The 115,343-nt window shown below is 48.9% G+C and carries 109 protein-coding genes, 1 tRNA gene, 1 other RNA gene and 2 pseudogenes (1 of these 113 running past the window's edge); 43 read left to right on the plus strand and 70 right to left on the minus strand.

Translation table 11 applies throughout. The features are described from left to right. Positions 1-84: 84 nt before the first annotated feature. Genes BEB54_RS28625 through BEB54_RS16355 form a run of 6 tightly spaced genes read right to left on the minus strand, consistent with a single transcriptional unit; the run spans position 85 to position 3,848 of the window. Positions 85-792 carry a hypothetical protein gene (locus BEB54_RS28625; protein WP_123057310.1) on the minus strand — a complete coding sequence of 236 codons (708 nt, stop codon included), beginning with the start codon at positions 790-792 and terminating at the stop codon, positions 85-87. Next, positions 734-1,315, minus strand: a complete 582-nt coding sequence (locus BEB54_RS16335) for a type III secretion apparatus protein OrgA/MxiK (protein WP_072004039.1) — start codon at positions 1,313-1,315, stop codon at positions 734-736. The genes BEB54_RS28625 and BEB54_RS16335 overlap by 59 nt, the downstream gene beginning before the upstream one ends. A gap of 15 nt (positions 1,316-1,330) precedes the next feature. Next, positions 1,331-2,065, minus strand: coding sequence for an EscJ/YscJ/HrcJ family type III secretion inner membrane ring protein (locus tag BEB54_RS16340; RefSeq protein WP_000875228.1), 735 nt, complete (start codon positions 2,063-2,065; stop codon positions 1,331-1,333). After that, positions 2,062-2,394 carry a type III secretion system inner rod subunit SctI gene (gene sctI / locus BEB54_RS16345; RefSeq protein WP_000116717.1) on the minus strand — a complete coding sequence of 111 codons (333 nt, stop codon included), beginning with the start codon at positions 2,392-2,394 and terminating at the stop codon, positions 2,062-2,064. The genes BEB54_RS16340 and sctI overlap by 4 nt, the downstream gene beginning before the upstream one ends. 19 nt (positions 2,395-2,413) lie before the next feature. After that, on the minus strand, positions 2,414-2,653 hold the full coding sequence (locus BEB54_RS16350; protein ID WP_000796272.1) for a type III secretion system needle complex protein: 240 nt from the start codon (positions 2,651-2,653) through the stop codon (positions 2,414-2,416). A 13-nt stretch (positions 2,654-2,666) separates the two neighbouring features. Then, a complete protein-coding gene (locus tag BEB54_RS16355; protein ID WP_123059745.1) occupies positions 2,667-3,848 on the minus strand; it encodes a PrgH/EprH family type III secretion apparatus protein in 1,182 nt (393 codons plus the stop codon). Between the two features lie 258 nt (positions 3,849-4,106). On the opposite strand from BEB54_RS16355, the gene BEB54_RS16360 reads away from it, so the two are divergent. Together BEB54_RS16360 and BEB54_RS16365 are read left to right on the plus strand one after the other, a co-directional pair. After that, a complete protein-coding gene (locus tag BEB54_RS16360; RefSeq protein WP_001195865.1) occupies positions 4,107-4,607 on the plus strand; it encodes a helix-turn-helix transcriptional regulator in 501 nt (166 codons plus the stop codon). A gap of 1 nt (position 4,608) precedes the next feature. Continuing rightward, positions 4,609-4,902 (plus strand): invasion protein, encoded by a 294-nt coding sequence (locus BEB54_RS16365; protein WP_000060687.1) that lies wholly within the window; start codon positions 4,609-4,611, stop codon positions 4,900-4,902. 69 nt (positions 4,903-4,971) lie between these two features. Here BEB54_RS16365 and BEB54_RS16370 read toward each other — a convergent pair whose 3' ends face one another. The 17 genes and pseudogenes from BEB54_RS16370 to actS all read right to left on the minus strand — a co-directional run bounded on the left by BEB54_RS16370 (position 4,972) and on the right by actS (position 20,351). After that, positions 4,972-6,084 carry an EscU/YscU/HrcU family type III secretion system export apparatus switch protein gene (locus BEB54_RS16370; protein ID WP_105276695.1) on the minus strand — a complete coding sequence of 371 codons (1,113 nt, stop codon included), beginning with the start codon at positions 6,082-6,084 and terminating at the stop codon, positions 4,972-4,974. A gap of 8 nt (positions 6,085-6,092) precedes the next feature. Then, positions 6,093-6,860, minus strand: a complete 768-nt coding sequence (sctT, locus tag BEB54_RS16375; RefSeq protein WP_000503296.1) for a type III secretion system export apparatus subunit SctT — start codon at positions 6,858-6,860, stop codon at positions 6,093-6,095. A gap of 1 nt (position 6,861) precedes the next feature. Next, the gene (locus BEB54_RS16380) at positions 6,862-7,122 is read right to left on the minus strand and encodes an EscS/YscS/HrcS family type III secretion system export apparatus protein (protein ID WP_000341004.1); all 261 of its coding nucleotides are present in this window, start codon (positions 7,120-7,122) and stop codon (positions 6,862-6,864) included. 9 nt (positions 7,123-7,131) lie between these two features. Further along, positions 7,132-7,797: an EscR/YscR/HrcR family type III secretion system export apparatus protein gene (locus tag BEB54_RS16385; RefSeq protein ID WP_000071537.1), complete on the minus strand. Its 666-nt coding sequence runs from the start codon at positions 7,795-7,797 to the stop codon at positions 7,132-7,134. Further along, positions 7,787-8,774: pseudogene (locus tag BEB54_RS16390) on the minus strand (YscQ/HrcQ family type III secretion apparatus protein). The gene BEB54_RS16385 and the pseudogene BEB54_RS16390 overlap by 11 nt, the downstream one beginning before the upstream one ends. After that, on the minus strand, positions 8,734-9,303 hold the full coding sequence (locus BEB54_RS29790) for a SpaN/EivJ family type III secretion system needle length determinant (protein WP_001360946.1): 570 nt from the start codon (positions 9,301-9,303) through the stop codon (positions 8,734-8,736). The pseudogene BEB54_RS16390 and the gene BEB54_RS29790 overlap by 41 nt, the downstream one beginning before the upstream one ends. A 75-nt stretch (positions 9,304-9,378) precedes the next feature. Further along, positions 9,379-9,609 (minus strand): annotated as a pseudogene (locus BEB54_RS29355) (type III secretion system needle length determinant, SpaN/EivJ family); the annotation flags it as partial. Beyond that, positions 9,587-10,045: a type III secretion protein gene (locus BEB54_RS16400; RefSeq protein ID WP_001354951.1), complete on the minus strand. Its 459-nt coding sequence runs from the start codon at positions 10,043-10,045 to the stop codon at positions 9,587-9,589. The gene BEB54_RS16400 and the pseudogene BEB54_RS29355, both read right to left, overlap by 23 nt. Beyond that, a complete protein-coding gene (sctN, locus tag BEB54_RS16405) occupies positions 10,035-11,327 on the minus strand; it encodes a type III secretion system ATPase SctN (protein WP_123059744.1) in 1,293 nt (430 codons plus the stop codon). The genes BEB54_RS16400 and sctN overlap by 11 nt, the downstream gene beginning before the upstream one ends. A gap of 31 nt (positions 11,328-11,358) precedes the next feature. Beyond that, positions 11,359-13,419, minus strand: a complete 2,061-nt coding sequence (locus BEB54_RS16410) for an EscV/YscV/HrcV family type III secretion system export apparatus protein (RefSeq protein WP_000482500.1) — start codon at positions 13,417-13,419, stop codon at positions 11,359-11,361. Beyond that, positions 13,412-14,557, minus strand: a complete 1,146-nt coding sequence (locus tag BEB54_RS16415; RefSeq protein WP_023141999.1) for a YopN/LcrE/InvE/MxiC type III secretion system gatekeeper — start codon at positions 14,555-14,557, stop codon at positions 13,412-13,414. Before BEB54_RS16415 ends, BEB54_RS16410 begins: the two co-directional genes overlap by 8 nt. 4 nt (positions 14,558-14,561) lie before the next feature. After that, positions 14,562-16,265, minus strand: coding sequence for a type III secretion system outer membrane ring subunit SctC (gene sctC, locus BEB54_RS16420; RefSeq protein ID WP_000694676.1), 1,704 nt, complete (start codon positions 16,263-16,265; stop codon positions 14,562-14,564). After that, positions 16,262-17,011, minus strand: coding sequence for a type III secretion system transcriptional regulator EivF (gene eivF, locus BEB54_RS16425; protein ID WP_105276697.1), 750 nt, complete (start codon positions 17,009-17,011; stop codon positions 16,262-16,264). Before eivF ends, sctC begins: the two co-directional genes overlap by 4 nt. 345 nt (positions 17,012-17,356) lie before the next feature. Continuing rightward, entirely contained in the window at positions 17,357-17,536 is a 180-nt protein-coding gene (locus tag BEB54_RS16430; protein WP_001301699.1) for a GhoT/OrtT family toxin, read from the minus strand. 66 nt (positions 17,537-17,602) lie between these two features. Continuing rightward, positions 17,603-19,213, minus strand: coding sequence for a glycoside hydrolase family 15 protein (locus tag BEB54_RS16435; protein WP_123057311.1), 1,611 nt, complete (start codon positions 19,211-19,213; stop codon positions 17,603-17,605). A gap of 233 nt (positions 19,214-19,446) precedes the next feature. Beyond that, positions 19,447-19,520 (minus strand) — tRNA-Gly (locus tag BEB54_RS16440). Positions 19,521-19,598: 78 nt separating this feature from the next. Then, entirely contained in the window at positions 19,599-20,351 is a 753-nt protein-coding gene (actS, locus tag BEB54_RS16445; RefSeq protein WP_105276698.1) for an amidase activator ActS, read from the minus strand. A gap of 415 nt (positions 20,352-20,766) precedes the next feature. Between actS and xdhA the strand changes: the two genes are divergently transcribed. The 3 genes from xdhA to xdhC are packed head-to-tail and all read left to right on the plus strand — an operon-like array spanning position 20,767 to position 24,429. Further along, positions 20,767-23,064: a xanthine dehydrogenase molybdenum-binding subunit XdhA gene (xdhA, locus tag BEB54_RS16455; RefSeq protein ID WP_105276699.1), complete on the plus strand. Its 2,298-nt coding sequence runs from the start codon at positions 20,767-20,769 to the stop codon at positions 23,062-23,064. A 10-nt stretch (positions 23,065-23,074) separates the two neighbouring features. Continuing rightward, positions 23,075-23,953, plus strand: a complete 879-nt coding sequence (gene xdhB / locus BEB54_RS16460) for a xanthine dehydrogenase FAD-binding subunit XdhB (protein ID WP_105276700.1) — start codon at positions 23,075-23,077, stop codon at positions 23,951-23,953. Further along, positions 23,950-24,429 carry a xanthine dehydrogenase iron sulfur-binding subunit XdhC gene (xdhC, locus tag BEB54_RS16465; RefSeq protein ID WP_001016584.1) on the plus strand — a complete coding sequence of 160 codons (480 nt, stop codon included), beginning with the start codon at positions 23,950-23,952 and terminating at the stop codon, positions 24,427-24,429. The genes xdhB and xdhC overlap by 4 nt, the downstream gene beginning before the upstream one ends. Before the next feature lie 39 nt (positions 24,430-24,468). On the opposite strand, the gene BEB54_RS16470 is transcribed toward xdhC, so the two are convergent. Beyond that, the gene (locus BEB54_RS16470) at positions 24,469-26,247 is read right to left on the minus strand and encodes a sigma-54 interaction domain-containing protein (RefSeq protein ID WP_105276701.1); all 1,779 of its coding nucleotides are present in this window, start codon (positions 26,245-26,247) and stop codon (positions 24,469-24,471) included. A gap of 478 nt (positions 26,248-26,725) precedes the next feature. Here BEB54_RS16470 and ygeW point away from each other — a divergent pair, with 478 nt between their 5' ends. The 5 genes from ygeW to arcC are packed head-to-tail and all read left to right on the plus strand — an operon-like array spanning position 26,726 to position 32,855. Continuing rightward, complete coding sequence (gene ygeW / locus BEB54_RS16475) at positions 26,726-27,913, plus strand: knotted carbamoyltransferase YgeW (protein WP_001360948.1); 1,188 nt, start codon at positions 26,726-26,728, stop codon at positions 27,911-27,913. Between the two features lie 58 nt (positions 27,914-27,971). After that, complete coding sequence (dpaL, locus tag BEB54_RS16480) at positions 27,972-29,168, plus strand: diaminopropionate ammonia-lyase (RefSeq protein ID WP_000110494.1); 1,197 nt, start codon at positions 27,972-27,974, stop codon at positions 29,166-29,168. 57 nt (positions 29,169-29,225) lie between these two features. Further along, positions 29,226-30,437, plus strand: coding sequence for a YgeY family selenium metabolism-linked hydrolase (locus BEB54_RS16485; protein WP_001107125.1), 1,212 nt, complete (start codon positions 29,226-29,228; stop codon positions 30,435-30,437). Positions 30,438-30,489: 52 nt separating this feature from the next. Further along, a complete protein-coding gene (gene hyuA, locus BEB54_RS16490) occupies positions 30,490-31,875 on the plus strand; it encodes a D-phenylhydantoinase (protein ID WP_105276822.1) in 1,386 nt (461 codons plus the stop codon). Between the two features lie 47 nt (positions 31,876-31,922). After that, positions 31,923-32,855: a carbamate kinase gene (gene arcC / locus BEB54_RS16495; protein ID WP_088541703.1), complete on the plus strand. Its 933-nt coding sequence runs from the start codon at positions 31,923-31,925 to the stop codon at positions 32,853-32,855. 40 nt (positions 32,856-32,895) lie between these two features. Here arcC and yqeB read toward each other — a convergent pair whose 3' ends face one another. After that, the gene (yqeB, locus tag BEB54_RS16500) at positions 32,896-34,521 is read right to left on the minus strand and encodes a selenium-dependent molybdenum cofactor biosynthesis protein YqeB (RefSeq protein WP_001020405.1); all 1,626 of its coding nucleotides are present in this window, start codon (positions 34,519-34,521) and stop codon (positions 32,896-32,898) included. Positions 34,522-34,568: 47 nt separating this feature from the next. After that, positions 34,569-35,339: a selenium cofactor biosynthesis protein YqeC gene (yqeC, locus tag BEB54_RS16505; protein WP_105276702.1), complete on the minus strand. Its 771-nt coding sequence runs from the start codon at positions 35,337-35,339 to the stop codon at positions 34,569-34,571. Between the two features lie 102 nt (positions 35,340-35,441). On the opposite strand from yqeC, the gene mocA reads away from it, so the two are divergent. The 8 genes from mocA to ghxQ all read left to right on the plus strand — a co-directional run bounded on the left by mocA (position 35,442) and on the right by ghxQ (position 48,771). Then, complete coding sequence (gene mocA / locus BEB54_RS16510; protein WP_032185058.1) at positions 35,442-36,020, plus strand: molybdenum cofactor cytidylyltransferase; 579 nt, start codon at positions 35,442-35,444, stop codon at positions 36,018-36,020. 321 nt (positions 36,021-36,341) lie between these two features. Then, complete coding sequence (gene ygfK, locus BEB54_RS16515) at positions 36,342-39,440, plus strand: putative selenate reductase subunit YgfK (protein WP_105276703.1); 3,099 nt, start codon at positions 36,342-36,344, stop codon at positions 39,438-39,440. A 2-nt stretch (positions 39,441-39,442) separates the two neighbouring features. After that, entirely contained in the window at positions 39,443-40,771 is a 1,329-nt protein-coding gene (gene ssnA / locus BEB54_RS16520; protein WP_105276704.1) for a putative aminohydrolase SsnA, read from the plus strand. Positions 40,772-40,821: 50 nt separating this feature from the next. After that, positions 40,822-41,601, plus strand: coding sequence for a molybdopterin-dependent oxidoreductase FAD-binding subunit (gene ygfM, locus BEB54_RS16525; RefSeq protein WP_105276705.1), 780 nt, complete (start codon positions 40,822-40,824; stop codon positions 41,599-41,601). Further along, a complete protein-coding gene (locus BEB54_RS16530; RefSeq protein ID WP_105276706.1) occupies positions 41,598-44,468 on the plus strand; it encodes a molybdopterin-dependent oxidoreductase Mo/Fe-S-binding subunit in 2,871 nt (956 codons plus the stop codon). The genes ygfM and BEB54_RS16530 overlap by 4 nt, the downstream gene beginning before the upstream one ends. Before the next feature lie 165 nt (positions 44,469-44,633). Next, positions 44,634-46,034, plus strand: coding sequence for a xanthine/proton symporter XanQ (gene xanQ, locus BEB54_RS16535; protein ID WP_105282237.1), 1,401 nt, complete (start codon positions 44,634-44,636; stop codon positions 46,032-46,034). Between the two features lie 17 nt (positions 46,035-46,051). Continuing rightward, the gene (gene guaD / locus BEB54_RS16540; protein ID WP_001352959.1) at positions 46,052-47,368 is read left to right on the plus strand and encodes a guanine deaminase; all 1,317 of its coding nucleotides are present in this window, start codon (positions 46,052-46,054) and stop codon (positions 47,366-47,368) included. A gap of 35 nt (positions 47,369-47,403) precedes the next feature. Beyond that, positions 47,404-48,771 carry a guanine/hypoxanthine transporter GhxQ gene (gene ghxQ, locus BEB54_RS16545; protein ID WP_000012163.1) on the plus strand — a complete coding sequence of 456 codons (1,368 nt, stop codon included), beginning with the start codon at positions 47,404-47,406 and terminating at the stop codon, positions 48,769-48,771. Positions 48,772-48,806: 35 nt separating this feature from the next. On the opposite strand, the gene BEB54_RS16550 is transcribed toward ghxQ, so the two are convergent. Beyond that, the gene (locus BEB54_RS16550) at positions 48,807-49,295 is read right to left on the minus strand and encodes a 4Fe-4S dicluster domain-containing protein (protein ID WP_000838417.1); all 489 of its coding nucleotides are present in this window, start codon (positions 49,293-49,295) and stop codon (positions 48,807-48,809) included. Continuing rightward, positions 49,295-51,214: a formate-dependent uric acid utilization protein YgfT gene (gene ygfT, locus BEB54_RS16555; RefSeq protein ID WP_105276707.1), complete on the minus strand. Its 1,920-nt coding sequence runs from the start codon at positions 51,212-51,214 to the stop codon at positions 49,295-49,297. The genes BEB54_RS16550 and ygfT overlap by 1 nt, the downstream gene beginning before the upstream one ends. 434 nt (positions 51,215-51,648) lie before the next feature. On the opposite strand from ygfT, the gene uacT reads away from it, so the two are divergent. After that, on the plus strand, positions 51,649-53,097 hold the full coding sequence (uacT, locus tag BEB54_RS16565; RefSeq protein WP_001354956.1) for a urate/proton symporter UacT: 1,449 nt from the start codon (positions 51,649-51,651) through the stop codon (positions 53,095-53,097). Between the two features lies 1 nt (position 53,098). Beyond that, a complete protein-coding gene (gene yqfG / locus BEB54_RS16570; RefSeq protein WP_001050745.1) occupies positions 53,099-53,224 on the plus strand; it encodes a protein YqfG in 126 nt (41 codons plus the stop codon). Here the strand turns inward: yqfG and BEB54_RS29360 are convergent. Further along, the gene (locus BEB54_RS29360) at positions 53,199-53,291 is read right to left on the minus strand and encodes a hypothetical protein (protein ID WP_223344823.1); all 93 of its coding nucleotides are present in this window, start codon (positions 53,289-53,291) and stop codon (positions 53,199-53,201) included. The two genes, yqfG and BEB54_RS29360, sit on opposite strands and share 26 nt — an antisense overlap. 54 nt (positions 53,292-53,345) lie before the next feature. On the opposite strand from BEB54_RS29360, the gene idi reads away from it, so the two are divergent. Then, the gene (idi, locus tag BEB54_RS16575; RefSeq protein ID WP_105276708.1) at positions 53,346-53,894 is read left to right on the plus strand and encodes an isopentenyl-diphosphate Delta-isomerase; all 549 of its coding nucleotides are present in this window, start codon (positions 53,346-53,348) and stop codon (positions 53,892-53,894) included. A 42-nt stretch (positions 53,895-53,936) separates the two neighbouring features. On the opposite strand, the gene lysS is transcribed toward idi, so the two are convergent. The 5 genes from lysS to xerD form a co-directional block, all read right to left on the minus strand. Then, positions 53,937-55,454, minus strand: a complete 1,518-nt coding sequence (gene lysS, locus BEB54_RS16580) for a lysine--tRNA ligase (protein WP_000003061.1) — start codon at positions 55,452-55,454, stop codon at positions 53,937-53,939. Positions 55,455-55,463: 9 nt separating this feature from the next. Beyond that, positions 55,464-56,562, minus strand: a protein-coding gene (gene prfB, locus BEB54_RS16585; protein WP_001701073.1) for a peptide chain release factor 2 whose coding sequence is annotated in 2 segments (ribosomal slippage) — positions 55,464-56,486 and positions 56,488-56,562 — 1,098 coding nt in all. Because the reading frame shifts where the segments join, the coding sequence is not laid out codon by codon here. A 90-nt stretch (positions 56,563-56,652) separates the two neighbouring features. Further along, entirely contained in the window at positions 56,653-58,386 is a 1,734-nt protein-coding gene (recJ, locus tag BEB54_RS16590; protein WP_105276709.1) for a single-stranded-DNA-specific exonuclease RecJ, read from the minus strand. A gap of 5 nt (positions 58,387-58,391) precedes the next feature. After that, positions 58,392-59,102, minus strand: coding sequence for a bifunctional protein-disulfide isomerase/oxidoreductase DsbC (dsbC, locus tag BEB54_RS16595; RefSeq protein ID WP_105276710.1), 711 nt, complete (start codon positions 59,100-59,102; stop codon positions 58,392-58,394). Between the two features lie 24 nt (positions 59,103-59,126). Continuing rightward, positions 59,127-60,023, minus strand: coding sequence for a site-specific tyrosine recombinase XerD (xerD, locus tag BEB54_RS16600; protein ID WP_000806638.1), 897 nt, complete (start codon positions 60,021-60,023; stop codon positions 59,127-59,129). Positions 60,024-60,134: 111 nt separating this feature from the next. Here xerD and fldB point away from each other — a divergent pair, with 111 nt between their 5' ends. Then, positions 60,135-60,656 (plus strand): flavodoxin FldB, encoded by a 522-nt coding sequence (fldB, locus tag BEB54_RS16605; RefSeq protein ID WP_001055874.1) that lies wholly within the window; start codon positions 60,135-60,137, stop codon positions 60,654-60,656. Between the two features lie 39 nt (positions 60,657-60,695). Here fldB and BEB54_RS16610 read toward each other — a convergent pair whose 3' ends face one another. Together BEB54_RS16610 and sdhE are read right to left on the minus strand one after the other, a co-directional pair. Further along, the gene (locus tag BEB54_RS16610) at positions 60,696-61,103 is read right to left on the minus strand and encodes a protein YgfX (RefSeq protein WP_105276711.1); all 408 of its coding nucleotides are present in this window, start codon (positions 61,101-61,103) and stop codon (positions 60,696-60,698) included. Beyond that, positions 61,084-61,350, minus strand: a complete 267-nt coding sequence (gene sdhE, locus BEB54_RS16615) for an FAD assembly factor SdhE (RefSeq protein WP_000354046.1) — start codon at positions 61,348-61,350, stop codon at positions 61,084-61,086. The genes BEB54_RS16610 and sdhE overlap by 20 nt, the downstream gene beginning before the upstream one ends. A 251-nt stretch (positions 61,351-61,601) precedes the next feature. On the opposite strand from sdhE, the gene ygfZ reads away from it, so the two are divergent. Next, a complete protein-coding gene (gene ygfZ, locus BEB54_RS16625; protein ID WP_000886105.1) occupies positions 61,602-62,582 on the plus strand; it encodes a tRNA-modifying protein YgfZ in 981 nt (326 codons plus the stop codon). A gap of 194 nt (positions 62,583-62,776) precedes the next feature. Here ygfZ and trhA read toward each other — a convergent pair whose 3' ends face one another. Next, a complete protein-coding gene (trhA, locus tag BEB54_RS16630; RefSeq protein WP_000250283.1) occupies positions 62,777-63,436 on the minus strand; it encodes a PAQR family membrane homeostasis protein TrhA in 660 nt (219 codons plus the stop codon). Positions 63,437-63,599: 163 nt separating this feature from the next. Next, on the minus strand, positions 63,600-63,911 hold the full coding sequence (gene yqfB / locus BEB54_RS16635; protein ID WP_001182952.1) for a N(4)-acetylcytidine aminohydrolase: 312 nt from the start codon (positions 63,909-63,911) through the stop codon (positions 63,600-63,602). Positions 63,912-63,955: 44 nt separating this feature from the next. On the opposite strand from yqfB, the gene bglA reads away from it, so the two are divergent. Continuing rightward, positions 63,956-65,389: a 6-phospho-beta-glucosidase BglA gene (gene bglA, locus BEB54_RS16640; protein WP_143425160.1), complete on the plus strand. Its 1,434-nt coding sequence runs from the start codon at positions 63,956-63,958 to the stop codon at positions 65,387-65,389. Between the two features lie 56 nt (positions 65,390-65,445). Here the strand turns inward: bglA and BEB54_RS16645 are convergent, their stop codons facing one another. The 4 genes from BEB54_RS16645 to gcvT all read right to left on the minus strand — a co-directional run bounded on the left by BEB54_RS16645 (position 65,446) and on the right by gcvT (position 70,748). After that, the gene (locus tag BEB54_RS16645) at positions 65,446-66,189 is read right to left on the minus strand and encodes an SDR family oxidoreductase (protein ID WP_000150658.1); all 744 of its coding nucleotides are present in this window, start codon (positions 66,187-66,189) and stop codon (positions 65,446-65,448) included. Between the two features lie 60 nt (positions 66,190-66,249). Next, complete coding sequence (gene gcvP, locus BEB54_RS16650; RefSeq protein WP_000194991.1) at positions 66,250-69,123, minus strand: aminomethyl-transferring glycine dehydrogenase; 2,874 nt, start codon at positions 69,121-69,123, stop codon at positions 66,250-66,252. A gap of 118 nt (positions 69,124-69,241) precedes the next feature. After that, positions 69,242-69,631: a glycine cleavage system protein GcvH gene (gene gcvH / locus BEB54_RS16655; RefSeq protein ID WP_001295377.1), complete on the minus strand. Its 390-nt coding sequence runs from the start codon at positions 69,629-69,631 to the stop codon at positions 69,242-69,244. Between the two features lie 22 nt (positions 69,632-69,653). Beyond that, a complete protein-coding gene (gene gcvT, locus BEB54_RS16660; protein ID WP_000068704.1) occupies positions 69,654-70,748 on the minus strand; it encodes a glycine cleavage system aminomethyltransferase GcvT in 1,095 nt (364 codons plus the stop codon). 290 nt (positions 70,749-71,038) lie between these two features. Between gcvT and BEB54_RS28635 the strand changes: the two genes are divergently transcribed. Continuing rightward, the gene (locus tag BEB54_RS28635) at positions 71,039-71,122 is read left to right on the plus strand and encodes a hypothetical protein (protein ID WP_122083101.1); all 84 of its coding nucleotides are present in this window, start codon (positions 71,039-71,041) and stop codon (positions 71,120-71,122) included. Positions 71,123-71,195: 73 nt separating this feature from the next. Here the strand turns inward: BEB54_RS28635 and ubiI are convergent, their stop codons facing one another. From ubiI to ygfB, 4 genes are read right to left on the minus strand one after another with little or no spacing between them, the layout of a single operon-like run. Continuing rightward, complete coding sequence (gene ubiI, locus BEB54_RS16665; protein WP_001192206.1) at positions 71,196-72,398, minus strand: FAD-dependent 2-octaprenylphenol hydroxylase; 1,203 nt, start codon at positions 72,396-72,398, stop codon at positions 71,196-71,198. A 22-nt stretch (positions 72,399-72,420) separates the two neighbouring features. Continuing rightward, positions 72,421-73,599, minus strand: coding sequence for a 2-octaprenyl-6-methoxyphenyl hydroxylase (ubiH, locus tag BEB54_RS16670; protein WP_105276714.1), 1,179 nt, complete (start codon positions 73,597-73,599; stop codon positions 72,421-72,423). After that, on the minus strand, positions 73,596-74,921 hold the full coding sequence (pepP, locus tag BEB54_RS16675; RefSeq protein WP_105276715.1) for a Xaa-Pro aminopeptidase: 1,326 nt from the start codon (positions 74,919-74,921) through the stop codon (positions 73,596-73,598). Before pepP ends, ubiH begins: the two co-directional genes overlap by 4 nt. 25 nt (positions 74,922-74,946) lie before the next feature. Next, positions 74,947-75,525, minus strand: a complete 579-nt coding sequence (gene ygfB / locus BEB54_RS16680) for a UPF0149 family protein YgfB (RefSeq protein WP_001295378.1) — start codon at positions 75,523-75,525, stop codon at positions 74,947-74,949. A gap of 167 nt (positions 75,526-75,692) precedes the next feature. On the opposite strand from ygfB, the gene zapA reads away from it, so the two are divergent. The 3 genes from zapA to BEB54_RS16700 all read left to right on the plus strand — a co-directional run bounded on the left by zapA (position 75,693) and on the right by BEB54_RS16700 (position 76,870). Then, entirely contained in the window at positions 75,693-76,022 is a 330-nt protein-coding gene (gene zapA / locus BEB54_RS16690) for a cell division protein ZapA (RefSeq protein ID WP_001276008.1), read from the plus strand. 41 nt (positions 76,023-76,063) lie between these two features. After that, positions 76,064-76,247: non-coding RNA, 6S RNA (gene ssrS / locus BEB54_RS16695), on the plus strand. A gap of 20 nt (positions 76,248-76,267) precedes the next feature. After that, positions 76,268-76,870: a 5-formyltetrahydrofolate cyclo-ligase gene (locus BEB54_RS16700; RefSeq protein ID WP_001604817.1), complete on the plus strand. Its 603-nt coding sequence runs from the start codon at positions 76,268-76,270 to the stop codon at positions 76,868-76,870. A gap of 100 nt (positions 76,871-76,970) precedes the next feature. On the opposite strand, the gene BEB54_RS28640 is transcribed toward BEB54_RS16700, so the two are convergent. From BEB54_RS28640 to BEB54_RS16715, 4 genes are all read right to left on the minus strand, one after another. Further along, positions 76,971-77,030: a type I toxin-antitoxin system Ibs family toxin gene (locus BEB54_RS28640; RefSeq protein ID WP_106883864.1), complete on the minus strand. Its 60-nt coding sequence runs from the start codon at positions 77,028-77,030 to the stop codon at positions 76,971-76,973. Positions 77,031-77,270: 240 nt separating this feature from the next. Further along, positions 77,271-78,503 carry a phosphoglycerate dehydrogenase gene (serA, locus tag BEB54_RS16705; RefSeq protein WP_001151604.1) on the minus strand — a complete coding sequence of 411 codons (1,233 nt, stop codon included), beginning with the start codon at positions 78,501-78,503 and terminating at the stop codon, positions 77,271-77,273. Positions 78,504-78,758: 255 nt separating this feature from the next. Then, positions 78,759-79,418: a ribose-5-phosphate isomerase RpiA gene (gene rpiA / locus BEB54_RS16710; protein WP_000189743.1), complete on the minus strand. Its 660-nt coding sequence runs from the start codon at positions 79,416-79,418 to the stop codon at positions 78,759-78,761. Between the two features lie 178 nt (positions 79,419-79,596). Next, the gene (locus BEB54_RS16715; protein WP_088541714.1) at positions 79,597-79,782 is read right to left on the minus strand and encodes a hypothetical protein; all 186 of its coding nucleotides are present in this window, start codon (positions 79,780-79,782) and stop codon (positions 79,597-79,599) included. Between the two features lie 140 nt (positions 79,783-79,922). Between BEB54_RS16715 and argP the strand changes: the two genes are divergently transcribed. The 5 genes from argP (at position 79,923) to scpC (ending at position 86,450) form a co-directional block, all read left to right on the plus strand. Further along, positions 79,923-80,816 (plus strand): DNA-binding transcriptional regulator ArgP, encoded by an 894-nt coding sequence (gene argP / locus BEB54_RS16720; RefSeq protein ID WP_001360955.1) that lies wholly within the window; start codon positions 79,923-79,925, stop codon positions 80,814-80,816. Positions 80,817-81,019: 203 nt separating this feature from the next. Then, the gene (gene scpA, locus BEB54_RS16725; RefSeq protein WP_105276716.1) at positions 81,020-83,164 is read left to right on the plus strand and encodes a methylmalonyl-CoA mutase; all 2,145 of its coding nucleotides are present in this window, start codon (positions 81,020-81,022) and stop codon (positions 83,162-83,164) included. Next, positions 83,157-84,152 (plus strand): methylmalonyl Co-A mutase-associated GTPase MeaB, encoded by a 996-nt coding sequence (gene meaB, locus BEB54_RS16730; RefSeq protein WP_039021540.1) that lies wholly within the window; start codon positions 83,157-83,159, stop codon positions 84,150-84,152. Before scpA ends, meaB begins: the two co-directional genes overlap by 8 nt. Before the next feature lie 10 nt (positions 84,153-84,162). Continuing rightward, complete coding sequence (gene scpB, locus BEB54_RS16735) at positions 84,163-84,948, plus strand: methylmalonyl-CoA decarboxylase (protein WP_000122080.1); 786 nt, start codon at positions 84,163-84,165, stop codon at positions 84,946-84,948. A 23-nt stretch (positions 84,949-84,971) separates the two neighbouring features. Continuing rightward, entirely contained in the window at positions 84,972-86,450 is a 1,479-nt protein-coding gene (scpC, locus tag BEB54_RS16740; protein WP_000449950.1) for a propionyl-CoA:succinate CoA transferase, read from the plus strand. Here the strand turns inward: scpC and srsR are convergent. The 7 genes from srsR to epd form a co-directional block, all read right to left on the minus strand. Further along, positions 86,447-87,343 carry a LysR family transcriptional regulator SrsR gene (gene srsR, locus BEB54_RS16745; RefSeq protein WP_000350807.1) on the minus strand — a complete coding sequence of 299 codons (897 nt, stop codon included), beginning with the start codon at positions 87,341-87,343 and terminating at the stop codon, positions 86,447-86,449. The two genes, scpC and srsR, sit on opposite strands and share 4 nt — an antisense overlap. Before the next feature lie 167 nt (positions 87,344-87,510). Further along, positions 87,511-88,251, minus strand: coding sequence for an oxidative stress defense protein (locus BEB54_RS16750; RefSeq protein WP_000669834.1), 741 nt, complete (start codon positions 88,249-88,251; stop codon positions 87,511-87,513). A gap of 92 nt (positions 88,252-88,343) precedes the next feature. After that, the gene (gene argO / locus BEB54_RS16755) at positions 88,344-88,979 is read right to left on the minus strand and encodes an arginine exporter ArgO (RefSeq protein ID WP_000493353.1); all 636 of its coding nucleotides are present in this window, start codon (positions 88,977-88,979) and stop codon (positions 88,344-88,346) included. Between the two features lie 138 nt (positions 88,980-89,117). Then, on the minus strand, positions 89,118-89,978 hold the full coding sequence (mscS, locus tag BEB54_RS16760) for a small-conductance mechanosensitive channel MscS (RefSeq protein ID WP_000389817.1): 861 nt from the start codon (positions 89,976-89,978) through the stop codon (positions 89,118-89,120). 357 nt (positions 89,979-90,335) lie between these two features. Beyond that, positions 90,336-91,415, minus strand: a complete 1,080-nt coding sequence (gene fbaA / locus BEB54_RS16765) for a class II fructose-bisphosphate aldolase (protein WP_000034372.1) — start codon at positions 91,413-91,415, stop codon at positions 90,336-90,338. A 214-nt stretch (positions 91,416-91,629) separates the two neighbouring features. Continuing rightward, a complete protein-coding gene (gene pgk / locus BEB54_RS16775) occupies positions 91,630-92,793 on the minus strand; it encodes a phosphoglycerate kinase (protein WP_000111269.1) in 1,164 nt (387 codons plus the stop codon). A 49-nt stretch (positions 92,794-92,842) separates the two neighbouring features. Beyond that, on the minus strand, positions 92,843-93,862 hold the full coding sequence (gene epd, locus BEB54_RS16780) for an erythrose-4-phosphate dehydrogenase (protein WP_000218480.1): 1,020 nt from the start codon (positions 93,860-93,862) through the stop codon (positions 92,843-92,845). Between the two features lie 371 nt (positions 93,863-94,233). Between epd and BEB54_RS16790 the strand changes: the two genes are divergently transcribed. Genes BEB54_RS16790 through BEB54_RS16810 form a run of 5 tightly spaced genes read left to right on the plus strand, consistent with a single transcriptional unit; the run spans position 94,234 to position 97,310 of the window. Then, a complete protein-coding gene (locus BEB54_RS16790; protein WP_001603470.1) occupies positions 94,234-94,665 on the plus strand; it encodes a PPC domain-containing DNA-binding protein in 432 nt (143 codons plus the stop codon). Positions 94,666-94,687: 22 nt separating this feature from the next. Continuing rightward, the gene (locus tag BEB54_RS16795; RefSeq protein WP_000113903.1) at positions 94,688-95,266 is read left to right on the plus strand and encodes an ECF transporter S component; all 579 of its coding nucleotides are present in this window, start codon (positions 94,688-94,690) and stop codon (positions 95,264-95,266) included. Further along, positions 95,267-95,974 carry an energy-coupling factor transporter transmembrane component T gene (locus BEB54_RS16800; RefSeq protein WP_032185076.1) on the plus strand — a complete coding sequence of 236 codons (708 nt, stop codon included), beginning with the start codon at positions 95,267-95,269 and terminating at the stop codon, positions 95,972-95,974. It begins immediately after the preceding gene. Beyond that, complete coding sequence (locus BEB54_RS16805) at positions 95,962-96,639, plus strand: ABC transporter ATP-binding protein (RefSeq protein WP_032185119.1); 678 nt, start codon at positions 95,962-95,964, stop codon at positions 96,637-96,639. Before BEB54_RS16800 ends, BEB54_RS16805 begins: the two co-directional genes overlap by 13 nt. Further along, positions 96,633-97,310, plus strand: a complete 678-nt coding sequence (locus BEB54_RS16810) for an ABC transporter ATP-binding protein (protein WP_032185077.1) — start codon at positions 96,633-96,635, stop codon at positions 97,308-97,310. Before BEB54_RS16805 ends, BEB54_RS16810 begins: the two co-directional genes overlap by 7 nt. Here the strand turns inward: BEB54_RS16810 and BEB54_RS16815 are convergent. Genes BEB54_RS16815 through cmtB form a run of 6 tightly spaced genes read right to left on the minus strand, consistent with a single transcriptional unit; the run spans position 97,282 to position 102,636 of the window. Continuing rightward, on the minus strand, positions 97,282-97,995 hold the full coding sequence (locus tag BEB54_RS16815) for a nucleoside/nucleotide kinase family protein (RefSeq protein WP_105276717.1): 714 nt from the start codon (positions 97,993-97,995) through the stop codon (positions 97,282-97,284). The genes BEB54_RS16810 and BEB54_RS16815 overlap by 29 nt on opposite strands. Next, a complete protein-coding gene (gene fumE / locus BEB54_RS16820) occupies positions 97,992-98,501 on the minus strand; it encodes a fumarase E (RefSeq protein ID WP_105271634.1) in 510 nt (169 codons plus the stop codon). Before fumE ends, BEB54_RS16815 begins: the two co-directional genes overlap by 4 nt. A 21-nt stretch (positions 98,502-98,522) precedes the next feature. Next, positions 98,523-99,488: a class II fructose-bisphosphatase gene (glpX, locus tag BEB54_RS16825; protein ID WP_105276718.1), complete on the minus strand. Its 966-nt coding sequence runs from the start codon at positions 99,486-99,488 to the stop codon at positions 98,523-98,525. Next, positions 99,485-100,762: a zinc-binding dehydrogenase gene (locus BEB54_RS16830; protein WP_000853198.1), complete on the minus strand. Its 1,278-nt coding sequence runs from the start codon at positions 100,760-100,762 to the stop codon at positions 99,485-99,487. Before BEB54_RS16830 ends, glpX begins: the two co-directional genes overlap by 4 nt. Positions 100,763-100,776: 14 nt before the next feature. After that, positions 100,777-102,165 (minus strand): PTS mannitol transporter subunit IICB, encoded by a 1,389-nt coding sequence (cmtA, locus tag BEB54_RS16835; protein WP_105276719.1) that lies wholly within the window; start codon positions 102,163-102,165, stop codon positions 100,777-100,779. Positions 102,166-102,192: 27 nt separating this feature from the next. Continuing rightward, positions 102,193-102,636 carry a PTS mannitol transporter subunit IIA gene (gene cmtB, locus BEB54_RS16840; RefSeq protein ID WP_032185081.1) on the minus strand — a complete coding sequence of 148 codons (444 nt, stop codon included), beginning with the start codon at positions 102,634-102,636 and terminating at the stop codon, positions 102,193-102,195. Positions 102,637-103,010: 374 nt separating this feature from the next. On the opposite strand from cmtB, the gene BEB54_RS16850 reads away from it, so the two are divergent. Then, complete coding sequence (locus BEB54_RS16850; RefSeq protein ID WP_000646925.1) at positions 103,011-103,919, plus strand: prohibitin family protein; 909 nt, start codon at positions 103,011-103,013, stop codon at positions 103,917-103,919. A 219-nt stretch (positions 103,920-104,138) separates the two neighbouring features. On the opposite strand, the gene tkt is transcribed toward BEB54_RS16850, so the two are convergent. Then, positions 104,139-106,130 carry a transketolase gene (gene tkt / locus BEB54_RS16855; protein ID WP_000098633.1) on the minus strand — a complete coding sequence of 664 codons (1,992 nt, stop codon included), beginning with the start codon at positions 106,128-106,130 and terminating at the stop codon, positions 104,139-104,141. Between the two features lie 276 nt (positions 106,131-106,406). Here tkt and loiP point away from each other — a divergent pair, with 276 nt between their 5' ends. After that, the gene (gene loiP, locus BEB54_RS16860; RefSeq protein ID WP_001299420.1) at positions 106,407-107,165 is read left to right on the plus strand and encodes a metalloprotease LoiP; all 759 of its coding nucleotides are present in this window, start codon (positions 106,407-106,409) and stop codon (positions 107,163-107,165) included. Between the two features lie 141 nt (positions 107,166-107,306). Here loiP and speB read toward each other — a convergent pair whose 3' ends face one another. From speB to yqgD, 6 genes are all read right to left on the minus strand, one after another. Continuing rightward, positions 107,307-108,227 carry an agmatinase gene (gene speB, locus BEB54_RS16865; RefSeq protein WP_000105566.1) on the minus strand — a complete coding sequence of 307 codons (921 nt, stop codon included), beginning with the start codon at positions 108,225-108,227 and terminating at the stop codon, positions 107,307-107,309. Positions 108,228-108,362: 135 nt separating this feature from the next. Next, entirely contained in the window at positions 108,363-109,094 is a 732-nt protein-coding gene (locus BEB54_RS16870; protein ID WP_000758926.1) for a hypothetical protein, read from the minus strand. A gap of 145 nt (positions 109,095-109,239) precedes the next feature. Further along, on the minus strand, positions 109,240-111,216 hold the full coding sequence (speA, locus tag BEB54_RS16875) for a biosynthetic arginine decarboxylase (RefSeq protein ID WP_103253869.1): 1,977 nt from the start codon (positions 111,214-111,216) through the stop codon (positions 109,240-109,242). 8 nt (positions 111,217-111,224) lie between these two features. Continuing rightward, on the minus strand, positions 111,225-111,356 hold the full coding sequence (yqgB, locus tag BEB54_RS16880) for an acid stress response protein YqgB (protein ID WP_001360961.1): 132 nt from the start codon (positions 111,354-111,356) through the stop codon (positions 111,225-111,227). Positions 111,357-111,449: 93 nt separating this feature from the next. Further along, positions 111,450-111,593, minus strand: a complete 144-nt coding sequence (yqgG, locus tag BEB54_RS29710) for a protein YqgG (RefSeq protein ID WP_001297404.1) — start codon at positions 111,591-111,593, stop codon at positions 111,450-111,452. Between the two features lie 110 nt (positions 111,594-111,703). Then, positions 111,704-111,955 (minus strand): protein YqgD, encoded by a 252-nt coding sequence (yqgD, locus tag BEB54_RS29715; RefSeq protein WP_001305310.1) that lies wholly within the window; start codon positions 111,953-111,955, stop codon positions 111,704-111,706. Between the two features lie 55 nt (positions 111,956-112,010). On the opposite strand from yqgD, the gene metK reads away from it, so the two are divergent. The 3 genes from metK to BEB54_RS16905 form a co-directional block, all read left to right on the plus strand. Then, positions 112,011-113,165, plus strand: coding sequence for a methionine adenosyltransferase (metK, locus tag BEB54_RS16895; protein ID WP_105276721.1), 1,155 nt, complete (start codon positions 112,011-112,013; stop codon positions 113,163-113,165). Positions 113,166-113,598: 433 nt separating this feature from the next. Then, complete coding sequence (gene galP / locus BEB54_RS16900; RefSeq protein ID WP_001352953.1) at positions 113,599-114,993, plus strand: galactose/proton symporter; 1,395 nt, start codon at positions 113,599-113,601, stop codon at positions 114,991-114,993. A 76-nt stretch (positions 114,994-115,069) separates the two neighbouring features. Beyond that, positions 115,070-115,343: the 5' portion of a SprT family zinc-dependent metalloprotease gene (locus BEB54_RS16905; RefSeq protein WP_001296359.1), read on the plus strand. It continues 224 nt past the right edge of the window; only the first 274 of its 498 coding nucleotides appear in the window; the start codon lies at positions 115,070-115,072; its stop codon lies beyond the right edge, outside the window.

Below are 115,343 nucleotides of genomic sequence, written 5' to 3' on the forward strand. Positions count from 1 at the left end.
AATAAGACCAGTGTTGAAAAATTATTAGGCGTTTAAAATATTAGAATTAGATTATATTCAAGTCATTAAACCGGAGACAGTGATCTATAAGTCCTCTGGGTTCGTCAAATCAGAATTATTCATAGCCAAAGAATCTATTTCACACATTCTTTCAACTAAATAATGTCTGGCATGTTCACAGATTTCATTGACCTTATCAGGGGAAAAACAGTGATTGCTAATTAAATATTGCTCACAATTATCCACAAATTCCTGCGGACTAAATTCAGCAATAAATTGATCTGTAAAAAAAATAAAACGTTTGTCATCATGATATGAAATATGGACATTCCATATTGACTTGTCGACAAAATATGACTCTACTTCAATAGACTTATCTTTGAAACTGTTAGGTATATAGAGATTTAAAGGGCCTGATATTGACGGTAATTTTGTTACCCAACTTTCAAAAATTTTGATAAATACTTCAACTTCCTCTGAAGATTTTAACAATATGCTCTTCAGATCGTTTATCATGTTTATTCTGTTTTTTTCTAATTCTGAGCTCAGCAAACTTATCAAGGGTATAAAATTATCCATCACATCAATAATGCCTTTCGCATAGCCATCATAATAACCTTGAATAACTTTTTCTTCTCTCTTTTCCTCAATACTCTGAATTTTTGCGGTGGTTTCAAGAAGGATCTGTTCTTTTAGAGAGACTATTTCTTTCAATCCATCAGAAATTATTCTTTTAATCACAACACCATTTGCAGGAGAGTTTATCAAGCTCATCTCTATTTTTTTTCGCATAAAATGTAATTCTCTCCAAAAGAGTAGACGCAAGTGGTAACGGCAATTGTATGTGGTCAACAAAATCAGGAAATAATAAATTAAATCGTTGCTGCATTGCCAACGGTTGTTGCCTTACATAGGGCAACAACGTTGAAAAACCACATGTGATGATATTCTGATAGTTAACGATGCCAGGTTTATATCGTGCCTTTTCATTTATTTCCATCGGTATCGCTGATAAATAATTCCTTAGCACATCAGGAACCTTGTAAAAAAATCCCCGTTCTGCAAACCTTTCTCGATAAAAGTGACAACCACTGAGTAAACAGATCAATGGAAATAATTTCCAATTGTTTATGTAGTAAATAAGTGAACTATTCAGACTGAAATGCTCAACTGAAAGATTGTACTGTAGGAGTATCATTTCATTGGTAATAGATCTAAGTACCGGATTGCTAATACGTGCATTATTCAAACTTACTCGTTGAGGATGAATATAACTAATTGGATCATATATAATCTTTCTTAGGGCAAGATTCATAACGTTCTCATATGTCTACTTATTTTTTAACCTGATTAAATTAGTTAGAATAGCCCTGTACTTCCATAACAGCCAGCAAGTCGCAATGGACATTAATGCAAGTAAGATAGAAACCGGCATAGTCTTATCATAAGCAAAAACAGGTTCGTTAATTTCATATGTTGGTGCTTGTTCAATAATATCTCTTCGTTTTGACAATACGACTGAAATATTCTCATATTGTACGCTTGCAAAGCTATTAACAATAAATCTCTTAATGTCATTTATTTTTATTTCTGGATTGATATCTTTTTCATATACAGCGAGTACAGAAATATGAATTGGTAAAGCAGTTTTGCCACTATCACCTGTATCAACATCGTAACTAACATGTACTCTTGAAGAAACAATGCCATCCATAATTTTGAGAGATTGCTCTAAACGCTGTTCAATAGCAGAATACAATCTTGCTTTTTCCGCTCGTGGAGAGGAAACGAGTGCATCTGCAGGGAACATCTGCGATATTTGAATATCAGGCTTACCCGGGAGATTGTAGATTTTTAGCCAATCCACCGCAGAAGCAAAATCCGTTGGTTCTACATAGATTGAAAATCCAGTTTTGCCTTGATCCTTCTTCTCAGCATTAATATTATGTCTTTGTAAAACAGCAAGGACATCATTAGCTTGCTGTTGATCAAGATGGTTCAGTAATTCCTGCTGCTTGCAACCGCACAACAGCAGGATAAACAAGAATAATGATATATATTTCATGAGCGAGTCAACGTCTCAACTGCAGCGACAATTTTTCTTGCTAATGTTCCCACCAATGAAACCTCGACATTATAATTAAGCACATGATCCTGCAAGACTAATAATTTTTCAGGTGTTAACCCCTTTTTATCAGACCTTAATGCTTGTAACGCATTTTGCTGCCAATTTTCAGTTTGTACCGCATAGTTAGCAAAAGCGGAGATCATTTTATCATCCGGGTTATCAAGATTGAGAACCCGGTCATTTAAATCAATAACTTTCGCTTGCTGTATTTCATGAGCAGTTGATTGCTCAGCTCTATCAATAGGTGGCATATTGCTTACTGACATAATAAAATCCTTATCCAGTTTAGCGGAAGTTTTGTATGATTGCCGAATCAAGATCTTTATACGCTTTTACAACGTTAGATTGCGCATTTCGATATAATGTATACTCAGCTAATGCACTCTGATATTCGGCAAGGAATTTCGGGTCGGAAGGATTGGTTGCTAAATCCTCCAACGCCTTTTCAACTTGTTGGTTAAGATCATCAACGCCCTGATCAAATTGTTTGCTGATATCCATAATATAACCATTCCAATCTGCCATAAGTCCTCCTCAATTATTCCTGAAATGTCCACTTGCTACCTTGAGACTTCTCGAATCGGTTATCTCCGTAGCTAAATGAACTATTATTTGTGTCCTGATTTTTCAAATTCACATTAAATCTTACATATTGTTTACCCCATTGTTTATAATATTCGTCAACATAATTATTAATTTTATTTAATTCACTGTCGCTTAACGTACCAATGATATTGAAATATACATTGTTAGCTGTTTTATATTTTTCATAAGAAAGACCTATTGCCGACAATGTTTCAATTGCCTGACTTTCCAATATATTATCATCTAATACCGCAATACTTATATTGCTGGCATATGGCATAGTTTGCAGTAATCCTTTAATAAGATTATCGATTAGTTGCTGTGTGATAGCATTCCGTTGCTTACTCACTGTCAGTCTTGGATTACTGGCATCTAATAGCTGTAGTTTAAAATATTGTAGATCTGGGAAATTATCAGCAAGCCATGAAAAAATTCGTATCGATTCATCATCAGGATTTATCACCCGTACTGGCTTTCCTGGTTGATTTTTTTCCAGTGCTTGTTTGACCCAGACAGCTTCATCCAAACTATTGGTATTGATATAGATGACATGATCCCTACCATATAAAATTTCATAATTTCTATTTTTGTTTACAAGAATTTTATCGATATGTCTCAGCTGCGGATCATTACTGGCATTAACAATATAAAAAGCTATAAAAATGATAGCAAAAAGAAAAAATAGCGTTACATATTTAAACAGCGTACTACTAAAGAAATGTTGTCTTGTTGAAGTAATGTTATTTTCAACAATACCTGGTATTGAATACTGCCAAACTTCATTTTTTCCTTTTACAGCAAATTTGAGGCCTAAAACTTCTATTTGCTGATTCAATGTTAACGTTCTATCTTCAGGTTCTTGTGCTGTTAATTCTCTGATTGTTACAACCAGATCAGGGTCGGTAGTGATTATTACCTCAAAACTGCCTGTAAGCTCTCCATAAGGAATGACTATCGTATTCTCTGGTAACTCAGAAAAAGAATCACTTCTTCCTAACGAAACATCATTACCAACGATAACGAGTACACGCCCATTAAGTATTTCATACTCGCATCCATTCAATGGTCCGCTCAATAAACGAATGGCATAAGATTCCAATAAGTCTTGTGATAAGAATTTATCATTATTTCCCATGAATACCACCCGCTAATTCCATAAGCTCTAGTTTAGAGTAGTGTAACAAGACGGAAATTTCATGACCAAATTATGATGACACACAATAAAAAGATTATAATTTTCGAGAACCATTTTAAATGCCTACATACCTAACTTTATTTGCAATTTAAGGTATACACCCTATTCCCTCATTGATATGCAAATATAACAATTACCATTATTTTAAATTTTACTTGTAATATTTACCCTAAATGATTTTAGAGTGCAGGTTGGCATATGCAAGTCTTTTCCAGTGATGTCTACTTCACTGTAGGCACTAATGCATTATTAGCATCCCAAAAGGAATATTACAGCGATTTGGTTGCGTTGGTTGATCTTGGACATTCGTTCGTTGTTATTGATGAGCACCAACATCGAAATCTCAAACCAAATACAGAACCTGTAAACACCCTTTTGAGCAACAATTTCATCAGGATCAATAAGAATATTACATTATCTGATTTAACGCATTTCCTGGTTTCGAATCTTCATACACAAAATGTGTATTCCACTCAAGAACCACTTACCCATGATGAGATAGATATCCTGCGGTTATGTGTTTCTTATTCGTTAAAACAAATAGCCATTATCAAGGGAATTGATTATAAAACAGTATCATATCACAAAATAAGAGCCCTAAATAAACTTAACATAAAAGGTACTGTTGAGTTGTTTATAGCACTCTGTGAATGGGATAAACATTATTTTAAACTCCAATCTTGCATAAGAGAAAGTTGATATGTCATTAGTAAGATATAATAGTAAAATCATAATAACTGTCGCGCTGATATCGTTGCTCTCTGCATGCACCAGAGAAAATTCATTAAAGGATACTCAGAATAAAAGAAGTGGCGAATCTCAAGCGATAGTAGATGCAAGACAGTTCTTTAGCGAACACCCGGAATATATATCATCAGCAGAACTAGAGCAGAAACTATATCGCGAATTTGCACAGGTTACGACTGTTCCAGCTTATAAAGAGATGAGTATGTATCAATTGCTTGTCATTTCGCAAGATCGTTTAACACATTAAATAAGAATCTACACGCTTTTTGCGTGTAGATTCTTATAAATTTCCGACTATGATAGATGTTTAATTTTTTTAATTATTGTCTTTATTCTCACTTTTTGTGTCTTCACCTTCTTTGAATTTATCTTCTGAGGGGAGCAGTTCATCTGGAATAGGTTGTCCAGCATTCTCCACATCTTCAAGCCACAGCAGAAGACGCAAGATCTCATCTATATTTTCGAAGCTAACATAATCGTAGCGACGATGGGTAGCATAAATTTTTCGTGCTAATTTTTTATCTGTAATAATTGGTATTCCGATTTCTTTTGCATATTTCCTTACGGCTAATGCGACCTCATTAGTTTCTCTTACAGAAATCAATGGTATAGGTGACAGATGTGGCTTAAAGTATATCCCTATGGCAATGTGCGTAGGGTTGGCAATCATCAGACGGCTATTACTGACATCAGATTTCAATTGCTCTGACAGAATTTCTTGATGGCGTTCTCTGCGTTTAGACTTAATTTCTGGATTTCCTTCTTGTTCCTTGTATTCTCTTTTAACTTCTTGTTTATCCATTTTCATATCTTTCATAAATAAAAAATACTCAGCGATAAAATCAAATATTAGAACAATTATCATACTGCCGAGACAATATAGTATGAGAAGGAATAGCATATCTCCCCAATCTGATAATAAAGATATGATATCTCCATCAAGAGTTTTAAAAAGCAGTGATTTATGGTTACTCCAAAATACTTTGATCGCCAATGCAAAAAAAATAATATAAAGTATTGCTTTGACAAATTCTTTTACGGTTTTTAAGCCAAATATACGTTTTAAGCCATTTACTGGATTTAATGAATCAAACTTAAACTTAATAGCTTCAGTTGCTAATTGCATTTTACTTTGAAACCATGAGACAAGTATTGTTGTAAACATGCAAACCAGCAAAAAAGGAATGATCGTTTTCAACCAACCTATCCCCATAGCTTTAAAATAGTCCCAAATATCCGGTTTAGCGTTATGATCAAGGATGTATTCAAGAATCGACATAATATGATGCACATCAAATACATATCCGAGATATAAAGTGCCCACAAGCATTATTACAGAGACTGTTAAGTCTCTACTTTTTAGAATTTGCCCCTTTTTAGAAGCATCCTGGAGTTTCTTTTGTGTTGGCTTTTCAGTTTTATTTGCCATGAAACACTCTATTTATCAATGTATAATTGCAATTGTTCTGGGAAAAAGGATAACGGCATAACTCGTTCAGCCAGTATTGGGCCAAAATAAATAATTAATATTAAAAATGCCAGCGCACTTTTGACAGTCAGTGAGATGGCAAAAGCATTTAGTTGTGAAGCATAGCGTGCCAGCAATCCCAGGACAGCTTCACCGCCCAGCATAACCGCAATCACGGGGCTTGCGTAAACGATAGTATGAGTCATTATATTATTAATATATGAGAATAAAGGCTCTAATTTAGGAAAATTAAAATTTCCTGAAGGCCATAAGTTATAACTTTGCCATAGAGTCTCCAGAATAAAGTTCAATCCACCGTTAGTAAGATAAACTGCTGCAGAGAAAAGGTTAAATAATCTTGCTAATTCCGATGTATCGACACCTGTAGCCGGATCCAAAGTACTACTTAACGTTGCACCACGTTGGTTATCGATAAAACTGCCTATAGCAAGGAAAATCCAAAATGGGGATGCTAATAGGCAAGCAATAAACAACCCTATGATAATTTCTCTGGCAGCAAACAAAGCGATATCTATTTCATTTAGGGTAGATAATTCATAGTGGTAATGCTGAACTAATGCACATGATACCACTATTATTATTGGATGGCGGACTACTGTTGGTATATTCCCACTGGCGAAAAATGGTAACAAATAGAAAGTTGGTGCCAATCGGCAAAAACCGAGCGCTGTAGCAGCCAGCAGACTATGCAACTGATAGAGTATCGCCTCCCCCATGCTATCCTCTCGCGAATGCTAAATTAAGCATTTCGATACCAAACGAATATAATTTTTCACCATACCATCCGCTCATTAAAAAAAAGCAAATACTTACGCACAATAATTTGACGCCAAATGGCAAAGTCTGTTCTTGCAACTGTGTTACCGTTTGAAAAAGCCCTACCAATAAACCAACAAATGTCGCAACTGCAATAGGTCCTGCAGACATAACTAAAATCAGATACAGCGCCCTATTCCCCGCAAAAACAATGTCGTCCATATTTTTTCCTCAGGGATTAATGGATAGGTCAAAATATTGTAAAATGAGTCCTTTCGATAACATTGTCCAACCGTCCATCGCGACAAACAGAATTAATTTTATCGGTGTAGATATGGTTACCGGACTCATCATCATCATACCTAACGTTAACAGAACGCTGGATATAACCAGATCAACTACAACAAAGGGTAAATAGATATAGAAACCTATAATAAATGCACTTTTTATCTCACTCAACGCATATGCCGGGAGTAACGAGAAAATTGAAATATTCTCATCATCGATTATCTCTTCATTGTCTTCAGAACTATTCACCTTCTGAATCTTTTCAAAAAAGCTAACCAACTCCGGTTCAGAATATTTTATCAAATATGATTTATAACCACTCATGCCTGTCTCAACAAAATTAACAACCGACGCTACATTATTGAATGAAAGATTCTCATTCTGACTGTTATTATATATTTCCTTCCCAACCGGCATCATTACGAACATTGACAATAGTAAAGCTACCCCATTAAGTGTCATATTTGATGGCACTTGCTGAAGTCCCAGTGCGTTTCGGACAATAACAAAAACAATCGAGAATTTAATAAAACATGTCCCGGATGCTATTATAAACGGTAATAGTGTAAATAATGATAATATCGCTATCAGCGAAATACTATTTGACATTATTATTCCCTGATAACCAAGAATGAATTTCTACGCCCAATTTATCATCCACTTCAACAAGTTCGCCATAGCCAGTTAGCGCGCCATTTACACGTATCTCTATATTTTTCTCAGCTTCAGGAAGCAAAGATATAATTCTTTTTGCACAGAGATCGTCTATTTCATATAGATTCATTATTTTCTTTCCAAGAACAAACTCAATTTTTACAGGCAAGTCTTCAAAACTATTAATCTGCTGATGGTCATTTTCATCATTAATCTCGATTTCGCTTTTTTTGATATCAAAGTCATCTGTTTCAAAATCTTCCTCGTACTCAAAATGATCAGCCATTTTTAACTCCTCTGGATAAATCAGATCACAAATCTTTGTATTATAAATAACCGCATAAGCAAAATTATTTGAAATTAATAAAACATCACCAACTTCAATATCAACAATGGTTCTATAACATGTTTTACTAAATCCAATTACAAAATGAATGGGCCAATATAATGTTTTTTTGTCTAGCGTTGGAGCGTTTTCGTATTGGCAGACCGTGACTTTATCTAACCAAACATTTAATTCCCCTGTCCATATTCTTATTAGTGGCTGAGCTGGACTCAATACTCCATCAAATACTTTACCTACACACAAACGATTATATTTTAGTTCAGGATACTTTAGATTTAACGGGGTACTAGATAAACTGAGCCATTCCACTATTAACCTTTCCGTTTCTGGCATAAAAGCCATCCCAGCGAGCTCGGCAGAAATTAAGGGAAATATTTCTCGAAGTAACACCCATCCAGACCAGCTGCCGCTCTCTTCTGCTATCGGTAGCCATTTGGCGCTAAATTCGGGAATTAATAACGCAACATCTTCACCATTTTCTTTCCAGTTTTGAAAAGTGGTTTCAAAGGAATGAGTGTTTCCATTTACTTTTCTCAGACCGAACATTAACTTTCGTCCTTCTGATCGTTTTCGAATTTACCTTCATTTTCTTGCTCATCATGAGGCTGATGTCGTTGCCCTTGTCGTTCATCTTGCTCAGTCAATACCCAACGTTGTGCTGTAACATCATTGTGTTGGGCTTCATGGAGTCTGTCGGAGACAATCGTGTCTGATGGTTTTAGTCGTATCCCTTCACTACTTTCCAGAATCCGAACTGTATGATTCTGTCCCCAACGCTGAAACTGATATGTCAATTCATTTTCGGGTACATTGGCACTATTAACAGAATTATTTATATCATTCTGATTGAGCGTATGAACATTCCTTTGCTTTTCGATATGTTGAGTAAACATGGTTTTGTTATCAGCAAACCTTCTTTCGTTAGTAATATCTAATAAATGGGCCTGCTCTCCATTTTTTTTGTCTCCATCGCGATATTTTTTTTCACGCTCTTTATTATTACTGTGGTTTTGAACCGTGATTTTTTCTGTATGGATACCATTATGGATTCCCCCCTTAAATTGTATCGTTTTATCAGATAGTTCAGAATTAAGACCCTGATCTCGTGAAGTCATATTGAGGACTTTCTTTGTAGAAAGTTGCTCTATTCCATTTGTTTGCAAAGAAAAAGATGAATTCCTGTCAACCTGGAGAGACGATTTGTTATCAATAGACTTCATTTGCCCATTCTTTTTCCCAAACGTAGGGAATTGGCTATCCTGAGCCTGACGTAATAACTGGAGAATGGATCCAGCAACAATCTCACTCATTTCTTTATTTTTTTTGTTTTTCTTTACGAAACTGTCTAAATACGCAGCAGAATTCTCGGATGTGTCTGTGTTTAAATTTTTATAATGTTCAATTTTCTTGACTTCGTCCATTATATTTCTCCTCCTGTTCAAGCTCGTCTTGATAAAGCATCTGATTTAAAAGTTGTTTTTTGATGCGCTTCTTTAGTAGATCGTACTTTTCTCCTTTTAGCCACCAGTGTTTTCTTTGTGCTTGCTGTTGAACTATTTCCTTGTTAAGTATTTTTCGCCGCTCTGCTATTTTTTGCTTTTCAAGATTTATCTCAGCGATCTGCTGCTGAATGACTGCAACTTTACGTAACGAGTAAAATATATCCTGGCGAAATACTACTTCGCCGAGTAACTCCTTCATATCTAACAGTGACTGTAGGTTTTTAAGTTGCATATCATACAGGCGTTCCTTTTCGACTAACTTTTCTTTTTCTGCATTTAACTTTTGTAATGATGCTTCACATGCAGCCAGGCTCTGCGCTGTTCTTCTGATAAGTCGATTAACTTTACTTAACAATTCGTTCAAGCTCTTTTAGCGTTTCACTCATTGGCATTTTTTCATTAACTGACTGTTTTAACCAATTTGTGAGTTTAGGCCGGGCATTCATAGCAAAATCATTTTCAGCATTTTGCCCAGCGCGATATTCCCCTAAATCAATAAACACCTGTAGATCTTCCAAAGTGGTGAGGATCTTCCTTACCCGTGCAGCATTATCTCTGTGTTTTTCATCAGTGACCTGACCAAATACTCGACTCACACTTTTTAGAACATCTATTGCCGGATAATGACCTTGCCCAGCGAGTTTGCGACTTAGATAGATATGGCCATCAAGGATTGAGCGAATTTCATCCCCCAGTGGGTCTGATTCATCCTCCCCCTCCAGTAATACGGTATAAAAGGCAGTAATACTTCCTTTTAGTGTTGGTCCCGGCCTCTCCAGTAAGCGAGGTAAGCTGTCAAAAACAGAAGCAGGATAACCACGTCTGGCAGGTGGTTCACCCGCTGCCAGCTTCATATCGCGTAGTGCTCGTGCATAGCGCGTCATTGAGTCGATAAAAAGTACAACTCTCTTTCCTCGATCTCTAAAATACTCTGCCACGGTTGTCGCCATCAGGGCGGCATTACACCGATCTACTGACGAAAAATCAGAGGTGGCATAAACCAAAACACATTTTGCTGCATTTACTGATTTTTTCAGCGATTCCGCGCATTCCGTAACTTCCCTTCCACGTTCGCCAATCAAGCCAATAACAAACACATCAGCTTCAGTGTTGTTTACAAGCATATGCATTAAAACCGTTTTGCCACAGCCAGCCGATGCGAAAATCCCAACACGTTGACCAATGCCACATGTCAGTACGCCATCAATGACTCTTATCCGTGTCTCTAGTGGTGTATTAATAACTCGACGTTCCTGATACGACGGTGGCAGTTCATCAATCAGGCGTAAATTTTCCCTATCCCCTGGAGTGACCGGGACAAACCTTTCCATAATTTGACCAGAAGCATTCAAAACTGAACCAAGAAAGGCATCACTGATCTGTATGGTTAACTGCTCTCCCGTTGATTTCAATACTGCAGTACGTGTAAGCCCCACAGAGCTGCCTATAAGGTTTAATAATGTCTTTCCATTGCGAAAGCCAACGACCTGAGCCCTGGCTATACGTTCATTTGCTTGCCAGCTCGCATAAATTTCGCATACTTCGCCCACTGAAACGTCGTCAAGCTCTGCTTCAATCAGCGAGCCGTTTATGCTATGTAAGTAGCTGTATTTATTTAATAGTTTTAATTTTTTCATACCAGCATGCTCCATATCGCAAGACATTATCCTAAATAGTTTTCAGAATATTAACGGGAACATTTTCCGTTAGTTCCCCGTACGAAAGTACTTCGAGGTCTCGATAACTAGATTCAATAAGTTTTTTGATAAAACGACGAATATCCACAGATCCCAGTAAAATAATGTCTTTAATAGGAATATTGATTCCAGAAAGTGCCAGTTTAAAATTATCCAGAATCATCTCAGCTTCGGATGCATCGAGATTAAGAAAAGTACCGCCAGCGGTAGGCCTGACACCATCTCTGATTCTGTCCTCTATTTCAGGCGAAATCACAATTGCTTTAATTTCTCCAGAATATGAAAACTTATGGCAAATGTAGCGACCTAATGCACCTCGTACATGCTCAACGAGTGTAATTATATCTTTCTCTCGTGGGCTCCATAATGCTAAAGCCTCCATAACTAAACGCATATTGCGCACTGAAATTCGCTCCTGGATCAGACGCTGAATTACCTCTGAAATGCGCTGCACGGTTATATATCTTAATATTTCTTTTAATAGATCAGGATACTTCATCTCTAATTGATCAAGAATATATTTGGTTTCTTGTATACCAAAATACTCATTAATATTATGAGCCAGACATACAGATAAATGATTGTACATTTCATCCATGGCCGTGCGTGTATAACAGCCAATTTTTGTTAATTTTTGGGCATCACTTTTTGTAACCCAATAATATTGTTCACCATTACTATTTACGATGACAGGTTTCTTGATCAAAGTCGAAACCACTTCATCTGAATATTCAACCAACAAGACAAGATCATGATAAATTTTAAATTGCGAGGCTCTGACTTCATTTAGCATTAATATGACATCTTCATCATTAAGGCCTTCCCCCTCGCGAATGACAATACCGGGAATACGGATACCATACTCAATAAAAAACTGACTACGAATCCTATCAGCAAGATTGATTTCAGTGTATTTTTTAGCCTGTGCACTATTCATAATCAAAACCAAGGGTACCGTTTCGGTAATAACCTGATCAAGTTTATTAATAATACCTAATGAAATATCATCATCCTGATTATAGGGTTCCAACCCAACGGTGATATCTCCCTCAACAACCGTTTCTTCAACCCCTTTCTTTTTGAATTTAAAGTAAAAATAAATTCCTAAGATTACTGCCAAACATAAAAACACAAGAAGGGGAAAACCTGGAAGCAACCCAATACTTAGCGCGAGGACACATGTCACAATAATGACAAAAGAATTACTTAATAACTGGGACATTATATTTTGCCCCATATTATCACTATCGCCATTCACGCGCGTTACGATAAACCCTGCGCTAATAGCAATTAATAAAGCTGGAATTTGAGAAACAAGACCATCACCGACGGTAAGAATTGTGTAGACGGTCAACGCTGTCGAGAAATCCATTCCATTTTGGCCTACTCCTACTGATAGCCCACCGATAATATTAACAAAGATAATAATGATGTTTGCAATAGCATCACCTTTGATAAATTTCATCGCACCATCAAAGGAACCATACAGCTGACTCTCTCGTTCTAATACGCTACGACGTTCTTTTGCTAAATCTGCATCAATGATCCCGGCGCGTAGATCGGCGTCAATACTCATTTGTTTACCTGGCATACCGTCAAGCGAAAAGCGGGCAGCAACTTCAGCCACACGTTCCGAACCTTTGGTAATCACGATAAACTGAACAATAGTAACAATGGAGAAAATAACAAAACCAACTACCAGGCTATCTCCAATAACGAATTCACCAAAACTCGTTATAATTTCTCCGGCGTCCGCCTCAAGAAGTATAAGTCGACTGGTACTGATCGCCAGCGCCAAACGAAATAACGTTGTGATGAGGAGAATTGATGGGAATGAAGAAAAACTTAAGATCCTATCAACATAGAATGATCCTAAAAACACAAGTATTGCCAATGTTAAGTTCAGCCCAATCAAAAAATCGATTAAGTAAGTGGGCAATGGAATTATGAGCATGGCGATAATCATCACCATTAATCCAAGAATTATTAATTCTGGATGACTCCTTAACCCTATCAAAACTTTGTTAAACATTGAACATTACCTTCTTCCATGGTTTTTTATTTTGTTTTTTATTACTGTTTTGTGTATCAAAGAGCTCTACTGCAAATGTTACTTTTATTGCCTGTTTACAACACTCCCTAATCTCTAATAATTGTTCATTATTAATAAAAAGTGAAAATGGAAGATTTGTACATCCGCTGTAAATCGCCTTCAGGAGTAACGTTTTGTCTTTATAATTAGCATCTGCGGGTAGGGTTACCAGTGCATTTTTCAGGAGTTCCTCTGCAGTCTCAGGAAATTTTATTAACGATATCAGAAAAAATATCCAGTAATCTTCTGCGCTAATAAATTTTTTAATTATTGGGTTATTCATTAAAGTTTTCAGAAATAAAGCCTCTGCCGACTGAAGAGACAATAGTTGTGACAACTTATTGAGAAACATACCAAATTCCAATGATGAACAACTCGCATCAAGTGCATTTATATCTGAGAAAAGCGTCTCTTTGATAAATTTTGTCACCAGCATTCTATTTTGATAGCCATAACTACCAATCCATTCTACATAAGTATCTACAGCATCGTCTTCTGCCATTAAAAATTGTCGATAACTTGCCCTTAGTAATTTTGGATTTAATGACAACGCCTGGCCAAATAACTTTGCTTTTAATGCCGAGTTAATGCCACTATTAATGAATTTTTTAGTAGTCTCTTGATTAACTTTTCTAAGTAATGCTTCAGCGTTTAGCCGCACATTTTCAGATATTTGTTTTTTACGTAAAATTGCACGTAATACAACCACCAGATCGCTTTCATCTGGAAATAATTTTTTAGCAAAGCTATACACTTCATAGTCATGGGTAGTTGCTGCCTTAAGCGCCTCCATGACTTTATCGGTTTTTTCTATTGGCTGATCTTCCAGGACATATTCTTCTCCGTCCAGAAAGTTGGCCAGTTGTTCTTCGTAGATTTTTTTCTTCATAAACTGCGTTAACGCTGCTGACATCTCGTCAGTAGCTTGTAAGAATCGAGCTTCTTTACCGGCGGGATCATCTCCCATTTTAGGCATTTCAGCTTCAATATCTTCATTATCTTCTGTGATAATATCCTCTAAGCGAGAAACTTCTCTGGCTCTTTCTAATACACCGACATGCTCTACATGAATCGCCATTTCACTATCCTCCGACGACTTCACGATTCAGGTAAGTTTTTATCCATTTCTGCAGTAATTCATCGTTGATTTCTTTATTTTTTGCCATTTGCTGTGTTATTGCTCTGGCGTCAACCGCAGCCTCATTCGCATTATTCATCATGCGCTCATCGATCTCTCTTGGCTCAATAAGAAAGACACGAACGATGTTATTCGCATTTGTTCCTTCATATCCAAATAATTTACCAATAAATGGAATACTGCCTAATATTGGGATCTTGCGACTTTCATAGGTATTCGTATCTCGTGTATATCCACCAATCAAAAGACTTTTCCCTTGAGGCACGCGCGCAATAGTACTTATAAGCGTTCTACCAACCTGAGGCAGGTCATCAACATTGGTCTTGTCGGAATTGATTTCATTGCCATCTTCAATATTCAAGAGTAATTCAATTTGATTTCGCGAAGCAAATCGTGGTAGCACGCTAATCATCGTACCATAGGTTACTTCATCCAACTCCGCAGTACGCTCGCCGACTAATTTAGTATAGAAAGTACGGTTATTATCAAATATAGCAGGAATATTCTCCTGTGTTAAAACGACAGGACGAGCAACAACGGCGGCTCTTCTTTTTTGCGCAAGTGCCTGTATTGTTGCAATAAACTGTGTCCCATCCAGGGTACTAATTGAACCTGAATTATTAAATGATGCACTTAGGCTGGATCCAATTTTTATCGTGCCCGACCAGTCAGCTCCTAACTGTTCTAGATCAGTCTTATCAATATCTATTATCCATAAAGATAATTCAATATGTCGCTTTGGAATATCGAGCGTAGCTACTAACTTCTCGATAAAATCAACCTGAGATACTGTTCCTTTAACAAGTAAACTGTTGGTATCTGGATATGCAATAATTTGTATATCGTCAGTCTCTGGCGCTCCAGCTGTCGATATTATTTTCTCTACTTGTAGGTCATCATCTTCTTCAGCACCAGGAAAAGGAGGCATACGTGATACGTTTTTTAGTTGTTGACGACTTGAAATTTCAGAAAGTACGTTAACCCCAGTGCTTTGCTTAATGTTATTATTTAACAACGTCGATAGTACTTTTGCCATGCCAGGAATAACTATCTTTTCGCCACGTAATTCATAAGTCCGGTCATTAACGAATGTGTTGACCAGGTGAATAATCCCTACTTTATTGCGTCCGATCTCAATGCCATCACTGTTTTGCTCCATTAATTTTGCAGCATTAACGACCAGGTCAACATAAACCGGTGGCCCCGATACATAGAAAGTACCATTGCCGCCCCCTTTAATTTCATAACGAGAGTTATACAGACCCGATTTTTTTAAAAAATTATTAAACTCATTCGTCGATACCTTTCTCAGATTAATCAGCGCATTACGCATCTCTGATGAGTCATAGATATAAATAGCTTTGCCATCATCGTACCAAATAAGTCCCATCTGCGCCGACAGGCGTTCAATCAAGGCATAGGGTTCGGTTAAATCAAAATTTCCGCTGATCTGTTTCTTCATGGCAAGCTTACTTACTATTGTAGGCTTACCCGCATATGATGAAACCGTTTCAAAAAAACTACGTAGATTTTCTTTATTTGCTACGTATCCATTCGCTGCTGCGGCATATGCACCAGGAGTCAATAATCCATTAAAAATGCATAAGGCTGAAATTAATATAATAGTAATACGTAATTTTATTTTCATAACTTTTTACATAGTTCTCTCGGTGTTTTTCCTAACCGGCTTTTTACTTCGGCTGAAAAGTGTGATGAGGATGAGTAGCCATATTTATGCGCAATAGTTGTCATATCACTGTTTCCTTCAATGATTTCCAACACGGCTCTGGCAACTCTCCAGCCACATAATTCCGTTTTAACTTTACCACCCAATGCATAACTACATAAACGGCGAAAATGTGAATACGATACGCCGTAAAGCTCACCAAGATCATAGAGTGAAGTCTGTATGAGCGATTGCGATAATAAATAGCGAACCAGTTTATAGCATTCTGTTTTTCTTAGATGCTGAAACAGAATTTCATTAATATTATCGCTGCTCAGATAAGTGGCTAAAAACCAGGCTTCACTTGCAACTTTACTGAATAGCACAACTTCTGATGCAAAGGGCAAGGCATCAGCAAACAAGTCATGGTGTTCCCTTTCCACACTCCCCGTTGATTCATCTATAAAAGCTAATAATTTACTCAGGATATCAATGCGAAGTGGATGATAAATTACTTTCCCTGCAGTTACCTCAATTTGGCTTCGGTCAATGAGCAGTAATATGTCTTCCACTACAATTAATTTTTGATGGTTATTACCAATTGTAATAACAAGGGTTACATCCTTGTTTTCATTTCCCCGTAAGAACCACATTTCAGGGTCCAGTAGGGTTAACTTCTGTCCTTGAAGCAAAACATTCATTGGAAGTAACAGCCCTTCTTCAATCATGTTTCATCTCCTTATTCCATATTCTCATTCTCCATAAACTTGCTATAAAAACATGATTAAAAAGTGATGATTCCTATTTATAAAATAATGATTTTGTTATGAGCGAATAGCTTTCAGTCACTTACACTTGTACGTCATCCTGTCCATATACAGATTTGTAACTGTTGATATGTTTTACTTAAACACACCTCGTATTTCTTATAACACTTGTTTGGTAACTATTTTCAATACAAATCATATTTGTTAGTTCTTCATTAACGCACTGCGAGTGTTTTGTTACTCCCCGCATATATTTTATTCTCCTGTTCGATTCTATTTTTCTTAATCGATCATATAATTTTCTTGTTAGTCGGATTTACGAATCATGAGACTTATAATGGAAGGAATGAGACTAAGCGGCCAGGTTAAACCTGTAATTATTGCAGCAAACAACCGATATGTTACTTTTTCTTCCGAGAAGATAAATATTAAAGTCGATGTCACAACCAGACCTATCAGGTAAGCTAACAGTAATTTATTGATCACTTTTACCTCCCCTTTCGATTTCTCTTTGAGCGGTCCTTTTAATCCAGGACCGCCTCATTATGAAAACTATTTATTTCCCTCATCATTGATAAGGTTGGACATCTCTTTCAACATGAGAGTCATTGAAGCTTTCGACCAATTTAGCGGAATGATAGGGCTTGGCGCTTCATGCAAAGTTCCCGACTTGTGGATATAGTTATAGCTTTCGGGAAGTGCCATTTCAGGTACACTCCTGCCATTTGCACCAATCATATTCTCGCCTGTTATTTGGGCCAATGATCTATTCATAAATTGCACTGAGTCATTCAAATACTCTTCTTTTCTTGATTCTTTATAAACAATTGCTGCTGATTTTGCATACCATGAGTCAAAAAACCATTCTGCTTCTGTTGATGGAATGAAGCTCTTTTCTCTTTTCGCATGTGAATTTTGATCGGTATCGGTTTTAATATCATTGAACCAAAAATTTGCCGACTGATAATTATCCTTCTCGTATCTTTTTATACCATACGGACCTGCTAGTTTTTTAACTATTTTTAGAACTTGCTCTTTTCTTCTGGTATTTATCTTTGAAAGATTTGCAGGATAAATAACATTAAGTAAGGCCGCATCAGCTTCTCTGTAATGTTTATCTTTTTCCAGATAACCTGGGGATTCTCCCCCTAAATCAAGCTGTAACGTTATTCTTTCATAACCTTTATCTATGAGGTGGTTCAACCTCGTTGTTGAAAGAGGTTCATCCAGTTCATTGGCTTTAGCTTCGCGTAGTAAATCAGAGACAAAAACAGAGTCTTTCTTCGAGAGTAAGTTCGACAAACGTTCCAGTCCAGAGGTCACCAGTGCAACGGAAGATGTGTTTAATCTGGCATCTTCTTCCCACGCTCCGGAATCTTCCATAACATAGAAATTGGCTTTATCCAGATAAGCAATCAGCAGCGCAACCGATTTTAATCGGTCACCTTTTTGCCAATCTTCAGCGTTAATAGTACCAGTATTGATTGCTTGTATAAGGAGATCAAGATAAAGACCTAACGCATCATTTTGTTTATGGTTCCACAGCTGCGGCTTGCCTTCTTCCTGCACATCTGCCATCACGGGGGAGTTGCTGTCAAATCGGATATGCACAGCATTCATTTGCCCAGGAATACCATCCAGTCGTTTTGGGTTGCTAATGACGTCCTGCATCCGCTTAATCTGGTCGGGCGTAGACATATAATCCCACAGAGTGAGCAGAACCTTTTTTGCGGCTACACTATTTCCCTGATCTGATACTAATGCCATATAGCCCCATAAACTATCCCTCAGCCAGACAGCATCATAGTGGGTTTCTGCCGCTGTTTTGTCATCTTCGAAAGTAGAAGCAAGAATAAATGTTCCCCAGGGTTTCTCCGTCAACGTTAACTTTCGTGTATTTTCTGTTAATGTTAACAATCCTTGAATTTCGTCTTTGGTATAGTGGCTCTTTATTTCATTTTTTAATTTGGCTGAGTGAATCAGAAGACGATAATTAGGATACTTATCTGGATTTAACGATAAATAACTTTTATCAGTTGCCGCCCCTGTGGAATTAAGAATGTTAAATACAGATTCACTCGTCACTTCTGCCCCTGTCGCCTGGCATGTGCCGCATGAAAATATACCAGCGAGCAGAAGAGTTAATGCAGATTTCCCTTTCATAAAATATTCCATCTATCGTTTGTTAAAAGCGTAGATAACCACTTATTTAACAACTTGAAAATAAGGTATTTTACCTGGGTTGTTACAAAAGGATTGCATTGCGTAAACGCTTTTTATTTACAAAAAAATGGGGAAGTGTTACAGCGATTGTGAAAAGTCTGAAGCAATTGAATTAAGATAATATAGAAAATCAGATACAGCAAAAATGGCAGATTGATGAGGTGAAGATAAATTGGAGCGGGCGAAGGGAATCGAACCCTCGTATAGAGCTTGGGAAGCTCTCGTTCTACCATTGAACTACGCCCGCTTCGAGATGCGTAAGGCATTATAAACCTTACGCTCTCCTTAGCAAGTGCCGCGCTGCTGACTGCTGATTAATTCGCCATCAGCATTTTGGCTTGCTGCCCTGAGGCGGCAAGTAACGTAGCGGATCAATTGCCGTTGCACGGTAACGAATCTGGAAATGCAGGCGAACCGATGCCGCATCAGTGCTCCCCATAGTGGCGATTTTTTGCCCAGCCTTCACGCTTTGCCCATTATTTACCAGCATCGTGTCATTATGGGCGTAAGCCGTAATGTAATCTTCACTGTGTTTAATCATGATGAGATTACCGTAGCCACGCAGCTGGTTGCCCACATACACCACCTTTCCTGCACCCGCGGCGTAAATAGGTGTACCCCGTGGAGCTGAGATATCAATCCCTTTATTGCCGCCATCAGCTGTCGAATACGGCATGATAACTTTCCCTGTCGTTGGCCATAACCAACAACGTTGCCCTACTGGCGGCCAGGAAGATTTTGGTACTGCTGATGACGGTGTAACCGATGCGGTTTTGGTCGTTGATTTGGCGGTTGATTTACGTGTACTGCTACTTTTCGCCCCACCCAGTTTTAGTTTCTGACCAACTTCAATGGTGTAAGGGGGGGAAATGCCGTTCAGCCGCGCCAGCTCTTTTACGCTGGTTCCCGTGGTGCGCGAAATACGATATAGCGTATCCCCCCGTTTCACGGTGTAAACGGAGCCGGAATACGTTCCTGTATCGGATGATTTGCTACCCGAACAGCCCGCCATAAGCAGTCCAACCGATAACAACATCACGATACCCAGAGATTTTTTATTCAGGCGTCCCGCACTCAAAATCTTTCCTCGCTTAAAAAACAAGACGCCATATCATAGCAGCCAGCCTCTGGATACCCAATCTCTCGCTTCTGGAAAAACGAGGTAATTGAGAAAGAGATTAATTTCATTTGGCAAAGGGAAGTATCATAAGCAAAATATTTGCTGTGGTGGTATCGAAGTTCCTGACTCTTTTACCCTATTTCCCATCCTGATGCGTAATAATCCTGATTTATCACATTGATTTTATCGCCACTCATATTGATACGTATCACTGTCCCTATTCAGGGTCCTGTTTCGTATCGTATCTGTATTTTTTTAACGTCATCACACTTCCTTCCTCCCCTAACGTTTATCGTCGTTTCTGGCGTAAATCTTGCCTGCTTAGACTAAATCTTTGCCATAAGAACCAAATGTTCAAATCGAGGGGATTTCTATGGAAGCGCGGGAAGCAACCGCTACGGGTGAATCATGCATGCGCGTCGATGCCATTGCTAAGGTCACTGGGCGGGCACGATATACTGACGATTATGTTATGGCGGGCATGTGTTACGCGAAATATGTACGTAGCCCTATCGCACATGGTTATGCCGTAAGTATTAATGATGAACAAGCCAGAAGTTTACCAGGCGTACTGGCAATTTTTACCTGGGAAGATGTACCTGATATCCCATTCGCTACAGCTGGGCATGCCTGGACACTTGACGAAAACAAGCGCGATACCGCCGATCGCGCACTGCTAACTCGCCATGTTCGTCATCATGGTGACGCCGTTGCCATCGTCGTGGCCCGTGATGAACTCACGGCAGAAAAAGCGGCGCAATTGGTCAGCATTGAGTGGCAAGAATTACCCGTTATCACCACGCCAGAAGCGGCGCTGGCAGATGACGCTGCACCAATCCATAACGGCGGCAATTTACTAAAACAAAGCTCGATGTCGACGGGTAATGTCCAACAAACAATCGATGCCGCCGATTACCAGGTGCAGGGGCACTATCAGACTCCCGTTATTCAACATTGTCATATGGAAAGCGTGACATCGCTGGCATGGATGGAGGATGACTCTCGAATTACCATCGTTTCCAGCACCCAGATCCCGCACATTGTTCGCCGCGTGGTTGGTCAGGCGCTGGGTATTCCCTGGTCATGCGTACGAGTCATCAAACCGTTTGTCGGTGGCGGTTTTGGTAATAAACAGGATGTGCTGGAAGAGCCCATGGCGGCTTTTCTGACCAGCAAGCTCGGCGGCATTCCGGTGAAAGTTTCCCTTAGCCGTGAAGAGTGTTTCCTCGCAACCCGTACCCGCCACGCTTTTACTATTGACGGGCAAATGGGCGTAAACCGAGACGGAACGTTGAAAGGCTATAGTCTGGATGTTCTGTCTAACACAGGCGCTTATGCATCTCACGGGCACTCCATCGCTTCTGCGGGCGGGAATAAAGTCGCTTACCTTTATCCTCGTTGTGCCTACGCTTACAGTTCAAAGACCTTTTATACCAACCTCCCCTCGGCTGGAGCGATGCGCGGTTATGGCGCGCCACAAGTCGTATTTGCCGTTGAGTCAATGCTTGATGACGCCGCGACAGCGTTAAATATTGATCCTATTGAAATTCGTTTACGCAACGCCGCCCGCGAAGGAGATGCTAATCCGCTCACGGGCAAACGTATTTACAGCGCAAGGTTGCCGGAGTGTCTTGAAAAAGGCCGGAAAATCTTTGAATGGGAAAAACGCCGTGCAGAATGCCAGAACCAGCAAGGCAATTTACGCCGCGGCGTTGGCGTCGCCTGTTTTAGCTACACCTCTAACACCTGGCCTGTCGGCGTAGAAATAGCCGGCGCGCGCCTTCTGATGAATCAGGATGGAACCATCAATGTGCAAAGCGGCGCGACGGAAATCGGCCAGGGTGCCGACACCGTGTTCTCGCAAATGGTGGCAGAAACCGTAGGGGTTCCGGTCAGCGACGTTCGCGTTATTTCAACACAAGATACCGACGTTACGCCGTTCGATCCCGGCGCATTTGCCTCACGCCAGAGCTATGTTGCCGCGCCTGCATTGCGCAGTGCGGCACTGTTATTAAAAGAAAAAATCATCGCTCACGCCGCTGTCATGCTACATCAGTCAGCGATGAATCTGACCCTAATAAAAGGCCATATCGTGCTGGTTGAACGACCGGAAGAATCGTTATTGTCGTTAAAAGATTTGGCGATGGACGCTTTCTACCACCCTGAACGCGGCGGGCAGCTCTCTGCCGAAAGCTCCATCAAAACCACCACTAACCCACCAGCATTTGGCTGTACCTTTGTTGATCTGACGGTCGATATTGCGCTGTGCAAAGTCACCATCAACCGCATCCTCAACGTTCATGATTCGGGTCATATTCTTAATCCGTTGCTGGCAGAAGGTCAGGTACACGGCGGAATGGGGATGGGCATTGGCTGGGCGCTATTTGAAGAAATGATCATCGATGCGAAAAGCGGCGTGGTCCGTAACCCCAATCTGCTGGATTACAAAATGCCGACCATGCCAGATCTGCCACAACTGGAAAGCGCGTTCGTCGAAATCAATGAGCCGCAATCCGCATACGGACATAAGTCACTGGGTGAGCCACCAATAATTCCTGTTGCCGCTGCTATTCGTAACGCGGTGAAAATGGCTACCGGTGTTGCAATCAATACACTGCCGCTGACGCCAAAACGGTTATATGAAGAGTTCCATCTGGCAGGATTGATTTGAGGATAACATCATGTTTGATTTTGCTTCTTACCATCGCGCAGCATCCCTTGCCGATGCAATAAACCTGCTGGCTGACAACCCACAGGCCAAACTGCTCGCCGGTGGCACTGACGTACTGATTCAGCTCCACCATCACAATGACCGTTATCGCCATATTGTTGATATCCACAATCTGACGGAGCTTCGTGGAATTACGCTAGCGGAAGATGACTCGCTACGCATCGGCTCAGCAACGACATTTACCCAGCTCATTGAAGATCCTGTAACTCAACGTCATCTCCCGGCGTTATGTGCTGCGGCCTCGTCCATTGCTGGACCGCAGATCCGTAACGTCGCTACCTACGGAGGAAATATTTGCAATGGAGCCACCAGCGCGGATTCTGCCACGCCAACGCTAATTTATGATGCGAAGCTGGAGATCCACTCCCCGCGCGGTGTTCATTTCGTCCCGATTAATGGCTTCCACACCGGACCGGGCAAAGTATCCCTTGAGCATGACGAAATCCTTGTCGCCTTTCATTTTCCGCCCCAGCCGAAAGAACACGCAGGCAGCGCCCATTTTAAATATGCCATGCGCGATGCGATGGATATTTCAACGATTGGCTGTGCCGCACATTGCCGACTGGATAACGGCAATTTCAGCGAATTACGCCTGGCATTTGGCGTTGCCGCGCCAACGCCGATTCGCTGCCAACATGCCGAACAAACTGCACAAAATGCGCCATTAAACCTGCAAACGCTGGAAGCCATCAGCGAATCAGTCCTGCAGGATGTCGCCCCGCGTTCTTCATGGCGGGCCAGCAAAGAGTTTCGTCTGCATCTCATCCAGACGATGACTAAAAAAGTGATTAGCGAAGCCGTCGCCGCGGCGGGGGGAAAATTGCAATGAATCACAGCGAAACAATTACCATCGCATGCACCATTAACGGGATACCTTTTCAGCTTCACGCCGCGCCAGGCACGCCGCTCTCGGAATTACTCCGCGAACAAGGGCTGCTAAGCGTCAAGCAAGGTTGCTGCGTGGGTGAATGTGGTGCCTGTACGGTGCTGGTCGACGGTACTGCGATAGACAGTTGCTTATACCTTGCCGCCTGGGCTGAAGGCAAAGAAATCCGCACGCTGGAAGGTGAAGCGAAAGGCGGAAAACTTTCTCATGTCCAGCAAGCTTATGCGAAATCCGGCGCGGTGCAGTGCGGGTTTTGTACGCCTGGCCTGATTATGGCTACCACGGCAATGCTGGCGAAACCACGCGAGAAGCCATTAACTATTACGGAGATTCGTCGCGGCCTGGCGGGAAATCTTTGTCGCTGCACGGGGTATCAGATGATTGTAAATACAGTTCTGGATTGCGAGAAAACGAAGTAAAAGGATATCCGGCCTGAACTCAGGCCGGATTTACTGAGGTTATGCGTTTAACAACTCATATTTCTTTATCTTGCGATAGAGCGTAGCAATGCCGATACCCAGTTCATCAGCAACTTGCTTCTTGCTGCTATGACGTGAAAGCGCCTCGCGGATCATTTGCTTTTCCATCTCCTCCAGCGCCGTGCCGCCCGCATCATCGAGTGCCAAGTGCGCCTCGCTGACCTCTGTTACATCACTTTGCTCCGTTGTGCCATTATTCAGCAAATTTGGAGGCAATAGCGTGCTGTCGATAACTTCACCTGAAGGAACAACGTTAACCAGATATTCCATTAAATTGCTTAACTCGCGCAGGTTTCCGGGCCAACGATGCTTACGCAATATCTCGACGACATCGGGAGCAATGCCAGGATAAACCGATCCCAGACGACGGGTATGCAGATGTAAAAAGTAATGTACCAGCAGTTCAATATCTTCCTGACGTTCACGCAGCGGTGGAAGAGTGATCGGGATAACATTGAGTCGGTAGAAGAGATCTTCGCGGAATTTACCTTCGGCAATGAACTGGGCCAAATTCTGGTTAGTTGCAGAAATGATTCGGATGTCGACCTGAATTGGGCTACTGGCACCAATCGGCAGTATTTCACGCGCCTCAATAGCGCGCAGTAATTTAGCCTGCAACATTAATGGCATATCACCAATTTCATCGAGAAACAGCGTGCCCGTATTCGCCGCCTGAATCAACCCTGTTTTACCGTTGGCTGAAGCGCCAGTAAATGCGCCTTTAACATAACCGAATAGTTCGCTCTCCAGAAGTTGTTCAGGAATCGCGGCACAGTTGATAGCAATAAAGGGTTTATTTCGTCTTCCACTCAACTTATGGATTGCACGCGCGACGACTTCTTTACCCGTGCCGCTTTCACCAACCACCATAACGCTGGATGGGCTGGGCGCAATACGGCTAATGAGTCGTTTTAATTGCCGCATAACACGGCACTCGCCAACCAATTGTTCAATATGCGGTTCATCAGGTGCATTTGCTACAGAAAAACTGGTATGCGATTGGTGAAACGCCATTAAAAATAATTGTCTGCCCTGAATGTTATGCAATTGGCCAATGATTAATTCACTTTTATCGTCCCACGAAACAATATGTTGCATATGTCCGTGGGTAAAATTACTCTCAAATGTTAATGGTCTGAAACGGATAGGTTTCCCAATAATATTATTTTGCACAACACCGAGTGTTTTTAAGGCCGTCTGATTAACAAACTGAACCCGATTATCGTCATCAACAACTAATACGCCCTGATCCATATTATCGATCATGGTCGCGAATATTTTACTGATGTTATCTCCTGGTCCCTGATCCTCCAGAAGTTTCGAAACAAAAATGGTGGATATATGGCGAACGTAATCAGAAAACTCGCGTAAATTATCACTGATATGTTCTTGTTGCTCGTGGGTAACTGCAATCAAACTTATCACCCCAACACAACGATCCTGTAAAATGACAGGCGTACCCAGAAATGCTTTTTCGCGACAATTATCTTTATTATCGCAACCTTCGCAAAGGGGATCGAAGCGAGACTGTGTCACAACTTTTTCAGTTTTCGTTTCCAGGACGTGGCGGAGCAGGCGTGAGTTGCCGCTCAACTGGCGGCCAAGAAACTTCCCATACGCGCCCGTTCCGGCGACGCGACACAAGTTTTCATCAACGATCTCAACCTCAAGCTGCAAAACGCTGGCAAGCATTCTGGCAAAACGCTGAATTGTCGGTTGAATTTGCATCAATACTGACTGCGTAGTAGCAAGCTCCATAGCTTTACCTTCCAGACTTACTTAAAAGTCGATCATTGAAGACGTTGATGGTTCACAGATCATCATGATATTAACTCAGGCGAAATTGGCTTTGATAAAAACATAAGGTTTTTATCACTTTCTAATGAAATTATGGAAGAGATATCACATTTCTATATCAATATGAGAATTACAGCGGTGAGTTTATCAAACTGACGAGGGATAGCCTGCCCCTTTATCTTATTTCTGATACTTAGCAGCAAATAAACAACGCAATAAAAAAAGCCAAACGTTTTCGTATTTTACACACAACCGGAAGCTGGCATCAATTTGTGATCTACACCACACATTACCCGTCAAATTAGTCTTTTATAGCCGTGTGGATAATTCTGGCACACTTATTGTTAGTCCCTGGTATAGCTGTGAAAACACCAATCACTTTGGCAAGTCACAGTGAAATAAACCACTTTGCCTGTCATTCCACTACCGGGACTTTATGATGAAAACTGTTAATGAGCTGATTAAGGATATCAATTCGCTGACCTCTCACCTTCACGAGAAAGATTTTTTGTTAACGTGGGAACAGACGCCTGATGAACTGAAACAAGTACTGGACGTTGCCGCAGCATTAAAAGCACTGCGTGCTGAAAACATCTCAACCAAAGTCTTTAATAGTGGATTAGGTATTTCCGTATTCCGCGACAACTCCACCCGTACCCGCTTCTCTTATGCTTCCGCGCTTAACCTGCTCGGCCTTGCACAGCAAGATCTCGACGAAGGCAAATCACAAATCGCTCACGGCGAAACCGTACGTGAAACCGCCAATATGATCTCCTTCTGCGCCGACGCTATTGGTATTCGTGACGATATGTATCTGGGCGCAGGTAACGCCTATATGCGTGAAGTTGGCGCTGCGCTTGATGACGGCTACAAGCAGGGCGTGCTTCCACAGCGTCCGGCTTTAGTGAACCTACAATGCGATATCGACCATCCGACTCAGTCAATGGCTGACCTGGCATGGTTGCGTGAACACTTTGGTTCGCTCGAAAACCTGAAAGGTAAAAAAATCGCCATGACTTGGGCATACTCGCCAAGCTACGGCAAACCGCTCTCTGTACCGCAAGGCATTATCGGCCTGATGACCCGCTTCGGTATGGATGTCACCCTGGCCCATCCGGAAGGCTACGATTTGATCCCGGATGTAGTTGAAGTAGCTAAAAATAATGCTAAAGCCTCTGGCGGTAGCTTCCGTCAGGTCACCAGCATGGAAGAAGCCTTCAAAGACGCAGACATCGTTTATCCGAAGTCATGGGCACCTTACAAAGTGATGGAAGAGCGTACTGAACTGCTGCGTGCGAACGATCACGAAGGCTTAAAAGCACTGGAAAAACAGTGTCTGGCACAGAACGCGCAACACAAAGACTGGCATTGCACTGAAGAGATGATGGAACTGACCCGTGATGGCGAAGCCCTGTACATGCACTGCCTGCCAGCAGATATCAGCGGCGTATCCTGCAAAGAAGGTGAAGTCACTGAAGGCGTATTCGAAAAATACCGTATCGCGACCTACAAAGAAGCCAGCTGGAAGCCATACATCATCGCAGCAATGATCCTTTCCCGTAAATATTCCAAACCAGGCGCACTGCTCGAACAACTGCTGAAAGAAGCGCAAGAACGCGTGAAATAACCCCCTCGGGCCGATCGACAGGTCGGCTCTCTATTTCCAGAGGCCAAAAGGATAGGATATGTCCGTTTTCTCATTGAAGATTGATATCGCCGATAACAAATTTTTCAACGGCGAAACATCACCGCTCTTTTCGCAAAGCCAGGCAAAACTGGCGCGCCAGTTCCACCAGAAAATTGCTGGCTATCGCCCAACACCACTTTGCGCGCTGGACGATCTCGCAAACCTTTTTGGGGTGAAAAAAATTCTCGTTAAGGACGAATCAAAACGATTCGGTCTGAACGCATTCAAAATGCTCGGCGGCGCATATGCCATCGCTCAGTTGTTGTGCGAAAAATATCATCTTGATATCGAAACACTGTCATTCGAGCATCTGAAAAATGCCATCGGCGAAAAAATGACATTTGCTACAACGACCGACGGCAACCACGGGCGCGGTGTTGCCTGGGCAGCACAGCAACTCGGTCAGAACGCGGTAATTTACATGCCGAAAGGTTCCGCTCAGGAACGCGTTGACGCCATTCTGAACCTCGGAGCCGAGTGCATCGTCACTGATATGAACTATGACGATACCGTTCGCCTGACCATGCAACACGCGCAGCAACACGGCTGGGAAGTGGTGCAAGATACCGCCTGGGAAGGCTACACCAAAATCCCAACCTGGATCATGCAGGGCTATGCCACTCTGGCAGATGAAGCCGTCGAGCAAATGCGTGAAATGGGCGTAACCCCAACTCACGTTCTGCTGCAAGCCGGTGTCGGCGCGATGGCCGGCGGCGTACTGGGTTATCTGGTCGACGTCTACAGCCCGCAAAACCTGCACAGCATTATTGTTGAACCTGACAAAGCTGACTGTATCTATCGTTCTGGTGTCAAAGGCGACATCGTCAACGTTGGCGGCGATATGGCCACTATCATGGCGGGCCTGGCTTGCGGCGAACCTAACCCACTGGGCTGGGAAATCCTACGTAACTGCGCCACCCAATTCATCTCCTGCCAGGACAGCGTTGCCGCATTAGGTATGCGCGTGCTGGGTAATCCGTACGGCAACGACCCGCGCATCATCTCCGGTGAATCCGGCGCTGTCGGTTTGGGCGTTCTCGCGGCGGTTCATTATCACCCGCAACGTCAAAGCCTGATGGAAAAACTAGCGCTGAACAAAGATGCAGTGGTGCTGGTTATCAGCACTGAAGGCGACACCGACGTGAAGCACTACCGCGAAGTTGTCTGGGAAGGCAAACACTCTGTAGCACCTTAATCACCCTATTGGAACTGCTCCCCGCAAAACGGGGAGTAAAAAATCTGGAGAAAAATAATGGCTAAGAATATTCCATTCAAACTGATTCTTGAAAAAGCAAAAGATTACCAGGCAGACATGACTCGCTTCCTGCGCGACATGGTTGCGATCCCCAGCGAAAGCTGCGACGAAAAACGCGTAGTGCATCGTATTAAAGAAGAGATGGAAAAAGTCGGCTTCGATAAAGTTGAAATCGACCCGATGGGCAACGTTCTCGGTTATATCGGTCACGGCCCGCGTCTGGTGGCAATGGATGCTCATATTGATACCGTCGGCATTGGCAACATCAAAAACTGGGACTTCGATCCGTACGAAGGCATGGAAACTGATGAACTGATCGGTGGTCGCGGTACTTCCGACCAGGAAGGCGGCATGGCCTCTATGGTTTATGCCGGTAAAATCATTAAAGACCTCGGTCTGGAAGATGAATATACCCTGCTGGTTACCGGTACGGTGCAGGAAGAAGACTGCGACGGTCTGTGCTGGCAGTACATTATTGAACAATCCGGCATTCGCCCGGAATTTGTGGTCAGTACTGAACCGACTGATTGCCAGGTATACCGTGGTCAACGCGGTCGTATGGAAATTCGCATTGATGTTCAGGGTGTTAGCTGCCACGGTTCTGCACCAGAACGCGGTGACAACGCCATTTTCAAAATGGGTCCGATTCTTGGCGAATTACAAGAACTCTCCCAGCGCCTGGGCTATGATGAATTCCTCGGCAAAGGCACCCTCACCGTTTCTGAAATTTTCTTCACATCCCCAAGCCGTTGCGCTGTAGCAGATAGCTGCGCAGTTTCAATCGACCGTCGTCTGACCTGGGGCGAAACCTGGGAAGGCGCGCTGGACGAAATCCGCGCCCTGCCTGCGGTACAGAAAGCTAACGCGGTTGTTTCTATGTACAACTACGACCGTCCGTCCTGGACTGGCCTGGTTTACCCAACCGAATGCTACTTCCCGACCTGGAAAGTGGAAGAAGATCACTTCACTGTTAAAGCACTGGTGAATGCCTACGAAGGTCTGTTTGGCAAAGCGCCGGTTGTTGATAAGTGGACCTTCTCAACTAACGGCGTATCTATCATGGGTCGTCACGGCATTCCGGTGATCGGCTTTGGCCCGGGTAAAGAACCTGAAGCGCATGCACCTAACGAAAAAACCTGGAAATCTCACCTGGTGACCTGTGCCGCGATGTACGCTGCAATCCCGTTAAGCTGGCTGGCAACCGAATAATTACTCTTCACTTATTCCCCTCCGGTTCGCCGGAGGGTTTTTGGAGTTTGCTATGCGCGTATTGATCAAAAACGGCACTGTCGTTAACGCAGATGGACAAGCCAAACAAGATTTGCTGATTGAAAGCGGGATTGTTCGCCAGTTGGGCTCCGATATTTCGCCGCAGCTCCCTTATGAAGAAATTGATGCTACTGGCTGTTACGTTTTCCCTGGCGGCGTAGATGTCCATACACACTTCAATATTGATGTCGGCATCGCGCGCAGTTGTGATGATTTTTTTACCGGTACCCGCGCAGCTGCGTGTGGCGGTACAACAACCATTATTGACCATATGGGATTTGGACCAAATGGCTGCCGATTACGCCATCAACTGGAAGTTTATCGTGGTTATGCCGCCCATAAAGCGGTTATTGACTACAGCTTTCACGGTGTTATCCAGCACATTAATCACGCCATCCTCGACGAAATTCCGATGATGGTCGAAGAAGGGCTGAGCAGTTTTAAACTCTATTTAACCTATCAATATAAACTCAACGATGATGAAGTGTTGCAGGCATTACGCCGCTTGCATGAGTCTGGCGCACTGACCACCGTGCACCCGGAAAATGACGCGGCTATCGCCAGCAAGCGGGCGGAGTTTATTGCCGCAGGGTTAACCGCGCCGCGCTATCACGCCTTGAGTCGCCCTCTGGAATGCGAAGCGGAAGCCATCGCCCGCATGATTAACCTGGCACAAATTGCCGGTAACGCCCCGCTCTATATCGTCCACCTCTCTAACGGCTTAGGTCTGGATTATCTGCGTCTTGCCCGCGCGAATCAGCAGCCAGTCTGGGTTGAAACCTGCCCGCAATATCTCCTGCTGGACGAACGCAGTTACGATACAGAAGACGGCATGAAGTTCATTCTTAGCCCACCACTGCGTAACGTACGCGAGCAGGACAAACTGTGGTGTGGCATTAGTGATGGTGCGATTGACGTGGTGGCGACCGATCACTGCACCTTCTCGATGGCTCAACGCCTGCAAATTTCTAAAGGCGATTTCAGTCGCTGCCCAAATGGCTTACCCGGTGTGGAAAACCGCATGCAGTTACTGTTTTCCAGTGGAGTGATGACGGGACGTATAACACCGGAACGTTTTGTTGAACTAACCAGTGCAATGCCCGCCAGGCTGTTTGGCCTGTGGCCGCAAAAAGGGATATTAGCGCCCGGTTCCGATGGTGACGTGGTGATTATCGACCCACGTCAGAGCCAACAAATTCAGCATAGCCATCTCCACGACAACGCCGACTACTCGCCCTGGGAGGGGTTTACCTGTCAGGGCGCGATTGTCAGAACATTATCCCGTGGTGAAACGATTTTCTGTGACGGCACCTTTACAGGTAAAGCCGGGCGAGGTCGTTTCCTGCGACGCAAACCGTTTGTCCCTCCCGTGCTCTAACCACTGCCAGGGATCTATACACAATCAAGAATGATGAGTGAGGAAAAATGAGTAAGAAAATTGTTCTCGCCCTGGGCGGGAATGCGCTGGGCGACGATCTAGCCGGACAAATGAAAGCGGTAAAAATTACGTCTCAGGCAATTGTTGATTTAATTGCCCAGGGACATGAGGTCATCGTCACTCATGGTAACGGGCCGCAGGTAGGCATGATTAACCAGGCCTTTGAAGCCGCCGCAAAAACTGAAGCGCACTCGCCAATGCTGCCGATGTCTGTCTGTGTTGCCTTAAGCCAGGGATATATTGGTTACGATTTGCAAAACGCCTTAAGGGAAGAGTTGCTCTCCCGTGGCATTCATAAACCCGTTGTCACTCTGGTGACCCAGGTCGAAGTCGACGCTAACGATCCGGCATTCCTCAACCCGACCAAACCGATCGGTTCGTTCTTTACCGAGCAGGAAGCTGAACTTCTGACAAAACAGGGCTACACCCTGAAAGAAGATGCTGGTCGCGGCTATCGCCGTGTTGTTGCTTCACCAAAACCGGTTGATATCATTGAAAAAGAGACGGTAAAAGCGCTGGTAGAAGCAGGCCAGGTGGTGATCACCGTTGGCGGTGGTGGCATTCCTGTTATTCGTGAAGGCAACCATCTGCGCGGTGCCAGTGCGGTTATCGATAAAGACTGGGCCAGCGCCCGTTTAGCAGAAATGATTGATGCCGATATGCTGATCATTCTGACTGCGGTAGAAAAAGTGGCCATTAACTTCGGTAAAGAGAACGAACAGTGGCTCGATCGCCTGTCATTAAGTGATGCTGAACGCTTTATCGAAGAAGGTCATTTTGCGAAAGGTTCTATGCTGCCTAAAGTGGAAGCAGCCGCCTCGTTTGCTCGCTCTCGCGCTGGACGCGAAGCACTGATTACCGTATTGAGCAAAGCGAAAGAAGGGATTGAAGGCAAAACCGGAACGGTGATTTGTCAGTAATTTAAAGGCCGGGTGGGTAATACCATCCGGCCATTTTCATTTAAGCCACTTCCAGCACTTCTTTTGTCGCTTTAACGCCCTGATGCATCAACATCATTAACGCCTCAAGTACGCCGCCGCCAATTGCCCGGGCTTTATCAGAAACGCTGGTGAAATCAGCCGTTTCACCACGTGGATCGATATCACCAATTTTAAAACCACCGACCACCGCCAGTCCGTCGTTCAACAAGCCACGCACCATCCCCGTCAATGGTGCTTTAATTTCATGCTCACCAATCCAGGCAATCACATCGCCCTCTTTCACCAGATCGCCTAATTTCACGTTGGATCGCATAATGCCTGCAGCAGGAGCACGGATCACCCGTCGGGTGGTATGCCCCATAATATTGCCGGGAACACCGGTATTCTCCTGCGCACAACCAGAGTAAATCACCTGACCGAGCCAGTGCCCGCGATTTGTTTCAATTACCGCATGGCAATCCTTCCCAGCAGTAAAGCCCGGCCCAAGCGCGATTGTTACTGGTGCCATATCTGCCCGCGTACCCAAATTCTGTTTCGCCAGAATAGCGTCCACCACGCAAAGCGGTTTCAGTTCATCAAGCAATGAACAGGCGGGATCTACCATCACAGGGATGAATCCGCGTTCGGTAAGTTTCATCGCCTCAGCAGAGCTGGTTGCCAGACGGGCAGTAACACCTTCGACCGTCATTTCGCCGTCGAACACAGCCTGGGCAAACGCCACGGTACAACGAATCACCGTCGGCTTTTCCACTTCCAGCATGATCACTTTAAAACCCGCATGATACAGACGTAGCGCCACACCACTGGCGATATCCCCCGCACCGCGAATCACCACCAGCTGGTGTCCGGAAGGATGAGAAGGTTTCATCATCAGCCCACCCGGCGCGTTATTTTTCACCTGTAATATTTCTGCCAGCACGCTGATGGCGATCTCCTGCGGCGTTTCCGCACCTATGTTGTAACCAACGGGCGCATGTAAACGGGCAATATGTTCTTCAGCCACGCCTTTCTCACGCAATTGACGTAGGAAAAGCTGAACCTTGCGGCGACTTGCCAGCAACCCCAGCCATGCAATGGGCTGTTCAATGAGTTTGTCGAGGGCTTCACGATCCTGATTATTCGTGGCAATCAGGACAAAATTATCAGGGCGAATATCCAGTGCTTCCACTGCCGCACCAAACGACTCAGCATGGAGAAGCGTGGTTGATGGTGGGAATAATTCAGGATTAAGGCTTTCGCGATAAATATCGGCAACGGCAATATCAAATCCTAATAGCGCCGCACTCTGGGCTATCGCCCGGTTGACATGCCCCGCGCCAATCAACACCAGACGAGGACGCATACCATGGACGCTGATAAACACGGACATTGCACCTCCACAATCTGACCCGACAGCATCCACACCGTTACGAGCCATACGTCCATGGAATAATCGCGGCTTACGTTCCTGCAATGCCTGAAGCGACTCTTCAATCACCTTCCGCTCAACCATTCCACCACCAATTGTACCGACGATAGAACCATCGGCGCGCACTAACATTTGTGCAGAATGGCGGGGAGTCGAGCCTCGGCTATCAACAATTTGCGCCATCGCAAACGGACAATTTTGCTCTTCAAGTTTTGCAGCCTCTGTGAAAATATTCATACCAACCTCAATGGATATCCTTTCAGTAACCCGGAATACCCGGGCCGCTAATTCACAAATCTGCGCGCGATTGCAGGATGTTCTTGTATATCGCCCAGCCAGATTGCCTCTACGTCGTGTTGTTGCAGCGGTTGAAGGAGCTCGCTTTGCGCAATCGCATTCTCACATTGAGAAAAACGGTTAATGAACCAGACTCGCCGACAACCTTGCGGTACGTTTTTAAATGCGCCCTGAGGGTGGCGAACCAGCGCAACGAGATCGCTCAGTTGCAAGGTTGCATCAGGTGTTAACCCGGTAATATCAGCAAACTGCGACCAGCGATGGACATTTTCTGTGCTCACTTTCGCACCCAAAATATGTCCTCCCATCACAGCAATCACGCAGCAACTGCTTTTGGGTATGCAAGGTTCGTGCTCATCAGGCGCTTTTAACGGCATTCCACGCGAGCCATCTGCCTCAATGAGAATTACGTCACACTCTGGTCGTTGCACCAGTGCATCAATCGCTTCTGGCATAAATCCCTGCACTTTTCCCTGGTTCGCTTTCCAGCTGTGAAAACAAAATGAAATGGGGGATGTAAGAGACGTATGAGGAAGCATGGCGGGATCACGACAGAAAACCACGGGCCAGTGAGACGTTGGCATAAACATATGTGTCGTCGTAGTGATTAACACACGCCTGCCGCTAGCCTGGAGCAGTTCTGCCAGCCAAAAAAGCAAGCTGGTTTTCCCCCCAGCCCCAACAACAGAAATCACAGTGGGGCGTTTCTGCGCGCCTAAATCAATGAATAATGCCGATGGGTCAACTATACTTTTCACGAGTCTTTATGACCTCTCTGGGATAAATTATCCCCAACTTAATCCATCAGGAAGTAACGCAATTAACAGGCGTTATTAGCCCCTATTAATAATGGAACCACTATGTCAGCCATCGACTGTATAATTACCGCTGCCGGATTATCATCAAGAATGGGGCAATGGAAAATGATGTTACCCTGGCAAGAGGGAACAATTCTTGATGCAAGTATCAAAAATGCGTTGCAGTTTTGTAGCCGAATTATTTTAGTCACCGGCTATCGTGGTAATGAACTGCACGAACGTTATGCGAACCAGAGTAATATCACTATTATCCACAACCCAAATTATGCGCAGGGTTTACTGACATCAGTAAAGGCCGCAGTACCCGCGGTGCAAACCGAACATTGTTTTCTCACCCACGGTGACATGCCAACCCTCACCATCGATATTTTTAGAAAAATCTGGTCGTTACGTAATGATGGCGCAATACTGCCACTCCATAAAGGTATCCCCGGCCATCCGATTTTAGTGTCAAAGCCATGCCTGATGCAGGCAACCCAGCGACCCAATGTCACCAATATGCGTCAGGCACTCCTTATGGGAGAACATTATTCCGTCGAAATAGAGAATGCAGAAATAATTTTAGATATTGATACTCCGGACGACTTTATTACAGCGCAAAAAAGGTATACTGAAATTTAGAAAACGTAGTTAAACGTTTGCGTTCAAATATTTAAACCATCCAGCCTGCTTTATCATTATGATAAGGAATCACTGATTTTGAGAAAAGAGAAAAAGTGATAAATGGGCTGGTAATAATAATTCCCAGGAGTGATTTTAATTCTCATTTGGCACCTGTGAGTTCATTCACAAAAAGCCCTTAAGTTTCGAGCCGCCTCACATTTTTTTATATTTCCCGCCAAACCTGGCAAGAGTGGTGCGATTGTTGCTCTATCCCCCTAAACCACCGGATTTCTCAACACCGGTCACTCAATGATATCTGTATAAGCTAAGGAGAGGGTTATGGGGGATATTATGCGTCCCATTCCGTTTGAGGAACTTTTGACGCGCATATTTGATGAATACCAACAACAACGCTCAATCTTTGGTATTCCCGAGCAACAGTTTTACTCACCCGTAAAAGGTAAAACTGTTAGCGTCTTCGGTGAAACCTGTGCCACTCCCGTCGGCCCTGCCGCTGGTCCGCACACGCAGCTCGCGCAAAATATTGTCACATCCTGGCTGACTGGCGGACGCTTCATCGAACTAAAAACCGTCCAAATTCTTGACCGCCTGGAGCTGGAAAAGCCCTGTATTGATGCCGAAGACGAGTGCTTTAACACCGAATGGTCCACCGAATTTACCCTGCTTAAAGCCTGGGATGAATACCTCAAAGCCTGGTTTGCCCTGCACCTTCTCGAAGCGATGTTCCAGCCTTCTGATTCCGGTAAATCGTTCATCTTTAATATGAGCGTCGGTTACAACCTCGAAGGTATTAAGCAACCGCCGATGCAACAGTTCATCGATAATATGATGGACGCATCTGACCATCCGAAATTCGCTCAATATCGCGATACGCTGAATAAATTACTCCAGGATGACGCATTTTTAGCCCGCCACGGCTTACAGGAAAAACGCGAATGCTTGCAGGCCTTACCGGCACGCATCCCCACCAGCATGGTACAAGGCGTTACCCTCTCCACGATGCACGGCTGTCCTCCGCATGAAATCGAAGCCATTTGCCGCTACATGCTGGAAGAAAAAGGGCTCAATACCTTTGTGAAACTCAACCCGACCTTACTGGGGTACGCGCGTGTTCGTGAGATCCTCGATGTCTGCGGTTTCGGTTACATAGGCTTAAAAGAAGAGTCATTTGATCACGACCTCAAGCTGACGCAAGCGCTGGAAATGCTGGAACGCCTGATGGTACTGGCAAAAGAAAAATCACTCGGCTTTGGCGTCAAACTGACCAATACCCTCGGCACCATTAATAACAAAGGTGCACTGCCTGGTGAAGAGATGTATATGTCAGGCCGTGCGCTGTTCCCGCTCTCCATCAATGTTGCAGCAGTTCTCTCTCGCGCCTTTGACGGCAAACTGCCCATTTCTTATTCCGGTGGTGCCAGTCAGCTGACTATCCGCGATATTTTTGATACTGGTATTCGCCCTATTACTATGGCAACCGACCTGCTGAAACCTGGCGGCTATCTGCGCTTAAGTGCCTGCATGCGCGAGCTGGAAGGCTCCGACGCCTGGGGGCTTGACCATGTTGACGTCGAACGACTGAACAAACTGGCAGCAGACGCGTTAACCATGGAATACACGCAGAAACACTGGAAGCCAGAAGAGCGTATTGAAGTGGCAGAAGACCTGCCGCTGACCGACTGCTACGTTGCACCGTGCGTTACTGCTTGCGCCATTAAACAGGATATTCCGGAATACATCCGTCTGCTTGGCGAACACCGCTATGCCGACGCACTGGAACTCATCTACCAACGCAACGCCCTGCCCGCCATTACCGGTCATATTTGCGATCACCAGTGCCAATACAACTGTACCCGCCTGGATTACGACAGTGCGCTGAATATCCGCGAACTGAAAAAAGTCGCGCTGGAAAAAGGTTGGGATGAATATAAGCAACGCTGGCACAAACCAGCCGGTTCTGGTTCACGCCATCCGGTTGCCGTGATTGGTGCAGGTCCGGCGGGTCTGGCAGCAGGTTACTTCCTTGCCAGAGCGGGCCATCCGGTTACGCTGTTTGAACGCGAAGCCAATGCGGGCGGCGTGGTGAAAAATATCATTCCTCAGTTCCGTATTCCTGCAGAGTTAATTCAGCACGATATCGATTTTGTTGCCGCTCACGGCGTGAAATTTGAGTATGGCTGCTCACCCGATCTGACCGTTGAACAGTTAAAAAATCAGGGCTTCCACTATGTTCTGATTGCCACCGGCACTGATAAAAATAGCGGTGTGAAATTGGCGGGCGACAACCAAAATGTGTGGAAATCACTCCCCTTCCTGCGTGAATACAACAAAGGCACTACGCTCAAGCTGGGCAAGCATGTGGTCGTTGTCGGGGCGGGTAACACCGCAATGGACTGCGCTCGTGCGGCGTTACGCGTTCCAGGCGTAGAAAAAGCAACGGTCGTTTATCGTCGTTCACTGCAAGAGATGCCCGCATGGCGCGAAGAGTATGAAGAAGCGTTGCACGACGGCGTGGAGTTCCGTTTCCTGAATAATCCGGAACGTTTCGATGCTGATGGCACCTTAACCTTGCGCGTTATGTCGCTTGGCGAACCTGATGAGAAAGGTCGTCGCCGTCCGGTTGAAACCAACGAAACAGTAACACTGCATGTAGACAGCCTGATCACCGCCATTGGCGAACAGCAGGATACTGAAGCCCTGAATGCGATGGGCGTGCCGCTGGACAAAAATGGCTGGCCAGACGTCGACCATAATGGCGAAACTCGTCTGACTGACGTCTTTATGATCGGCGACGTACAGCGCGGACCATCCTCCATTGTCGCTGCTGTCGGAACTGCGCGTCGGGCTACCGATGCCATCCTTAGTCGGGAAAATATCCGTTCCCACCAGAACGATAAATACTGGAACAACGTCAATCCGGCGGAAATCTATCAACGCAAAGGCGATATCTCTATCACCCTGGTGGATAGCGACGATCGTGACGCGTTTGTCGCCCAGGAAGCCGCTCGCTGCCTTGAATGTAACTACGTTTGCAGCAAGTGTGTGGATGTCTGCCCGAACCGCGCCAACGTATCCATTGCGGTCCCTGGCTTCCAGAACCGTTTCCAGACGCTGCACCTCGACGCTTACTGTAACGAATGCGGCAACTGTGCTCAGTTCTGTCCGTGGAACGGTAAACCGTACAAAGACAAAATCACCGTCTTCAGCCTGTCGCAAGACTTTGATAACAGCAGCAACCCAGGCTTCCTTGTGGAAGATTGCCGGGTACGAGTACGTCTGAATAACCAAAGCTGGGTGTTAAACATCGACAGCGAAGGTCAGTTCAACAACGTACCACCGGAGCTGAACGATATGTGCCGCATCATTAGCCATGTCCACCAGCATCATCATTATCTGCTGGGCCGCGTGGAGGTGTAATCATGTTGATTCTGAAGAATGTCACCGCAGTGCAGTTACACCCGGCGAAAGTGCAGGAAGGCGTTGATATCGCCATCGAAAATGATGTGATTGTCGCTATCGGCGATGCGCTGACGCAACGCTACCCCGATGCCAACTACAAAGAGATGCATGGTCGGATTGTGATGCCGGGAATTGTCTGCTCGCACAACCATTTTTACTCGGGGCTTTCCCGTGGAATTATGGCAAACATCGCCCCCTGCCCGGATTTCATTTCAACGCTGAAAAATCTCTGGTGGCGGCTCGATCGCGCCCTTGATGAAGAGTCGCTCTATTACAGCGGGCTGATTTGTTCACTGGAAGCGATTAAGAGCGGCTGTACATCTGTTATCGATCACCATGCCTCTCCGGCGTATATCAGCGGGTCGCTCTCCACATTGCGCAACGCATTTTTAAAAGTTGGCCTGCGTGCGATGACCTGTTTTGAAACCACTGACCGTAACAACGGCATTAAAGAACTACAGGAAGGAGTAGAGGAAAATATCCGCTTCGCCCGTCAGATTGATGATGCGAAGAAAGCGGCAACTGAACCGTATCTGGTAGAGGCTCATATTGGTGCTCACGCGCCGTTTACTGTGCCGGATGCCGGTCTGGAAATGCTGCGTGAGGCCGTGAAAGCCACAGGCCGTGGTTTACATATTCACGCTGCGGAAGACCTTTACGATGTTTCCCATAGTCATCACTGGTACGGCAAAGATCTGCTGGCACGATTAGCGCAATTCGATCTCATCGACAGCAAAACGCTGGTCGCTCATGGGCTTTATCTGTCTAAAGACGACATCGCGTTGCTCAATCAGCGTGATGCATTCCTGGTGCATAACGCCCGTTCAAACATGAACAACCATGTCGGCTACAACCATCATCTTTGCGACATCCGCAATCTGGCGTTGGGTACGGACGGTATTGGTTCAGATATGTTTGAAGAGATGAAATTTGCCTTCTTTAAACATCGCGATGCGGGTGGTCCGCTGTGGCCTGACAGCTTTGCCAAAGCTCTGGCTAACGGCAACGAACTGATGAGCCGCAACTTTGGCGCGAAATTTGGCCTGCTGGAAACCGGTTATAAAGCCGATTTAACCATTTGCGATTACAACTCGCCGACGCCACTGCTGGCAGACAATATCGCTGGACATATCGCTTTCGGCATGGGTTCAGGCAGCGTCCACAGCGTGATGGTCAACGGCGTTATGGTCTATGAAGACCGTCAGTTTAACTTCGATTGCGATTCCATTTATGCGCAAGCCAGAAAAGCCGCTGCTGCTATGTGGCGTCGGATGGATGCGCTGGCATAAATGACAAATACCCTCTTCCCGCAGGGAAGAGGGTTAAATAAGGAAAGAAGATGATTGAACAATTTTTCAGGCCCGACTCTGTCGAACAGGCGCTGGAACTGAAGCGCCGCTACCAGGATGAAGCCGTCTGGTTCGCCGGAGGCAGTAAACTCAACGCCACACCAACCCGTACCGATAAAAAGATTGCCATATCCTTACAGGATCTGGAACTGGACTGGGTTGACTGGGATAACGGTGCATTGCGGATTGGCGCGATGTCTCGCTTGCAAACACTGCGTGATGCACGGTTTATTCCTGCAGCACTGCGTGAGGCTCTCGGCTTTGTCTATTCTCGCCATATTCGTAATCAGTCGACCATTGGTGGTGAAATCGCCGCCCGGCAGGAAGAGTCGGTGCTGCTTCCCGTCCTGCTGGCACTAGATGCCGAACTGGTTTTTGGCAACGGTGAAACTCTGTCAATTGAGGAGTACCTGGCCTGCCCATGCGATCACCTGCTAACCGAAATCATCATTAAAGATCCGTATCGCACCTGTGCGACTCGCAAAATTAGCCGTTCTCAGGCTGGGTTAACGGTAGTAACGGCAGCCGTTGCGTTTACCGATCACGACGGTATGCGAATTGCGTTGGATGGCGTGGCCAGTAAAGCACTGCGTCTGCACGATGTTGAAAAACAAAACCTGGAAGGCAATGCACTTGAACAGGCTGTCGCCAACGCCATTTTCCCGCAGGAAGATTTGCGGGGCAGCGTGGCCTATAAACGCTATATCACGGGAGTTCTGGTAGCCGACCTTTATGCCGACTGCCAACAGGCTGGGGAGGAAGCCGTATGATCATCCACTTTACTTTAAATGGCGCGCCTCAGGAGCTAACCGTTAATCCAGGCGAAAACGTGCAAAAGCTGTTGTTTAACATGGGAATGCACTCTGTACGCAACAGCGATGATGGATTCGGGTTTGCCGGTTCTGACGCAATTATCTTTAACGGTAATATCGTTAACGCGTCCTTGCTTATCGCCGCACAGTTAGAGAAGGCAGATATTCGTACCGCAGAGTCTCTGGGCAAATGGAACGAGTTAAGTCTGGTTCAACAGGCAATGGTTGATGTTGGCGTGGTGCAGTCTGGTTATAACGATCCAGCTGCGGCTCTGATTATCACTGATCTGCTCGAGCGTATCGCCGCACCGACCCGCGAAGAGATCGACGACGCGCTTTCTGGTTTGTTCAGTCGCGATGCAGGCTGGCAACAATACTATCAGGTCATTGAACTGGCGGTTGCACGTAAAAATAACCCGCAGGCCACCATTGATATCGCTCCGACTTTCCGCGATGACCTTGAAGTCATTGGTAAGCATTATCCTAAAACTGATGCCGCAAAAATGGTGCAGGCGAAACCCTGCTATGTTGAAGACCGCGTAACGGCTGACGCCTGCGTCATTAAAATGTTACGTAGCCCTCACGCTCACGCACTGATTACTCACCTGGATGTCAGCAAAGCTGAAGCCTTACCAGGCGTCGTCCACGTTATTACTCATCTGAATTGCCCGGATATCTACTACACCCCGGGTGGTCAGAGCGCACCGGAACCGTCACCGCTTGACCGCCGTATGTTCGGCAAGAAAATGCGTCACGTCGGCGATCGCGTTGCTGCGGTCGTCGCAGAAAGTGAAGAAATTGCGCTCGAAGCACTGAAGCTCATCGACGTTGAATATGAAGTGCTTAAACCTGTAATGTCGATTGACGAGGCAATGGCGGAAGATGCGCCTGTCGTGCACGATGAACCGGTGGTGTATGTTGCTGGTGCGCCAGATACTCTGGAAGACGATAACAGCCATGCAGCCCAGCGCGGCGAGCATATGATCATCAACTTCCCGATCGGTTCTCGCCCCCGTAAAAATATCGCCGCCAGTATTCATGGTCATATTGGCGATATGGACAAAGGCTTTGCCGATGCCGATGTGATCATTGAGCGAACCTATAACTCAACGCAGGCGCAGCAGTGCCCGACTGAAACTCATATCTGCTTTACCCGTATGGACGGCGATCGTCTGGTTATCCACGCCTCCACCCAGGTACCATGGCACTTACGCCGCCAGGTCGCGCGCCTCGTGGGCATGAAACAACATAAAGTTCATGTAATTAAAGAGCGAGTTGGCGGCGGTTTTGGGTCTAAACAGGACATCCTGCTGGAAGAAGTGTGCGCCTGGGCAACCTGCGTGACCGGGCGTCCGGTACTGTTCCGCTACACCCGTGAAGAAGAGTTTATTGCTAACACCTCTCGTCACGTCGCGAAAGTCACCGTCAAACTGGGGGCAAAGAAAGATGGTCGCCTGACGGCCGTGAAGATGGATTTCCGCGCCAACACAGGCCCTTACGGCAATCACTCACTCACCGTACCATGTAACGGACCGGCGCTGTCGCTGCCGTTATATCCGTGCGATAACGTCGATTTCCAGGTCACCACCTACTACAGCAACATTTGTCCAAATGGTGCTTATCAGGGTTATGGTGCACCGAAAGGTAACTTCGCTATCACTATGGCATTAGCGGAACTGGCTGAACAGTTACAGATCGACCAACTGGAAATTATCGAACGTAACCGGGTACACGAAGGGCAAGAGCTGAAAATTCTCGGTGCGATTGGTGAAGGTAAAGCGCCGACCTCCGTTCCTTCCGCCGCCAGCTGCGCGCTGGAAGAGATCCTGCGTCAGGGTCGCGAGATGATCCAATGGTCTTCACCAAAACCGCAAAATGGTGACTGGCACATCGGTCGCGGCGTCGCCATTATCATGCAGAAATCGGGGATCCCGGATATCGATCAGGCTAACTGCATGATTAAACTGGAATCGGACGGTACCTTTATTGTTCATTCTGGCGGTGCGGATATTGGTACTGGTCTGGATACCGTGGTGACGAAACTGGCAGCAGAAGTGCTGCACTGCCCACCGCAGGACGTGCATGTTATCTCCGGTGATACCGATCATGCGTTGTTTGATAAAGGCGCATATGCCTCGTCCGGTACTTGCTTCTCGGGTAACGCGGCGCGTTTGGCAGCGGAAAATCTGCGGGATAAAATTCTGTTCCACGGCGCGCAAATGTTGGGTGAGCCAGTGGCAGATGTTCAACTAGCAACGCCGGGCGTCGTGCGCGGCAAGAAAGGCGAAGTTAGTTTCGGGGATATTGCCCATAAAGGCGAAACCGGCACCGGTTTTGGTTCACTGGTGGGAACTGCCAGTTATATCACGCCTGATTTCGCCTTCCCGTATGGCGCAAACTTTGCTGAAGTTGCCGTCAACACACGTACGGGTGAAATCCGCCTGGATAAATTCTACGCCTTGCTGGACTGTGGTACACCGGTCAATCCAGAGTTAGCGTTGGGACAAATCTACGGAGCCACCCTGCGTGCTATCGGGCACAGTATGAGCGAAGAAATCATTTATGACGCCGAAGGCCACCCGTTAACGCGTGATTTACGCAGTTACGGCGCACCGAAAATTGGTGACATTCCGCGTGATTTCCGCGCTGTGCTGGTGCCGAGCGACGATAAAGTCGGCCCATTCGGGGCGAAATCAATCTCAGAAATCGGTGTAAATGGCGCAGCTCCGGCGATTGCTACCGCAATTCACGATGCCTGCGGCATCTGGTTACGCGAATGGCATTTCACACCGGAGAAAATACTCACCGCGCTGGAAAAAATATAAATAATAAATGGCCGCTTCGGCGGCCTGTTTCTCTGTTTGAACGATGACTAAATAGTTGACTGCGAAAATGAGATAAGCCGTTCTCAAGGCGTCCTGCGCCCCAAATTCGTGGGAATTTATTTTACTGATTCAGATGATCAAATTTACTTTAAAAGGAGTGAAGGGATGTCTGATATAAACCATGCAGGTTCTGACCTTATATTTGAACTGGAGGATCGCCCTCCCTTTCATCAGGCTCTCGTTGGTGCCATTACCCATCTGTTGGCAATTTTCGTTCCGATGGTAACCCCTGCGTTAATCGTGGGTGCGGCCTTACAGCTTTCCGCTGAAACAACCGCCTATCTTGTTTCTATGGCGATGATCGCCTCTGGTATTGGTACCTGGTTACAGGTAAACCGCTATGGCATCGTCGGTTCTGGCCTACTCTCAATTCAGTCAGTCAATTTTTCATTTGTTACAGTCATGATTGCGCTGGGCAGCAGCATGAAAAGCGATGGTTTTCACGAAGAGTTAATCATGTCGTCGCTTCTCGGCGTCTCCTTCGTTGGCGCATTTCTGGTTGTCGGCTCTTCTTTTATCCTGCCCTATTTACGTCGGGTTATTACACCTACCGTTAGCGGCATTGTGATGCTGATGATCGGCTTAAGCCTGATTAAAGTCGGCATTATCGATTTTGGTGGAGGATTTGCTGCCAAAAGCAGCGGTACGTTCGGCAATTACGAACATCTCGGCGTTGGTTTATTGGTTTTGATTGTGGTGATCGGCTTTAACTGCTGCCGCAGTCCGTTACTACGCATGGGAGGGATTGCCATTGGGCTATGTGTCGGTTATATCGCGTCGTTATGCCTGGGCATGGTGGATTTCAGCAGTATGCGCAATTTGCCGTTAATCACCATCCCGCATCCGTTCAAATACGGGTTTAGTTTCAGCTTCCATCAGTTCCTGGTGGTCGGCACGATTTATTTGCTTAGCGTGCTGGAAGCTGTCGGTGATATCACCGCCACGGCAATGGTTTCCCGCCGCCCCATCCAGGGAGAAGAGTATCAGTCGCGTCTGAAAGGCGGCGTACTGGCAGATGGCCTGGTTTCGGTTATCGCTTCCGCTGTCGGTTCATTACCGTTAACCACGTTTGCGCAAAATAATGGGGTTATTCAGATGACCGGTGTCGCTTCACGTTATGTCGGGCGAACCATCGCGGTCATGTTGGTTATTCTCGGCTTGTTTCCGATGATTGGCGGCTTCTTCACGACCATTCCCTCGGCTGTTCTGGGAGGCGCAATGACGTTGATGTTTTCCATGATTGCCATCGCTGGGATTCGCATCATCATCACCAACGGATTAAAGCGCCGTGAAACACTTATTGTCGCCACTTCTTTAGGTTTAGGGCTTGGCGTCTCCTACGACCCGGAAATTTTTAAAATATTGCCAGCCTCTATTTATGTATTAGTTGAAAACCCTATTTGTGCTGGTGGATTAACTGCGATTTTATTAAATATTATCCTCCCTGGTGGCTACCGACAGGAAAACGTTCTGCCTGGTATTACCTCAGCGGAAGAGATGGATTAACAGTAAAGGAGTCAATGATGTCAGGAGAACACACGTTAAAAGCGGTACGAGGCAGTTTTATTGATGTCACCCGTACGGTCGATAACCCGGAAGAGATTGCCTCTGCGCTGCGGTTTATTGAGGATGGTTTATTACTCATTAAACAGGGAAAAGTGGAATGGTTTGGCGAATGGGAAGACGGAAAGCATCAAATTCCTGACACCATTCGCGTGCGCGACTATCGCGGCAAACTGGTAGTACCGGGCTTTGTCGATACACATATCCATTATCCGCAAAGTGAAATGGTTGGGGCCTATGGTGAACAATTGTTGGAGTGGTTGAATAAACACACCTTCCCTACTGAACGTCGTTATGAGGATTTAGAGTACGCCCGCGAAATGTCGGCGTTCTTCATCAAGCAGCTTTTACGTAACGGAACCACCACAGCGTTGGTGTTTGGTACCGTTCATCCGCAATCCGTTGATGCGCTGTTTGAAGCCGCCAGTCATATCAATATGCGTATGATTGCCGGTAAGGTGATGATGGACCGCAACGCACCGGATTATCTGCTCGACACTGCCGAAAGCAGCTATCACCAAAGCAAAGAACTGATCGAACGCTGGCACAAAAATGGTCGTCTGTTGTATGCGATTACGCCACGCTTCGCCCCAACCTCATCTCCTGAACAGATGGCGATGGCGCAACGCCTGAAAGAAGAGTATCCCGACACATGGGTACATACCCATCTTTGTGAAAATAAAGATGAAATTGCCTGGGTCAAATCGCTTTATCCTGACCATGATGGTTATCTGGATGTTTACCATCAGTACGGTCTGACAGGTAAAAATTGTGTCTTTGCTCACTGCGTCCATCTCGAAGAGAAAGAGTGGGATCGTCTCAGCGAAACCAAATCCAGCATTGCTTTCTGTCCTACCTCCAACCTTTACCTCGGCAGTGGCTTATTCAACTTGAAAAAAGCATGGCAGAAGAAAGTCAAAGTGGGCATGGGGACTGACATTGGCGCAGGAACAACTTTCAACATGCTGCAAACGCTGAACGAAGCCTACAAAGTGTTGCAATTACAAGGCTATCGCCTCTCGGCATATGAAGCGTTTTACCTTGCCACGCTCGGCGGGGCGAAATCTCTGGGCCTTGACGATTTGATTGGCAACTTTTTACCTGGCAAAGAGGCTGATTTCGTGGTGATGGAACCCACCGCCACCCCGCTACAGCAGCTGCGCTATGACAACTCTGTTTCTTTAGTCGACAAATTGTTCGTGATGATGACGTTGGGCGATGACCGTTCGATCTACCGCACCTACGTTGATGGTCGTCTGGTGTACGAACGCAACTAATAATAAAACTTTAACATCCTCGTGAGGACATCATTATGTCTGGAGACATCCTACAAACACCGGACGCACCAAAGCCACAAGGCGCGCTGGATAATTATTTTAAAATTACCGCTCGTGGCAGTACCGTTCGTCAGGAAGTACTGGCTGGCTTAACGACCTTTCTGGCCATGGTTTATTCCGTTATCGTCGTTCCGGGAATGCTGGGCAAAGCAGGTTTTCCTCCCGCAGCTGTGTTTGTTGCCACCTGTCTGGTCGCGGGCTTCGGCTCGTTGCTGATGGGCTTGTGGGCCAACTTGCCAATGGCGATTGGTTGCGCTATTTCCTTAACGGCATTTACCGCATTCAGTCTGGTACTCGGGCAACAAATTAGCGTTCCTGTCGCACTGGGTGCGGTCTTTCTGATGGGCGTCATCTTCACCGCCATTTCTGTAACCGGTGTGCGAACCTGGATATTACGTAATTTACCGATGGGTATCGCTCACGGCACAGGTATCGGTATCGGCCTGTTTCTGCTGCTGATTGCTGCTAACGGTGTGGGAATGGTTATCAAAAACCCGATTGAAGGCTTGCCGGTGGCGCTCGGTGCGTTTACCTCCTTCCCGGTGATGATGAGCTTACTGGGTCTGGCGGTCATCTTCGGTCTGGAAAAGTGCCGCGTACCTGGCGGGATCTTGTTGGTGATTATTGCAATTTCGATCATCGGCTTAATCTTTGATCCAGCGGTGAAGTACCACGGTCTGGTGGCGATGCCCAGTCTGACTGGCGAAGATGGTAAGTCTCTGATTTTCAGCCTCGATATTATGGGGGCACTCCAGCCAACTGTACTTCCGAGTGTACTGGCATTGGTGATGACCGCAGTGTTCGACGCCACCGGTACCATCCGTGCCGTCGCCGGTCAGGCGAATTTGTTAGATAAAGACAACCAGATCATCAACGGCGGTAAAGCCCTGACCAGTGACTCAGTAAGTTCAATATTCTCCGGCCTGGTGGGTGCTGCGCCCGCAGCGGTTTATATCGAATCAGCGGCAGGAACCGCCGCCGGGGGTAAAACAGGGTTGACCGCAACCGTAGTGGGGGCGTTATTCCTGTTGATTCTGTTTTTATCACCACTGTCATTTTTGATCCCTGGTTACGCCACTGCACCCGCTCTGATGTACGTAGGTTTGCTGATGTTAAGTAACGTCTCGAAGCTGGATTTCAACGATTTTATTGACGCAATGGCTGGCCTGGTGTGTGCCGTGTTTATCGTTCTGACTTGTAATATCGTTACCGGTATTATGCTGGGCTTTGTGACACTGGTCGTAGGCCGCGTCTTTGCACGCGAATGGCAAAAGCTGAATATTGGTACGGTAATCATTACTGCCGCACTGGTCGCATTTTACGCGGGTGGATGGGCTATCTAATAGATTCTCCGCGCCTTTCAGCGCGGAGAATTCTTTCAGAGAGGATTCTCACCGCTGGCAACAATACGCTGCTGGCGGACTCGCCTGAGTTCTCTTTCAGTAAGCAACTGCAGCGCCTGTGTCGGGCAAGATTCAACGCAGGCAGGCCCCTCTTCCCGCTGTTCACAGAGATCGCATTTCACAATTTGTTGCCGGGTATCCCCCGGCAACGACTGAATGGTTATCATCCCAAACGGGCACGCACTGACGCAACTCTGACAGCCAATACAACGGGCAGAATTGGCCTGCACCACCTGCTCGCCCATCGTCAGCGCTCCCACGGGGCAAGCGCCAACACAAGGGGCGTTTTCACACTGATGGCACATCACCGGCGCACTGATGCAGTCCAGTCGCTGTACCTTCAGCCGGGGTAAAAAGACATCGGCATTCAACTCCTGTTCTGAAGGGTGAGCGACCACACAGGCCACTTCACAAGTACGGCAGCCAATACAGTCAGCCGGATTAACGATAATTAACGATTTCATCACGATGCCTTCGAATCAAACAGAGTTAACATATCGCGCGCCGCTTGCCTTCCTGCGGCCATTGCAGTGACAACCAGATCCGCGCCATGAACTGCATCCCCACCAGCAAAGACTTTTTTCAGGTGCGTCTGGGTAGGTAAATACCCGACGTCCCCGGTTTGAATCAGGCCCCATTTATCGAGCTTAATTCCGCTGCCTTGCAACCACGGCATGGCATGCGCCTGGAAACCAAAGGCCATAATCAGAACATCGGCAGGCAGCTCAAACTCTGAACCCGCTACCGGACGAGGACGACGGCGTCCATCCGGACCCGGCTCACCCATAGCGGTACGAATAAGGCCCACCGCAGTTAAACGCCCATCTACGTCACAAGCGATATATTGCGGCTGAACATTGAACTGAAACTCGACACCTTCCTCGCGCGCATTGACCACCTCTTTGCGCGAGCCCGGCATACTGACTTCATCACGACGATACGCGCAGGTCACGCTGGCGGCATTGAGGCGGATGGAAGTCCGCAAACAATCCATGGTCGTATCGCCACCGCCCAATACCACGACTCGCTTACCTTCCACATCCGTCAGCGGATACTCTTCAGACTCCGGCAATCCCATCAACTGGCGGGTATGGGCAGTCAGGAACGGTAGAGCCTGAATGACACCGGGCGCATCTTCATGCGGCAGATCTGCTCGCATCATCCCGTAAGTCCCCACGCCGATGAAAACGGCATCATATTCAGAAGTTAAATCGCTAAAGGTAATATCGCGGCCAATTTCACAGTTAAGATGAAAGTCGATTCCCATTGCGGTGAATATCTCTCGCCGCTGGCTTAATACCGTTTTATCGAGTTTGAAAGGAGGTATGCCAAAAGTCAGCATACCGCCAATTTCTGGATGGCGATCAAAGACATCAACCTGAACTCCTGCGCGCGCCAGAATATCAGCACACCCTAACCCTGCAGGCCCTGCGCCAATCACCGCCACTTTTTCGATACGGGGAACAACATGGCTGACATCAGGACGCCAGCCCATCGCCAGCGCGGTATCGGTGATGTAGCGTTCCAGATTACCGATAGAGACTGCGCCAGAGTGATCTTTCAAAGTACATGCGCCTTCACAAAGACGGTCCTGTGGACATACCCTGCCGCAGATTTCTGGTAAGGAACTGGTCTGGTGGCAAAGTTCTGCCGCTTCAATAATCTTTCCTTCCTGCACCAGACGGATGTAATCCGGAATAGCGTTATGCAGCGGGCAATGCCAGTTGCAGTTAGCTTTTTCGGCGCAATAAACACAGCGGTCACTCTCATAAGTCGCTTGTTGTGGATCCAGCCCGCAATAAATTTCGCCAAAGTGGGTTTTCCGTTCACTCGCTGAAATTTTATCTGCGCCTTTACGCGAGTTAACGGGGAGCAACGCTGCACTGCGAGATGGCTGAGCGTCTGATGACGCTTTTCCTGCTGCCGTTTTGCGCTGGCGGGCCACCTTTATCTGCTGCAACCCTTTATCGTCCATCAGCCGTAACGCCTGTGTTGGGCATACGTCAATACAGGCTTGCGTGCCGGAACTGCGCTGGTTACAAAGGTCGCATTTCTGCGCAATCGTATCGACCATCTCAACGACGCCAAAGGGGCAAGCGATTGCGCATCTTTTACAACCAATACATTTTTGCTCGTCCAGTTGTACGCTATCGGGCTGGAAAGTCAGAGCATTAACCGGACAAGCCGTAACGCAAGGAGCATTGTTGCAGTGATGACAGGCCACCGGATTCGCAGCCTGGCCTTTCCCTACAACGTGGATACGCGGTCGAAAGTCACTGTGACTCAGCGGCCAGTTTTCTTGATTGTGTGCCACCGCACAGGCAATTTCACAAGCATGACAGCCTATACATTCCGCAGCTTCAGCAGCGATAAACTTATTCATTTGCATCCCTTTCATTTAATGAGTTATGTCTTCTCAAAGTTCGCGATGCAATAAACGGGCATATATTAGGTAGAATGACTTTTTAATTATAAGTTTGTGACTAAGTTCAAATTATTACCCCTCAATCTGTGCCGCTTTCATTATTTCAACATCAAGGTCCAAAAGAGAGCTATCCAGATAAACTTGATTAAATGCGAGAGAGCTACATGCCAGAATGATTAATAAAATATCAATATGAGAAAATTGCAGATAATTCCACTGTCTGGTTCTCTTCTCATTTTCGTAGTTTAATCACGATTATGTGATTGCCTCCGCAATTCCTGTCTCTAACTCCCCTTCCTTGCAAAAACTGGCACTCCACGAGCATGTGTTTAAACAGTTTCATGAACGTAAACGGTTGCTTTTTACTCTGGCGGGCGAAAGGAGAAACACTGATGAGCGCCATAGATTCCCAACTTCCCTCATCTTCAGGGCAAGACCGCCCAACTGATGAGGTTGACCGCATATTATCACCAGGAAAGCTGATCATACTCGGTCTGCAACACGTCCTTGTAATGTACGCAGGTGCAGTCGCTGTTCCTCTTATGATTGGTGACCGACTGGGCCTCTCAAAAGAAGCTATTGCGATGCTCATTAGCTCGGATCTCTTTTGCTGCGGGATCGTCACATTATTACAATGTATCGGTATCGGCCGCTTTATGGGGATCCGTCTGCCGGTGATTATGTCGGTAACCTTTGCTGCTGTAACACCAATGATAGCCATTGGCATGAACCCGGATATCGGCCTGCTGGGGATATTTGGTGCCACTATCGCCGCGGGATTTATCACCACATTATTAGCACCACTTATCGGTCGCTTAATGCCTTTATTCCCGCCACTGGTTACCGGTGTGGTTATTACTTCTATCGGGCTTAGCATTATTCAGGTCGGTATTGACTGGGCCGCTGGAGGTAAAGGGAATCCGCAATATGGTAATCCCGTTTATTTAGGTATCTCCTTTGCCGTCTTAATTTTTATCTTGCTCATTACTCGCTATGCGAAAGGATTTATGTCCAACGTCGCCGTATTACTGGGGATTGTATTTGGCTTTTTACTTTCGTGGATGATGAATGAAGTCAATTTGTCCGGGCTACATGATGCTTCGTGGTTTGCGATTGTCACCCCAATGTCGTTTGGTATGCCGGTATTTGACCCCGTTTCTATTCTAACCATGACCGCTGTGTTAATCATCGTGTTTATCGAGTCGATGGGGATGTTCCTGGCACTGGGTGAAATAGTCGGTCGTAAACTCTCTTCGCACGATATTATTCGCGGGCTGCGTGTCGATGGTGTAGGGACAATGATAGGCGGAACGTTTAACAGCTTCCCCCACACGTCATTTTCTCAAAACGTTGGCCTGGTTAGCGTGACTCGCGTTCATAGTCGCTGGGTGTGTATTTCTTCGGGGATCATATTAATCATGTTTGGCATGGTGCCCAAAATGGCGGTGCTGGTAGCCTCGATTCCGCAATTTGTGCTTGGCGGCGCAGGGCTGGTGATGTTCGGCATGGTACTGGCGACGGGGATTCGAATTCTGTCGCGCTGTAACTACACCACTAACCGTTACAACCTCTATATTGTGGCGATCAGTCTCGGCGTTGGCATGACTCCGACGCTCTCACACGATTTCTTTTCTAAGTTACCGGCCGTACTGCAACCGTTGCTGCATAGCGGCATTATGCTCGCAACCCTTAGCGCCGTTGTGCTGAACGTCTTCTTTAATGGCTATCAGCATCATGCTGATCTGGTGAAGGAATCCGTCTCTGATAAAGATTTAAAAGTCAGGACAGTACGTATGTGGCTTCTGATGCGCAAGCTGAAGAAAAATGAGCATGGAGAATAATATGAATCTTTTAATGCGCGCTATATTCAGTCTGTTGTTGCTTTTTACTCTCTCTATTCCTGTCATTTCTGACTGTGTTGCAATGGCCATTGAAAGTCGCTTCAAATATATGATGCTGCTTTTTTAAATGGTTTTACCTGTCGACATCCGCTCAAAACGGGCGGTTGTCGATAAACGCTCACTTGGTTAATCATTTCACTCTTCAATTATCTATAATGATGAGTGATTAGAATTACATGTGAGAAATTATGCAAACGGAACACGTCATTTTATTGAATGCACAGGGAGTTCCCACGGGTACGCTGGAAAAGTATGCCGCACACACGGCAGACACTCTCTTACATCTCGCGTTCTCCTGCTGGCTGTTTAATGCCAAAGGGCAATTATTAGTTACCCGCCGCGCCCTTAGCAAAAAAGCATGGCCGGGCGTGTGGACTAACTCGGTTTGTGGGCACCCACAACTGGGCGAAAGCAACGAATACGCGGTGATCCGCCGTTGCCGCTTTGAACTGGGTGTGGAAATAACAGCACCAGAACCGGTCTATCCTGACTTTCGCTACCGCGCCACCGATCCGAATGGCATTGTAGAAAATGAAGTATGTCCGGTATTTGCCGCACGCACGACCAGTGCGTTACAGATCAACGATGATGAAGTGATGGATTATCAATGGTGTGATTTAGCAGCGGTTTTACGCGGTATTGATGCCACGCCGTGGGCGTTCAGTCCGTGGATGGTGATGCAGGCGACAAATCGCGAAGCCAGAAAACGATTATCTGCATTTACCCAGCTTAAATAAAAAACCCCGACATTTGCCGGGGTTGTGAGCATAACGTAATGCTTATTTCACCGGACGCATCGCCGGGAACAGAATAACGTCGCGGATGGTATGGCTGTTGGTGAACAGCATTACCATACGGTCGATACCAATTCCCAGACCTGCTGTCGGCGGTAAGCCGTGTTCCAGTGCGGTGACATAATCTTCGTCGTAGAACATCGCTTCGTCGTCGCCTGCGTCTTTCGCGGCAACCTGATCCAGGAAGCGCTGCGCCTGATCTTCCGCGTCATTCAGCTCGCTAAAACCGTTACCGATTTCACGACCACCAATGAAGAACTCAAAGCGGTCAGTGATTTCCGGGTTAACGTCATTACGACGCGCCAGCGGAGAAACTTCTGCCGGATATTCAGTAATGAAGGTCGGCTGAATCAGATGTGCTTCTGCCACTTCTTCGAAGATCTCGGTAACGATACGGCCCAGACCCCAGCTCTTCTCAACGTGGATGCCGATAGATTCAGCAATCGCTTTCGCAGAGTCGAAGTTGTCCAGATCCGCCATGTCGGTTTCCGGGCGATATTTCTTGATCGCTTCACGCATGGTCAGTTTTTCGAACGGTTTACCGAAGTCCAGCGTCACGTCGCCGTAGGTCACTTCCGTCTTACCGAGAATATCCTGTGCCAGAGTACGGAACAGCGATTCGGTCAGCTCGATCAGATCTTTGTAATCCGCGTAAGCCATATAGAGTTCCATCATGGTGAACTCTGGGTTATGACGTACGGAAATACCTTCGTTACGGAAGTTACGGTTGATTTCGAATACACGCTCGAAGCCACCAACCACCAGACGCTTGAGGTACAGTTCCGGCGCGATACGCAGGTACATGTCGAGATCCAGCGCATTGTGATGGGTGATAAACGGACGCGCCGCCGCGCCGCCTGGGATCACCTGCATCATCGGCGTTTCAACTTCCATAAAGCCACGATTCACCATGAACTGGCGAATGCCAGAGAGGATCTGCGAACGCACTTTAAAGGTGTTGCGGGATTCATCGTTAGAAATGAGATCCAGATAACGCTGACGATAGCGCGCTTCCTGATCCTGCAAACCGTGGAATTTGTCCGGCAGCGGACGCAGTGCTTTGGTCAGCAGACGCAGCTCGGTACAGTGGATAGACAGTTCACCCGTTTTGGTTTTGAACAGTTTACCTTTCGCGCCGAGGATATCGCCGAGATCCCATTTTTTGAATTGATCGTTGTAAACGCCTTCCGGTAAATCGTCACGGGCAACGTACAGCTGAATGCGGCCGCCAACGTCCTGCAGAGTAACGAAGGAGGCTTTACCCATAATACGACGGGTCATCATGCGGCCAGCAACGGCAACTTCGATGTTCAGCGCTTCCAGTTCTTCGTTCTCTTTACCGTCGAATTCTGCGTGCAATTGGTCAGAGGTATGATCGCGACGGAAATCGTTCGGGAAGGCAATCCCCTGCTCGCGCAGGTTCGCCAGCTTCTCACGACGCGTTTTCAGTTCATTGTTAAGATCGACTACCGCGTCAGCGCCCTGTGCGTGTTGTTCAGACATGTTGGTTCCTCATAACCCTGCTTTCAAACTTGCTTCGATAAATTGATCCAGGCTGCCGTCCAGCACGGCCTGCGTGTTGCGGGTTTCTACCCCGGTGCGCAGATCTTTAATGCGGGAGTCATCAAGGACATAAGAACGAATCTGGCTGCCCCAGCCGATGTCGGATTTGTTATCTTCCATCGCCTGTTTCTCGGCATTTTTCTTCTGCATCTCCAGTTCATAAAGCTTCGCTTTCATCTGCTTCATGGCCTGGTCTTTATTCTTGTGCTGGGAACGGTCGTTCTGGCACTGGGTCACGATCCCGGTTGGGATGTGAGTAATACGCACCGCAGATTCGGTACGGTTAACGTGCTGACCACCCGCGCCGGATGCGCGATAAACGTCGATGCGCAGATCCGCCGGATTGATTTCGATATCGATATCATCATCGACTTCCGGGTAAACAAACGCGGAGCTGAACGACGTGTGGCGACGACCGCCGGAGTCAAACGGGCTCTTACGCACCAGGCGGTGAACGCCAGTTTCTGTACGCAGCCAGCCGTAAGCGTAATCGCCGGAGATTTTGATAGTCACGGATTTAATACCCGCCACTTCACCTTCCGACTCTTCGATAATTTCAGTTTTGAAACCACGCGATTCAGCCCAGCGCAGATACATACGCTCAAGCATGCTCGCCCAGTCCTGTGCTTCCGTACCGCCAGAACCTGCCTGAATATCGAGGTAGCAGTCGGCGCTATCATATTCGCCAGAGAACATACGACGGAACTCAAGCTGCGCCAGTTTTTCTTCCAGGGCGTCGAGTTCAGCAACGGCTTCGTTAAAGGTTTCTTCGTCGTCAGCTTCTACAGCCAGCTCCAGCAGACCAGAAACATCTTCCAGCCCCTGTTTCATTTGGTCGAGGGTGTCGACAACGGCTTCGAGGGAGGAACGCTCTTTACCCAGCGCCTGTGCGCGTTCGGGTTCGTTCCAGACATCCGGCTGTTCCAGCTCGGCGTTTACTTCTTCCAGACGCTCTTTCTTGGCGTCATAGTCAAAGATACCCCCTAAGAACGTCGGAGCGTTCCGTGAGGTCCTGAATGCGATTATTTACCGGATTAATTTCAAACATGGTCTGATTTCTTTTATTGAGCTAGTCAAAATGCGGTGATAAGAGCGGGATTGTACCCAATCCACGCTCTTTTTTATAGATAATATGACGCTAAATTGGCCAGATATTGTCGATGATAATTTGCAGGCTGCGGTTGCCGCGAAACTCGTTGATATCCAGCTTGTAAGCCAGTTGCACTTCGCGCACGCCGTTATCCGGCCAGAGGGCGGTATCGACATTAAAAGCAATACCGTCCAGCAGCGGACCGCCGCCGACCGGTTCGACCATGACTTTCAAATGACGCTCGCCCACCAGCCGCTGTTGCAGCAGACGGAAATGACCGTCAAACAGCGGCTCCGGGAACATCTGCCCCCACGGGCCAGCATCGCGCAGCAGCTGCGCCACTTCCATGGTCATTTCGGCTGGGCTTAGCGGACCGTCTGACACCACTTCGCCTTGCAATAGCGAAGGGTCCAGCCACTCAGTAACCAGTTCGCCAAACCGTTGCTGAAAGAGTTCGAATTTATCCTCTTCCAGCGACAGGCCTGCCGCCATCGCATGACCGCCAAACTTCAGCATCATGCCGGGGTAGAGTGTGTCTAGCCGCTCCAGCGCATCACGCATATGCAGCCCCTGAATGGAGCGACCGGAACCTTTCAGCGTACCGTCACCCGCAGGCGCAAAAGCGATAACCGGACGGTGAAAACGCTCTTTAATACGCGAAGCCAGAATACCGACAACGCCCTGATGCCATTCCGGGTGATACATTGCCAGCCCGCCGGGTAGCGTGTCGCGGCTGCGCTCCAGTTTCTCGCACAGGGTCAGGGCTTCAACCTGCATTCCCTGTTCGATCTCTTTTCGCGTCTGGTTTAGCGCATCGAGTTCATTTGCCAGTACTCGCGCTTCGCCGATATTGTCGCACAGCAACAGCGCCACACCAACGGACATATCATCCAGTCTCCCGGCTGCATTGAGACGTGGCCCCAGCGCAAAACCTAAATCGCTGGCGGCGAGTTTTTGCGCATCGCGGTTGGCCACTTCCAGCAACGCTTTAATCCCTGGACGGCACTTTCCGGCACGGATGCGACTCATCCCCTGCCAGGTCAGAATGCGATTATTAGCATCCAGCGGCACGACGTCCGCCACTGTCCCCAACGCGACCAGATCCAGCAGTTCTGCCAGGTTAGGAATTGCGATGCCGCGCTCATCAAACCAGCCCTGATCGCGCAAAAAGGTGCGCAGCGCCAGCATCAGATAAAACGCCACCCCCACGCCTGCCAGTGATTTCGACGGGAAATTGCAGTCGCGCAAGTTAGGGTTAATGATCGCTTTCGCCGCGGGTAATGTTTCGCCCGGCAAATGGTGATCGGTAACAATAACCGGAATGCCCAACGATCGAGCATGTTCAACCCCCGTATGGGAGGAAATGCCGTTATCCACCGTGACAATTAACTGCGCGCCACGGGCATGGGCCTGATCGACCACTTCCGGGCTTAAGCCGTAACCGTCTTCGAAACGGTTTGGTACCAGGTAGTCGATATTGCTGCAACCAAGCGAGCGCATCGCCAGCACGCTTAGAGCCGTGCTGGTGGCACCGTCGGCGTCGAAGTCACCGACCACCATAATCCGCGTTCCTTCGCGAAAAGCGTTGTAAAGGATCTCAACGGCCTTTTCGACGCCGCTCAGTTGCTGCCAGGGCAGCATACCTTTAACACTGCGTTCCAGTTCTTGCGCACTGCGTACTCCCCGGCTGGCATATAAACGGCGCAGCAAGGGAGGCAATTCAGCGGGCAAGTCTGCCGTTTCATCGACTTCACGGCGACGAAGTTGTATCTGTTGTTTCACGCGAATTATTTACCGCTGGTCATTTTTTGGTGTTCGTCGAGGAATTCTTTCATCTCTTTCGGCGGCTGGTAACCCGGAACAAGTGTGCCATTGCTCAGCACAATTGCCGGAGTGCCACTAACGCCAAGCTGGACGCCAAGTGCGTAATGATCGGCAATATCGATATCGCAACTTGCCGGAGTGGCAGCTTTACCCGCCATCACATCATCAAACGCTTTCTTTTTATCTTTCGCACACCAGATGGCTTTCATTTGTTGCTCAGCCTGGCTCTCCAGCCCCTGGCGAGGGAAAGCAAGATAACGCACGGTGATCCCCAGCGCGTTGTAGTCTGCCATTTGCTCATGCAGTTTGTGGCAGTAACCACAGGTAATATCAGTAAACACGGTAATGACGTGTTTTTCCTGCGGCGCTTTATAAACGATCATCTCGTTTTCAAGCGCGTTCAGTTGCTTTAACAGCATCTTATTGGTGACATTGACCGGAGCCGTTCCGCTAACGTCATACATTGGCCCCTGAATGATATGTTTACCGTCATCGGTGATGTACAACACACCGCTGTTAGTCAGAACTGTCTTCATGCCAGCCACGGGTGCAGGCTGAATATCGCTGCTTTTGATGCCCATTTTGGCTAACGTCTGTTGAATTACCGCGTCATCCGCCTGAGCAAAGCCTGAAAACGCCGCCAACAACGTAAATAACATAAAACCTTTCTTCATAAATCTTCCCGTTCTTTTCAGACATCACGCCCGCGGGTGATGCTGTTGATGAAGTTGCCGCAGTCGCTCGGTAGCGACATGCGTATAAATTTGCGTGGTGGAGAGATCGCTGTGGCCCAGTAGCATCTGCACCACGCGTAAATCCGCACCATGATTTAATAAATGAGTGGCAAAAGCGTGACGCAACACATGCGGTGACAGCTTTTCGCTGTCGATACCCGCCAGCACAGCATAATGTTTAATGCGGTGCCAGAAGGTTTGTCTCGTCATCTGCTGCGCGCGCTGACTGGGAAACAACACGTCAATTGACACACCGTTTAGCAACCACGGTCGCCCGTGTTCCAGATAAGTTTCCAGCCAGTAAACCGCCTCTTCACCTAACGGCACAAGGCGTTCTTTGTTGCCTTTACCAATGACCCGCACTACGCCCTGACGCAGGCTGATATCACTCATTGTCAGCCCGACCAGTTCAGAGACTCGCAGCCCGGTAGCATACAACACTTCAAGCATGGCTTTATCGCGCAGCTCCAGTGGCTGATCAATTAATGGTGCCTGTAATAATCGTTCGACCTGCGCTTCGCTTAAATCTTTTGGCAAACGCTGGGGCAATTTCGGCGAAGCGAGATGCGCGCTGGGATCGTCTTCACGAAACTTTTCGCGATAAAGATACTGGAACAATCGGCGCACTGCACTCAGCAAACGCGCTGAGCTGGTGGCTTTATACCCACCCTCCAGCCGTTCTGCCAGTAATGCCTGCAAATCGTCACTTTGCGCCGTCGCCAGCGTCAACCCGCGGTGATGCAACCACTCCACCATCATTGACAGATCGCGACGGTATGCGTTCAACGTATTTTCAGCCAGATTTTTTTCCAGCCACAGAGCATCAAGAAACTGCTCGATGCGTGCCAGATCCTGTTTCACTTGCGCCCCTTATGGTCACTCATTTGATCCATTATGCCTTATTGTGCCGTGACTAAAGCGATTCTGATACACTAGCCGCAAAAGCCACAGCAGAATCGAGAAGCTTACGTTATGAATATGGGTCTTTTTTACGGTTCCAGCACCTGTTACACCGAAATGGCGGCAGAAAAAATCCGCGATATTATCGGCCCAGAACTGGTGACCTTACATAACCTCAAGGACGACTCCCCGAAATTAATGGAGCAGTACGATGTGCTCATTCTGGGTATCCCGACCTGGGATTTTGGCGAAATCCAGGAAGACTGGGAAGCCGTCTGGGATCAGCTCGACGACCTGAATCTCGAAGGTAAAATTGTTGCGCTGTATGGGCTTGGCGATCAACTGGGGTATGGCGAGTGGTTCCTCGATGCGCTCGGCATGCTGCATGACAAACTCTCGACCAAAGGCGTGAAGTTCGTCGGCTACTGGCCAACGGAAGGATATGAGTTCACCAGCCCGAAACCGGTGATTGCTGACGGGCAACTGTTCGTGGGTCTGGCGCTGGACGAAACTAATCAGTATGACCTTAGCGACGAGCGTATTCAGAGCTGGTGCGAGCAAATCCTCAACGAAATGGCAGAGCATTACGCCTGACGTCACTGACGGCTTAGCGCACAGGCTTTGCCGTCATCTTTATCTTTGCGTCTCTTGTTGCAACAATATCCGCCGTAAATCCCGCCATTCGTCTTCGTCCATGCTGTCGGCTGCCAGCCATAAATGTTGCCGTTTACCGCTGTCAGAACGTAAACGCAGCATCATGCCGCTCTTAATCATCCACGGCGCTTTGACGATGCTCCACTCCTGCCCTTGCCAACGCAAACGCCCGTCCATCAACAGGCGAATTTCCCCCTGGCGGGCATTAATGCGTCGCTGGCTGCGAACGCAATCAAACACCACCAGCGAAAGTAACACCATCCATAACGGGGTGTAACTTAACGGCCAGGGCATGAGTAAAATAACAGCGGCAACCAGCCCATGAATCAGCAAGGAAAGCCACTGCGCGCGCCAGGAGACGCGTAAATCAGATTGCCACAGGACCACGTTCCCGATTCCGTGTCTGGATGAGTCGGACCATCATTTCCAGTTCTGCATCGGCCGGTTTACCGTGATTCATCAGCCAGTTGAACAGATCGGGATCGTCACATTCCAGCAGACGAATAAAGATGCGTTTTTCGTCATCACTTAAGCTGTCGTACTCATGTTCGAAAAACGGCATGATTGAAATATCGAGTTCGCGCATACCACGGCGGCATGCCCAGTGAATGCGGGCTTTGTTATTAATGTCCATCTTCTTCCTGTCTCACGAAAATCCAGTACCAGGCTATTGTAACGTGTTTTTCGACTTCTTTTGCGGGAATATCAGTAAACACAATCGCGATCGCGAAATTAACCCACAATATTTCAAGGGCTTCATTTTTTTGGAAGTCGCCTCGCAAAGCATATCAGAAGGCACAGATCGCGTAGTGAAAGCACTTGCATTGCCTCATAGCTCTTTTACCATTAGTCATAAATACGCCGTTTGTAAAACAGGACTCCATTATGGCTTTTACACCTTTTCCTCCCCGTCAGCCTACGGCTTCTGCCCGTTTACCGCTGACGCTGATGACGCTTGATGACTGGGCGCTTGCCACCATTACTGGCACGGACAGCGAAAAATATATGCAGGGTCAGGTGACAGCAGATGTCAGCCAGATGACAGAAGATCAGCACCTGCTCGCCGCCCATTGCGACGCCAAAGGTAAAATGTGGAGCAATTTACGTCTGTTCCGCGACGGCGATGGCTTTGCGTGGATTGAACGGCGCAGCGTGCGCGAGTCGCAACTGACTGAACTGAAAAAATATGCGGTGTTCTCTAAAGTGACCATCGCGCCAGACGATGAACGTGTGCTGCTTGGTGTTGCCGGTTTTCAGGCACGCGCTGCGCTGGCTAACCTCTTTAGTGAATTACCTTCGAAGGAAAAGCAGGTTATCAGAGAAGGTGCGACTACCCTGCTATGGTTTGAACACCCAGCAGAACGTTTCCTGATCGTAACCGATGAAGCTACCGCCAATACGCTGACCGATAAACTGCGCGGTGAAGCGGAACTGAACAATAGCCAACAGTGGCTGGCATTAAACATTGAAGCGGGTTTTCCGGTGATTGATGCCGCCAACAGCGGGCAGTTTATCCCACAGGCGACCAACCTCCAGGCGCTGGGCGGCATCAGCTTTAAAAAAGGCTGTTATACCGGACAAGAGATGGTGGCACGAGCTAAATTCCGCGGTGCCAACAAACGTGCCCTCTGGCTGCTGGCAGGTAGCGCCAGCCGACTGCCGGAAGCGGGTGAAGATTTAGAGCTGAAAATGGGCGAGAACTGGCGTCGTACCGGTACGGTGCTGGCTGCGGTAAAACTGGAAGATGGTCAGGTCGTGGTACAGGTCGTCATGAATAACGATATGGAACCGGACAGCATCTTCCGCGTACGCGACGATATGAATACATTGCATATCGAGCCGCTGCCGTATTCGCTCGAAGAGTAAATCTCTGTATCGCTCCGGCGACTATTGCCTGATGCGACGCTGACGCGTCTTATCATGCCTGGGATTTGGTGCCTTTATCACACCAAGGACGCGGCCCGTAGGCCGGATAAGGCGTTCACGCCGCATCCGGCAGTTGCGATCCGATGCCTGATGCGACGCTGACGCGTCTTATCAGGCCTACAAAGGCACACTCATTACGCCTGCCCAATATACAAATAGATCGCCAGAAAGTGGCACACGCTGCCGCCGAGCACAAAGCCGTGCCAGATGGCATGATTGTACGGAATGCGTTTGCAGACATAGAAAATCACCCCGAGCGAATAAACCACTCCGCCTACCGCCAGTAAGGTAACGCTGCCCGCCGCGAGCTTAACGGCCATTTCATAAATCACCACCAGCGACAGCCAGCCCATCGCCAGATAAGTCACCAGAGATAAAATTTTGAATCGGTGCGCGATGGTCAGCTTGAACAGAATCCCCAACAGCGCCAGGCTCCAGATAACAATCATCAACCCGCGCGCTAACGGAGAATCCAGCCCCACCAGCAAAAACGGCGTGTAGGTTCCGGCAATCAATAGATAAATGGCACAGTGGTCAAATTTCTTCAGCCACATTTTTGCCCGTTGATGGGGAACGGCGTGATAAAGCGTCGAAGCAAGAAACAGCAGGATCATACTGCCGCCATAGAGGCTGTAACTGGTTATCGCTGTGGCGCTGGCATTGAGATCCACCGCCTGAACCAGTAACAACACCAGCCCAACGATACCAAACACCAGCCCAATGCCGTGACTGACGCTGTTGGCAATTTCCTCTGCCAGCGAATATCCCTGCTTAATGAGGGGCTTCTGAACCATAACTTACTCCGGAGAAACGTACACGCACGTGAACACTTCTCCAGCGTAACTGAGAATAGTTCCAGTGAACACCTGTTAGCTAAAATAAATTCTGATTTGAGACTAATCTCCGAAAAATCATGAAATTAAATGCGAAATTTCAACTAACAGGCGTGAGTTCAATTTAAAGGCATTTAAATTCAATCACATAAAACTGTGTCTGGCCGGGATAGATATCGGCAATGACCTTTTTCAGATCAGTCAGGGTCATATTTTCCTGCTCTGCATGTTTTTCCGTCAGTGTATCCAGCGTTACGGTTGAGGTTGCGGTGACTTCAATCGTGCAAAAATAACCGTCATCTTCAAAACGCCCGACACGAAGCACATCACCCGTTTTGAAGTGCGATTCAGACTCGTCGCGGATGGTGATGGTTTTACGCCCAGCCAGAATGTCATCCTGGAAACGTTGAAAAAAAGTGATGTCGTTTGGCTGCATGGTACTATTTCCTGTAAGAATTGACTCATCTGGAGCCTATGATAGTGAAAAAACTCACCTTACCGAAAGATTTCTTATGGGGCGGCGCAGTTGCCGCTCATCAGGTCGAAGGCGGCTGGAACAAAGGCGGCAAAGGGCCGAGCATTTGTGACCTTCTGACCGGTGGCGCACACGGCGTGCCGCGCGAAATCACCAAAGAAGTCTTGCCAGGAAAATACTATCCAAACCATGAAGCCGTTGATTTTTATGGTCACTACAAGGAAGACATCAAGCTATTTGCCGAAATGGGCTTCAAATGTTTTCGCACTTCCATCGCCTGGACGCGCATTTTCCCAAAAGGTGATGAAACTCAGCCAAACGAAGAAGGGCTGAAGTTCTACGATGATATGTTCGATGAACTGCTGAAATACAACATCGAACCGGTGATCACCCTCTCCCACTTTGAAATGCCGCTGCATCTGGTGCAGCAATACGGTAGCTGGACCAACCGTAAAGTGGTTGATTTCTTTGTACGTTTCGCGGAAGTGGTATTTGAACGCTATAAGCATAAAGTCAAATACTGGATGACCTTCAACGAAATTAACAACCAGCGTAACTGGCGTGCACCTCTGTTCGGTTACTGCTGCTCTGGCGTGGTGTATACCGAACATGAAAACCCGGAAGAGACGATGTATCAGGTGCTGCATCACCAGTTTGTCGCCAGCGCCCTGGCGGTGAAAGCCGCGCGTCGCATTAACCCGGAAATGAAAGTCGGCTGTATGCTGGCGATGGTGCCGCTTTACCCTTACTCCTGTAATCCGGACGATGTGATGTTCGCCCAGGAGTCGATGCGCGAACGCTACGTCTTTACCGATGTGCAACTGCGTGGCTATTACCCGTCCTATGTGTTGAACGAGTGGGAGCGTCGCGGATTTAACATCAAAATGGAAGAAGGCGATCTCGATGTACTGCGTGAAGGCACCTGCGATTATCTTGGTTTCAGCTATTACATGACCAACGCAGTGAAAGCCGAAGGCGGCACCGGCGATGCGATCTCTGGTTTTGAAGGCAGCGTACCGAACCCTTATGTTAAGGCTTCGGACTGGGGCTGGCAGATTGATCCGGTGGGTCTGCGTTACGCACTTTGCGAACTGTATGAGCGTTACCAGAAGCCGCTGTTTATTGTCGAAAACGGTTTTGGCGCTTACGACAAAGTGGAAGAAGATGGCAGCATCAACGACGACTACCGCATTGACTACCTGCGCGCCCATATTGAAGAGATGAAAAAAGCGGTGACTTACGATGGCGTGGATCTGATGGGCTACACACCGTGGGGTTGCATCGACTGCGTGTCGTTCACCACCGGGCAGTACAGCAAACGCTACGGCTTTATCTATGTGAATAAACATGACGACGGTACTGGCGATATGTCGCGTTCACGTAAGAAGAGCTTTAACTGGTACAAAGAGGTGATTGCCAGCAACGGCGAGAAGTTTTAAGTCGATGAAGTACCGGATGCAATACTCGTTGCATCCGGTCAGATAACTTTCCTGTTTTATTTTCCACCCGCCAAATCGATAAAACTTCCCGTGACATAAGAGGCTTTATCACTTAACAGCCAGACGATGGCCTGCGCGACCTCTTCCGCCTGTCCGCCACGCTGCATGGGGATGTTCGACTTAACGCGATCAACGCGTCCAGGTTCGCCACCGCTGGCGTGCATTTCGGTATAAATAAACCCTGGCCGCACGCCGTTAACGCGGATCCCCTGCGCGGCGACTTCCAGCGACAGCCCTGTGGTTAACGTATCAATCGCCCCTTTCGAGGCCGCATAATCAACGTATTCCCCCGGAGATCCCAGCCGTGAGGCCACTGAAGAGACGTTGACGATAGCACCGCCATTACCGCCATTTTTAAGCGCCATGCGTTTTACCGCCTCGCGGCAACAGAGAAAATATCCCGTCACATTGGTGGAAAGTACCCGGTTGATTCGCTCTGCGGTAAGGTTTTCTACGGTGCACTGGGTAAACAAGATCCCGGCGTTATTGACCAGCGCGGCTAGCGGTTCATCGTGCTGATCGATTGCTGTAAACATTGCGATGACCTGATTTTCGTCGCTGATATCCGCCTGAAGCACGAATGCCTTGCCACCGGCTTGCGTGATTAACTTCACCACTTCCTGCGCCGCGTGGAGGTTTTGCTGATAATTAACCGCCACCGTATACCCTTCTTGCGCCAACAGTAATGCAGTTGCCCGCCCGATGCCGCGACTGCCACCGGTCACAAGTGCTATAGTCATTTGTTTTCCTAAAAAAATAAAGGCGCCGAAGCGCCTTTAGAAGATAGTCGAATCAGTAAATTACTGGTATTCGCTAATCGGTACGCAGGAGCAGAACAGGTTACGGTCCCCGTAAACATCATCCAGACGTTTCACTGTCGGCCAATATTTGTCTGCCACGCCTGCCGGGAATACTGCAACTTCACGGCTGTACGGATGCGCCCACTCGGCGACCAGTTCGCTCTGAATGTGCGGCGCGTTCACCAGCGGGTTATCTTCCAGCGGCCAGACACCGGCTTTCACCTGGTCGATTTCTGCGCGGATAGACAGCATCGCATCGATAAAACGATCCAGTTCCACTTTGCTTTCAGATTCAGTCGGTTCAACCATCAGCGTCCCCGCCACCGGGAACGACATAGTCGGCGCGTGGAAACCATAGTCGATCAGGCGCTTGGCAATATCCAGCTCGCTGATGCCGGTTTCTTCTTTCAGCGGGCGAATATCGAGAATACATTCGTGCGCCACGCGGCCGTCGCGACCGGTATACAGCACCGGGAAGGCATCCTGCAGGCGGCTGGCAATATAGTTGGCGTTGAGGATTGCCACCTGGCTTGCTTTTTTCAGCCCTTCTGCGCCCATCATGCGGATGTACATCCAGCTAATTGGCAGAATAGAAGCGCTACCGAACGGTGCCGCAGAAACCGCGCCCTGACGGGTTAACATGCCTTCGATTTGCACCACACTATGACCCGGAACAAACGGTGCCAAATGCGCTTTCACGCCGATCGGTCCCATACCCGGACCACCACCGCCGTGCGGAATGCAGAAAGTTTTATGCAGGTTAAGGTGCGAAACGTCCGCGCCAATAAAGCCCGGCGAAGTGATGCCAACCTGGGCGTTCATGTTCGCGCCATCAAGGTAAACCTGACCGCCGAACTGATGCACGATTTCACACACTTCACGGATCGTTTCTTCGTACACGCCGTGGGTGGAAGGATAGGTCACCATAATGCAGGAGAGATTATCGCCCGCCTGCTCCGCTTTCGCGCGCAGGTCAGTCAGATCGATGTTGCCGTTTTTATCACACGCCACAACCACCACCTGCATTCCTGCCATATGCGCGGAAGCTGGGTTAGTGCCATGCGCAGAAGCCGGGATCAGGCAGATATCGCGATGTCCTTCGTTGCGGCTTTCATGATAATGACGAATCGCCAGCAGCCCCGCGTATTCGCCCTGAGCGCCAGAGTTCGGCTGCATACAGACGGCGTCGTAACCGGTCAGTTTCACCAGCCAGTCAGCCAGTTGGGCGATCATCTGCTGATAACCTTCGGCCTGTTCCGGCGGGCAGAACGGGTGCAGTTCGGCAAATTCCGGCCAGGTGATTGGGATCATCTCGGCGGCGGCGTTCAGTTTCATGGTGCAGGAACCCAGCGGGATCATCGCCTGATTCAGCGCCAGATCTTTACGCTCCAGCGAGTGCATATAGCGCATCATTTCGGTTTCGCTGTGGTAGCGATTAAATACCGGATGGGTGAGAATTTCGTCATCGCGCAGCATTGCAGGCTGAATAGAACGGCTGTCGTGAGCCACGTCTTTGTCCAGCGTGTCGATGTCCAGTCCGTGATTATCGCCCAGCAGTACGCTGAAAAGCTGCATCACGTTTTCGCGCGTGGTGGTTTCATCAAGGGTGATCCCAACCGCATTCAGAATATCGCTACGCAGGTTGATTTCAGCCGCTTCGGCACGCGCCAGCACGCCCGCTTTGTCGGCCACTTCCACACACAAAGTATCGAAATAGTGCGCATGGCGCAGCTTCAGACCTTTTTGTTGCAGGCCTGCCGCCAGGATATCGGTCAGACGGTGAATGCGGTTAGCGATACGTTTCAGGCCAACCGGGCCGTGATAAACGGCATACAGGCTGGCGATGTTTGCCAGCAGTACCTGGGAAGTACAAATGTTGGAGTTCGCTTTCTCACGGCGAATATGTTGCTCGCGAGTCTGCATCGCCATGCGCAGCGCGGTATTGCCCGCAGCATCTTTCGATACACCAATAATACGGCCCGGCATTGAGCGTTTGTATTCATCTTTCGCCGCAAAGAATGCCGCATGTGGGCCACCGTAGCCCATCGGTACGCCAAAGCGTTGCGCCGACCCAAAGACAATATCCGCGCCCTGTTTACCCGGCGCGGTTAACAGCACCAGCGCCATAATATCGGCGGCGACGCTGACCACAATTTTGCGTGATTTCAGTTCGCTGATAAGCGCAGTGTAGTCGTGAATTTCACCGGTAGTGCCAACCTGCTGTAACAGCACGCCGAAGACGTCCTGGTGATCGAGCACTTTTTGTGCATCATCGACAATCACTTCAAAACCAAAGGTTTCTGCGCGTGTACGTACTACATCTAAAGTTTGCGGATGCACGTCAGAAGCAACGAAGAAGCGGTTGGCATTTTTCAGTTTACTGACGCGTTTTGCCATCGCCATTGCTTCGGCGGCAGCGGTGGCTTCATCCAACAAAGAAGCAGAGGCCATATCCAGCCCGGTCAAATCCAGCGTTACCTGCTGGAAGTTAAGCAGTGCTTCAAGGCGGCCCTGGGAGACTTCAGGTTGATACGGAGTATACGCGGTATACCAGCCCGGATTTTCCAGCATGTTACGCAGGATAACCGGCGGTAGCTGCACGGCGGTGTAACCCATGCCGATGTAAGACGTGAAGCGTTTATTGCGACTGGCAATAGCCTTGAGTTCCGCCAGTGCGGCGTATTCGGTCGCCGGTGCGCCAACCTGCGGTGGTATCGCAAGCTGAATATCTTTCGGCACAATCTGGCCGGTCAGCGCGTTTAACGATTGTGCGCCAACGGCATTCAGCATTTCTTGCTGTTGCGCGGCGTCCGGTCCGATATGGCGTTCAATAAAAGCGCCGCTGTTTTCAAGCTGGCTTAACGTCTGTGTCATGAGCGATGGTTCCTGAAACGTGCAGTGAATTGTGAACCTCTCTCCTTGCGAAGAGAGTGAGGGTGAGGCGTAAATGTTCCTCACCCTAATCCTCTTCCGCAGAAGAGGAATAAAGCCGTTACTCGTCTTCTAACAATGCTTCGTATGCGGTCGCATCCAGCAGTGATTCCAGTTCGCTTTCATCGCTGGCTTTGATTTTGAAGATCCAGCCGCCTGCATACGGTTCGCTGTTCACCAGTTCCGGAGAATCGCTCAGTGCGTCGTTTACCGCCACGATTTCACCGCTTACTGGCGCATAAATGTCTGACGCCGCTTTTACCGATTCGGCAACCGCGCAGTCATCGCCCGCGCTTACCGTTGCGCCCACTTCCGGCAGGTCAACAAACACCATATCGCCTAACAGCTCCTGAGCGTGCTCAGTGATGCCAACCGTGTAAGTGCCGTCGGCTTCTTTACGCAGCCATTCGTGTTCTTTGCTGTATTTCAGTTCTGCTGGTACGTTGCTCATCAATTAATCTCCAAAAAGTAAATCACGCGACGGCTTTGCCGTTACGCACAAAAACAGGTTTCGTCACTTTTACCGGCATTTCACGGTTGCGAATTTGCACAATCGCCGTTTCGCCAATACCTTCCGGCACGCGTGCCAGCGCAATGCTGTAACCCAACGTCGGGGAGAAAGTACCGCTGGTGATAATGCCTTCATGCTGATTGCCCTGCGCATCGGTAAAACGTACCGGCAGTTCATTACGCAGCACGCCTTTTTCGGTCATCACCAGACCAACCAGTTTTTCTGTGCCATGTTCACGCTGCGCTTCCAGAGCTTCACGACCGATAAAGTCACGATCAGTCGGTTCCCAGGCGATGGTCCAGCCCATGTTGGCTGCTAAAGGAGAAATGGTTTCGTCCATCTCCTGACCATAAAGATTCATACCCGCTTCCAGACGCAGTGTGTCACGAGCGCCCAGACCGCAGGGCTTAACGCCCGCTTCCACCAGCGCACGCCAGAAATCCGCCGCTTTTTCATTGGGCAGCGCAATTTCGTAGCCCGCTTCACCGGTATAACCGGTGGTGGCAATAAACAGATCGCCAGCCTGCACGCCAAAGAAGGGTTTCATCCCTTCCACCGCCTGACGCTGAGCATCATTAAACAGTGTGGCAGCTTTTGCCTGCGCATTCGGTCCTTGAACGGCAATCATGGAAAGGTCATCACGAACGGTAATTTCGATACCGAAGGGTTCAGCGTGTTGGGTAATCCAGGAGAGGTCTTTTTCGCGGGTGGCGGAGTTAACAACGAGGCGGAAGAAATCTTCAGTAAAGTAGTAGACGATAAGGTCATCTATCACACCGCCAGAGGCATTCAACATCCCCGAGTAAAGGGCTTTGCCGCTTTTGGTGAGCTTCGCCACATCGTTCGCCAGCAGATAACGCAGAAACTCCCTGGTGCGACTGCCGCGAAGATCGACGATGGTCATATGTGACACATCAAACATTCCGGCATCGGTACGTACCGCATGATGTTCGTCGATTTGCGAACCGTAATGCAGCGGCATCATCCAGCCGTGGAAATCCACCATGCGAGCGCCGCAAAGCGTGTGTTGTTCGTACAAAGGAGTCTGTTGTGCCATCTTGTCCTCATTGAATAAGCGGGGCTGACAACTTTTTCATGGTGAAATTATCACCACGAAACCCAGCATCGGAGCCACTCCCGGTCCCCAACGCAATCGTTCTCTTTTCCCTGAACTTACCACCGAAACAGACTGTTAACCATAAGGTAAAATTGATCATCACATTAGCTTATGGTTAAAAAACGCCTAAATCACAACAGAATAAAAAACCAAAAAAAGAACCAATCTCTATACAAAGATAATTAGATGAGAAAGTTAATTTGAATAAGGCAACATTAAGAACTGAAAAAATGTCAAAAAACACCAAATCAAAAATTCGTGGCATTAGAAAATATAATGCGAAATCGCAGGTGAAATTAGTTTATTTCAAATGAGGAAAATCTCCCGGCGAAAAAACCGGGAGATGAAAGTGTGATGGGTATCAAATAAACAGCAGTAGAGAAATTTTTAGCGCAGCCATTCAGGCAAATCGTTTAATCCCATTGCCTGACGAATAAGTTGTGGCTTAACGCCAGGAAGCGTGTCGGCCAGTTTCAGGCCAATATCACGCAGCAGTTTTTTCGCCGGATTAGCCCCGGAAAACAGATCGCGGAATCCCTGCATACCTGCCAGCATCAGCGCCGCACTGTGCTTGCGGCTACGCTCATAGCGACGCAGGTAAATGTACTGCCCGATGTCTTTACCCTGACGATGCAACCGTTTCAGTTCAGCAATCAGCTCTGCAGCATCCATAAAGCCGAGATTCACCCCCTGCCCCGCCAACGGGTGAATGGTATGTGCGGCGTCGCCCACCAGCGCCAGACGGTGCGCGGCAAACTGGCGCGCATAACGCCCAGTCAGCGGGAACACCAGGCGTTCACTCTCAACCTTGCATAAGCCCAGGCGATTATCAAAAGCGATATTTAACTCGCGGTTAAATTCGTCTTCACCTGCCTGCTGCATCCGCTGTGCTTCCTCTGGGGACAGTGACCAGACAATTGAGCAAAGATGCGGATCGCTAAGCGGCAAAAAGGCCAGAATGCCTTCGCCATGGAAAACCTGTCGCGCCACCGCATCATGCGGTTCTTCCGTGCGAATGGTCGCCACCAGCGCGTGATGCTGATAATCCCAGAAAGTCAGCGGAATATCGGCTTTGTTGCGCAACCAGGAATTAGCGCCGTCTGCGCCAATTACCAGACGCGCCGTTAACATGCTGCCGTCTTTCAGCGTCAGGAAGGTTTCGTTCTCTCCCCAGGCGACCTGCTGTAATTCTGCAGGGGCTAACAGGCTGATATCTGAGGACTGCTGTGCTTTGTTCCACAGCGCGTAGTGAATGACTGAATTTTCAACGATATGCCCAAGATGGCTATAGCCCATGCTTTGATCGTCAAACGAAATGTGACCAAAACTGTCTTTGTCCCACACATCCATGCCGTGATAGCAACTGGCTCTGCGGGAGAGAATCTCCTGCCAGACGCCAAGACGGGTGAGTAATTTTTCGCTGGCGGCATTGATAGCCGAAACGCGCAGTTGTGGTGGTGCATCCGCCGCCAGGGGTTCCGGTACGCGCTGCTCCAGTACGGCAACGCGTAAGCCGCTCCCCTGTAAGCCGCAGGCAACCGCCAGCCCCACCATGCCGCCGCCAACAATGGCTACATCAACACTTTGCATTGTTTATTCCTTAAAACCGCCTTCAACGCGCCACCCAACCGAGGGTGCGCTGCGCCAGCACATCGCGTGCCGGAGTGAATAATTCCATTGCCATCAGCCCGATGTTGCGCCCGACAACCAGCGGCGTCCAACGGTTGGCAAAAAGATGTACAAGGCTGTCCGTGACGCCGATGGTTGCTTCTCGATCGCTCTGCCGACGCTGCTGATAACGGCACAATACGCCGTAATCACCGATGTCATCTTCACGTGCCTGAGCCTGAGTCAGCGTTTCCGCAAGGCTCATCACATCCCGCATACCGAGGTTGAACCCTTGCCCGGCAATCGGGTGCAGAGTTTGCGCCGCATTGCCCACCAGCACGGTACGATGGGTAATAGGTCTGGCGGCGCGGGTTAACGCCAGCGGGTAAGCACTGCGTTTACCAGCGTGGGTAATTTTCCCAAGTCGCCAACCAAAGGCCGACTGGAGTTCACGGCAAAACGTCTCGTCGCTCCACGACAGCACCTCTTCGCGCCGTTCCAGTGGATGACACCAGACCAGCGAACAGCGTCCGTCAGACATCGGCAACATCGCCAACGGGCCATATTGTGTGAAACGCTCAAACGCCCGGCCTTCGTGCGCAACGGAAGTCGCAACGTTCGCAATCACGGCCAGTTGTTCGTAAGGCTCCTGCTGCCAGTCAACACCGCACGCGGTGGCTAACGCGGAATGGGTGCCATCAGCGGCTACCAGCACGCAGCCCGTCAGCGTCTCGCCACTCTCCAGCGTCACTTCAACGTGACTCTGAGCACGGGCAACGTTAGCCACGCGATCAGGGCAATGCAGCGTTACGCCAGGTGCTTTGCGCAGTAATGCAAACAGCCGTTGCCCGACATTATGCAATTCGACAACCTGCCCCAGCGCCGCCAGTTGGTAATCTTCTGCGGCGAGGGTGACGAATCCGGCATGACCACGATCGCTGACATGCACGCTGGTGATGGCGGTTGCGCAATCAGCCAGAGATTGCCAGACGCCGATGCGCGCCAGTTGCTGACAAGTACCCGCCGCCAGCGCAATAGCTCGTCCATCAAAGCCCGGATGAGCATGTGACTCTGGCGCGGTCGCTTCAATCAAATGTACCGGCAGCGCCCCGTGACTTAACCGGGAAATAGCCAGCGCCAGCGTCGCGCCCGCCATGCCGCCACCGACGATGATTACGCTCATTGCTTTCTCGCAGCTGCCATCAACGCTTCGATTTCTTCCGGCTTTTTCACCACGCTGGCGGTGAGGTTTTCGTTACCGGTTTCGGTAATCACAATGTCGTCTTCAATACGAATGCCGATACCGCGATATTGTTCTGGCACTTCTGCATCCGGCGCAATATACAGCCCCGGCTCTACGGTCAGTACCATGCCCGGTTCCAGAATGCGCGAGCGATCCTGACCATAAATACCAACATCATGGACATCCAGACCTAACCAGTGGCTAAGGCCATGCATAAAGAAAGGACGATGGGCGTTCTGAGCGATCAGTTCATCAACATCACCTTTCAGGATGCCGAGTTTTACCAGGCCGCTAACCATGATGCGCACCACTTCACCAGTGACTTCCTGAATGGAAGTTCCCGGACGATACAGCCGCAGGCTGGTTTCAAGAGACTCCAGCACAATGTCGTAGATTTCACGCTGGGCCTGGGTGAATTTGCCGTTGACCGGGAAGGTGCGGGTAATATCGCCCGCGTAACCTTTGTATTCACAACCCGCGTCAATCAACACCAGGTCACCGTCGCGCAGTTCACTCTCGTTTTCGGTGTAGTGCAGAATGCAGCCGTTTTCACCGCTGCCGACAATGGTGTTATAGGAAGGATAGCGCGCACCGTGGCGGTTAAATTCGTGGTGAATTTCGCCTTCCAGGTGGTACTCGAACATTCCCGGACGGCATTTTTCCATCGCCCGGGTATGCGCCAGGGCGGTGATTTCCCCCGCGCGGCGAAGTACGGCAATCTCTTCTGGTGATTTGAACAGGCGCATTTCATGAACAATGGGACGCCAGTCGATCATCGTTGCCGGGGCGGTGAGATTCTGTCGCGAACCTTTACGCAGTTTTTCAAGCGCGCTGTTCACGATTTCATCAGCATATGCATATTCGCCCTGGGCGTGGTACACCACATCCAGACCATTAAGTAGTTGATAAAGTTGCTGATTGATTTCGCTGAACGCCAGTGCGCGATCAACGCCCAGTTTATCCGGTGCAGCATCCTGACCTAAGCGGCGACCAAACCAGATCTCTGCCGTCAGGTCGCGTACGCGGTTAAACAGAACGCTGTGGTTATGAGTGTCATCACTTTTAATCAGCACCAGCACCGCTTCCGGTTCGTTAAAGCCGGTGAAGTACCAGAAGTCACTGTTCTGACGATAGGGGTATTCGCTGTCGGCGCTACGTGTTACTTCTGGTGCAGCAAAAATCAGCGCGGCGCTGCCGGGTTGCATTTGCTCCACCAGGGCCTGACGGCGACGCTGAAACTCTTGCCGGGATATCTCACTCATAACACTCTCCTTACGTTTTTTGTTTTTAGTGTAGAGTCGGTTTTTGTACTTCTGGCGCGGTCGGTTGCGGATGAGTAAAGGTGTCGTGGCATAACAGCGCGGCAACACGGACGTACTCGATGATCTCTTCAAGCGACATTTCCAGCTCTTCCTGATCTTCGTCTTCGTCGTAGCCCAGCTGCGCGATGTTACGCAGATCGTCGATGGCTTCACCGGTTTCGCCGGTCACTTTGTCCAGCTTCGGTTGCGTAACGCCAAGACCAAGCAGGAAGTGATTAACCCAACCTGCCAGCGCATCAGCCCGATCGAAAACGCTGACATCATCGCCATCAGGCAGATAAAGCTGAAAAAGGAAGCCGTCATCCTGCAGGGCATCGCTGGTAGCAGAGTGCATTTTGCGCAATGCCTGTGCCAGCTCATGACCGAAAGCCATGCCTTCGTTCGTCAGGTCGTGAAGCAGCGGCAGCCATGAGCTGTCATCGTTACCACCACATATCATCCCACTGATTAAACCATGCATCTCAGCAGGGGTCAGACCCGTCCCTTGTTGGTTCAGATACTGGTTCATTTCGTTGTAACCAGGCATTTCGTTCTGTATAGACATAAGCATTCGTCGTCAAAGGGAGGAATATTCATGATATGCTACCACTTTGGGCCCTGGTGGACCAGAAAAGGGCTTGTCTCTTCTCATCAGGGTAGCTATAGTGTCGCCCCTTCGCAGACCATGGGTCTAAAGACGAAGGCAGCGCAGTCAATCAGCAGGAAGGTGGCATGTCTGCACAACCCGTCGATATCCAAATTTTTGGCCGTTCACTGCGTGTGAACTGCCCGCCTGACCAAAGGGATGCGTTGAATCAGGCAGCGGACGATCTGAACCAACGGTTGCAAGATCTGAAAGAACGCACTAGAGTCACAAATACTGAACAGTTGGTCTTCATTGCCGCATTGAATATCAGCTATGAGTTAGCGCAAGAAAAAGCGAAGACTCGTGACTACGCGGCAAGTATGGAACAGCGTATTCGGATGCTGCAGCAGACCATAGAACAAGCGTTACTTGAACAAGGTCGCATCACCGAAAAAACTAACCAAAACTTTGAATGACACTTTTCGGTTTACTGTGGTAGAGTAACCGTGAAGACAAAATTTCTCTGAGATGTTCGCAAGCGGGCCAGTCCCCTGAGCCGATATTTCATACCACAAGAATGTGGCGCTCCGCGGTTGGTGAGCATGCTCGGTCCGTCCGAGAAGCCTTAAAACTGCGACGACACATTCACCTTGAACCAAGGGTTCAAGGGTTACAGCCTGCGGCGGCATCTCGGAGATTCCCTTCTTATCTGGCACCAGCCATGACGCAACTACCAGAACTCCCACTGACATTATCCCGACAAGAAATCCGCAAAATGATTCGGCAACGTCGTCGTGCGTTAACGCCGGAACAACAGCAGGAAATGGGTCAACAAGCCGCTACCCGGATGATGACGTATCCCCCGGTGGTGATGGCACATACGGTCGCTGTATTCCTCTCTTTTGATGGCGAACTCGACACCCAGCCACTCATAGAACAACTCTGGCGCGCCGGTAAGCGCGTATATCTTCCAGTTTTGCATCCCTTTAGTGCCGGTAATTTGCTGTTCCTGAATTACCATCCGCAAAGCGAACTGGTGATGAACAGGTTGAAGATCCATGAGCCAAAACTGGATGTGCGTGACGTGCTACCCCTTTCCCGATTAGACGTGTTGATCACACCGCTGGTCGCCTTTGATGAGTACGGTCAGCGCCTGGGAATGGGCGGTGGTTTTTATGATCGGACCTTACAGAACTGGCAGCGCTATCAAATGCAACCGGTGGGTTATGCGCATGATTGTCAGTTGGTGGAAAAACTCCCCGTTGAAGAGTGGGATATCCCACTTCCTGCGGTGGTTACACCGTCGAAAGTCTGGGAGTGGTAAGGGCGACACACCTGCATCGCCCTGATTGACATCGTTGATTCTTTAACCTAATTTAGTGAGTAAGGGTAAGGGAGGATGACTCCTCCCCTGTGACTGACTGTTAATAAGCTGGCAAACTTATGAGTAACAGTACAATCAGTATGATGGCAAGTCGCATCATAACCCTTCTCCTTCAAGCCCTCGCTTCGGTGAGGGCTTTACCGTTACAGCCCCATGCTGCCCTGCCATCGTAAACTCTCTTTAAATAAGCACAACGCATTGATCTGGCTTTGATTTATTTCTTCGAGCAGACTCGCAAAGGCAATTGCAGCGCACTACAAATGGCAGTGACATGCGCGGGAAAAGGGATAAAAAAACGGGCAAGTCAGTGACCTGCCCGTTAATTTTCAGAGAAGGGGAATTAGTACAGCAGACGGGCGCGAATGGTGCCCGGAATAGCTTTCATTGCCTGCAGCGCTTTTTCGGCAACGTCTTCGTCAGCTTCAATATCAATAACCACATAACCCATCTGCGCTGAGGTTTGCAGATACTGTGCAGCGATGTTAACGCCCTGCTCGGCAAAGATTTTGTTCAGCGCAGTCAGCACGCCCGGACGGTTTTCGTGGATGTGCATCAGACGACGCCCACCATGCAGTGGCAGCGAGACTTCCGGGAAGTTCACTGCAGAGAGCGTTGAGCCATTGTCAGAATACTTGATCAATTTACCCGCAACTTCCAGGCCGATATTCTCCTGCGCTTCCTGAGTCGAACCGCCAATATGTGGCGTCAGAAGGACGTTGTCGAATTCACACAGCGGAGAGGTAAATGGATCGCTGTTGGTCGCCGGTTCCGTCGGGAAGACATCGATTGCCGCACCTGCCAGGTGTTTGCTCGCCAGCGCGTCACACAGCGCCGGAATATCCACCACCGTTCCGCGCGAGGCATTAATCAGCAACGAGCCGGGCTTCATTAGTGAAATCTCTTTCGCGCCCATCATATTTTTGGTAGACGGATTCTCTGGCACATGCAAACTCACCACATCGCTCATATTCAGCAGATCAGAAAGATGCTGTACCTGAGTGGCGTTGCCCAGCGGTAGTTTGTTTTCAATATCATAAAAGTAAACATACATTCCCAGCGATTCAGCCAGAATGCCCAACTGTGTACCAATATGACCATAGCCGATGATACCCAGCTTTTTGCCGCGCGCTTCAAAAGAGCCAGCTGCCAGCTTGTTCCAGACACCACGGTGTGCTTTAGCGTTGGCTTCCGGTACGCCGCGCAATAGCAGGAGAAGTTCGCCAATTACCAACTCCGCAACAGAGCGCGTATTGGAGAACGGTGCGTTAAATACCGGGATCCCGCGTTTTGCAGCTGCATCCAGATCAACCTGGTTTGTTCCGATACAGAAACAGCCAATAGCGACCAGTTTTTCTGCGGCGTTGATCACGTCTTCAGTCAGATGGGTACGGGATCGCAGGCCGATGAAGTGGGCATCGCGGATGGATTCTTTTAATTGTTCATCATCCAGCGCGCCTTTGTGAAATTCGATGTTGGTGTAACCCGCTGCACGAAGGCTTTCAAGCGCCTTTTGGTGCACGCCTTCTACCAGCAGAAACTTAATCTTGTCTTTCTCCAGCGATACCTTTGCCATTTACCCAATCCTGTCTTTTGAAATGTTGTGTGCGGATTTGCATCCGCCTTTCAACATATCAAAAAATAATATTGCGGCAATATGAACGTTTGCGTCGCGATGTTGAGGAAATATCACGCAAAGGTATTTCTTGGATGAATATGCTGGTTCAGAGGATTTATTTAGAGCAATCGACAATAGCCAGGTAAAAACGTGACACATGTCACCAAATTTAATGAAGAGAATTTTTTTAACGGGGGAGGTTCCCCCGTCAGATCATTTCACAATGGTTTTGACACCGTCAGGTGTGCCAATCAGCGCAACGTCCGCGCCACGGTTAGCAAACAGACCAACAGTCACCACGCCTGGAATCGCATTTATGGCGTTTTCCATCGCTATCGGGTCAAGGATTTCCATGCCGTGGACGTCGAGGATCACGTTGCCGTTATCGGTCACCACGCCCTGGCGGTATTCCGGACGACCGCCCAGTTTCACCAGCTGGCGCGCCACTGCACTACGTGCCATCGGGATAACTTCTACTGGCAGCGGGAATTTGCCCAGAATATCAACCTGCTTAGAAGCGTCTGCAATACAGATAAATTTTTCCGCAACCGAAGCAATGATTTTTTCACGGGTCAGCGCCGCGCCGCCGCCTTTGATCATCTGCATGTGGCCGTTGATTTCATCTGCACCGTCGACGTAGATGCCAAGGCTGTCGACTTCGTTGAGATCAAAAACGTGAATGCCCAGGCTTTTCAGTTTTTCTGTGGAAGCATCTGAACTGGAAACAGCCCCTTCAATCTGGCCTTTCATCGTGCCGAGCGCATCAATAAAGTGTGCGGCGGTGGAACCTGTACCTACACCAACAATGGTGCCGGGCTGAACATACTGAAGTGCCGCCCATCCTACTGCTTTTTTCAATTCATCCTGCGTCATGATCGTTTCGCCTGTGGTATGAAATTTCACACGCATTATACTCTAAATAATTCGAGTTGCAGGAAGGCGACAAGAGAGTGAATCCCCAGGAGCTTACAGAAGTAAGTGACTGGGGTGAGCGAACGCAGACGCAGCACATGCAACTTGAAGTATGACGAGTATATACAAAAAAAGCGATTCAGACCCCGTTGGCAAGCCGCGTGGTTAACTCATCCATAAAATATCGCGCAATGGCGGGCATCCCCTTTCGCCCGGCAAATAAAGCATACAACGGTCTGGGTATGCCGCTCCACGGTGCGAACAGAGGCAATAACGCCACGCCATTCAACATAACCAGGGCGCGAACTCGCTGAGCGAAATGCAATAGCGCAAATCCCTGATCTTTTAAGCTGCGTGTTTAACCACTGATACAAATGTACCCGCCGACGGCTTCGGTATATGCAACCTGACGCAAAATTGTGTCATAGTGCAGGAAAAAGCATTTACCAGGAGCAGACAACAGCAATGAAACGCCCGGACTACAGAACATTACAGGCACTGGATGCGGTGATACGTGAACGAGGATTTGAGCGCGCGGCACAAAAGCTGTGCATTACACAATCAGCCGTCTCACAGCGCATTAAGCAACTGGAAAATATGTTCGGGCAGCCGCTGTTGGTGCGTACCGTACCGCCGCGCCCGACGGAACAAGGGCAAAAACTGCTGGCACTGCTACGCCAGGTGGAGTTACTGGAAGAAGAGTGGCTGGGCGATGAACAAACCGGTTCAACTCCGCTGCTGCTTTCACTGGCGGTCAACGCTGACAGTCTGGCGACGTGGTTGCTTCCGGCGCTGGCTCCTGTGTTAGCTGATTCGCCTATCCGCCTCAACTTGCAGGTAGAAGATGAAACCCGCACTCAGGAACGTCTGCGCCGCGGCGAAGTGGTCGGCGCGGTGAGTATTCAACATCAGGCGCTGCCGAGTTGTCTTGTCGATAAGCTCGGTGCGCTTGACTATCTGTTCGTCAGCTCAAAACCGTTTGCCGAAAAATATTTCCCTAACGGCGTAACGCGTTCGGCATTACTGAAAGCGCCAGTGGTCGCGTTTGACCATCTTGATGATATGCACCAGGCCTTTTTGCAGCAAAACTTTGATCTGCCTCCAGGCAGCGTACCCTGCCATATCGTTAATTCTTCAGAAGCGTTCGTGCAACTTGCTCGTCAGGGGACCACCTGCTGTATGATCCCACATCTGCAAATCGAGAAAGAACTGGCCAGCGGCGAACTGATTGACTTAACGCCAGGGCTATTTCAACGCCGGATGCTCTACTGGCACCGCTTTGCTCCTGAAAGCCGCATGATGCGTAAAGTCACTGATGCGTTGCTCGATTATGGTCACAAAGTTCTTCGTCAGGAATAATCCATCAAATAATGCCTGGTAATACATACCAGGCATCACCTCCAGTTCTTTTTGTATTCCTTGAATCACATCACAAAATAGACAAATCTCAGGCGGCAAAAAACGACGTCTGAATGCATTTTTTTTGCTGGCGACAAACCCACGTAAAAAGCTCACCGTAAGCGCAAATACCCTCATTTTGATTGCGTTTTATGGAGCAAATAATGTCTAACGTGCAGGAGTGGCAACAGATTGCCAACAAGGAATTGAGTCGTCGGGAGAAAACTGTCGACTCGCTGGTTCAACAAACCGCAGAAGGGATCGCCATCAAGCCGCTGTATACTGAAGCCGATCTCGATAATCTGGAAGTGACAGGTACCCTTCCTGGTTTGCCGCCCTACGTTCGTGGCCCGCGTGCCACTATGTATACCGCCCAACCGTGGACCATCCGTCAGTATGCTGGATTTTCAACAGCAAAAGAGTCCAACGCTTTTTATCGCCGTAACCTGGCCGCCGGGCAAAAAGGTCTTTCCGTTGCGTTTGACCTTGCCACCCACCGTGGCTACGACTCCGATAACCCGCGCGTGGCGGGCGACGTCGGCAAAGCGGGCGTTGCTATCGACACCGTGGAAGATATGAAAGTCCTGTTCGACCAGATCCCGCTGGATAAAATGTCGGTTTCGATGACCATGAATGGCGCAGTACTACCAGTACTGGCGTTTTATATTGTCGCCGCAGAAGAGCAAGGTGTTACACCCGATAAACTGACCGGCACCATTCAAAACGATATCCTCAAAGAGTATCTTTGCCGCAACACCTATATTTACCCGCCAAAACCGTCAATGCGTATTATCGCAGACATCATCGCCTGGTGTTCCGGCAACATGCCGCGATTTAATACCATCAGTATCAGCGGTTACCATATGGGTGAAGCGGGTGCCAACTGCGTGCAGCAGGTAGCATTTACGCTCGCTGATGGGATTGAGTACATCAAAGCAGCAATCTCCGCTGGGCTGAAAATTGATGACTTCGCTCCTCGCCTGTCGTTTTTCTTCGGCATTGGCATGGATCTGTTTATGAACGTCGCCATGTTGCGTGCGGCACGTTATTTATGGAGCGAAGCGGTCAGTGGATTTGGCGCACAGGATCCGAAATCACTGGCGCTGCGTACCCACTGCCAGACCTCAGGCTGGAGCCTGACTGAACAGGATCCGTATAACAACGTTATCCGCACCACCATTGAAGCACTGGCTGCAACGCTGGGCGGTACTCAGTCACTGCATACCAACGCCTTTGATGAAGCGCTTGGTTTGCCTACCGATTTCTCAGCACGCATTGCCCGCAATACCCAGATCATCATTCAGGAAGAATCAGAACTCTGCCGCACCGTCGATCCACTGGCCGGATCCTATTACGTTGAATCGCTGACCGATCAAATCGTCAAACAAGCCAGAGCCATTATCCAACAGATCGACGAAGCCGGTGGCATGGCGAAAGCGATCGAAGCAGGTCTGCCAAAACGAATGATCGAAGAGGCCTCCGCGCGCGAACAGTCGTTGATCGACCAGGGCAAGCGTGTCATCGTTGGTGTCAACAAGTACAAACTGGATCACGAAGACGAAACCGATGTACTTGAGATCGACAACGTGATGGTGCGTAACGAGCAAATTGCTTCGCTGGAACGCATTCGCGCCACCCGTGATGATGCCGCCGTAACCGCCGCGTTGAACGCCCTGACTCACGCCGCACAGCATAACGAAAACCTGCTGGCTGCCGCTGTTAATGCCGCTCGCGTTCGCGCCACCCTGGGTGAAATTTCCGATGCGCTGGAAGCCGCTTTCGACCGTTATCTGGTGCCAAGCCAGTGTGTTACCGGCGTGATTGCGCAAAGCTATCATCAGTCTGAGAAATCGGCCTCCGAGTTCGATGCTATTGTTGCGCAAACGGAGCAGTTCCTTGCCGACAATGGTCGTCGCCCGCGCATTCTGATCGCCAAAATGGGCCAGGATGGGCACGATCGCGGCGCGAAAGTGATCGCCAGCGCCTATTCCGATCTCGGTTTCGACGTAGATTTAAGCCCGATGTTCTCTACACCTGAAGAGATCGCTCGCCTGGCAGTAGAAAACGACGTTCACGTAGTGGGCGCATCTTCACTGGCTGCCGGTCATAAAACGCTGATCCCGGAACTGGTCGAAGCGCTGAAAAAATGGGGACGCGAAGATATCTGCGTGGTCGCGGGTGGCGTCATTCCGCCGCAGGATTACGCCTTCCTGCAGGAGCGCGGCGTGGCGGCGATTTATGGTCCAGGTACGCCTATGCTCGACAGCGTGCGCGACGTACTGAATCTGATAAGCCAGCATCATGATTAATGAAGCCACGCTGGCAGAAAGTATTCGCCGCTTACGTCAGGGTGAGCGTGCCACGCTCGCCCAGGCCATGACGCTGGTGGAAAGCCGTCACCCGCGTCATCAGGCGCTAAGTACGCAACTACTTGATGCCATTATGCCGTACTGCGGTAACGCCCTGCGACTGGGCGTTACTGGCACACCCGGTGCGGGGAAAAGCACCTTTCTTGAAGCCTTTGGCATGTTGTTGATTCGTGAGGGATTAAAGGTTGCAGTTATTGCGGTCGATCCCAGCAGCCCGGTCACTGGCGGTAGCATTCTCGGAGATAAAACCCGCATGAATGACCTGGCGCGTGCCGAGGCGGCGTTTATTCGCCCGGTACCATCCTCCGGCCATCTGGGCGGTGCCAGTCAGCGAGCGCGGGAATTAATGCTGTTATGCGAAGCGGCGGGTTATGACGTAGTGATTGTCGAAACGGTTGGCGTCGGACAGTCGGAAACGGAAGTCGCCCGCATGGTGGACTGTTTTATCTCGTTGCAAATTGCCGGTGGCGGCGATGATCTGCAGGGGATTAAAAAGGGGCTGATGGAAGTGGCAGATCTGATCGTTATCAACAAAGACGATGGCGATAACCATACCAATGTCGCCATTGCCCGGCATATGTACGAGAGTGCCCTGCATATTCTGCGACGTAAATACGACGAATGGCAGCCACGAGTTCTGACTTGTAGCGCACTGGAAAAACGTGGAATCGATGAGATCTGGCACGCCATCATCGACTTCAAAACCGCGCTAACTGCCAGTGGTCGTTTACAGCAAGTGCGGCAACAACAATCGGTGGAATGGCTGCGTAAACAAACCGAAGAAGAAGTACTGAATCACCTGTTCGCGAATGAAGATTTCGATCGCTATTACCGCCAGACGCTTTTAGCGGTCAAAAACAATACGCTCTCACCGCGCACCGGCCTGCGACAGCTCAGTGAATTTATCCAGACGCAATATTTTGATTAAAGGAATTTTTATGTCTTATCAGTATGTGAACGTTGTCACTATCAACAAAGTGGCGGTCATTGAGTTTAACTATGGCCGAAAACTTAATGCCTTAAGTAAAGTCTTTATTGATGATCTTATGCAGGCATTAAGCGATCTCAACCGGCCGGAAATTCGCTGTATCATTTTGCGCGCGCCGAGTGGATCCAAAGTCTTCTCCGCAGGTCACGATATTCACGAACTGCCGTCTGGCGGTCGCGATCCGCTCTCCTATGATGATCCGTTGCGTCAAATCACCCGCATGATCCAAAAATTCCCGAAACCGATCATTTCGATGGTGGAAGGTAGTGTTTGGGGGGGCGCATTTGAAATGATCATGAGTTCCGATCTGATCATCGCCGCCAGTACCTCAACCTTCTCAATGACGCCTGTAAACCTCGGCGTCCCGTATAACCTGGTCGGCATTCACAACCTGACCCGCGACGCGGGCTTCCACATTGTCAAAGAGCTGATTTTTACCGCTTCGCCAATCACAGCCCAGCGCGCGCTGGCTGTCGGCATCCTCAACCATGTTGTGGAAGTGGAAGAACTGGAAGATTTCACCTTACAAATGGCGCACCACATCTCTGAGAAAGCGCCGTTAGCCATTGCCGTTATCAAAGAAGAACTGCGTGTACTGGGCGAAGCGCACACCATGAACTCCGATGAATTTGAACGTATTCAGGGGATGCGCCGCGCGGTTTATGACAGCGAAGATTACCAGGAAGGGATGAACGCTTTCCTCGAAAAACGTAAACCTAATTTCGTTGGTCATTAATCCCTGCGAACGAAGGAGTAAAAATGGAAACTCAGTGGACAAGGATGACCGCCGATGAAGCGGCAGAAATTATCCAGCATAACGACATGGTGGCATTTAGCGGCTTTACCCCGGCGGGTTCGCCGAAAGCCCTTCCCACCGCCATTGCCCGCAGAGCTAACGAACAGCATGAGGCCAAAAAGCCGTATCAAATCCGCCTACTGACGGGGGCGTCAATCAGCGCCGCCGCTGACGATGTACTTTCTGACGCCGATGCTGTTTCCTGGCGTGCGCCATATCAAACATCGTCCGGTTTACGTAAAAAGATCAATCAGGGCGCGGTGAGTTTCGTTGACCTGCATTTGAGCGAAGTGGCGCAAATGGTCAATTACGGTTTCTTCGGCGAAATTGATGTTGCCGTCATTGAAGCATCGGCACTGGCACCGGATGGTCGAGTCTGGTTAACCAGCGGGATCGGTAATGCGCCGACCTGGCTGCTGCGGGCGAAGAAAGTGATCATTGAACTCAATCACTATCACGATCCGCGCGTTGCAGAACTGGCGGATATTGTGATTCCTGGCGCGCCACCGCGGCGCAATAGCGTGTCGATCTTCCATGCAATGGATCGCGTCGGTACCCGCTATGTGCAAATCGATCCGAAAAAGATTGTCGCCGTCGTGGAAACCAACTTGCCCGACGCCGGTAATATGCTGGATAAGCAAAATCCCATGTGCCAGCAGATTGCCGATAACGTGGTCACGTTCTTGTTGCAGGAAATGGCGCATGGGCGTATTCCGCCGGAATTTCTGCCGCTGCAAAGTGGCGTGGGCAATATCAATAATGCAGTCATGGCGCGACTAGGGGAAAACCCGGAAATTCCTCCGTTCATGATGTATTCGGAAGTGCTACAGGAATCGGTGGTGCATTTACTGGAAACGGGCAAAATCAGCGGGGCCAGCGCCTCCAGCCTGACTATCTCGGCCGATTCCCTGCGCAAGATTTACGACAATATGGATTACTTTGCCAGCCGCATTGTGTTGCGTCCGCAGGAGATTTCCAATAACCCGGAAATCATCCGTCGTCTGGGCGTCATCGCTCTGAACGTCGGCCTGGAGTTTGATATTTACGGGCATGCCAACTCAACGCACGTAGCCGGGGTCGATCTGATGAACGGCATCGGTGGCAGCGGTGATTTTGAACGCAACGCGTATCTGTCGATCTTTATGGCCCCGTCGATTGCTAAAGAAGGCAAGATCTCAACCGTCGTGCCAATGTGCAGCCATGTTGATCACAGCGAACACAGCGTCAAAGTGATCATCACCGAACAAGGGATCGCCGATCTGCGTGGTCTTTCCCCGCTTCAACGCGCCCGCACCATCATTGATAATTGTGCACATCCTATGTATCGGGATTATCTGCATCGCTATCTGGAAAATGCGCCCGGCGGACATATTCACCACGATCTTAGCCACGTCTTCGATTTACACCGTAATTTAATTGCAACCGGCTCGATGCTGGGTTAATGACTCGTCCCGTCACGATCTTCAGCAATATGCTGAAGCATCGTGGCGGTATAACGATGATTTCTGATTGAATAAAGATATTCCTGCATATACATCGGCCTGTGCGGCGCATCAAAATATTTCAGCGTTGCCGGATTCACCAGTCGCCAGGCAAAATGCGGGATCACCGTCAGAAAATGTCCGCGCTCCACGGCGCTGATTTTGGCCATAAAACTGTAAGGTCGATAAATAATGGTGGGATTGATCCCACAAGGACGCATATTCGCATCAATCATTGCTTCGAAGTTGGCCCGGTTCTGAAAGCGCATTTGTAGCCAGGGTAGCTCCTGAAGCAACTCTTGCTCTTGTCGCTCTTCATAACGGCGAGAAACGAGAAAGCCCAATCGCAGCGGTGGTAGTTCACTGATAGTCAGGTTTTCCAGTTCCTGAACTCGTGCAGATACATGCTGTGGGGAGATTATAAAATCTAACTGACGGTCAAAAAGATTATCGATAACGCCGTTTTCGCTGAACTCAACTGGCTGGGCGGTCACGCCTTCGTACTTATCTCCGAGACTAATCAACTGATCAAAAATAATGGTCGGATAAGTATTATCTATGCCTATCACAATTTCTCGTGAACGACGTCCTGAGTTATGGATTTCATTATCAATCGCAGAAAGCCGTTGATAAACCGGGAACAGTTTTTGATACAGTTCCTGCCCGGCTTTATTGAGGCTGATATTATTATCTTTGCGGGTAAATAGCGTATAGCCAATTTGTTCTTCCAGCGCGGCAATGCTTTTGCCAAATGGCGAAGCCGTCATATGGATTTTTTCTGCCGCCCGGGCAATATTATTGGTTTGCGCTAATAAAATGAAATTGCGCATCTTTTTCGAAATAAAAATGTCCATCCCCGCTCCCCCGCATCCTTGTCCGCTTAACCGTTTCAGTTAGCCTATCCTTGATGAAACCGCGAGCAAAGATAGGTGATTACGTCATGGTTTTACAGAAAATTACAGAAAAAGGAGGCAATATCGGGTAAAGGCATTAGCCCGACCAATACGTCGGGCTACAAGTATTATTGTGCGGCAGGTGTTTTAGCGGGTTGTTGATCCACAGGTTCTAACTGGAAGACCACATCGACCTGATCATCAAACTGAATAGCAGCCTGCTCGTAAGTTTCCTGGGCTGAGACCGGCGCGGCATCGGCTTTCATCATCCGCACCATTGGGCTGGGCTGATAGTTGGAAACATGGTAGCGCACGCTATATACCGGCCCTAGTTTACGATGAAAGCCGTTCGCCAGTTCCTGCGCCTGATGAATCGCGTTATCAATCGCTGCCTTACGCGCTTTGTCTTTATAGGCATCCGGCTGCGCCACACCCAGCGATACAGAACGAATTTCGTTAAGACCCGCCTTCAGCGCACCATCCAGCAAGGAATTCAGTTTGTCTAACTGACGGAGCGTGACTTCCACCGTTCTCACAGCACGGTAGCCTTTCAGGATACTTTTACCATCCTGATAATCATAATCTGGCTGGGTGCGTAAGTTCGCTGAGCTGATATCTTTTTTCGCGATCTGATTGAGTTCAAGGAAGGAAATGTATTGTGCGACGCGCTCATCCGCCTGTTTCTTGGCAGTAGCGGCATCCTTCGCGGCCACGTTGACTTCAATCGCAAGAGTGGCAATGTCTGGCACCGCATCCACGCTTGCCGTACCGGAGGTGACAATATGCGGTCCATCCGGCAATTCGTTAGCCTGCGCTGCCATCCCGCTAATACCCATTAATGCCGCCAGGGCGATAACTTTGAACTTCACGTTAGTCTCTCCGTGTTAATTGACTTGCCCAAAATTCAGGACCTCTGGAGGCAAGCTTAGCGCCTCTGTTTTATTTTTCCATCAGATAGCGCCTAACTGAACAAGGCTTGTGCATGAGCAATACCGTCTCTCGCCAGCTGCAAGGCAATAAACCACATAACACATCCCACTACCAGATTGATAATGCGCTGTGATTTTGCCGTGCGCAGGCGCGGTGCCAGCCAGGCTGCGAGAAGAGCCAGACCAAAGAACCACAGGAAAGAGGCGCTAATTGTCCCGAGCGCAAACCAACGTTTTGGTTCGACGTCAAGCTGCCCACCAAGGCTGCCCAGTACAACAAAAGTATCCAGGTAAACATGCGGATTCAGCCAGGTCACTGCCAACATGGTGGCGATAATTTTCCATCTGCCTTGCTTCATGACTTCGGCACTGGCTAACTCAATATTACTGCTCATTGCTGTTTTAAAAGCGCCAAAACCATACCACAGCAAGAAGGCTACGCCGCCCCAGGTGACCAGCGCAAGCAACCACGGCGACTGCATCAATAACGCACTGCCACCAAAAATCCCGGCGCAAATCAGGACCAAATCGCTGATAGCACAAAGTAAGGCAATCATAATGTGGTACTGACGACGTATGCCCTGATTCATCACAAAAGCATTTTGTGGACCGAGCGGTAGGATCATAGCCGCCCCAAGTGCAAGACCTTGAAAGTAATAAGAAAACACGTTGGATATTCCGAATTAAGTATCTGATGCAGAGACTATATCGCGGGATTGTTATTAGCGGAAATTGATAATATTAATTGGCAATCAGAAAAACTAATAAGAGAGAGGCCAGAGAGTATTATCTGGCCTCAGCGTTGATTATGCAGCTTTGTCTTCTTTCACCCGCTTAAAGTTCACATCCATTTGCGGGTACGGGAAGCTGATACCGGCGGCATCAAATTCACGTTTAATACGCTCCAGCACATCCCAGTACACGTTTTGCAGATCGCCGCTTTTGCTCCAGACGCGGACCACGAAATTAATCGACGATGCGCCAAGTTCGTTCAGACGCACAGTCATTTCGCGATCTTTCAAAATGCGGTCTTCAGACTGGATAATATTGGTCAGGATCTGCTTAACCTGATCGATATCGGAATCATACGCCACGCCAATAATAAATTCGTTACGGCGAACTGGCTCGCGGGAGAAGTTAATAATATTCCCGGCAATAATTTTACCGTTCGGAATAACGATAATTTTACCGTCTGCAGTACGCATGGTGGTGGAGAAAATCTGCACGCTCAGCACAGTACCGGCTACGCCGCCGAGGTCAACATATTCTCCGGCACGGAACGGGCGGAACATGACCAGTAACACGCCAGCGGCCAGGTTAGACAGTGACCCCTGCAAAGCCAGACCAACAGCTAAGCCTGCGGCACCGAGTACAGCAATGACTGACGCGGTTTGTACGCCCACGCGCCCCAGTGCAGCGATTAGCGTAAAGGCGATAATTCCGTAACGGACTAATGCAGAAAGAAAATCAGCAACGGTGGCATCGATTTTACGGGAGATCATCAGGCGATTCACCGCGTTGGAAATCATCCGCGCGATAATCAAACCAACGATGATGATCGCGAGTGCCGCCACGATGTTTACTGCATAACTTAGCAGTAGCGCCTGGTTAGCCACCAGCCAGCTCCCCGCGCCGTTTATGCTATCGACAACATTCAAATCTTCCATTCAATATTCCTTTTCAACTGACTCAAAATGGAGAAATACACTCCGCCGCCTTATGACGGGCAGTCTGACAAGGGTAAACAATAAAGCATAATTTTGCCAAATAGATCACAGATTTCTCATCTGCATCACCTTGCTTTTGGTGAAAAAAGATCCGCAGAGCGGGCCTCAGACAGATAGCAATGTGCGATTTGTCATACTGGATGCGGCTTTAACGCCTTACCAGACCTACAAAAGCCTTTAAATTCAATATATTGCAGGATACGTGTAGGCCTGATAAGCGTAGCGCATCAGGCATTTTTTCTTTTGGCGAAAAAAAGACCCGCAGAGCGGGCCTTGAGATAAGCAGAAAGGAATATCTTACAGAACGTCGATCGCGTTCAGTTCCTGGAATGCTTTTTCCAGACGAGCGATCATCGAAGTCTGACCGGCACGCAGCCATACGCGCGGATCGTAGTATTTCTTGTTCGGCTGATCTTCGCCTTTCGGGTTGCCCAACTGACCCTGCAGATAAGCTTCGTTCGCTTTGTAGTAGTTCAGAACACCTTCCCAGGTTGCCCATTGGGTATCGGTATCGATGTTCATTTTCACTACGCCGTAGCTTACGGAGTCTTTGATTTCCTGAGCAGTAGAACCGGAACCGCCGTGGAATACGAAGTTCAGGCTGTTGTGCGGCAGGTTGTGTTTCTTGGAAACATATTCCTGAGAGTCACGCAGGATGGTCGGAGTCAGAACAACGTTACCCGGCTTGTATACGCCGTGTACGTTGCCGAAGGACGCTGCGATGGTGAAGCGCGGGCTGATTTTGCTCAGCTCGGTGTATGCGTAATCAACGTCTTCCGGCTGGGTGTACAGTGCAGAAGCGTCCATGTGGCTGTTGTCCACGCCGTCTTCTTCACCACCGGTGCAACCCAGTTCGATTTCCAGAGTCATGCCGATTTTGGACATACGCTCCAGGTATTTAGAGCAGATTTCGATGTTCTCTTGCAGAGATTCTTCAGACAGGTCGATCATGTGAGAAGAGAACAGCGGCTTACCGGTAGCTGCGAAGTGTTTTTCACCCGCGTCCAGCAGACCGTCGATCCACGGCAGCAGTTTTTTCGCGCAGTGGTCGGTGTGCAGGATCACTGGAACACCATAGTGTTCAGCCATCTGGTGAACGTGATGCGCACCAGAGATCGCACCCAGGATAGCAGCACCCTGCGGAACGTCAGATTTCACGCCTTTACCAGCGATAAAGGAAGCACCACCGTTGGAGAACTGAACGATAACCGGCGCTTTAACTTTAGCCGCGGTTTCCAGTACGGCGTTGATGGAGTCAGTACCGACGCAGTTTACTGCTGGCAGTGCGAAGTTGTTTTCTTTTGCTACCTGGAAAACTTTCTGTACGTCATCACCAGTGATTACGCCAGGTTTTACGAAATCAAAAATCTTAGACATGTCTCTTGTCCTGTATCGTCGGGCCTTATACTCGTCATACTTCAAGTTGCATGTGCTGCGTCTGCGTTCGCTCACCCCAGTCACTTACTTATGTAAGCTCCTGGGGATTCACTCTCTTGTCGCCTTCCTGCAACTCGAATTATTTAGAGTATGAAAAAATGCGTGCTCTAAAAGCGCGCTGCAACAAGGGCAGGTTTCCCTGCCCTGTGATTTTTTACTTCTTAGCGCGCTCTTCGAGCATCGCTACTGCAGGCAGTACTTTACCTTCCACGAATTCGAGGAATGCGCCGCCGCCAGTGGAGATGTAGGAGATTTTGTCAGCAATGCCGAACAGGTCGATTGCTGCCAGAGTGTCGCCGCCGCCAGCGATGGAGAACGCTTCGCTGTCTGCGATAGCGTTAGCCACGATTTCAGTACCTTTACGGAAGTTCGGGAATTCGAACACACCAACCGGACCGTTCCACAGAATGGTTTTCGCATTCTTCAGGATTTCAGCCAGTTCCTGCGCAGAAGCATCGCCGATATCCAGGATCTGCTCGTCAGCTTTCACATCGTTAACAGATTTCAGGGTAGCCGGTGCAGTTTCAGAGAACTCAGTTGCTACGCGAACGTCAGACGGAACCGGAATGTTGCAGGTGGTCAGCAGACGTTTTGCTTCGTCAACCAGGTCAGCTTCGTACAGGGATTTACCCACATCGTGGCCTTGTGCCGCGATAAAGGTGTTAGCGATACCACCACCCACGATCAGCTGGTCAGCGATTTTGGACAGGGAGTCCAGAACGGTCAGTTTGGTAGATACTTTAGAACCACCAACGATAGCCACCATCGGGCGAGCAGGTTCTTTCAGTGCTTTACCCAGCGCGTCCAGTTCAGCTGCCAGCAGCGGGCCTGCGCACGCAACATCAGCGAATTTACCGATACCGTGAGTAGAAGCCTGCGCGCGGTGAGCAGTACCGAATGCGTCCATTACGAACACGTCACACAGTGCAGCATATTTTTTGGACAGAGTTTCGTCGTCTTTCTTCTCGCCTTTGTTGAAGCGAACGTTTTCCAGAACAACCAGTTCACCTTCAGCAACGTCAACGCCGTCGAGGTAATCTTTAACCAGACGAACCGGGTTAGACAGTTTGTCTTTCAGGTAGTTAACAACCGGCAGCAGAGAGAATTCTTCGTTGTACTCGCCTTCGGTAGGACGACCCAGGTGGGAAGTTACCATCACTTTCGCGCCTTGTTTCAGGGCCAGTTCGATGGTCGGCAGAGAAGCACGGATACGCGCGTCGCTGGTTACTTTCCCGTCTTTTACTGGTACGTTCAGATCCGCACGGATAAATACACGTTTCCCAGCAAGATCCAGATCGGTCATCTTAATTACAGACATGGTGAATCCTCTCGTTGATTCTAAAAGTTTTGCAGACGCTGCTTGCGTCTTACCTGAAAGCAACAGTAGCCATAGCTAACGTCGTGTCGAGCATTCGGTTAGCAAAGCCCCATTCGTTATCGCACCAGACCAACGTTTTGATCAGGTGTGCGCCACTGACCCGGGTTTGGGTGCCATCGACAATGGCACTGTGCGGATCGTGGTTAAAATCTACAGAGACCAACGGCAATTCCGTATAGTCAACTATACCATGAAATGCACCTTGTGCTGCTTTTTGCAGCAACAGGTTGACTTCATTGGCTTTTACAGGTTTCTTCACCGTCACGCTTAAATCGATTGCCGTCACATTTATGGTTGGCACACGTACCGCAATCGCTTCAAAGCGATCGTTAAATTGCGGAAAAAATCGTGTGATACCGGCGGCCAGTTTAGTATCGACCGGAATGATCGACTGGCTGGCTGCCCGGGTGCGACGCAGGTCAGGATGGTATGCATCAATAACCTGTTGATCGTGCATGGCGGAGTGAATTGTGGTCACAGTGCCGGACTCAATACCGTACGCATCATCTAACAATTTGATGACGGGAATTATGCAATTCGTGGTACAGGAAGCGTTAGAAACGATGCGGTGTTCCGCACGAAGTTGATCCTGATTGACGCCGTAAACAACGGTCGCATCGAGATCGTTACTGCCAGGATGTGAAAAGAGCACTTTTTTGGCCCCGGCGGCAATATGTGCTTCGCCATGCTCGCGGGAGCCATATACGCCGGTGCAGTCGAGAACCACATCGACGCCCAGTTCACGCCATGGGAGCGATTGCAGTGAACGTTCATGCAATACGCGGATGGCGTCATCACCAACAAAAAGTTGATCGCGTTCCTGTCGTACTTCCCATGCAAAACGGCCATGACTGGTGTCATATTTCAACAAATGCGCCATGCCCGCAGCATCCGCCAGTTCGTTGATTGCCACCACGGTAATTTCCGCCCGGCGTCCGGATTCATACAAAGCACGAACCACATTACGCCCGATGCGACCGAAGCCATTTATCGCTACGCGTACGGTCATAGATCTCCTGCAAGGTTTTCCCTGAGCAAATTTGCCAGACAGAGTAATCCAGCAAATCGTCCGGGGAAACCTTACCTGTCGCAAACTGCGACTGATTGGTTAATTGTCGAACATTTAATCGACTGAAACGCTTCAGCTAGGATAAGCGAAACGTGGAATAAAAGGAATGATTGTCCAGTCAAAGAAGACAATTATCTGACTTACGTCACGTTTTCATCCCCGCCCCTGTGGAATTTATTCCACTTTGCAGAATCACGAATAAGCGTAGCAAAATCTTTTCGTTGTGCCGTCACAAACCCTGACTTATATCAGAATATGACTGATGCAGCGTCGATATTATCCGCAATACGTCCGAGTTTCGGAGTACTCCAATGATGACATTGCCCTACCCATATTCTTCCTCCGCACGCTTTTACGCGCTGCGCCTGCTCCCAGGGCAGGAAGTTCTCTCCCAATTACGCGCCTTCGCGCAGCAACAACAACTCCACGCCGCGTGGATTGCAGGTTGTACCGGCAGTCTGACTGACGTCGCCTTACGCTATGCCGGGCAAGAAAACACGGCCCTACTAAGCGGTAAGTTCGAAGTCATCGCATTGAACGGCACACTGGAACAGAGTGGTGAACATCTTCATCTCTGCGTTTCCGATCCACACGGCACGATGCTTGGCGGTCATATGATGCCCGGCTGTACCGTGCGGACCACGCTTGAACTGGTGATCGGCTGCCTTGAGGAGCTGGCGTTTAGCCGCCAACCTTGCGCGCTTTCTGGTTACGACGAATTGCATATTTCCCCCGTTAAATAACTACTTTCAGAGAGGTTTTCTTATGGCGCGTCGCCACTTTTCCAGTCAAGCACTGGTGTTGATTGTTATCTCTATCGCCATCAATATGATTGGCGGGCAACTGGCCAGCATGGTCAAATTACCTATATTTCTCGACTCCATCGGCACACTTATTAGCGCGGTACTGCTTGGTCCGGTGATCGGGATGCTGACCGGCTTACTGACCAATTTACTCTGGGGATTGCTCACCGACCCGATCGCCGCCGCCTTTGCCCCCGTGGCGATGGTTATTGGCCTGGTCGCCGGTTGGCTGGCGCGAGCGGGTTGGTTTCGCACCCTGCCAAAAGTCGTTGTCAGCGGCGTGATTATTACGCTTGCAGTAACGGTCGTCGCTGTACCGCTGCGTACTGCGCTGTTCGGCGGTGTCACCGGTAGCGGAGCCGATTTGTTCGTTGCCTGGATGCACTCTATGGGGCAAAACCTGGTGGAGTCGGTGGCGATTACGGTGATAGGCGCAAACCTGGTCGATAAAATTCTTACAGCGGTGATTGTCTGGCTTTTACTGCGTCAGCTGCCGATTCGCACCACGCGCCATTTTCCGGCAATGGCTGCCGTGCGCTAAATGCATCCGTTTACATCCCTAACGCTGTGGGCGCTGGCGGCCTGCACCACGCTTATCCTGCCCACACAGACAATACTGCCATTCTATAGCGCGGCGACCTTTTTCTGCCTTATTGCGCTAAAGGCCACGCGGCGGCGGGTAAAATATGTTGTCTGGCTGATGTTCTCGCTGGGGGCTGGACTGTGGCTGGTACACGGTGGCTGGCTGACAGAATGGCTAAGCGGCACGCCACGCTCGCCAGAACGGTGGACGCATGCTATTACGCTCTGGTTGCGGATTCTGGCGATTGTTTCAACCTCGCAGTTGTGGATGCAATTCGTCCCAGTGCAACGTTTTATCCGCGCTTTGTTTGCTTCTCGCCTGCCGCCGGGCGTCGCTTATCTGTTCGCTGGGCCTTTGTTGGTCGTTGAGCAGTTAAAACGGCAATTAGCGATTATTCATGAAGCGCAGCGCGCCCGTGGGGTGCCGCTGGATGAGGGCTGGTATCAGCGTTTACGTGCTATACCCGCGCTAATTATTCCGCTAACACACAATGCGCTAAACGATCTGGCTATCCGTGGTGCGGCGCTGGATATGCGGGCATTTCGGATCCACAACCGGCGCACTACGTTATGGGCACCGCCTGACAGTAACCTGGAAAAAGTGGCACGTTACGCCATGATCTTGCTGATGCTGGCAGAATTCGGAGCGTGGATATGGTTACGTTAGAACAGTTTCGCTATTGCCCGACACACTCAACGCACCCTCCGTTCTGTTATGACTTTCACTATGTCAAACCGGGGATAGTCGCCATCTTTGGTGACAACGGCAGTGGCAAAAGTACGCTGGCGCAACTGATGGCGGGCTGGTATCCGGACTTTCTGCCAGGAGAGATAACCGGCACGGGGACGCTTCTCGGTACGCCCATTGGGTATCTCCCGCTTAATGAACAATCCGCCACCATCCAGCTCGTTCAGCAATCGCCCTATTTGCAGCTCTCCGGCTGTACCTTTAGCGTGGAAGAAGAAGTTGCCTTTGGGCCAGAAAATCTGTGTCTTGCTGAAGAGGAGATTATGGCGCGGATTGATGCCGCCCTGACTCTGACCGAGTGCCAGCCGTTGCGCCATCGTCACCCGGCAACACTCTCCGGTGGAGAGACACAGCGCGTGGTCATCGCCTGCGCCATCGCGATGCAGCCAAAACTATTAATTCTTGATGAAGCCTTTAGTCGCCTGACGCCGCAGGCCAGCGAAATGCTGTTGCAGCGCTTACAACACTGGGCGTTTGAACGTGGTTCGCTGATTATTCTTTTTGAACGTCATCGCACACCTTTCCTGAACTACTGCCAGCAAGCGTGGCAATTGCAAAACGGAGCGCTCCAGCCACTATGTTAACGTTAAACCAGATATCTTATCGCTGGCCTGGCGCGGCAACGGATTGTCTTTGCGACATTTCTCTGCAACTCAAACAAGGTGAATGGTTGGCGCTGACCGGCGACAATGGCGCGGGAAAATCGACGCTGTTACGAGTAATGGCAGGTCTTCTTACGCCCACAACCGGTACGGTTATACTGCAACAACAGGCGATGAAAAACCTGAAAAACCGCCAACGTGCAGCAAAGATTGGCGTACTGTTTCAGGAAGCGGAAAACCAGCTTTTTCACAGCACCGTCGCTGACGAGATCGCATTTGGTTTGAAACTGCAAAAATGCCTGGCGGATGAAATCACTCAACGTACCAATGCTGCCCTGCAATGCTGTCAGTTAGCAGACACTGCCAGCGCGCATCCGTTAGATCTGCATAGTGCGCAGCGACGGATGGTCGCCGTCGCCTGCCTGGAAGCACTCTCTCCGCCGCTATTGCTGCTGGACGAGCCGAGTCGGGATTTTGACGAAAATTGGATGAGCGTGTTTGAAAGCTGGCTGGAAAAGTGCCGCCAGCGAGGCACGAGCGTCGTAGCAATCAGTCATGACGCCGCATTTACCCGGCGTCATTTCTCTCGTGTGGTGCGACTGGAAGATGGTGTAATCAGGAACGTTAATCCACCAGACGATATTCACCCGTAGCGGTCATCATTAAGGTCAAATTTGCAGGCAGACTCTCTTCCAGCACCCGGCGAACATTCGGCCCATCGGTACGGTCATAAAAGGCTTCTGCGTCTGCCAGCGATAACCCTCCCGCCAGCTTGCGCCCCACCAGTCGTTCCCGCAACGCAGTAGCTGGCGCGTTGATAAAGATCGAGAAATCACAAAATTGCGCAAGCTGGCGCCACTTCTCGTCATCCAGCAACAACCAGTTTCCTTCGACGATGACGAGTGGTGCGGTAACGTGCAACGCATCTTCAACAGGATCATGCTTTTGTCGATCGTACTGCGGCCACGTACAATCCCCTTCCATTACCTGGCGCAGATTTTCCGCCAGTTTTGCCACATCGAATGTCTCTGGTGCGCCTTTAAAGGGGCGCAATTGATGCGCATCCAGCCAGCTATTGTAATGGTGAAAACCATCCATCGGCAGCGTCTGAATAGCGGGTAGTTCCGGGTCTTGTTGCGCGAGATATTCCCAGAAAGTGGTTAGGGTAGATTTACCCGTCCCCGGCGGAGCGCAAAGAAAAACCACGGTACGCCGCTGCGGATTTACCGTCTGTAAGGCTGCCAGCATACGCAGCAACGGTGTATGCACATTTTCAATCTCTTCGTTCGGGTACTGCGCCTGTACCTTCAATCCATTCACCGTCAGTTCGATTTTCACGGCGTTAATTCCTTTAAGGTGGTCGTTACTGCCAGCGTCAGCGCCGTTTTGACCATCCCACTAAAACGCACCTCTGACCAGACGGCGAAATCAGCGAACTTCATCGCTTTTAACGCGTCATAGAGCGTCGCATTACGGGTTATGCTATTGACGTTGCTGATAAAATCCCAGGTAATGTCATCGGCAAATCCGGGCGTTTCATCCTGTTCATTCAGGTAATGCCAGAACTGGGAAAAGTGCGTGATATCGGCATACAGCCATTTGTCCATTTTCCCCAGCGCAAAAATCAAACGTAGCGCAACATCAATATCGTCAAGCGGGCCGCTTTGAGCGAGTAACGGCTTCACTGCATATTCCACGATCTCTTCATCATTATCGACAAACAGCGACGGCAGAAACTGGCGTATCCCCTGGAGCAAAATAGAATGCGCAGTTTTCATAAATGAAAATAAATTGTCCTGTGCATCCAGTTGCTCAAGCACATCATCTTCTGTCAGCGTCGCCATTCGTCTTCCGATAGATCACCATCAATGCAGGGAGTCTATTATATTACACGTTTGGTCCGCGCCGCCGATCAGTAATGTCTGCGTCCGCACCCCATTCGCCGTCTGTTGGATACCATTCACCAACTCGCCGCCCGTCACGCCCGTAGCGCTAAAGAGGATATCGTTCCCCTTCACCAGTTCATCGAGCGAGTACACACGGTTCACTTCACCCCCCATTTCCTTGCAACGCTTGCGCTCCTGCTCTGCAATCTGCCGATTTTCCGTGTAATCCCCTTTAGCCTGACAAAAGTCAATCAGCTCGGCCTGCATATCCCCGCCTAATGCTTTAACGGCACAGGCAGAAATCACGCCTTCTGGCGCACCGCCGATGGTGTACATCACATCGTAAGGATTATCCTGCCAGCAGGTCAGCACGCTGGCGGCTACATCGCCATCCGGCAGGGCAAAAACCTTCACGCCCAGCTGTGTTGCTTCCTCAATTGCGGCTCTCAGGCGCGGTTTATCCAGCGTAACCATACGTAGCTGGTCCAGCGGTTTGCCTAACGCTTTCGCCACATTGCGCAAGTTGTCCGCCAGGGGTAACGCCAGATCAATCGCGCCCGCCGCAAGCCGATTAACGATCAGCTTTTTCATATACATATCGGGCGCGTGTAACAGGCTGCCTCGTGGGGCGAAGGCCATGACTGCCAGCGCATTGCTTTGCCCCATCGCCACCATCCGCGTGCCTTCAATCGGGTCAACCGCGATATCGACTTCTGGCCCACCGCCTTTGCCCACCTCTTCGCCAATCCACAGCATCGGCGCATGGTCAATTTCTCCCTCGCCGATAACCACTCGCCCACGAAAAGCGACATCGTTTAATGCCTGGCGCATCGCGGTGACCGCCAGGCCATCAATTTTATTTTTGTTGCCACATCCGGTTTGCGGCCAGGCAGCCAACGCTGCCTGCTCCGTAACGCGAAATAATGGCCACGCCAGGGACATCATTGCGCGGCCTCCCCGATATCAACGCCAAATTGCGCCAGCAGATATTTCTCGGCCTGTTCATTCCAGATGCCGTGCGTTTCCTCAACCAGCCGCGCAAGCTCTTTAAACAGCGGATCTGTTTTGCCTTTTTCGGCAAAATCGGCAATGGCAGTGAGCGGCATGGTAACGCCGTTGTAAATGAGTTTTTTACCACCGGGGATATCCGGTAAATTGAGAACGGTTTCTGGCACTGCATCCAGGCCACCGATATGCGTCACCATAAACGACGGTTGCAACTGCCCCGTGGCGCTCAGGGCAATCGCCTCTTTCATATCGTCCGTTGAACCACCCGATGTACCGACGACGTGCGTGCTGTTGTAATGGACGTTGTAGAAATTAAACGGCACTTTGAAGTTTTTATCCGTCGGCCCGGCAAAGAAGTTCAGGCAGCCATCTTCCGCCAGTAATTCGTCAGCCATCTCAACGACAGCAGGCACCGCCGCATAAACAAAAATGTCATCGAACCCAGCATCTCCTGTCAGCGCCCGCAGCTTCTGTACCGGATCGGCCATTCCTTTGGTATTCACATATATCAGCTCAATGCCTTTGCTGGCCGCCAGCTCCACCGGCAGCAGCTTCTGCACCTGTGCCAGGCGTTTGTCGTCGATATCGACCACCACTACCCGCGACGGTTGTATGCCGCCGTGAATAGCGTAATCGATAGCGCCTATCCCCATCGGGCCCGCACACGCCAGCAGCGCAATATTGCCACCAGGTTTCACGCCCATGCGATGCTCATAAACATATTGCGTGGTGTGATAATTGGCATGATAAGCGCCAATAATGCAGCACATCGGCTCTGCCAGAGACGCCGCAGCAAAATAAGATCCGTGATAGGGTAATACGCAGCCCAGGTTAATGGCGATCTCCGGAATAATCATATAGGTAGCATTACCGCCAAAATATTCGTAGCTGTATCCCGCAGAATACCCGCTTGGTAGCCCCATCGCCGGTTGCAATACAAAACGTTGGCCTTTTTTATATTTGTCGGTAAGATTTTTCCCCACTTCAACAATAATCCCGGCACATTCATGCCCGGTAATGACCGGATGATTTTCTAAATCGTCGGGCACCCGTTTATGTTCGCTACCGAGTAACGCCGCTTTCCAGGTCGATAAACACACACTGTCAGAAATTACACTCACCAGCAGTTCATTATCGGTAATTTCGGGCAGTTCAAATTCGCGCAGACGGACATCCCGCTTGCCATAAATAGCAGCAACTTTGGTTTTCATTTTTACCTCGGCAATCAGTTTTTATGTTCAGCGGTTAATTGATTAAATAAAGTGTCGAGTTTGGGATCGCCAATATAGTTATTAATCAATATCAGCGGTTTATCCGTCACGCGTTTCACGCGCCCTTCCAGACTAGCGTGAGTAACGACGATATCCACATCTGCAGGCACGTTTTCTATCGCGTAATGTTTTACTTCTATTGCCAGCCCCGCTTTTTCCAGGCGCTTACGGAAGGTGGTTGCGCCCATCGCGCTAGAGCCCATTCCCGCATCGCAAACAAAGGCGATACGCTTAACCCGGCTTAACGAGAATGCACCTTCTTGTTTCATCGCCTTAACCGCATTGGCGGACTGCGCAAACTCATCTTCGCTCTCCGTTTCCACCGTTTTTTCCATCTTCAGTATTACGGAAGTGACAGCAAAGGACACCAGGGTACCTACCGTAACACCGGCAATTGTCGCCAGGAATGAGCCTTTCGGCGTCAGTGCCAGGTACGCAAAGATAGAGCCTGGACTTGGGCCAGCCACCAGACCACCGTCCAGTAAGTTAAACATCCAGGTGCCAGACATACCGCCGGCAATCATGGCAATAATGGTCAGCGGCTTCATCAGCACATACGGGAAATACAGTTCGTGGATCCCACCGAGGAAGTGAATAATCATCGCCCCGGGCGCAGAACGTTTACTCATCCCTTTACCAAACAAAGTAAACGCCAGCAGCAGTCCTAAGCCAGGCCCAGGGTTGGACGCCACCATAAAGAAGATGGATTTACCGTTAACTGAAGCCTGTTGCATCCCCAACGGGTAATAGACGCCCTGATCTATCGCGTTATTGAGGAAAAGCACTTTCGCCGGTTCATTGATGACTGACAGCAAAGGCAGATAGCCCGCATGTACCAGCGCCTCAATACACTCTTTGACGAAAGTATTGGCAATTAACACCGCCGGGCCAATAACTTCAAAACCCAGCAGACAAAGGAGCATCCCGGTGATACCTAATGAGAAGTTATTGATAACCATCTCAAAACCAGCAGGTATGCGTTTTTCCAGTGCCTTATCAACATATTTTATGACCAGCCCACCTAACGGTCCCATGATCATTGAACCAAGGAACATCGGGATTTCTGCGCCGACGATTACACCAATTGTCCCTATTCCGCCCATGACTGCGCCGCGTTTACCGCCGACTAAATGGCCACCGGTAGAACCAATCATTACGGGCAATAAATAGGTAATCATCGGGCCGACAATTTTGGCGAAATGTTCGTTAGGCAACCAACCAGTAGGAATAAATAATGCAGTAATAAAACCCCAGGCAATAAAAGCACCAATATTGGGGATGACCATTGCCGTCAAAAAGCCCCCAAAAGCCTGGACCTTTGCACGAGCAGACTTGTTTTCCATAATATTATCCTGTAGAGGAGAGAGTCATTATTCGCGGCTGATAATGTCCGCTAATTGTTTTTCTGATGTTGCAGTTAAGAGTTGTTCAAGTATTTCTTCTTCGCACAGCAATTCACTTAACGCCTGAATAGCGCCAATGTGCGAATCGGCATCAGCAGCAGAAAGACCGATAAGTAATTTAATCGGTTCGTCATTCCCCGGAAAATAAACGTCTTGTTTAAGTAACGTCAAAGACATCCCGGTTTTAAGCGCCCCACATTCCGGTCGCGCATGAGGCATTGCCACCCCAGGTGCCAGAATGTAATAAGGACCATTGTTGAGTGTTGAATCTTTAATAGCCTGAATGTAATTCTCGCTGATATAGTTTTTATCCAGCAATGATGCCATCGAGAAATTGATAGCTTCCTGCCAATCTTTTGCTGAATGTATAACTGAGATTGATGATTCTGGAAAATAATCAATAAGCCGCATAAATTATCCTTATTTTATTTTTAGGGTACCGTCCGGCGGTAAAAATAAAATACTCGTGCGATTTAATGAAAGCAATTGGGCACGCGAGAAGAAAAAAACATGAACCAAAATAATAAAATGTTAAATAACAACAACATGAAATTTATACTTATAAAGTCAAGTTTGTGTTTGTTATGTTTATCACAAAACCAATGTTTTATCCGCCTATGTATTTGTGATGCATATCTCTATTTATCTATTGAATGTTCGAAAACATACTTTTTTAGCCGATGTTTTTCGCTCTCCCCCTTTATAGATTCTGAATTCTCACCTGTTGGCTGTTTTCTCCTCACCTCATGTGACATATTCCCACACTTTACTCAAGGAAGATTCTCATGAAAGCACCTGTTTCAATAACCTCATTTCGCCCACAAAAATCTATTGCTATCGCCATTGGCGTGCTTACCGTGGTTGTGCTGCCATTTCTCTCGTATTACACCGTTAATGAAGGTGAACGCGGCATTTTGCTGCGCTACGGAAAAATCGTAAAAGTTGCCGAGCCGGGTCTGGGTTTTAAGATCCCTTTTATGGAAAGCGTAGAGAAAATTTCCACGCGTAATCAGGCTGTGGTTTATCAGGGATTACAGGCCTACAGCCGCGACCAGCAACCGGCACAAATGACAGTATCAGTCAGCTTCCACATTAAACCTTCAGAAGCAGGCGCGGTTTATACCACCTACAACACCATTGAAGCATTAAAAGATCGTCTGATTGTCCGTCAGTTGCCAACTCAACTGGAGAACGTTTTCGGCCAATATACCGCCATCAGCGCGGTACAGGATCGTACAAAACTGGTTCAGGATCTGCAAAATGCAATGCGTAAAGCCGTTGTTGGCCCGGTGGTGATTGATGGTGTCCAGATTGAAAATATTGATTTTTCTGACGCTTATGAAAAATCGATTGAAGATCGAATGAAAGCAGAAGTCGCCATTGCCACACGTAAGCAAAATCTGGAAACAGAGAAAATCCAGGCGCAAATAGCGGTAACTCAGGCCCAGGCAGAAGCAGACAGTAAACTGGCGGCAGCCAAAGCAGAAGCTGAGACTATTCGCGTAAGAGGCGCGGCAGAGGCTGAAACTATTCGTTTAAAAAGTGCGGCTGAAGCAGAAGCGATCCGCCTGCGCGGTGAAGCTCTGCGGGATAATCCCGGACTTGTTGCCCTCACCACTGCTGAGCGTTGGGACGGTAAGCTACCCGATACCATGATCCCCGGCAGTACAGTTCCGTTTATCTCTACTAAGTAAAAAAAGGGCCGCTTTCGCGGCCCTTGAGACTGATGGCAAAGGCAAAACTGCCTGATGCGCTACGCTTATCAGGCCTACATACTTCCTGCAATATATTGAATTTGCACGATCTTGTAGGTCGGGTAAGGCGTTCACGCCGCATCCGATATGAACAACGCGCACTTTGCCAATAATCTGAAGGGCCGCTTTCGCGGCCCTTCTCACAAAGCATCTTACCGATTACAGCAACGCTTTTGCTTTCGCAACAACGTTGTCAACGGTGAAGCCGAACTCTTCGAACAACTGCTCTGCCGGAGCAGATTCACCGAAGGTGGTCATGCCGACGATAGCACCGTTCAGGCCAACATACTTGTACCAGTAGTCAGCAATGCCAGCTTCCACCGCAACGCGTGCAGTAACCGCTTTCGGCAGTACAGACTCACGGTAAGCCGCATCCTGCTTGTCGAATGCGTCGGTAGACGGCATGGAAACCACGCGCGCTTTCACGCCTTCAGCAGTCAGTTTTTCGTAGGCAGCAACCGCCAGTTCAACTTCAGAACCGGTAGCGATGAAGATCAGTTCCGGCTGACCGGCACAGTCTTTCAGCACATAACCACCGCGCGCGATGTTTGCCAGCTGCTCTTCAGTACGTTCCTGCTGCGCCAGGTTCTGACGGGAGAGGATAAGCGCAGTCGGGCCGTCCTGACGCTCAACGCCGTATTTCCACGCGACCGCGGATTCAACCTGGTCACACGGACGCCATGTGGACATGTTCGGGGTCACGCGCAGAGAAGCGACCTGCTCTACCGGCTGGTGAGTCGGGCCATCTTCGCCCAGACCGATGGAGTCGTGGGTGTAAACCATCACCTGACGCTGTTTCATCAGCGCAGCCATACGTACGGCGTTACGTGCGTATTCCACGAACATCAGGAAGGTGGAGGTGTACGGCAGGAAGCCACCGTGCAGGGAGATACCGTTAGCAATCGCGGTCATACCGAACTCGCGAACACCATAGTGGATGTAGTTACCCGCAGCATCTTCGTTGATTGCTTTAGAACCAGACCACAGGGTCAGGTTAGACGGTGCCAAGTCAGCAGAGCCGCCGAGGAATTCCGGCAACAGCGGGCCGAACGCTTCAATCGCATTCTGAGACGCTTTACGGCTGGCGATTTTCGCCGGATTAGCCTGCAGTTTAGCGATGAATTCTTTCGCTTTGGCATCGAAGTCAGACGGCATTTCGCCTTTCATACGGCGGGTAAATTCAGCGGCTTCCTGCGGATAAGCTTTGGCGTAAGCAGCGAATTTCTCGTTCCATGCGGATTCTTTCGCCTGGCCTGCTTCTTTCGCATCCCACTGAGCATAGATTTCAGACGGGATTTCGAACGGTGCATATTTCCAGCCCAGCTGTTCGCGGGTCAGGGCAATTTCAGCGTCGCCCAGCGGCGCACCGTGGGAGTCGTGCGTACCGGCTTTGTTCGGTGAACCGAAACCGATGATGGTTTTGCACATCAGCAGGGACGGTTTGTCAGTCACTGCGCGCGCTTCTTCTACTGCGCGTTTGATGGATGCCGCGTCATGACCGTCGATGCCGCGAATAACGTGCCAGCCGTAAGCTTCGAAACGCATTGCGGTGTCGTCAGTAAACCAGCCTTCAACGTGACCATCGATAGAGATACCGTTGTCATCGTAGAACGCAATCAGTTTACCCAGCTTCAGCGTACCCGCCAGAGAGCAAACTTCATGGGAGATGCCTTCCATCATGCAGCCGTCGCCCATGAAGGCGTAGGTGTAGTGGTCGACGATGTCGTGGCCCGGACGGTTAAACTGTGCCGCCAGCGTTTTTTCTGCAATCGCCATACCGACTGCATTGGCAATACCCTGACCCAGCGGACCTGTAGTGGTTTCCACACCAGCGGTGTAACCCACTTCCGGGTGGCCCGGAGTTTTGGAATGCAGTTGACGGAAGTTTTTCAGTTCTTCCATCGGCAGATCGTAACCGGTGAGGTGCAGCAAGCTGTAGATCAGCATGGAGCCGTGGCCGTTGGACAGCACGAAGCGGTCACGGTCAGCCCAGGACGGATTCTGCGGGTTGTGTTTCAGGAAATCACGCCACAGGACTTCGGCAATGTCAGCCATACCCATAGGGGCACCCGGGTGACCGGATTTGGCTTTCTGTACTGCGTCCATGCTCAGCGCACGAATAGCATTGGCAAGCTCTTTACGTGAGGACATTTTGACTCCAGATCGGATGATGAAGGGCACGCCCTTAACGACTTGACGACAGCGCGTTTTGGGCTACGCCGGAAAATTTGCCAACAATTTACCGCAAGCCGCGCGTCATGTACATGGAACATCCTTTTGCCGCTTCAGAAATCTCTGGATCATGCTCGCATGTTGCGCAAACGCTCGCCCGTCCGCTGCGCTTTTCCTTATACTGAGACTGAGCGTCGATTCACCTGCAAACGGCGCATTTTTAGAATAATCCTGACCTTGTGCGGAAGAGAAAACATGAAAATTCGCGCCTTATTGGTAGCAATGAGCGTGGCAACGGTACTGACCGGTTGCCAGAATATGGACTCCAACGGACTGCTCTCATCAGGAGCGGAAGCTTTTCAGGCTTACAGTTTGAGTGATGCGCAGGTGAAAGCCCTGAGCGATCAGGCATGTCAGGAGATGGACAGCAAGGCGACGATTGCGCCAGCCAATAGCGAATACGCTAAACGTCTGACAACTATTGCCAATGCGCTAGGCAACAATATCAACGGTCAGCCGGTGAATTACAAAGTGTATATGGCGAAGGATGTGAATGCTTTTGCGATGGCAAACGGCTGTATCCGCGTCTATAGCGGGCTGATGGATATGATGACGGATAACGAAGTCGAAGCGGTGATCGGTCACGAAATGGGGCACGTCGCGTTAGGCCATGTGAAGAAAGGGATGCAAGTTGCATTAGGTACCAACGCCGTGAGAGTCGCGGCAGCCTCTGCGGGCGGGATTGTCGGCAGTTTATCGCAATCGCAACTTGGTGATCTGGGCGAGAAATTAGTCAATTCGCAATTCTCCCAGCGCCAGGAAGCAGAAGCCGATGATTATTCTTACGATCTTCTGCGCCAACGCGGCATCAGCCCGGCTGGTCTTGCCACCAGCTTTGAAAAACTGGCGAAACTGGAAGAAGGCCGCCAAAGCTCAATGTTTGACGACCATCCGGCATCCGCCGAACGCGCCCAGCATATTCGCGATCGTATGAGCGCGGATGGGGTTAAGTAAAGCCTGGTGGTGCCGAACGTAGGTCAGATAAGGCGTTCACGCCGCATCTGACATGAATGGCACATTTGTTACCCTGTCCGCAATGCCGGATGCGATGCTGACGCATCTTATCCGGCCTACGGGCGACATCGCATCTGGCGCTTACTCGCCCTTTTTCGCCGCCTGAATATACAGCATCTCCAGCGCCAGCGTCGCTGCTGCCAGAGCGGTGATTTCCGACTGATCGTATGCCGGAGCCACTTCCACTACGTCCATCCCAACAATGTTGAGATCTTTCAGGCCGCGTACCAGTTTAATGGCGCGATCGGAGGTCAGGCCGCCAATCACCGGCGTACCGGTGCCCGGCGCGAAAGCAGGATCCAGGCAGTCGATATCAAAGGTCAGGTAAACTGGCATATCACCTACAATCTGTTTCACCTGGGCGATAACGTCATCCACGCTGCGATCGTTCACCTGGCAGGCGTCCAGTACGGTAAAGCCGTTGTCTTTATCAAACTCGGTACGAATACCAATCTGTACGGAGTGATTCGGGTCGATCAGACCTTCTTTCGGCGCGGTATAGAACATGGTGCCGTGGTCAAATTCACAACCGTTCGCATAGGTATCGGTGTGGGCGTCAAAGTGTACCAGCGCCATTTTGCCGAAATGCTTCGCATGAGCACGCAGCAGCGGCAGGGTAACAAAGTGGTCACCACCGAAGGAGAGCATACGCTTACCGGCAGCCAGCAGCTTTTCAGCATGCGCCTGCAGCTTCTCGCTCATCTCACGAGCATCGCCGAAGGCATACACCAGATCGCCGCAGTCCACCACGTTCAGACGCTCGCGCATGTCGAAATTCCACGGGAAGCGGTTGTGTTCCCAGGCCAGATTCGTCGAAACCTGACGGATCGCCGCCGGACCGTGGCGTCCACCCGCACGACCAGAAGTAGCCATATCGAACGGCACGCCGGTAATTACCCAGTCAGCATCGCTGTCATACGGCTGGAAGTTCATCGGCAGGCGTAAAAAACCAAAGGCGTTGGAAACCAGTGAGTTATCGTATTGATGACCTAAGGTGCTCATGGGTGGACTCCTATTACAAAGTCGATATAAAAAAACCCTTCCGCGTCGTTAGGCCCGACGAGGAAGGGTTGGATTTGCGAAACACAATTTTGTGCTAATTATCGCCTTAAATGGGCGAGGCATCAAGCGAGGTTACTATTTCCGACACGGTGGCGGCGCATAGCCATTGTTGTCCGCCGGAAACGCTTGTCCAGAGCACGGTGGCAGCGCATTTTGCGCCGGGCCTTGTAATTCAAAGGCGGCAAAGCCGATTACACCGGTATTACGCACATCGCCTTGCGCCGAATTGGCTGCGTAGGAATCCGCAACGTTGGCGAACTGAAAAGCCGCTTCGGTATGTTTATCTTTGCGGAATCCTTTAATCGCCAACGAATCCCCGGCATTCACAATATAGCCGTTGTTATTCAGGGAACCTTGTTTACCATTGAGAACATCCAGGCCATCAACTGTCGCAACGATCTCGTAGTTGGTGTTACGACTGTAATTGCGGACATATAATTGGTAATTCATTCCTACTCTGGCATGGACTATATAGCGTAGTTCTTTACCTGATGAATTATAAACCCGCGTAATAGGTAGAGAATTAAAATTACCATCGCGAATAGCATATTCAAGTTCGTTAATACGAATGCTATAAACGCGGTCGTAGCCGGAAGGAACATTAGTCGAATAACTAATAACGATCATCTCTGCCGGATCGCGCCAGGCTCGTTCAGCAGTTACGCCCTGTACCGTTGAGTGCACATCCCCACCCCAGGCGGTGCCGACATTGCCCGATGCACTGCTATTATACTGCGCATTACTGGAACAACCGGCCAGCAGCACGACTAATGCCACCAACGCGCTACGTACTTTCCATTTTTTCATAACCGTTCCCTCTGCATTTAATTAATGCAGCGATTGTAGGGAGATTATTCAATAAGGAAAGCAGCTAAATTATTTTTAAGAATATATAAAAAGAAAGCGGGCCGATTTACGTAAATAAATCGACCCGATAGCGGAATAATCTTAATTATTCATCTTCAAGATAGGTATAACCGTACAAACCTGCCTCGAACTCTTCCAGGAACTGTTGTTGCAGTTCAGCATCAAGATCGGTTTTCTTCACTTGATCACGGAACTGGGTTAACAGCGTTTTCGGATCGAGCTGTACATATTGCAGCATGTCCGCCACGGTATCGCCTTCGTCAGACAGTTCCACTTCTACGCTACCATCAGGGAAGACGAACACATCAACCGCTTCGGTATCACCAAACAGGTTGTGCATGTTGCCGAGGATCTCCTGATATGCGCCGACCATAAAGAAACCGAGCATCGGCGGATTCTCTGGATCGTACTCCGGCATAGGCATTGTCGTGGCAATACCATCACCATCGATATAGTGGTCGATGGCACCGTCAGAGTCACAGGTAATATCCAGCAGCACGGCGCGCCGCTCCGGAACTTGATTCAGCCCTTCCAGCGGCAGAACCGGGAACAACTGGTCGATCCCCCATGCGTCCGGCATCGACTGGAACAGCGAGAAGTTGACGTACATTTTGTCCGCCATACGTTCCTGCAATTCGTCGATAATCGGGCGATGTGCGCGGTTTTGCGGATCCAGCTGCTTTTGCACTTCATGACACATGCTCAAATAAAGCTGCTCAGCCCACGCGCGTTCTTGCAGGTTGTAGGTGCCCGAAGAATAGCCGATATGAATATCGTGCAAGTCCATCTGGCTGTCATGTAACCACTCACGCAGAGAACGGCGAGTTCCCGGTTCGTGCATCTCCTGCCAGGTTTCCCACATGCTTTGCAGCGCGCGCGGCGCGTCTTCTGCTGGCGCGGTCGGCATCGTGTATTCGTTACGTTCCACGCCGATGATATTCGACACCAGCACGGTGTGATGCGCAGTCACCGCACGACCTGATTCGGTGATTACTGTCGGATGCGGCAGACCATTTTCTTCACACGCATCGCCAATCGCCCAAATGATGTTGTTGGCGTATTCATTGAGGCCGTAATTCACTGAACAGTCGGACTGCGAACGAGTACCTTCATAGTCCACACCCAGACCGCCGCCGACATCAAAGCACTGAATATTGACGCCCAGCTTGTGCAGTTCCACATAGAAACGCGCGGATTCACGAACGCCCGTGGCGATATCGCGAATATTCGCCATCTGCGAACCGAGGTGGAAGTGCAGCAGTTGCAGGCTGTCGAGACGTCCGGCTTCACGCAGGGTTTCAACCAGTTGCAGTACCTGAGTCGCCGCCAGGCCGAACTTCGATTTTTCCCCGCCAGAAGACTGCCATTTGCCAGAACCTTGAGACGCCAGACGCGCGCGCACGCCCAGACGAGGAACGACATTCAGACGTTCTGCTTCATCCAGCACAATGGCGATTTCTGACATCTTCTCAATGACCAGATAGACCTTATGGCCCATCTTCTCGCCAATTAATGCCAGGCGGATATATTCGCGGTCTTTATAACCATTGCAGACGATGACGCTACGGGTCATGCCAGCATGCGCCAGTACCGCCATCAACTCAGCTTTGGAACCGGCTTCCAGGCCCAGCGGTTCGCCTGAATGAATCAGGGATTCAATCACGCGGCGGTGCTGGTTAACTTTGATCGGGTAAACGAGGAAGTAATCGCCGTTATAGCCGTAGGATTCCCGCGCACGTTTGAACGCGGCGTTAATGGAACGCAAACGGTGCTGCAGGATCTGTGGGAAACAGAACAGTGCAGGCAGACGCTGACCCTGTGCTTCACGAGTTTTCACTAACTGCGCGAGATCGACGCGAGCTTCCGGGACGTCCGGGTCCGGGCACACGCTAATGTGGCCCAGCTCGTTAACGTCATAATAGTTATTGCCCCACCAGGCAATATTGTAAGTACGCAGCATCTTGCTGGCTTCCTGGGAGCTCATTGCAACCTCCTGCATGGAGCGTAGTACACCGTGTTCGCCCGCTGACGAAGGCAAACTCATAGACATGTCGTCAGACATAGCGAACCTCAAATTATTTTATTAAGTGTAAAACAGTTAACGACTATCGCAGCCTGGGACTGCGATAACAACCCATAAGCACACGGATTTTCCAGCAAAGTATGCTGACGCTCCGACTGCGCAACCGGTTTCTTTTTCATAACATTATTAAACACATAACCGAACGTAAGTGTGACAGTTCGGCGAAACCACGAGAAAACTCTTGTTTTTACAAGAGCGCCCTTGTTCAGTCCTCAGTAACTGTAACCAGCTCTTGAATCCTGAGAAGCGCCGAGATGGGTATAACATCGGCAGGTATGCAAAGCAGAGATGCAGAGTGCGGGGAACGAATCTTCACCAGAACGGTGAGACAGGTTAAGCAGCAGACAACGGTTCATTATTTCGTATCACCTCCACGGCCGCCTGTTAAGACGAACCCACAAGCCAAAACTCTGATTTCAACCCGGCTGGAAGTGGCAACACGAAAGAAACGTCGTGTGCTTTTTATTTAAGCCGCGCGCCGCGTTTTATACCCCACAATGGCAGAAAATTGCAAAAGATAAATACGCAGAATGCCAGCATTGTCAGGAAAAATTTCCAGCCACGTTTTTAACAGAATGAGACACGATTCAAAAAAAAGTGGAAATTGGGTGAAGAACTGACCTAAAATAGCCATCCAGATGTTAATCCATCCATACCGATTAACACTCAGACTGCCAGTGTTTTTAACCTGCAGAGTCGTGGTAGGATCCGCTACCACAGAAAATCCACACAACAGTTTGAGCTAACCAAATTCTCTTTAGGTGATATTAAATATGGCAAAACACCTTTTTACGTCCGAGTCCGTCTCTGAAGGGCATCCTGACAAAATTGCTGACCAAATCTCTGATGCCGTTTTAGACGCGATCCTCGAACAGGATCCGAAAGCACGTGTTGCTTGCGAAACCTACGTAAAAACCGGCATGGTTTTAGTTGGCGGTGAAATCACCACCAGCGCCTGGGTAGACATCGAAGAGATCACCCGTAACACCGTTCGCGAAATTGGCTATGTGCATTCCGACATGGGCTTTGACGCTAACTCCTGTGCGGTCCTGAGCGCTATCGGTAAACAGTCCCCTGATATCAACCAGGGCGTCGACCGTGCCGATCCGCTGGAACAGGGCGCGGGCGACCAGGGCCTGATGTTTGGCTACGCAACCAATGAAACCGACGTGCTGATGCCAGCGCCTATCACCTATGCACACCGTCTGGTTCAGCGTCAGGCTGAAGTACGTAAAAACGGCACTCTGCCGTGGCTGCGCCCGGACGCGAAAAGCCAGGTGACTTTCCAGTATGACGACGGCAAAATCGTTGGTATCGATGCTGTCGTGCTTTCCACTCAGCACTCTGAAGAGATCGACCAGAAATCGCTGCAAGAAGCGGTGATGGAAGAGATCATCAAGCCGATTCTGCCCGCTGAATGGATGACTTCTGCAACCAAGTTCTTCATCAACCCGACCGGTCGTTTTGTTATCGGTGGTCCGATGGGTGACTGCGGTCTGACTGGTCGTAAAATTATCGTTGATACCTACGGCGGCATGGCACGTCACGGTGGCGGTGCATTCTCTGGTAAAGATCCATCAAAAGTGGACCGTTCCGCTGCGTACGCAGCACGTTATGTCGCGAAAAACATCGTTGCGGCTGGCCTGGCCGATCGTTGTGAAATTCAGGTTTCCTACGCAATCGGCGTGGCTGAACCGACCTCCATCATGGTGGAAACTTTCGGTACCGAGAAAGTGCCTTCTGAACAACTGACTCTGCTGGTACGTGAGTTCTTTGACCTGCGTCCATACGGTCTGATTCAGATGCTGGATCTGCTGCACCCGATCTACAAAGAAACCGCAGCATACGGTCACTTTGGTCGTGAACATTTCCCGTGGGAAAAAACCGACAAAGCGCAGCTGCTGCGCGATGCTGCCGGTCTGAAGTAATCTTTCTTCACCTGCTTTCAAAGGCCAGCCTCGCGCTGGCCTTTTTCTTTTACCTCACCGCGGTGGATAGACATTCACGCCGCATCCGGCAAAAAACCGCCCGCAATAACATCATTCTTCCTCAACACGTTTTACCGCAAATTATCATCACGACTGAAACCGATTACACCCACCACGCCAGCCAAATATTTGTAATATTTTCATATTATTATTCGGCTTTCACAGTTGTTACATTTCTTTTCAGTAAAGTCTTAATTGCAGATAACAGCCTTTAATCTATGATGATATAACTCAATTATTTTCATGCACTTAAATCATAACTAAGATAAATGTTAGTGTAAGCGATTACACTGATGTGATTTGCTTCACATCTTTTTACGTCGTACTCACCTATCTTAATTCACAATAAAAAATAACCATATTGGAGGGCATCATGCCTGACGCTAAAAAACAGGGGCGGTCAAACAAGGCAATGACGTTTTTCGTCTGCTTCCTTGCCGCTCTGGCGGGATTACTCTTTGGCCTGGATATCGGTGTAATTGCTGGCGCACTGCCGTTTATTGCAGATGAATTCCAGATTACTTCGCACACGCAAGAATGGGTCGTAAGCTCCATGATGTTCGGTGCGGCAGTCGGTGCGGTGGGCAGCGGCTGGCTCTCCTTTAAACTCGGGCGCAAAAAGAGTTTGATGATCGGCGCAATCCTGTTTGTTGCCGGTTCACTGTTCTCTGCGGCTGCGCCAAACGTTGAAGTACTGATTCTTTCCCGCGTTCTGCTGGGGCTGGCGGTGGGTGTGGCCTCTTATACTGCACCGCTTTACCTCTCTGAAATTGCGCCGGAAAAAATTCGCGGCAGTATGATCTCGATGTATCAGTTGATGATCACTATCGGGATCCTCGGTGCTTATCTTTCTGATACCGCCTTCAGCTACACCGGTGCATGGCGCTGGATGCTGGGTGTGATTATCATCCCGGCAATTTTGCTGCTGATTGGTGTCTTCTTCCTGCCAGACAGCCCTCGTTGGTTTGCCGCCAAACGCCGTTTTGTTGATGCCGAGCGCGTGCTGCTGCGCCTGCGCGACACCAGTGCGGAAGCGAAACGCGAACTGGATGAAATCCGTGAAAGTTTGCAGGTTAAACAGAGTGGCTGGGCGCTGTTTAAAGAGAACAGCAACTTCCGCCGCGCGGTGTTCCTTGGCGTACTGTTGCAGGTAATGCAGCAATTCACCGGGATGAACGTCATCATGTATTACGCGCCGAAAATCTTCGAACTGGCGGGTTATACCAACACCACCGAGCAAATGTGGGGGACAGTGATCGTCGGTCTCACCAACGTACTCGCCACCTTTATCGCAATAGGCCTTGTTGACCGCTGGGGACGTAAACCAACGCTAACGCTGGGCTTCCTGGTGATGGCTGCTGGCATGGGCATACTCGGTACAATGATGCATATCGGTATCCACTCTCCGTCAGCGCAGTATTTCGCCATCGCCATGCTGTTGATGTTTATTGTCGGCTTTGCCATGAGTGCCGGTCCGCTGATTTGGGTACTGTGCTCCGAAATTCAGCCGCTGAAAGGCCGCGATTTTGGCATCACCTGCTCTACCGCCACCAACTGGATTGCCAACATGATCGTCGGCGCAACATTCCTGACTATGCTCAACACGCTGGGTAACGCCAACACCTTCTGGGTGTATGCGGCTCTGAACGTACTGTTTATTCTGCTGACACTGTGGCTGGTACCGGAAACCAAACACGTTTCGCTGGAACATATTGAACGTAATCTGATGAAAGGTCGTAAACTGCGCGAAATCGGCGCTCACGATTAATCTCCTCAGGCTTCCTCCCGTCGCGGAGGAAGCCACCTCTTGCAGTCATCTTTTCTTCGCTCTATCCTCTGCCGCTATGAAAACATCCCGTCTCCCTATTGCCATCCAACAGGCCGTTATGCGTCGCCTGCGGGAAAAGCTCGCCCAGGCCAACCTGAAGCTAGGGCGTAACTACCCGGAGCCAAAACTCTCTTACACCCAGCGCGGAACCTCCGCCGGAACAGCCTGGCTTGAAAGCTATGAAATTCGCCTCAATCCGGTTTTACTGTTGGAAAACAGCGAAGCCTTTATTGAAGAAGTGGTGCCACACGAACTGGCACATTTGCTGGTATGGAAACATTTCGGCCGCG

The sequence above is a fragment of the Escherichia sp. MOD1-EC6021 genome, from assembly GCF_002965245.1.
In the GTDB taxonomy this organism is placed as follows: domain Bacteria; phylum Pseudomonadota; class Gammaproteobacteria; order Enterobacterales; family Enterobacteriaceae; genus Escherichia; species Escherichia coli_F.

Excerpts from the sequence above, each read along its gene's own strand:
- BEB54_RS28625 (WP_123057310.1), bottom strand. The coding sequence starts at position 792 with ATGCGAAAAAAAATAGAGATGAGCTTGATAAACTCTCCTGCAAATGGT.
- BEB54_RS16335 (WP_072004039.1), bottom strand. The coding sequence starts at position 1,315 with ATGAATCTTGCCCTAAGAAAGATTATATATGATCCAATTAGTTATATT.
- BEB54_RS16340 (WP_000875228.1), bottom strand. The coding sequence starts at position 2,065 with ATGAAATATATATCATTATTCTTGTTTATCCTGCTGTTGTGCGGTTGC.
- sctI (WP_000116717.1), bottom strand. The coding sequence starts at position 2,394 with ATGTCAGTAAGCAATATGCCACCTATTGATAGAGCTGAGCAATCAACT.
- BEB54_RS16350 (WP_000796272.1), bottom strand. The coding sequence starts at position 2,653 with ATGGCAGATTGGAATGGTTATATTATGGATATCAGCAAACAATTTGAT.
- BEB54_RS16355 (WP_123059745.1), bottom strand. The coding sequence starts at position 3,848 with ATGGGAAATAATGATAAATTCTTATCACAAGACTTATTGGAATCTTAT.
- BEB54_RS16360 (WP_001195865.1), top strand. The coding sequence starts at position 4,107 with ATGCAAGTCTTTTCCAGTGATGTCTACTTCACTGTAGGCACTAATGCA.
- BEB54_RS16365 (WP_000060687.1), top strand. The coding sequence starts at position 4,609 with ATGTCATTAGTAAGATATAATAGTAAAATCATAATAACTGTCGCGCTG.
- BEB54_RS16370 (WP_105276695.1), bottom strand. The coding sequence starts at position 6,084 with ATGGCAAATAAAACTGAAAAGCCAACACAAAAGAAACTCCAGGATGCT.
- sctT (WP_000503296.1), bottom strand. The coding sequence starts at position 6,860 with ATGGGGGAGGCGATACTCTATCAGTTGCATAGTCTGCTGGCTGCTACA.
- BEB54_RS16380 (WP_000341004.1), bottom strand. The coding sequence starts at position 7,122 with ATGGACGACATTGTTTTTGCGGGGAATAGGGCGCTGTATCTGATTTTA.
- BEB54_RS16385 (WP_000071537.1), bottom strand. The coding sequence starts at position 7,797 with ATGTCAAATAGTATTTCGCTGATAGCGATATTATCATTATTTACACTA.
- BEB54_RS29790 (WP_001360946.1), bottom strand. The coding sequence starts at position 9,303 with ATGACTTCACGAGATCAGGGTCTTAATTCTGAACTATCTGATAAAACG.
- sctN (WP_123059744.1), bottom strand. The coding sequence starts at position 11,327 with ATGAAAAAATTAAAACTATTAAATAAATACAGCTACTTACATAGCATA.
- BEB54_RS16410 (WP_000482500.1), bottom strand. The coding sequence starts at position 13,419 with ATGTTTAACAAAGTTTTGATAGGGTTAAGGAGTCATCCAGAATTAATA.
- BEB54_RS16415 (WP_023141999.1), bottom strand. The coding sequence starts at position 14,557 with ATGGCGATTCATGTAGAGCATGTCGGTGTATTAGAAAGAGCCAGAGAA.
- sctC (WP_000694676.1), bottom strand. The coding sequence starts at position 16,265 with ATGAAAATAAAATTACGTATTACTATTATATTAATTTCAGCCTTATGC.
- eivF (WP_105276697.1), bottom strand. The coding sequence starts at position 17,011 with ATGATTGAAGAAGGGCTGTTACTTCCAATGAATGTTTTGCTTCAAGGA.
- BEB54_RS16435 (WP_123057311.1), bottom strand. The coding sequence starts at position 19,213 with ATGAAAGGGAAATCTGCATTAACTCTTCTGCTCGCTGGTATATTTTCA.
- xdhA (WP_105276699.1), top strand. The coding sequence starts at position 20,767 with ATGGAAGCGCGGGAAGCAACCGCTACGGGTGAATCATGCATGCGCGTC.
- xdhB (WP_105276700.1), top strand. The coding sequence starts at position 23,075 with ATGTTTGATTTTGCTTCTTACCATCGCGCAGCATCCCTTGCCGATGCA.
- xdhC (WP_001016584.1), top strand. The coding sequence starts at position 23,950 with ATGAATCACAGCGAAACAATTACCATCGCATGCACCATTAACGGGATA.
- BEB54_RS16470 (WP_105276701.1), bottom strand. The coding sequence starts at position 26,247 with ATGGAGCTTGCTACTACGCAGTCAGTATTGATGCAAATTCAACCGACA.
- ygeW (WP_001360948.1), top strand. The coding sequence starts at position 26,726 with ATGAAAACTGTTAATGAGCTGATTAAGGATATCAATTCGCTGACCTCT.
- dpaL (WP_000110494.1), top strand. The coding sequence starts at position 27,972 with ATGTCCGTTTTCTCATTGAAGATTGATATCGCCGATAACAAATTTTTC.
- BEB54_RS16485 (WP_001107125.1), top strand. The coding sequence starts at position 29,226 with ATGGCTAAGAATATTCCATTCAAACTGATTCTTGAAAAAGCAAAAGAT.
- hyuA (WP_105276822.1), top strand. The coding sequence starts at position 30,490 with ATGCGCGTATTGATCAAAAACGGCACTGTCGTTAACGCAGATGGACAA.
- arcC (WP_088541703.1), top strand. The coding sequence starts at position 31,923 with ATGAGTAAGAAAATTGTTCTCGCCCTGGGCGGGAATGCGCTGGGCGAC.
- yqeB (WP_001020405.1), bottom strand. The coding sequence starts at position 34,521 with ATGAATATTTTCACAGAGGCTGCAAAACTTGAAGAGCAAAATTGTCCG.
- mocA (WP_032185058.1), top strand. The coding sequence starts at position 35,442 with ATGTCAGCCATCGACTGTATAATTACCGCTGCCGGATTATCATCAAGA.
- ygfK (WP_105276703.1), top strand. The coding sequence starts at position 36,342 with ATGGGGGATATTATGCGTCCCATTCCGTTTGAGGAACTTTTGACGCGC.
- ssnA (WP_105276704.1), top strand. The coding sequence starts at position 39,443 with ATGTTGATTCTGAAGAATGTCACCGCAGTGCAGTTACACCCGGCGAAA.
- ygfM (WP_105276705.1), top strand. The coding sequence starts at position 40,822 with ATGATTGAACAATTTTTCAGGCCCGACTCTGTCGAACAGGCGCTGGAA.
- BEB54_RS16530 (WP_105276706.1), top strand. The coding sequence starts at position 41,598 with ATGATCATCCACTTTACTTTAAATGGCGCGCCTCAGGAGCTAACCGTT.
- xanQ (WP_105282237.1), top strand. The coding sequence starts at position 44,634 with ATGTCTGATATAAACCATGCAGGTTCTGACCTTATATTTGAACTGGAG.
- guaD (WP_001352959.1), top strand. The coding sequence starts at position 46,052 with ATGTCAGGAGAACACACGTTAAAAGCGGTACGAGGCAGTTTTATTGAT.
- ghxQ (WP_000012163.1), top strand. The coding sequence starts at position 47,404 with ATGTCTGGAGACATCCTACAAACACCGGACGCACCAAAGCCACAAGGC.
- BEB54_RS16550 (WP_000838417.1), bottom strand. The coding sequence starts at position 49,295 with ATGAAATCGTTAATTATCGTTAATCCGGCTGACTGTATTGGCTGCCGT.
- ygfT (WP_105276707.1), bottom strand. The coding sequence starts at position 51,214 with ATGAATAAGTTTATCGCTGCTGAAGCTGCGGAATGTATAGGCTGTCAT.
- uacT (WP_001354956.1), top strand. The coding sequence starts at position 51,649 with ATGAGCGCCATAGATTCCCAACTTCCCTCATCTTCAGGGCAAGACCGC.
- yqfG (WP_001050745.1), top strand. The coding sequence starts at position 53,099 with ATGAATCTTTTAATGCGCGCTATATTCAGTCTGTTGTTGCTTTTTACT.
- BEB54_RS29360 (WP_223344823.1), bottom strand. The coding sequence starts at position 53,291 with ATGATTAACCAAGTGAGCGTTTATCGACAACCGCCCGTTTTGAGCGGA.
- idi (WP_105276708.1), top strand. The coding sequence starts at position 53,346 with ATGCAAACGGAACACGTCATTTTATTGAATGCACAGGGAGTTCCCACG.
- lysS (WP_000003061.1), bottom strand. The coding sequence starts at position 55,454 with ATGTCTGAACAACACGCACAGGGCGCTGACGCGGTAGTCGATCTTAAC.
- dsbC (WP_105276710.1), bottom strand. The coding sequence starts at position 59,102 with ATGAAGAAAGGTTTTATGTTATTTACGTTGTTGGCGGCGTTTTCAGGC.
- fldB (WP_001055874.1), top strand. The coding sequence starts at position 60,135 with ATGAATATGGGTCTTTTTTACGGTTCCAGCACCTGTTACACCGAAATG.
- sdhE (WP_000354046.1), bottom strand. The coding sequence starts at position 61,350 with ATGGACATTAATAACAAAGCCCGCATTCACTGGGCATGCCGCCGTGGT.
- ygfZ (WP_000886105.1), top strand. The coding sequence starts at position 61,602 with ATGGCTTTTACACCTTTTCCTCCCCGTCAGCCTACGGCTTCTGCCCGT.
- trhA (WP_000250283.1), bottom strand. The coding sequence starts at position 63,436 with ATGGTTCAGAAGCCCCTCATTAAGCAGGGATATTCGCTGGCAGAGGAA.
- yqfB (WP_001182952.1), bottom strand. The coding sequence starts at position 63,911 with ATGCAGCCAAACGACATCACTTTTTTTCAACGTTTCCAGGATGACATT.
- BEB54_RS16645 (WP_000150658.1), bottom strand. The coding sequence starts at position 66,189 with ATGACTATAGCACTTGTGACCGGTGGCAGTCGCGGCATCGGGCGGGCA.
- gcvP (WP_000194991.1), bottom strand. The coding sequence starts at position 69,123 with ATGACACAGACGTTAAGCCAGCTTGAAAACAGCGGCGCTTTTATTGAA.
- gcvH (WP_001295377.1), bottom strand. The coding sequence starts at position 69,631 with ATGAGCAACGTACCAGCAGAACTGAAATACAGCAAAGAACACGAATGG.
- gcvT (WP_000068704.1), bottom strand. The coding sequence starts at position 70,748 with ATGGCACAACAGACTCCTTTGTACGAACAACACACGCTTTGCGGCGCT.
- BEB54_RS28635 (WP_122083101.1), top strand. The coding sequence starts at position 71,039 with ATGTCAAAAAACACCAAATCAAAAATTCGTGGCATTAGAAAATATAAT.
- ubiI (WP_001192206.1), bottom strand. The coding sequence starts at position 72,398 with ATGCAAAGTGTTGATGTAGCCATTGTTGGCGGCGGCATGGTGGGGCTG.
- ubiH (WP_105276714.1), bottom strand. The coding sequence starts at position 73,599 with ATGAGCGTAATCATCGTCGGTGGCGGCATGGCGGGCGCGACGCTGGCG.
- pepP (WP_105276715.1), bottom strand. The coding sequence starts at position 74,921 with ATGAGTGAGATATCCCGGCAAGAGTTTCAGCGTCGCCGTCAGGCCCTG.
- ygfB (WP_001295378.1), bottom strand. The coding sequence starts at position 75,525 with ATGTCTATACAGAACGAAATGCCTGGTTACAACGAAATGAACCAGTAT.
- zapA (WP_001276008.1), top strand. The coding sequence starts at position 75,693 with ATGTCTGCACAACCCGTCGATATCCAAATTTTTGGCCGTTCACTGCGT.
- BEB54_RS16700 (WP_001604817.1), top strand. The coding sequence starts at position 76,268 with ATGACGCAACTACCAGAACTCCCACTGACATTATCCCGACAAGAAATC.
- serA (WP_001151604.1), bottom strand. The coding sequence starts at position 78,503 with ATGGCAAAGGTATCGCTGGAGAAAGACAAGATTAAGTTTCTGCTGGTA.
- rpiA (WP_000189743.1), bottom strand. The coding sequence starts at position 79,418 with ATGACGCAGGATGAATTGAAAAAAGCAGTAGGATGGGCGGCACTTCAG.
- argP (WP_001360955.1), top strand. The coding sequence starts at position 79,923 with ATGAAACGCCCGGACTACAGAACATTACAGGCACTGGATGCGGTGATA.
- scpA (WP_105276716.1), top strand. The coding sequence starts at position 81,020 with ATGTCTAACGTGCAGGAGTGGCAACAGATTGCCAACAAGGAATTGAGT.
- meaB (WP_039021540.1), top strand. The coding sequence starts at position 83,157 with ATGATTAATGAAGCCACGCTGGCAGAAAGTATTCGCCGCTTACGTCAG.
- scpB (WP_000122080.1), top strand. The coding sequence starts at position 84,163 with ATGTCTTATCAGTATGTGAACGTTGTCACTATCAACAAAGTGGCGGTC.
- scpC (WP_000449950.1), top strand. The coding sequence starts at position 84,972 with ATGGAAACTCAGTGGACAAGGATGACCGCCGATGAAGCGGCAGAAATT.
- srsR (WP_000350807.1), bottom strand. The coding sequence starts at position 87,343 with ATGGACATTTTTATTTCGAAAAAGATGCGCAATTTCATTTTATTAGCG.
- mscS (WP_000389817.1), bottom strand. The coding sequence starts at position 89,978 with ATGGAAGATTTGAATGTTGTCGATAGCATAAACGGCGCGGGGAGCTGG.
- fbaA (WP_000034372.1), bottom strand. The coding sequence starts at position 91,415 with ATGTCTAAGATTTTTGATTTCGTAAAACCTGGCGTAATCACTGGTGAT.
- pgk (WP_000111269.1), bottom strand. The coding sequence starts at position 92,793 with ATGTCTGTAATTAAGATGACCGATCTGGATCTTGCTGGGAAACGTGTA.
- epd (WP_000218480.1), bottom strand. The coding sequence starts at position 93,862 with ATGACCGTACGCGTAGCGATAAATGGCTTCGGTCGCATCGGGCGTAAT.
- BEB54_RS16790 (WP_001603470.1), top strand. The coding sequence starts at position 94,234 with ATGATGACATTGCCCTACCCATATTCTTCCTCCGCACGCTTTTACGCG.
- BEB54_RS16795 (WP_000113903.1), top strand. The coding sequence starts at position 94,688 with ATGGCGCGTCGCCACTTTTCCAGTCAAGCACTGGTGTTGATTGTTATC.
- BEB54_RS16800 (WP_032185076.1), top strand. The coding sequence starts at position 95,267 with ATGCATCCGTTTACATCCCTAACGCTGTGGGCGCTGGCGGCCTGCACC.
- BEB54_RS16805 (WP_032185119.1), top strand. The coding sequence starts at position 95,962 with ATGGTTACGTTAGAACAGTTTCGCTATTGCCCGACACACTCAACGCAC.
- BEB54_RS16810 (WP_032185077.1), top strand. The coding sequence starts at position 96,633 with ATGTTAACGTTAAACCAGATATCTTATCGCTGGCCTGGCGCGGCAACG.
- fumE (WP_105271634.1), bottom strand. The coding sequence starts at position 98,501 with ATGGCGACGCTGACAGAAGATGATGTGCTTGAGCAACTGGATGCACAG.
- glpX (WP_105276718.1), bottom strand. The coding sequence starts at position 99,488 with ATGATGTCCCTGGCGTGGCCATTATTTCGCGTTACGGAGCAGGCAGCG.
- BEB54_RS16830 (WP_000853198.1), bottom strand. The coding sequence starts at position 100,762 with ATGAAAACCAAAGTTGCTGCTATTTATGGCAAGCGGGATGTCCGTCTG.
- cmtA (WP_105276719.1), bottom strand. The coding sequence starts at position 102,165 with ATGGAAAACAAGTCTGCTCGTGCAAAGGTCCAGGCTTTTGGGGGCTTT.
- cmtB (WP_032185081.1), bottom strand. The coding sequence starts at position 102,636 with ATGCGGCTTATTGATTATTTTCCAGAATCATCAATCTCAGTTATACAT.
- BEB54_RS16850 (WP_000646925.1), top strand. The coding sequence starts at position 103,011 with ATGAAAGCACCTGTTTCAATAACCTCATTTCGCCCACAAAAATCTATT.
- tkt (WP_000098633.1), bottom strand. The coding sequence starts at position 106,130 with ATGTCCTCACGTAAAGAGCTTGCCAATGCTATTCGTGCGCTGAGCATG.
- loiP (WP_001299420.1), top strand. The coding sequence starts at position 106,407 with ATGAAAATTCGCGCCTTATTGGTAGCAATGAGCGTGGCAACGGTACTG.
- speB (WP_000105566.1), bottom strand. The coding sequence starts at position 108,227 with ATGAGCACCTTAGGTCATCAATACGATAACTCACTGGTTTCCAACGCC.
- BEB54_RS16870 (WP_000758926.1), bottom strand. The coding sequence starts at position 109,094 with ATGAAAAAATGGAAAGTACGTAGCGCGTTGGTGGCATTAGTCGTGCTG.
- speA (WP_103253869.1), bottom strand. The coding sequence starts at position 111,216 with ATGTCTGACGACATGTCTATGAGTTTGCCTTCGTCAGCGGGCGAACAC.
- yqgB (WP_001360961.1), bottom strand. The coding sequence starts at position 111,356 with ATGAAAAAGAAACCGGTTGCGCAGTCGGAGCGTCAGCATACTTTGCTG.
- yqgG (WP_001297404.1), bottom strand. The coding sequence starts at position 111,593 with ATGAACCGTTGTCTGCTGCTTAACCTGTCTCACCGTTCTGGTGAAGAT.
- metK (WP_105276721.1), top strand. The coding sequence starts at position 112,011 with ATGGCAAAACACCTTTTTACGTCCGAGTCCGTCTCTGAAGGGCATCCT.
- galP (WP_001352953.1), top strand. The coding sequence starts at position 113,599 with ATGCCTGACGCTAAAAAACAGGGGCGGTCAAACAAGGCAATGACGTTT.